This is a genomic window from Streptomyces luteogriseus, from assembly GCF_014205055.1.
In the GTDB taxonomy this organism is placed as follows: Bacteria; Actinomycetota; Actinomycetes; order Streptomycetales; family Streptomycetaceae; genus Streptomyces; species Streptomyces luteogriseus.
This window is the reverse complement of record NZ_JACHMS010000001.1, coordinates 1,935,750-2,051,092: the sequence shown is the minus strand read 5'-3', so window position 1 is coordinate 2,051,092 and position 115,343 is coordinate 1,935,750. Positions and strand designations below refer to the sequence as shown.

The following is a 115,343-nucleotide window of genomic DNA, read 5'->3' as shown; positions in this document are numbered from 1 at the left end:
CCACCACCACCGACCCCGACGGCAGGACCGTCACCGAGAACCTCGGCAACCTGGGCAACCTCAACGGCAGCCTCGGCGGCGACGGCGTGCTCGACACCCCGACCGGCGGCAGCACCCAGCTGACCAGCGGCGGAGACGTGACCACCGACCTCCCGGACGGCGGCGGCACCAGCTTCGACCCGGACAACGGGGTGCTCACCACGACTCACCCGGACGGCTCGGTCACCACGCAGAACCTGGGCGACGGTGTGAAGGTGACGAACCCGGACGGCTCGGTGACGTCGCTGGGCGACGACGGCAAGCTGACCACCACCTTCCCGGACGGCACGGTCCAGAAGGTCGACCCCGCGACCGGCCGGACCACCACCACCGACCCCGACGGCAGGACCGTCACCGAGAACCTCGGCAACCTGGGCAACCTCAACGGCGGCAATTCCCTCGGCGACCTGGGAAATCTGGGCGACCTGAACTCCGACCTGCCGACCGAGTCGATCGGCGACCTGGGCGACCTCGGAGACCTCAACAGCGGCCGGGCAGACGGCCTGGAGACCCCGACGGGCGGCCACACCGCCTACGACGACGGCGACTTCACCACCACCTTCGCGGATGGCGGCAAGGCCACCTTCGACCCCGACAACGGCATGCTCACCACCACCCGCCCGGACGGCACCACCACGGTCACCGACCTCACCCACGGCGCGAAGGTGACCAACCCGGACGGCTCACAGACCTTCCTCGACGACGGCCGTCTGACCACCACCTTCCCCGACGGCAGCAAGCAGGTCATCGACCCCGACACCGGCATCGCCACGATCACCGACCCGCAGGGCAACACCGAGAAGACCGACCTGCGCGACCTCGACTCCTCCGGCGGCAAGGACGTATCGGACCTGCTCGACGACCTCGACCGGACCGGCCGCGACGGCGTCACGAGCCGGGACGTGCCGTTCTCCGAGCTGGGTCTCGGCGGGGGCGGAGGCGGCGGCGCGAGCAGCGGGGGAGCCGGCGGCGGCCTGTCCGGGGCGGGCGCCCTCTCCCCGGAGGTCACCGCCACGAACGGTGTCGCTCCGCTGTCCGACAGCGCCACGAACCAGTCGGGTTCCCCCCTCCAGTCGACCGCCGGGGCCGGCACCCCCGGTACCCCCGGCGCTCCCGGGACGCCCGGCACCCCCGGCATGCCCATGGGCGGCATGGGCGGTATGGGCGCCGGCGCGGGCGGCGAGAAGGGCAACGGCGAGCGGGTGCGCGCCGTCCTCGTCGACGCCGTGGAGGAGAGCGAACGCCGCAACCGCCGACGGCGCAACCCGTGGCACCGGCAGGAGGACAACGACACCTTCCTCGCACCGGCCTCCCGGGTGGCGACCACCGGCGGCGACTCACCGGAGCGGGAGGCGGAGCAGGACAACAGGTCCACCAGCTCCGCCGGCTACCTGGAAGAGGACGTGGACGTGTGGGGCACCGAGGAGGGCGGCAACCCGGCCGTCATCGGGCGGTGAGCACGGTGACACCCCGCGGGCACCGGACCCGGCTTTCCCCGCTCCGCCCTCACCAGGCAAGATCAGCACAGCAGTTCACGCCCCGGGTGCCGGGTCCAACGGCACACACGGGGGTCCGACACGGAAGGGCGGAGCGGGAGTGACAGAGCCGCTGGAGAAGCGCTTGGAGAAGGCGATGGCCGAACTCCACGCCGCTCAGGAGGCGGTCGCGCGCACCGAACGCGAGCTGCGTCAGGCGTCGTTCGCGGTGCAGTCCTCCGACCGCGCGGTCCGCGCCACCGTGGGCCCCCAGGGCGAGCTGACCGGCATCGAGTTCCTGGACCACAAGTACCGCGACATGTCCCCCCAGGAGCTGGCCGCCAGCGTCCTGGAGGCGGCGAGCGCGGCGCGTCTGAAGATGAACCGGCACGTGATGAAGGCGATGGCGCCCTTCACCGAACCCAGCAGCGGCGTACCGGAACTCAAGGGCTTCGAGCTGGACTGGGAGCGCATCTTCGGCCCCGAGGTCCTGCGGGAGGACGACGACAAGGCGCACGGCGACCCGGCCACCCCGGCCTGGCGGGACGCGCTCGGCGAGGACGGGGAGGACTGACGATGGGACAGCGCTACTACGTCGACCCGCACCGCATCGAGGCCCTGGCAGGGCAGCTGGAGGAGATCGGCTCCCTGGCCAGGAGCATGACCGAGGAGTTCCTCGACGAACTGGCCCCGACGGTCTCGTGGCCCGGCAATGAGGGCGAGTTCGCGGAGAAGGCCAAGCCGCAGGAGCAGAAGGAACGGCAGACCACCAAGGAGACCATGATGTCGTTCCGCGACGCCCTGGTGGAGATCACCGACGCCACGGTGGCGCAGGTCCGGATGATGAAGACCACCCGCGACCGCAACATCGAGGAGATCGAGCGGAACAACAGCGTCCTCGACACCCACGGCCTGAACGGCGACGGCGGCCCGGGCGGGCATGGCCGCCGCTGACCTCCGCATCCACGGCCGCTCCCACGCCCTGCCGGGAGCGGCCGCCGTGCCCTGCCCCGACGGCCCCCGGGACGGCCTGCGATGAGCATCAAGCCGTCGCCCGAGGTCAACGCGATGATCTTCATCCTGACCGGGGAGAGGCTCATCGACGCCGACGAGGACCTGGCGTACGAGAGCCGCCGGCCCTACTCGGGGCTGGGCCGCAAGCTCGACAGGATGTCCTCGCTGATCGACAAGTCGATCCACGACATCGCCGAGGTCATGCCGGACGACCTGTCCAAGTCGTATGCCAGGGCGATGGGCATGCTCATCGACGACGGCGGCAAGAATTACCTGCGCGAGTTCGCCGAGCAGCTGGACAAGATCGCCGAGGGCCGCCGCAAGACCTCCATGGACATCATGGAGTCCAAGTGGCAGGTGATCGCCGAGGTGATCCGGCTGCTGATCGAGATCGCCATCTACCTGGCGATGTCCTTCTTCACCGGCGGCGCCTCCGCCAGCCAGATCATGATGGCCAAGCTGCGCAGCCGCTTCATGATCCTGACCACGCTCACCCATCTGCTCCAGCGGTTGCACCTGGCACCCTCGCTGACCGAGGCGTTCGCCGAGGCGTTCACCACGCTGGCGGTGCGGTTGGCGATGATGAACTTCGCCCCGCAGGGCCGCCGCCCGGACGGCATCGACTGGGGCGACGTCGGCAAGTCCGCCGCGTTCGGCGCCGCGGCGGGCGGGCTCACCAGCATCTTCGACGACTTCGCCAAGAGGCTCGTCAAGGGCTACGACAACAACTTCCTGAAGAACAGTCCGGACCTCGACTTCAAGAAGAACCCCAGCCTGCGCGACATCCCGGACCCGGAGTTCAAGAACAAGGGCCCGGGCTCCCGGCCGGACCCCGACCCCACCCCGAACCCCAACGGCCCGGACAACCGTCCCGACCCCACCCCGTACGGCAACGGTCCCACCCCGGGGACGAACACGCCGATCACCTTCCGGAACAACAACCCGCTGTCCTTCCGGAACAACCCCGACCTGTGGCGGAACAACCTGCTCCTGCGGAACAACGCCGACCGTCCGGGCGCGCTGGCCGGACACTACGGGCTGAAGGGGACGGCCGACTTCCTCGCCGCCGGTGCCGGCGAGGCCCTCGCGGAGATCCTCATCAAGGGTGCCTTCGACGGGGACTGGTCCACCAGCTGGTCCACTTTCGTCGGCGCGGGCCTCAGCAGCCAGGTCGAGGCCGGGCTCACCGGAACCGCCCAGAACACCGGCGCCGAACTGCGGCACGCCATCGACAAGTTGCGCAACCAGCCGCCTCCCACGGTCTCCACCGGCACCGACCGCGCGCAGTCCTCGGACACGCCGGGCGCCGACAGCGCCGCCCACCCGGACACGACGGGCGGCGCGGGTTCCCCCGAGCCCCTGCCCCCGCCCCTCGCAGAGCAGGACCCCGGCTCGGTCGGCAGCATCGGCAGCCAGTCGCCCCCGCCCTACTCCGCGGTGAACCCGCCGCCGTACACGAGCCCCGCTCCGCCGCCGTACTCCCCGGGCACCCTGCCCGTGACCGCCGCGGAGAACCAGCTGTGGCAGCAGGTCCACCACGGTTCAGCCGAGGCGCGCGAGCAGGCCCTGCGCGACCTCGCCTCCCTGCGCGGCTCCCAGCCGCCCGGCAGCCACGAGATCGGCGTCCGCGACGGTCTGCGCGGCGACCTGTCCCAGCGGCCCGAGGTCCGGGTGGTCCCGGCGGGGAACGGCCCGGCCGCCGAGATCGACACGGACGCGGTCCGCCGCGCGCTGGAGAGTTTCGGCACGCCGGTCACCGTGGAGACGCCGCTCACGGCGGGAAGGGGTGGGTCGGCGGAACCGGACGGCGCCGGTGTCTCGGCGGCGCCTGGTGCCGGTTCCGGTGCCGCTGTCGATTCTGGTGCCGGTGTTGGCTCTGGTGTTGGTTCCGTCGCGGGATCGGGTGCGGGTACCGGAGCCGGTGCGGCGGCTTCGGGTACGGGTGCTGGGTCTCCTTCCGGCGCCGGATCCGGCGCCGGTTCTGGTGCCCTCCCTGGTGCCGGTGACCGGGCGGGTGGTGTTCCCTCGGCCGGCGGCAACGCCCCGTCCTCGTCCGCGCCGCAGGCCCAGGGCAGTCGTGTCCCGGGCGGCACGGCCGGTTCCGCCGGGACCGACACCTCACCGGCGGGCACCGGTTCCCCGGAGACCACCCCGTCTCCGGACGCGACCCCCCTGCCGGAGTCCGCCGCACCGTCGGAGAGCGATGCCACGTCCGACTCCGCGGAGAGCGAGCTCGGTTCCGGCACCGCGCCGACCCCGGATCCACCGAAGGCGAGCACCACCGGCACGTACGCGGACTCCGGCGATCCCGCAGCCGCGAAGGCACCCCCGCTGACCGTCGTCGTCTCGGAAGGCCCGCCGCCGGGGGAGGGGTCGCAGCAGGCGTCCGAGTTGCTGGACAACGCCGGGACGGACCGGGCCGTGGTGCTGGGTCCGGCGGTCGCGTCGGACGGCGCGGGGCGCCCGGTGCGCGCCGCAGTGGAGCTGACCCGCGAGGGCCCCGGTGCCCCCGTCAAGGTCCGCCCGCTCAGCGGCCCTCCGTCCGGCGTGACACCGGACGGCGCCGGGGCGGTCACGGAGGGGACGGACCTCGCCGCCACCCCGGGCACCACCAGCGCCACGGACGTCGACTTCCCCGGCGCGGACGTGCTGCTGCCGCTCGCCGACGCACTCGGCGTGACCCCCGAACCGGCACCCCGGCCCGTCACGGAGAGCACCGAGAGCAGCGAGAGCGCCCGGGGACCCCTCGGCGTGTCCGGCAGCACCGTCACGGACACGAAGACCGACTCCTTCGCTCCGGTCGGCGCAGAGCCCACGGTCTCGAAGCTCACCACCCTGTCCCGCCCCTGGACCGAACCGGCCACGGACCTCTACCTGGAGTCCGGCGGCAACGGAACCGGCGGCAACGGAACCGGTGGTGACGTGCCCGGGACGGGCGCCGGGCGAGGGCTCGGCAACGGTGCCACCCCGCCCCCACCCCCGACCATCACGCCCGACGTGCCCGCGCCGGACAGCCCGGTTCCCGTCCGCCCTGCGCAGGAGAACCCACCGTCGGCGCCCCCCGTGCCGACCCCGCCCCCCGGCCGCATCGTCGTGCGGCCCGTGAGCCCGGGCGGTGCCGCCGACGACGGAGAGGGTTCCGTACGGCGCGGGGGAGAACCGTCCGTCACCACCCTTGACGGTCACACGGTGCCCGTCGCGCAGCTGCGGCGCTGGGTGCCGGGCACGGCCGTGAGGCCCCGACCGGGCCGTGCGGTACAGACGTTGACGATCTCGCAGGGCCCGGCCGAGGAGGGCACGGTGCACGGCGCGGGGCGCCGCGCGCTGCTCGGCCAGGACACCTTCCGCGGCGTGCGCACCACGTCCACCGCCACGGCGGCAGAGTCCCCGGCCGGTACCCCTGGCTCCCCGGCCGGTACCCCTGGCTCCCCGGCCGGTACCCCTGGCTCCCCGGCCGGTACCTCGGCCTCCCCGGCGATCACCGAGGCCCCGCCCCTCCGCCGTACCGTGTTCACCGGTCCGCCCGCCCCGCTCCCCGGCTCGGGCACCGAACGCGGTGCCGACTACTTCGTGGCACACGCCACGTCCCGTACGGTCACCCTCGGTACCGAGGACGCCGCACGTCCCACCGTCAAGGTCAGTGGCGTACAGCTCGGCGAGGTGCTCAAGTCCTGGGCGCGGGACGACGATCAGGACCGGCCTCTGGTGCTGTTCTCGTGCGAGACAGGGCGGCAGCCGCGGGTGGCGGGTCTGCCGGTGGCACAGCACGTGGCGAACCGGACCGGACGGCCGGTGTACGCGCCGACCACCGAGGTCGGCACCGCCCGGGACGGGCAGGGAGACGTCCGGGCGGTCCTCACCGAGGGCCCGGACGGGCCGGGGCGCTGGCGGCTGTTCACCCCGGAGCCCGGCGGCGCCGAGCTGGACCGGCTGGCGCGCGTCGCCGGTCTGCATGCGGGCCCCGAGCCCGCCGACGCCTTCGCGCGGGCCCGTACCCTCCAGCAGATCCGCACCCTGCGCGACACCCTGGGACCGGACGCCGAACAGCGCCCGGAGAACCACGAGTTGCTCGCCGGCCTCGCCTATGTGGACGGCCTGCGCTGGCTCAGTCCGGCGACCGCGGCCCGCTACGGCGACGGGCGGATGACCCCGGACCTGCTGCGCCGGATGGTCCTGGACCGGCCCGGCGCGGTGAACGGCACCGGCTCCGATCCGGCGGCGGCCGGTCCCACGGCCGAGCAGTACACCGCGTTCCTGCGCGCGGCATCCGAGCTGCGCGCCACCGCGGGACCCGACACCACGCTCGACGCCCTGCTCCCTCCGCCGCCGCCCGCGCTCCCGCCGGGCACCCTGGTCTCGCCGGACGACGTACGCGGACTCTCCTACGCACCCGGCGCCCAGGTGACCTGGTCCCTGGCCCCCACCCCGCTGCCCCTGTCCGAACTGGCCCTCAGCCCCGAGGACACCGCCGAACTCGCCCGCCGCAGGCCCGACCTGGTGCCCGCCACGAGCCGCCCGGCGACCCTGGCCGACGACGTGACCCTGCTCAGCAAGGACCCGGCGGGGGGCGGACCGGCGGATCTCGTGACCGCGGACGGCATGGCCTTCCGGCGGCTGGACACCCCGGGCGGCGGCAACTGCCTCTTCCGGGCGCTGCTCGACAGCGCGCGGAGCCTGGACGTACCGCCGGCGTGGGCCGCGCGCAATGTCGCCGGGCTGCGCACCCTGCTGCGTGACCGGCTCGCCGGGTCGGAACTGCTCACCGCGGCTGCCGAGGCGACCCCGGATCCGGTGCTCGCCGTGGTGGACGACCTGCGGATGCGTGCCCTCGCCGGGGAGAGCGACCCGGAGGTGCAGCGGTCGGTCAACGAGCACTGGAACCGGATCGCCCGGGCGGTCGTCACCGGCGGTGACGCCGGACGGTGGCAGCAGATCCTCCGGGACAGCGACTACCCGCACCTCGCCCGCGTGGCGCCCACCCCGGCCGACGCCCGGCGGCTCGGCACCGGAAACCTTGTCACGGCGGCGGCCGAGCAGCCCGGCCTGTGGGCGTCCCCCTTCGGTGACCTGCTCCCGCAGGCGCTGGCGCACACCCTCGACCTCGACCTGCGCCTCGTCCAGCCCGACCCGCAGGCGGAGGGGAGCACCTTCGTCGTCCCTCTCCATCCGGGGGGCCAGGGCGGCACCCTGCACCTGGCCTACAACGGCAGGGACCACTTCGACGCCCTGGTCCCCGCTTCGGCCCCGATCACCGCCGTACCGGATCCGGCTCCCACGGGCGACGAGAGCGGCAAGGCGCCGTCGGCCCGGCGGCAGCCGGAGCCCTCCACCGAGACTCCGTCCCCCGACTCCCCGTCCGCCGAGAGCCGGTCCGGCCGGGCCCCCGCTGCCCAGGACACCCCGGCCCAGGAAGGCTCCGACCCCTTCGGGGAGTGGCTGCGCGGCATGGGCGGGATCACCGACGTCTACGCCCCCGAGACCGAGGCCCCCGACAAGGGCGACCCGGTACCGCTGGAGACCCAGCTCGACCGGTACCGCCCGCCCCGCCTGCTGACCGGCGCCGACGCCGCACCGCCGGGCCCGAACCCGCGCACCGTCACCTTCCAGGACGGCAGCCGGCTGCCCTCCGTGCTCATCGACCCGGACGGCGACCCGAACGCCCCGGCTCCCGCGGGCCGGACGGGCGACGGCAGCGTGGGCACCCCGCCGAGCGGGCTCTTCACCGGCCCCGGCGTCCTCACCCTGCGCTCGCCCGACCAGGTCGCCCGGCAGATCCTCGGGGAACTGCCGAAGAAGCTGCGCGACCAGTTCGACGAAGCCGAGCTGCTGCGGCTCCTGACCACCCAGCCCGGCGCCTTCACCGCCCCGCGCGGCGCGCGTCTGGTGGGGCGGGAGAAGTCCGGCGTCGGCCACGAGATGACGATCGAGGCCGTCCCGTACCACCGCTGGGAGCGGTTCTCCGACGTGGACGGCGCGACCGTGCGGGTCGACACCCTGCGGCGCGGCCAGGCCGGCACGGGCGGTGGGCGCAGCGTCGGCTTCGGGCGCCGGATCGCCGCCGGCATCAGCATGGGCCCGCCGCTCAGCTGGCTGGTGAAGATCGGCGTGTCGCTGGGCTGGACCCGAAGGACCGACTACTCCCTGGGCACCCAGGCGTACAACCAGTCCGAGCACCGGGCCTGGGAGGGCTCACACCTGCACCTGGACGACGTCCACTACCGGGTGCGTGTCGAGCGGGTCACCGAGGCTCCGGCGAACGACGGCCGGGACGCCTCGTCCGGCACGCTCGCCGCAGACCCCGGCTGGCGGCGCCAGGAGGTCCTCACCAGGCAGTTCGCCGTACGGGACGGGCTGAGCTGGCGGCTGCCCGACGACCTCACCGTGCCCTACGCGGGACCGCGTCGCGCTCCACGGACGCTGACCTTCCCGGACGGGCGGGAGCCGCGGGCCACCGACGTCACGGCCCTGCACTTCACGGACCCTCCGGAGGACCTGGCCCTCGCCATCTCCGGTGCCCGGCCCGGCAGTTCGGCGCACCGCACGCTCGTGTCGTACGTCAGGCCGGGACGGCTGCTCGCGCTGTTCGGCCGGCTCACCGGACCGGTCAGCGGCCCCGAGCTGACCCGGGGCAGCGGTCAGCACCCGCTGGGGCACCTCATCGTCGAGCGGTCGATCCCGCAACGGGCCACCCTGGTGACGGAGTCGGTCAAGGCGGAGATACGGGACCTGACCCAGACCACGTACCAGAACGAGCGCGGTCACGTCCGCGACACCCGTTTCGGCATCCAGGTCACCTCCGGCCCGAACCACACCTTCATCGGCCCGGAGACGGACGTACGACTCCAGGGCGGCCCGCTGGTCCGCGCCGACTTCAGCAGCGGGCGGGGCCACTACCTCGGCACCGACGCGGCCCGCAAGACCACCGGCCGGGTCCGCAACCACCCTGTCGCGCTCTACCGGGTGGAGCGCACGCTGATGGTGCGCAAGGCCGGCGATCCGCCGTCCGCGGCCCGCCCGGTCCGGGTGGTCAGCCTGGACTGGATGTCCACCCAGGACGCGCGGCGCCTCGCCGGCTGGGACAGCCGCACCCCCGGGCAGGCGGGCCCCGACCCGGACGCCCGGCCTCCGGTGCCGTGGTACCTCACCCGGGAGGACCCGGTCCACCTGAGCGGCCAGGTCCGCGCCGAGGGCTTCGTCCCCGACCGCCCGCAGCCCCTGACGCCGGGTCAGGACCAGGCGGCCGCGCCGGAGATGACGCCGGCATCGCAGCAGGACCAGGAGCCCCTGGTCGCCCAGGAGGGGCAACAGCCTCCTGCCGTTCAGGACGGTCAGCAGCAGGACCAGCAGTCCCCCACCGCCCCGAACGGCCAGCAGCAGGACCGGCAGTCCCCCACCGCCCCGAACGATCAGCAGCAGGACCGGCAGGACCGGCAGAGCCAGACCGCGCAGCCGCCCGCCCCCCAGGACCCCATGCGGGTCTTCACGGACGCCGTCCTGGACACCCTGCACCGCTCGTACCCGTCGATGTTCGTACCGCCGCTGATGCTTCGCCACCAGCGGCTGGCCAGGTTCTGGTACGGGGACGGGCGGATGCGGACCGCGCTGCACAACGACCGTCAGGTCCGCGAGGCGCTGAACCGGCCCAGCCTGGCCCAGAGCCTGGACGACCTGACCACCACCGGTGTGCCGGTCACCCTCACCGAGGACGGCAAGGTGCGCCGCGGTCACCACACCCTGATCCTGCGGGCACGGCTCACCGACCGGCGCTTCGAGAGCACCATGAGCGAGCGCTCCCTGCGCAACGCGGTGATCGGCACCGAGGTCTCCGGCCAGGGACAGCAGGCCTCCAGCACCCTGTCGGGCGGTGCCGAGCTGGGCATCTCGCCGCGCGACCACGACAAGGTGCCGGAGGCCGGACTGCCCCGCCAGACCGGCAACGTCTCCCTCGGCGCGCGCTACTCCCACACCGAGCAGAAGGCCACCCGCAGCACGGTCGCGGTCACCCACGACCACCTGACCTTCCAGAACGGCGCCCACCTCTACAGCTACCGGGTGGAGCTGAGCGCCTCCTTCGAGGGACACCGCCGCCCGCGAGGCTGGGCCCGGCTGCTTTCGGTCGGCCTGCTGGGCGCCGGCGTCTTCGTCAGCAAGGCCGAGGAACGCCCGCTGTTCAGCAAGGGCAGCGAGACCGTCGGCCGGGTGGAGCTGGCCGTCCCCGCCGCGCACGGCTCCGAGCGCCACGCCCCCGTCGACCCGGCGCCCGGAGCGCCGTCGACGACGCCCGCCGCCCCGGCACCGGCGCCCGGGCCGCGGCGCGTCTCCGCCACCGAGGCGGACCAGCTCCTCGACGGGACGCGCCCCCTGCTACGCCAGGAGGGGACCGACCAGCGGCTCACCCAGCGGCTGCTGAGCGCCCCGCACGTGGTCCTCAGCGTCGAGGGCGGCCCACAGCGACAGCAGCTCGTGCAGGACACCGCCGACCGCGCCGCGGGCGGCACCTGGCACGTCAGCGCGCCCGGCGCCCCGGTGCGCGCCGCCCTGCGCCGTGCCATGGCGAACCTCAGTGTGGCCGGGCAACTCGGCCAGTACCTCGGTCCGTTCGGCTCCCGCATCACCGGACTCAACGGCGCCGGACCGTTCCGCACCCACTACCTGAAGGCCGCGGTCCGCGGCGAACTGCACAACCTGCGCGTCAAGAGCGACCCGAAGCCGGCCAGCCTCGAGGCCACCATCGGCAACGAACACCGCGTCGTGGGCACGGAGGGCACCCTCTCCCACACCACCCTCGGCCTCCAGGGCGCCGACATGCCGCTCCAGCAGGCCCCCGGCCAGCAGGCGGTGATGGGCTCGTACGCGACCGCCCTGCAGTACGCCTGGGGCAAGGGCCGCACCCTCTCGCAGACGCTGACCCGCGGACGCAACACCACCCTCACCTTCGCCGGGCGGATGTACCTGGTGGTCGCCGACGCCACCGAGACCGTGGCGGTGCGGGACCGCTGGACGGCGGCGATGGGCATGGCGGGCACCCGGGTGGCGGCCCGGGTCAGCTCGGCCGCCGGACACCTCTCGGGGCGTCTGGCCCGCGGTCTCGCCCCGCGCCGGGCCGCAGCCGCGCTCCAGCACATCCGCGACGCCGTGATGTTCCACCTGCCCATGCAGGACGTCATCGAGGCCGGACTCGCCCCGGACGGCCTGGGCACCACCACCCCGGACAACCTCGGCCGCGGCTACCGGGTGCCCGGCTTCCTGCGCGGCCGCCGCTTCCCCGGCCACCCCAGCGGCCGCCTCGACGCCAGCCACGCGGCGCAGCGGCTGATGAGGCAGCTGGAGCAGATCGGGGTGCCCTCCCACGACCGGGAGCAGGTCCTGCAGCGGCTCTCCCCGGACTTCCTCCGGGCCAACCTGCACGAACTCACCACCGACGGGATGACCCTGCCGGTCCGCTACCGCACCTGGCACCATCCGGCCCACCTGCCGGTCGGGGGAAGCCCCGCGCAGATGCGGTTCAAGCTGACCCCGAAGACCACCACCGTGGAGCGGCTGCGCACCGGCTTCGAGCTGGAGGACTACCGCACCACCGCCCGCGACGACGCCGACGGCTCCTCCCAGGACCGCGGCGCCGACGTGACACTGAGCGCCGGGCAGCGTGCGACGGAGAGCGGCGTCCTGATCGCCGCTCCCTCCCTCCAGGGCACCGCCGCCAAGAAGAGGGCGACGACGCGGACCGAGACCGACGGCCGCACCTCGATGCCCAACATCGCCACCGTCCAGGCGCACGCCGAGATCGTCACCGAGTACATCCTCACCGTCACCATGACGGACGCGTCCGGCGACCCGCTTCGCCCCCGTGCCGTCGCCCCGGTCGGCAGCCTCCGGGAGATCGTCCCCGCCAACCTGCTCACCCCGGACGGTGACGGCGCCGACGGCGCCCTCACCGAGCAGGACGTGCCCCAACCCGAGCGCGCGGTACAGATGTTGACGGCCGATCAGGCCCGCCCGGACGGCATCGCCGCCTGGCGCGCCTCGTCCACCGCCCCCGGCGACACCGGCTCCCCGGACATCCTGCCCTTCGACGACGACCGGATCGGCTCCGGCATCCTCGCCGTGGACATCCACGGCGCGGCCAACGTCCAGGACGCCCTCACCCTCGCCACCGCCCGCGCCGACGGCTTCGGCGACAGCGACCTGGGCAGGCGGCACACCGGCGACGTACTCGCCGCGCGGGTGCGCATGGCCCGCCACACCCCGCTCACCGGTCTCGGTACCGCCTCCGCCCAGGCCCAGCAGGAGGCCACCACACAGGCCGGTCTCACGGCCGGCTTCCGCGAGGCCCTGAGCGCCGACGGCTCCCCGCTGCCCACCCAGGCCTCCGCCCGCCTCGTCGGCCAGTTCCACACCGCCGACTCCCGTCTCTACGCGAAGATGCACCGCCGTGGCGCGCGGCTGCTCGCCGTGGAGAACAAACCGCGTATGGAGGCCATGCAGCGCGCCAAGACCTCCGACGCGCTGGAGTCCGGCATCACCGACAACATCGAGGGTGCCGTCGGATCCGCCCCCCTGGCGGGCAACAGCAACGCGGGCGTGACCAACCCGGGTGCCACGGTCCCGATCGGCGGCGCGAACGACGGCACCACGCTCAAAGGCACCACCGACACCACCCTCGGCACCCACGTCAAGGTCGTCACCAACCGCAGCATGCTGTTCGCACTGCCGGTGAGCTGGCTGTCGGTCGCCGAGGTCGACCACCGGCTCACCGACAGCCGCCCCCTGCACGCGCTCGGCAAGGCCAAGCGCGGCCCGCGCGCCGCCGAAGCCCAAACCACCGCCCTGGTGTGGCTGCGCGAGGACATCGCCCGTGACTACGGCCTCCTGGACGACACCACGTTCCCCGACGAGGTCGCCAAGGCCTGGGACGACCTCGCCAAGGCGGCCGGCGACCTCGCCACGGCAGAGCAGCGCTACTACGACGCCCGGGCCCGGGCCCGTGAGACATGGCTCGACCTCACCACCGAGGAACAGGCGGCGCTCGGCGCCGGTACCCCTGCCCGGCAGGCCGCACCCGGCGACGGCGACTCCGGCCTGAAGGCCGCACCCGGCGACGCCGACGGCGCCCCCGGCGGGGAGGGCGCGCTCGGCGACGGCGACGGCGGCCCCGGTTTGCAGGCCGCACCCGGCGACGGCGGCCTGAAGGCGGCGCTCGGTGATGGCGACTCCGGTCAGGTGGCCGCACTCGGCGACGGCGCTCCCGGCGGGGAGGGCGCGCTCGGCGACCGCGAGGGCGACGGCGACCCCGGTCGGCAGGGCGCGCTCGGCGACCACGACGGCGCCCCCGGCCGGGAAGGCGCGCTCGGCGACCACGACGGCGATGGTGACGTCGGCCCCGGTCGGCAGGCCGCGCCCGGCGACGGCGACGCCGCCCTGAAGGCCGCGCCCGGGGACGACGGCTCCGGCCGGCCGGCCGTGCTGCCCCCGGCCCTGGCCGAATCCCCGGCCGTCACCGCCTGGCAGGCCGCCCGCGACGAGGTCCGCCGCTGGCAGGAGCGCACCGCCGCCGCCGCCGCGGACCACCACCGGCTGCACCTCGCCGCCTCCCGTCTCACCGCCCACCATCAGGGCCTGCCCTCGGTCCCGGTGCCGGACCGGCCTCAGGAGTACACCGAGCCGGGGTGGCGCTCCGAGGCACCCGAGCCGTACACGATCACCGACGGCACCGACTCCGCCCCGCGCACCCTCACCTCCCCGGACGGTGCCACGGTCCGCGAGGTGCACGACGTACCGCACGACGGCGCCTCGTTCTTCCACGCGCTGCTCGCCATCGCCGGGGCCCGGGGCCGGCTGGCCCATCTGCTGGGCACCGACCTCGCCGACCGGTTCACGGGAGCCCTCGGCGACCCGGCGGTCACGGCCGAGGCCGTCGGCGCCGCCCGCGACCGCCTCGCCTGGGCGCTGGGCGAGGACGGCAACGAAGACCTGCTCGACGCCCTCGCCCTGGACGTGGCCGACACCTTCACGCAGGACGAACTGGATGCCGCGGGCGTGGTGTTCACCCCGGCGCAGCAGGCCGAGTTCGACGCCTTCGGCCGTCTCCCGCTGACCTTCTGGCCCACCCCCGCGCAGCGGGTCGCGCTGGCCGCGGCCGCCCTGTCCCGCCCCTTCGCGCCCGAGCCGCACCAGGACGCCGACGCGAGTCCGGGGGGCGACCCCGTTCCGTCGCCCGTGCGCCGCGCGGGCGACCACGGCGGCGCCGACCTGCTGCCCGCCCTCGCGGCCCGGATCCTGGGCACCCCGCTCACCGTGGTGACCGGCGAGGGCGGCGCACAGCTCTTCCTCCCGCACGGCACCGATCCGTCCGCCGTCGACCCGGCCGGCGACCCGGTCCTGTACGCGGCCGACGGCTTCTTCCACGCCGCACTGCCACCCGGCACCCCGGCCCCCGTCACCACCGCACTGCCGACGCCGGCCACCGAGACCTCCGCCGACTCCGGTACCGGCACCGGCCCCGGCACCTCGACGACCGTGCCCCCGGCCACCGAGAGCCCGCGCGCCCCCCAGCAGCCGCCCGCCCACCGCAGCCACGCCACCCCGCCCTGGATGCCGCCCGCCGACAGCACCGGCCCGCGCTATCGCCTCGACCGCACCGGCGTGCTCACCGCGCCCGATGGCGCCACGTACACCCAGGGCGCTCCCACCGGCCGCGGCAACGGCTTCTTCGGTGCGCTGTCCACCGCCCTGAGCCACGCCGCCGACCGGCCGGGCCTCGACCGACGTGACGCCGCACGGCTGCGGGCGCGTGCCAGACGGTCGCCTTCCGAGCTGATGCGGCAGCACGGCCTGCCGGGCGACCCCGCCGACCGGGACGGGCTGTTCACGCCCCCGCCCCTGGTGCCGCGCCGCGGCATGCCCGAGCCGAGCGCGGAAGCCCGGGAAGCCCATGTGCGCGCTCACCTCGCACGGGCCCCGTGGGGCCCCGAGGCCGACCGCGCGGTCGCCGAGTGGGCCGCCACCGCGACCTCCACGACCGTCACCCTGATCGAGGAGAACGGCACCGCTCACACCTACCCCGCCCCGGCCGGCACCGACGGCCCGCACCTCCGCCTCCGCCGCCGCGGCGGCGACTTCGTCCCTCTGATCCTCCACACCCCGGCTCCCGAGCCGAAGCAGCCGGAAGCACAGCTCACGCCGACGGTGGCGCACACGCCCACGGTGCGGACCGCGGCGGATGCGACGGCGGACACCCGGCCCGCCGGCACGACGCCCCACCCGGCCGCACCCTCCAGCAGCTCCACCACCTCCACCACCTCCACCACCCAGGACACGGCACCGCCGCCACCGAACCGGGACCGGGCACCGCTGCCGTCGCACTCGGAAGCCGCCGCCACACCGCTGCCCCTGTCACCCGCGGCTCCGGAGACCACGGCCGCGTCGCCGGCGCCGTCGGACGCCGAGGAGGAAGCGCACGAACTGTCCACGCTGACCGGCGCCGACCCGGCCCCGTCCCCCACACCCGCAGCGCCGCGACCGTCTCCGCGCCCCTTCAAGCTGGGCAGCTACGAGTTCACCAACCTCAACCAGACCGACGCCTACGTCGACAAGGCCGTGCGGATCATCGAGTTGCTCGACGAGCACTCCACGATCAGCGACTACGTCAACGGCCGTCCGGTCCGCATCACGCTGCACCTGCGGACGACGGAGACCCCGGCCGACGTACGCGATCTGGGGCCCGACGGTGTACAGATCAACCTGGCGAGCTACTACTTCGAGAAGTACGACACCGGTTACATCATGGGCATGCTGGCCCACGAGATCGGCCTGCATCCTCTCGCCTCCCGCAACACGGACATCCCCGAGCAGGAGGAGGCGTACCGGGGCATGCCGCTGCCGGTACCGGGCCTGACGGACCTGAAGCAGCCGCGCACCATGAACACCGAGTCGGCGGGCCAGGCCGACCACATCATGGCGGCCTACCCGGCGACGATCCGGCACGGCATCTACCGGGACATCGTCGTGGAGATGGCCGGGATCCTGGCTCGACGGGCCCGGGTGGGCGTACCGGGAGCCAAGACCAGGGACGTCACCGACCTGTTCGACTGCTACCTGATGGATCTGGCGTCCATCGCGGTCACCAGCGACTACCGGATGAACGCCGTCAAGGAGCCCAACTACACGGCGCGGGTCTACAACGCCTACAAGCAGATGCTCCACGCCCGGATGGCGGCCACCCCCGCGCTGCAAGCCCTGCTGCCGCCCGACAAGGGCCTGTTCGGCGTCGCACGGGACTTCACGACACTCGCCACCAGCATCGCGGCCAACAACCGCGGCGACAGCATCCAGCGACCGGCCCCCGCGGACGAAACACGCCCGCGCCTCCCCGGCACGGGTGCCACCACGCAGACCCCGCCCGCCGCCCCACCGCCACCCGGCGCGCGCGACAGCCGCCCCCGGTTCGTGGTGCGGTCGGGCTTCGACGCGCGCCGGTTCACGCACGACGGCGACCCGGTCACCGACCTCACGGTCCGTATAGCTCTGCGCGGCACACCCGACCAGGTCACCGACGTCATCGGTCGGCTCCGGGACGGGGTGGACGAGTACCTCAACACCCCGGGCCACCGCCTCCCCGACGGCGACCGCCTGCATGTCACCGTCGAGCGGGTCGATCCCGCCGACGCCCCCCATCTGACGGTGGACCTGGTGGGCCGGGACCGGGCGATGGACCAGAGCACGTGGTGGGCGGACGCGGCCCCGATCCAGTTCGTGCACGAGTTGACCCATCAGCTCGGCCTGCGGGACGAGTACCGCGACGCCGATTCCCCGCAGCGCCCCCACATCCTCGGCAGTCTGCTGGGCGACTTGGACGCCGCCCCCGAGGACTCCTCGCTCGCCCCTGCCGGTCTCCGCGATCGGCACCTGGCCCTGCTCGGCGCGCTCGTCGGCGACGTGACGCGGTCCCACGGGCAGGAGGACGGCCGGACCTGGGAGGCCGCCCGAGCCGCCGCCGAGCCGGTCACCCGCCGGTCGGTGTGGGTGGACCCGGTCTCCCTGCCCCGGTCGGCCGACGACACGTCGGGATCCGAGGTGCCCGCCCACATGCCGCAGGAGGGGACCCTCGTTCCCTTCAGGTCCGGGAACTTCGAGTTCACCAACCTCAAGCACACGGAGGCCAGGTATCGCGACAAGGCGATCCGCATCATCGAGCTGCTGGATGAGCACGCCACCATCAGGAGCTACATCGGCGACCGCACCGTCCGCATCACGCTGCGCCTGCGGACGACGGAGGCTCCGGCCGATGTGACGGACCGTGGGGATGCCGGTGTCGACATCAACCTGGCGAGTTACTACTTCGAGAAATACGACACCGGTTACATCATGGGCATGCTGGCCCACGAGATCGGCCTGCATCCTCTGGCGTCGCGGAACGGCAGCATCCCCGAGGAGGAGGACCTGTTCGCCGGGATGCCGCTGACGGTGCCGGGGCTGGAGTCCCTGAGCACCCCGCGTTTCATGAACACCGAGGGCGCGGGCCAGGCGGACCACGTCATGGCGGCCTTCCCGCACACCATCCGGCACGGCATCTACCGGGACATCGTGGTGGAGATGGCCGAAGTCCTGGCACAGCGCGCGCAGGCCGGTGTGGAGGGGGCAGCGGCCAAGGACGTCACGGACCTGTTCGACTGCTACCTGATGGACCTGGCGTCGATCGCGGTGACCAACGATCACCGGGGCCGGGCGATCACGGACCCGAACTACACGGCGAAGTCGTACAACGCCTACAAGGCCCAGCTGGCCGAGCACCTCCCGGCCGACAGCCCTCTTCGTGCCCTGCTGCCCGCCGACAAGGGCCGGTTCGGTGTCCTGGGCGACTTCGCCCAGCTCGCCACGAGCGTCGGCGCCAACAACCGGGGCGACAGTATCCAGGTGCCGATCCCCACGGGCGAGGCGATGCCCCGCCTCCCGCAGGCCGGTGGCGAGCCGGCCGAGTCCCGGCCGGCCGACGACACGGCGGCCACAGACGCGCCGCCGGTGTCGCGCTCCTTCAAGCTGGGCGGCTACGAGTTCACCAACCTCAACCAGACCGACGCCTACGTCGACAAGGCCGTGCGGATCATCGAGTTGCTCGACGAGCACTCCACGATCAGCGACTACGTCAACGGCCGTCCGGTCCGCATCACGCTGCGCCTGCGGACGACGGAGGCTCCGGCCGATGTGACGGACCGTGGCGAGGCCGGTGTCGACATCAACCTGGCGAGTTACTACTTCGAGAAGTACGACACCGGTTACATCATGGGCATGCTGGCCCACGAGATCGGTCTGCATCCGCTGGCTTCGCGGAACGGGCGCATCGCGGAGGAGGAGGACCTGCTCGCGGGCATGCCCCTGGCGGTGCCGGGACTGGAGTCATTGAGCGAGCCGCGTTTCATGAACACGGTGGGCGCGGGCCAGGCGGATCACGTGATGGCGGCGTTCCCGTCGTCGATCCGGCACGGCCTGTACCGGGACGTGACCGTGGAGATGGCCCGGATCCTGGAGCACCGGGCGCGGGTGGGTGTGCCGGGCGCCAAGGCGTCGGACGTCACGGACCTGTTCGACACCTACCTGATGGACCTGGCGTCGATCGCGGTGACCAACGATCACCGGGGCCGGGCCATCACGGACCCGAACTACACGGCGAAGTCGTACAACGCCTACAAGGCGCAACTGGACGCGCATCTGCCGCAGGGCAGCCGCCTTCGTGCCCTGTTGCCCGCCGACAAGGGCCGGTTCGGCGTGCTGCGTGGCTTCGCCCAGCTCGCCACGAGCGTCGGCACCAACAACCGGGGCGACAGCATCCAGCAGCCGACGCCGACCGGCGAGGCCCGCCCGCGTCTCCCGCAGGGGACGGGCGACGGCCCCCGGACCGAGGAGGAAGTCGAACAGCCGGCCGTACCGGCCGCCCCGGCGCCGCACCGCGGGCCTGACAGCCGTCCGCGCTTCGTGGTGCGGTCCGGCTTCGACGCGCGCCGCTTCACCTACGACGGTGACCCCGTCACCGACCTGACCGTCCGTGTCGCTCTGCGCGGTACGGAGGAGCAGGGCGCGCGGGTACGTGAGCGGCTCGACGCGGGAGTGGCCCGGCTCCTGAACGGCCCGGGACACCGGCTGCCCAGCGGGGACCGCCTGCACGTGACGGTGGAGTACGTCGACCCTGCCGCCTCGCCGCATCTCACGGTGGACCTCGTGGCCCGGGACCGCGTGATGGATCAGACCACCTGGTGGGCGGATGCCGATCCGGTGCAGTTGGTGCACGAGCTGACGCACCAACTCGGTCTGCGGGACGAGTACCGTGACGCCGATTCCCCGCAGCGCCCCCACATCGCGGGCAGTCTTCTGGGTGACCTGGACCAGAGCCCCGAGGACCCGTCCCTGTCCGCGGCCGGTCTGCGCGGCCGGCATCTGGCCCTGCTGGGCGCGCTGATCGGCGACGTGGACCCGCACACCGTGGACGACGGGGGCGGCCAGGTCACGTGGGAGGAGGCCCGAGCGGCTTCCCAGCCGGTCATCCGCCGGTCGGTGTGGGTGGACCCGGTCTCCCTGCCCCGGGCCGCCGACGACACGGCGAGCGACGACGTCCCCGCGCACATGCCGCAGGAAGGCACTCTCGTCCCCTTCACGTCGGGGAACTACGAGTTCACCAACCTCAAGCACACGAACGAGAAGTACCGGGACAAGGCGATCCGCATCATCGAACTGCTCGGTGAGCACCCGGTGCTGGCCGCCTATGTCGGTGACCGCCCGGTCCGTATCACCCTGCAGGTGCGCACCACGGAGACGCCGGCCGATGTGACGGACCGAGGCGAGGCCGGTGTCGACATCAACCTGGCGAGTTACTACTTCGAGAAGTACGACATCGGTTACATCATGGGCATGCTGGCCCACGAGATCGGCCTGCACCCTCTCGCTTCCCAGGACCGGAACATCCCGGACGAGGAGGCGATGTTCGAGCACTTCCCGCTGTCCGTGCCGGGTCTGGAGGACCAGAATCCGCCGCGCACGATGAGCACGGAAGGTGCCGGTCAGGCCGACCACATCATGGCCGCCTATCCGAGCAGCACACGGCACAGGATCTACCGCGACATCGTGCTGCGGATGGCCGACCGGATGGCCCGGGCCGCGCAGACCGGTGTCGAGGGGGCCAAGGGCACGGACGTCACGGACCTGATCGACACCTACCTCATGGACCTGGCGTCCATCGCGCTGACCAACGATCACCGTACGAACGCGGCGAAGGAGCCCCGCAACACCGCCAAGGTCTACAACGCCTACAAGGCCCAGCTCATGCAGCACATGGCCCCGGACAGTCCGGCCCGGGCGCTGGTGCCGCCGGACAAGGGCATGTTCGGTGTGGTGCGCGACTTCGCCCAACTGGCAGCGGCCGTCGCGGCGAACAATCGCGGCGACAGCATCCAGGTGCCGACCCCGTCCGGCGAGGCGATGCCCCGGCTTCCGCAGGCCGGCGACCCGACGTCCGAGCCGGTCCTGCAATCCCTCCGGCTGGGGCAGTTCGAGTTCACCAACCTGAACCAGACGGAGGCGTACGTCGACAAGGCGGTCCGGATCGTCGAGCTGCTGGATGAGCACGCGACGATCAAGAGCTACATCGGCGACCGCACCGTCCGCATCACGCTGCGCCTGCGGACGACGGAGGCTCCGGCCGATGTGACGGACCGTGGGGATGCCGGTGTCGACATCAACCTGGCGAGTTACTACTTCGAGAAGTACGACACCGGTTACATCATGGGCATGCTGGCCCACGAGATCGGCCTGCACCCCTTCGCCTCCCGGAACAGGAACATCGCCGAGGAGGAGGACCTGTACGCGGGAATGCCGCTGCCGGTACCGGGGCTGGAGTCCCTGAGCACCCCGCGTTTCATGAACACCGAAGGCGCGGGCCAGGCCGATCACGTGATGGCCGCCTTCCCGCACACCATCCGCCACGGCCTCTACCGCGACATCGTCGTGGAGATGGCAGGAGTGCTCGCACAGCGCGCGCGGGTGGGCGTCGCGGGCGCCAAGTCCAAGGACGTCACGGACCTGTTCGACTGCTACCTGATGGATCTGGCGTCGATCGCGGTGACCAACGATCACCGGGGCCGGGCGATCACGGACCCGAACTACACGGCGAAGTCGTACAACGCCTACAAGGCCCAGCTGGCCGAGCACCTCCCGGCCGACAGCCCTCTTCGTGCCCTGCTGCCCGCCGACAAGGGCCGATTCGGCGTGCTGGGTGATTTCGCCCAGCTCGCCACGAGCGTCGGCACCAACAACCGGGGCGACAGCATTCAGCGGCCGGCCCCGGTGGGCGAGGCGGCGCCCCGGCTGCCGGAGTCGGGTGGCGAGGTGGGTCAAGGGGTCACCGGTAGCCGGCAGTTGCGGGGCCCGCGTGACAGGCGTCCGCGGTTCGTGGTGCGGTCGGGCTTCGACGCGCGCCGGTTCACGCACGACGGTGAGCCGGTCACGGACCTGACGGTGCGGGTCGCGTTGCGCGGCGCGGAGGACGAGAGCGCGCGGGTCTTCGGGCGGTTGGGTGCGGGGGTCGAGGAGTTCCTGAACGACCGGGGCTACCGTCTGCCGAACGGTGACCGGCTCCATGTGACAGTGGAGCCCGTGGATCCGGCGGATGCGCCGCATCTGACGGTGGATCTGGTGGGCGGGGACCGGGGCATGGACCAGAACACCTGGTGGGTGGATGCCGAACCTGTGCAGCTGGTGCACGAGTTGACGCATCAGCTGGGCCTGCGGGACGAGTACCGCGACGCGGACGCCCCGCACCGCTCGCACGTCCCCGGCAGTCTGCTGGGCGATCTGGGCGCGGACCCGGAGGACTCCTCGCTCGCCCGGGCCGGCCTGCGCGGCCGGCATCTGGCCCTGCTGGGCGCGCTGATCGGCGACGTGGACCCGCACACCGTGGACGACGGGGGCGGCCAGGTCACGTGGGAGGAGGCCCGAGCGGCTTCCCAGCCGGTCATCCGCCGGTCGGTGTGGGTGGACCCGGTCTCCCTGCCCCGGCCCACCGGTGAGACCGCCATCGCCGGTGACACCGCCGTTGCCGAGGAAGCCGCCACCGCCGGCGACGTGCCGCCCCGGATGCTCACACCCTTCAGGTCAGGGAACTTCGAGTTCACCAACCTCAAGCACACGGACGAGGCGTACCGCGACAGGGCGGTCCGCATCATCGATCTGCTGCGGAAACACGACACCATCCGCCGTTACATAGGCAACCGGCCCTGCCGCATCACGCTGCACGTGCGCACCACCGAGCCACCGGCCGACGTCCTGGACCGCGGTCCGGACGGTGTCGAGATCAACCTCGCCAGCTACTACTTCGAGAAGTACGACATCGGGCATGTGATGGGCATGCTGGCCCACGAGATCGGCCTGCACCCCCTGGCCTCGGAGAACACGGGTCTGCCCGACGAGGAGGCGATGTTCGAGAACTTCCCGCTGCCGGTGCCCGGACTGGAGGACGTGAACCCGCCGCGCACCATGAGCACGGAGGGCGCCGGTCAGGCCGACCACATCATGGCCGCGTACCAGAGCAGCACCCGGCACCGTATCTATCGCGACATCATCCTGGAGATGGCCAGGGTGCTCGCGCAGGACGTCCGAAACGGCGAGGAGAACGCGAAGCCACAGGACGTCACCGACGTGTTCGACTGCTACCTGATGGACCTCGCCTCCATCGCCGTCACCAACGACCACCGTGTGAACGCGGCCATGGAGCCGGGGTACACCGCGAGGGTCTACAACGCCTACAAGAAGACGCTCCACGACCTGCTGGCGGGGGAAGCCGAGGTGCGGGCCCTCCTGCCGTCCGACAAGAGCAGGTTCGGCGTGATGAACGACTTCCGCCGCATCGGGACCTATGTCTCCCTCAACAACCGCGGTGCCAGCATGCAGCGGGAGGACGCGACCTGACCCAGGTTGCTTGCCGGCAGCCCTTCCTTCCGCATGCTCGAAAGCACCCTGGTGTGCGTGAGCGGATCCGTCACCAGGTCTCCGGCCTGAGGGCCGACTCCGCCGCTGCCTCGCTCTCGTGGTCGCCCACGGTGCCGACGGTGAACTCGCGGTCGTACGCCGTCCCGCCGATCGTGGCGCGCAGGCGGGTCGCGATGCGTTCCACGTCGCCCCGTTCCGCCGGGGGCTGGGGGGCGCCCGCCCGCTCGCGGGCCGTCGCCGCCGTGCCGAGGAGCCGGGTCGCCCGTTCCGGGGCGCCGGACAGGGAGTACGCGCCCGCCAGGCCTTCGAGGGCCAGGGCGACCGAGCGGGGGTCCTTGGTCGCCGCGGCGGCCGCGAGGCCGTCCCGGTGGTAGTCCAACGCTCGTGCGGCGTCGCCGCGTTGTTCGGCGATGAAGCCCAACTCCGCGAGGACCAGAGCCAGTCCCGGGCCGTCGCCGCGGCGGTGGTTCCAGGCGAGCCAGGGGCGCAGCCACTCCTCGGCGGCCTCGAGGCGGCCCTGGCGGCGGGCGCTCAGCGCCAGGCCCAGCGCGGCGAACTGCTCGGCCGGCTGGTTGCCCTGCCCGGCCGCGATCCGCAGGGCGCGCGCGTGCAGGTCGTCGGCCTCGTCGTAGCGCTGGGTGAGCAGGGCGATCCTGCCGAGCCCGGACAGCTTCGTGGACATCTCGGGCCAGGTCTCCAGGGCTTGGGCGATCCGCAGGTTCTCCCGGTGCAGCTGGGCCGCGAGGTCGTAGTCGCCGTTGATCTCGGCGAGCCTGCCGAGCACGTCCGTCGTCTTCAACCGGCCCCAAAGATCGCCCAGTTCCGCGAAGTGGACGCGGGCCTCCTCGGCGTTGCCGCGCAGCGACTCCAGGTCCCCGCGGGCCAGGGCGAAGCACGCGCGGGTGGTCAGCGCTGCGGCGGTGCCCCACGCGTCGCGCAGGGTACGGAAACGGACCAGGACCCGCTCGACCCGCTGCTCGCCCTCGACCAGCGCCCCCACCGTCCACTGCGCGTGCGCCAGGAACCACTGCGCCCGCGTCGACTCCAGGGAGGACTCGGGCGGATACTCCGCCAGGACGGCGCACTCCCGCTCTTGCTCGCCGAGCAGCAGACGGATGCCCGCGTACCAGAACTCCGCCTCCAGGCGCTCCTCGGGCGCGGCCTCGCCCGCCGTGTCCAGGGCCGTCGCCAGCGCCCTGCGGGCCTCGCCCAGCCGGCCGCGGACGTACCAGTACCAGGTCAGCGAGTTGACCAGGCTCAGTGCCTCCTGCGCGGCCCCGGCCCGGCCGGCCTCGGCCAGCGCCCGCTGCACGTTGGCCGCCTCCAGGTCCAGGTACGGGAACCAGCGGGACTGGTCCCGCCCGTGCAGATGCGGCCGGGCCCGCTCGGCGAGGCGGACGCAGTGGCGCAGATGCCGGGCGGCGGTCCCGGCGTGCTCACCGGACTCGGCGAGCTTGTCACGCGCGTAGACCGCGACGGACTCCAGCAGCCGGTAGCGCGGGCCCTGCGGCCCTTCGGTGCGGACGGCCAGGGAGCGTTCCACGAGCAGGCTCAGCGCGTCGAGGACGTCGGCCGGGGACACGCCGCCGCCGGAGCACACATCCTCCGCGGCCCGCAGCCCGCACCCCTCGGCGAACACCGACAGCCGGCGCAGCACGGTCCGTTCGCGGTCGTCGAGCAGGCACCAGCTCCAGTCCAGCGTGGCCTGCAGCGTTCGGTGGCGTGACGGGGCGTCCCGGTAACCGCTGTTGAGCACGGTGAAGCGGTCGTCGAGCCGGTCGTGCAGCTCCCGGATGCCCAGCGACCGCACGCGGGTGGCGGCCAGTTCCAGGGCGAGCGGGATGCCGTCGAGGCGGCGGCACACGTCGGCGACCAGGGGAGCGGTGGTGGCGTCGAGCGAGAACTCCGGGTCCGTCGCCCTGGTCCTGTCCACGAAGAGGCGTACGGCGCCCGCGCTCGTCAGCGCGTCGAGGTCCGGTGCGTCCTGCGGGGGCAGCGACAGCGGCGTCACCGGGTACACCGTCTCGTCCCGGGTGCGCAGGGATTCCTGACTGGTCGTCAGGACGTGCAGGTGGGGGGCCCGGCTCAGCAGCAGGCCGGTCAGCTGTGCGACGGCCTCCACGACGTGTTCGCAGTTGTCCAGCACGAGCAGCAGCCGCCGCCCGGCCAGGGCGTTCGCCAGGCGGTCCGCCGGGCCCCTGGCGTCGTCGTCCGAGGTGTTCTCCCGGATGCCCAGCGTCGCCATCACCTGCTCGGCCAGCGCCTCCGCGCCGGCGAACCGCTCCAGGCCCCCGGCGTCCGCGAGCTCCACGAGCCAGGTGCCCCCGCCGAACGCGCCCGTCAGACTCTCCGCCGTGGCCCGGGCGAGGCGGGTCTTGCCGACACCGCCCGGGCCGGTGAGCGTCACCAGGCGGCGCTGTAGGAGCAGGGCCCGGATCGCCCGCAGGTCCTGCTCGCGGCCCACCAGAGGTGAGGCCGAACCGGTGGGACCCGGCCCCGTCTGCGCCCCCGCCACGGACGGCGCCGGCTGCTCCGGTCCGGTCAGGACCGGATCGTGGCGCAGAATGGCCTGCTGCAGCGCCTCCAGGGACGGGCCGGGTGTCAGCCCCAGTTCCTCGTCGAGCCGGCGCCGCAGATCGTTGAAACAGTCGAGCGCGTCGGAGGAACGCCCCGCCTGGTACAGCGCCCGCATCAGCGCGCCCCGCAGCCCCTCGCGCAGCGGATACCGCTCCACCAGCTCCGTCAGGTCGCCCACCAGCAGGCTGTGCTCACCCAACTCCAGGCGCACCCCGGCGTGTTCCTCCGCCGCCGTCAGACGCTCCTCCTCCAGACTCGCCGCGGTCGGCCGCACGGACGGCTGGTCGGCGAACTCGGTGAAGGCCGGGCCGCGCCACAGCGCCAGTGCCTCGCTGTACAGCGCCGCCCGCGCCACGTGGTCCGCGCCGGACCTGGCCCGGGCGACCAGGTCGCGGAACCGCCCGGCGTCGAGCGCTCCGGCCGGGACGTCCAGGACGTATCCGGGCGGCCGGTGCGCGATCAGTTCACGGCCGCCCGTCTCCGCGTCCTCCAACGCGCGCCGCAACTGGGAGACTTTGGCCTGGAGCGACGCCGCCGGCCGGGCCGTGAACGTCGAGCCGCCCCACAGGTCCTCGATGAGCCGCGCAGCCGGGACGACCTGCCCGCGGTGGGCGAGCAGGTCCGCGAGGAGCATGCGCACCTTGACTTCGGGGACCCGCACGACGCGGCCCTCGTCCGTGCGCACCTCCAGCGGCCCCAGCACCCCGAATTCCATGATCCCAGCGTAACCGGGCGCAGACCGGCGCGACGTGCGACGAAAAGGGCTGGGCCACCGTCCCGAAGGACCGTCCCCGCAGCGTTTCCGAAGTCGTCCGAAGCGAATCCGAAGCGGCATGTAGCAGGGTTCCCCGGAGGAATGCGGTACGGCACCGGGGCGGAAGGCGGGGGCGGATGGCCGAGAATGAACGACTGCGGCTGGCGATCATCATCGGCAGCATCAGAAAGGGCCGGTTCGGGCACGTCGCGGCGGAATGGCTGGCCTCTCGGGCGCGGTTGCGGCCCGACTTCGACGTGGACGTCATAGACCTGGCCACGGCCTGGCTGCCCGACGTGATGTCCGCCGACCCGTCGGCGCCCCGGCCCCAGGCCGTCAAGGACCTCGCACCCTGGCTGGAGGCGGCCGACGCGTTCGTGGTGGTCACCCCCGAGCACCATCAGACGTTCCCGGCGTCCCTGAAGAACGCGATCGACTGGTACGACACGGAATGGCACGCAAAACCCGTCGGATTCCTCTCCTACGGCGGACCCTCCAGCGGATTGTGCGCGGTGGCGGCCCTGCGCCAGGTCTTCGGCGACGTCCACGCCGTCCCGGTGCGCGAGACCGTGAGCTTCCACAACTACTGGGAGCGGCTCGGCCCCGACGGCGCCCTGGCCGCCGCCGACGACTGGGACGTGTCGGCCCGGCTGATGTTCGACCGCCTGAGCTGGTGGGCCGGTGTGCTGCACCGGGCCCGGGCGGAGTGCGGCTACCACGTACCCCAGGTGAACGGACAGGAGCGCAACGCGCCATGGACGGCCAGTGGTTCCGGCGTTTCGGCGGTCCCGAGCCCGACGCGCTCCGGCTGATCCGCTTCTCGCGCGACGGAGGCGCGGCCGGCGCGTACCGGCCGCTGTCCCGGCGTCTCCGACCGCACGTCGAGGTGCGGGTTTTCCCGGCGGTCACTTCTCCGGGGGACCAGCGTCTCGACGACGTGGCCGAAGGCGGTACTGCGCGGCGTCCGCTCGGCGAGCGCCGCTCGGGTGGGCAGCGGCGCCTGCCATGACTGATCACGGGTGTTCGACGTACGGGGGTAGGCGTGGAATTCAAGGTTCTCGGACCGCTCGACGTGGTGAGCGGCGGGCGCAGTCTGCCGCTGGGGGGCGTCAAACAGAGAGCGGTCCTCGGACTGCTCCTCCTCCACGCCAACCAGGTGGTCGCCACCAGCCGGCTTCTGGAGGCCCTGTGGCCCGAGGACGCGAGGCCGGTCACGGCACGCAAGATGGTGCAGAACGCCGTATGGGGGCTGCGCACCCTGCTGGAGAGCGGTGACGGCGAGGGGCACGAGGCGCCCCGGCTGCTCACCCGGGCACCGGGCTACGTCCTGCGCGTCGCCCCCGAGCAGCTCGACGCGACCCGCTTCGAGCGCGCCGTGGCCGCGGGCCGGGCGCGTCTGGACGCGGGTGAGGCGGCCGAGGCCGCCGGGCTGCTGAGGGAGGCCCTGGCCGAATGGCGCGGCCCGGCCCTGTCCGACCTGGCCGAACAGGGTGTGAAGTGGGCCGAGTTGACGGCACTGCGGCAGCTGCGCCTGGACGCCATGGAGGACCGCTTCGAGGCGGAGCTGGCATGCGGCCGCCACCATGCCGTGCTGGGTGAACTCGCCTCGCTCGCCGGGGCCGAGCCCCTGCGGGAGCGGCTCTGCGGGCAGCTGATGCTCGCCCTGTACCGCTGCGGGCGGCAGGCGGAGGCGCTGAGCGTGTTCAGCAGGGTACGGCTGGCCCTGGTGGAGGAGTACGGCCTGGAACCGTCCACCGCCCTGCAGACCCTGCAGCACCGCATCCTGCGCCACGACCAGGCACTGGCCTTCTCCACGGGGGTCCGCGCGGAGCCGGGCGCCCCCCAGACGAGCGCGCCGGGACGGCTCGCGGCCGGGTACACGGATGCCGTGCGAGCCCCGGTCCGGATCACCCCGGACACCGGCGCCCCCGGGGTGGCCGGTCCGGACGTCACGGCACCCGAACTCCAGCGGGCGCCCGCTCTCCTGACCGCCGGCGCCGCGGAGGACGGGGGCCGTCCCGGCCCGGCGTCCGCGTACGGCGCCGTGGAGAGTGGCGAACAGCAGGGCCCGGCAACGGGAGTCGGCGTCGCCGAGGGGGGCGGCCCGGTCGCCGAGCGCCGCGACGTGTGCGTGCTCGTGCTGTGCACCGAGTCCGCCGGGGACGCGACGGCCGTGGGGAGCGAACGGCTGGACACCTCCCTGCACGACGCGGTCACCGTGCTCACCGAGACGGTCGAGGACCGCTCCGGGACGGTCGTCGGCTCGATGGGCGGGCTGTGCGCCGCACTGTTCGGGCTGCGGTCCGAATGCCCCGAGGCGTCGCTGAACGCGGTACGCGCCGCCTTCGCGGCCCGCGACCGGCTGGCCGAACGGGCGGGCATGGTGATGCGTGCCGTGGTGATCTCCGGCAAGGCGATCGTGCGCTACGACCCGCACGACCCGGGCGCCGCCGTCTCGGTGGTGGGCACCCTGCTCGACACGGCGCACGGGCTGCTCTCCGGCGTCCCGGAGGGCGAGCTGTACGTGAGCGAGGCCGTGGCCGGCGACACCGGCGCGTGGGTGACCTACGACGAGACGACCCGTGTCCCCGACGGCACACCCGGCATCCGCAGGGCCCGGGCCCTGCGCCCGGACGGGCCCGCCGGGCACGGCACCGACCCCGGGGTCCCACCCGAACTCGCCCTGCTGGAGAACCTGCTGGACTACTCGCGCCACCATGATGTGCCCTCCATGCTGACGGTGCTCGGCGATCACGGGGCCGGAACGTCCCGCCTGCTCGCCCGGTTCGAGCGCCGCGTCACGGGCGACGCCGGCGGGGTGCGGGTCGTACGGCCGCGCGTTCCGAGGGGCGGCCGGGACGCCGCCGGTGTCGCGGCCGCGCTGCTGGAGGCGTGGGCGCCGCGGCACGGGACGCGGCACGACCCGCCGGAGCAGCGGATCAGAGCCGTGGTCCGCTCCGCCGTCGACTCCGACGTGGATGCCGCGAGGCTCCTGCGGATACTGTGCCCTGCACCCCGACCCGGCCCGGCCGGGCGCGGGGCCGACCTGCTCACCGCCTGGGGCGAGGTGATCGCGCACGAGGCACGTCACCGCGCCGTGGTGCTCTGCCTGGACGATCTGCACCTCGCCCACGACGTGGTGCTGGACTGGGCGGAGAGCCTGAGCGGCGCGGGCACCGGAGCGCTGCTGGTCGTCGCGTGCGGCCATGCCGACCTGCTGCGCCGCAGGCCCCTCTGGGGCAGTGCCTGCGAGCACACCGGCCGGCTGACCCTGCCGCGCCTGCGCGAGCCGGCCGCCGCTCCCCAGCCGCGGCGCGCCGCCCTGCCCTCCCTGGACTGCCGCCCCCGCCGCCAGGAGGAGCGGGCGAGACCGTCGGGCCGGATCCACGCCGGGTTCCGGGGCAAGGCGGCCGAGCCGGTCGAGGTCCGCCCCGGACGACGGGCGGTGTGAGGACGGGGTCGGCCGGGTGGCGCCGTCCGCGTGGCGGGGCGAGGCGATCACCGGGGCGGTCGTGGCGCGGTTCGGGCGGCCTTGGTGGGGTCCGGCGCGGTCGTGGCGCGGTCCGGGGCGGACGTGGCGCGGTTCGGGAGGCCAGGGTGGGGTCCGGGGCGGACGTGGCGCGGTCCGGGCGGCCGTGGTGGGGTCCGGGGCCGTCGTAGCGCGGTGATGACCGGGCGAGGAGCCGCGAAGGGGCGGCAGCGGCCTCAGGCCTGGCGTACCCGACCGTCCCAGCGCCAGGCGCCGTGACGCGGCAGCCCGGGCAGCGCGGCGCGCCCGGTGCACCACAGCAGGGTCTCGGCGGGGGAGTGGCCGGTGGGCGCGTCGGGAAAGAGCCGCTCGACCACGGGCGCCGCCAGATCGTCCGACGGGGTGTAGTCCACGCCTACCGCCTGCGCGATGTCCCGCCCGTGGACGACGAGTTCGAGCACCCCCATCGCGGCGAAGCCGGCCGCGTCGGAATGACCGTACGGGTGCCAGGCGCGGACCTCCGGCGGGGTGTCGCCGACGGTGCCGGCGAGCAGCGTGCCCGCGATCCGGATGCCCTCCAGGGCGGCCGGGACCGGAGCGTGAGCGTCGATCGAGGAGAACAGGGTGATGTAGCGGTCGGTGGGCCGGGCGATGAGCAGACCCGCGTACCCCACCACCCCCAGCGCGATGTGCGAAAGGGTCTCGCGACAACTCCAGTCCAGATCGCCCGCCTTCCCGCGCCAGTCCTGACCGGCTCCCTTCTCGAGTGCCGAAGTGGTGTCCTCGGCCGCCGCCCGTACGAGTTCTGGCCATGAATGAGTCATGCCGAGATATTCCCATACGGGCCTTTGTGGGCACCGGTCGATAATGTCCCGGCCAGTGCTCGGTAATTGCCGGGTAAGTGCACGTCATATCCCTTTCCCTTTCAGCAGGTAAGAAAGTGATGATCGGGCGATGAGTGGGCTCTTACTCATTTCCTCAAGCCCTTCAGTAAGGTTTTGAACTCCAGGGCCGCGTCCTGATCGGCCCGGAGCCCGGCACCGTCTTCCTCTGAGTCGACGCCCCGGAACACCTCTTTCACCGGCACGCCCTGAGTGCCGGTTCGCTCAGCACACCACTTTCGTACTGGAGGAACAGATTCATGGGTGACAACCACGCCTCGGTGTCGGTGCTCGGCCTCGGCCTGATGGGTCAGGCCCTGGCCGCAGCCTTCCTGAAGGCGGGTCACGCCACCACCGTGTGGAACCGCTCGGCGGACAAGGCCGACGGCCTCGTCGCCGACGGCGCGGTCCTCGCCGCGAACCCCGGCGACGCCGTCGCCGCGAGCGACCTCGTGATCGTCTGCGTGTCGACGTACGACGTGGTGCACGACGTCATCGGCTCGCTCGGTGACGCCCTGCGCGGCAAGACCCTCGTCAACCTGACCACGGGCTCCTCCGAGCAGGCCCGGCAGACCGCCGACTGGGCGGAGAAGAACGGCGCGCGGTACCTCGACGGCGCCATCATGATCACCCCGCCCGGCATCGGCGCCGAGACCTCCGTTCTCTTCTACGCGGGCGACCGGGCCGTCTTCGACTTGCACGAGCCCGTGCTGAGACTCCTCGGCGGCGGCACCACCTACCTCGGCACCGACCACGGCAAGCCCGCCCTGTTCGACGTGTCGCTGCTCGGCCTGATGTGGGGCGCCCTCAACAGCTTCCTGCACGGCGTGGCCATCGTGGAGACCGGCGGCGTCAAGGCGCAGGAGTTCCTGCCGTGGGCCCACATGTGGCTCGACGCCATCAAGATGTTCACCGCCGACTACGCCGCGCAGATCGACGCCGGTGATGAGAGCTTCCCGGCCAACGACGCCACCCTGGAGACGCACCTGGGCGCACTCAAGCACCTCGTCGAGGAGTCCGAGGCGCTGGGGGTCGACACCGAACTGCCGAAGTACTCCGAGGCGTTGATGGAGGGCATCATCGCCCAGGGCCACGCCAGGAACAGCTACGCCAGCGTCGTGAAGGCGTACCGCCGCCCCGAGCGGTGAGCACCGGGCTCGGTCCTGGCTTCGCGTGCACCGGCTCCACCTTTACGAGGCGCCGGGCGCGACCGACGTCCACGGCGCCACCAGGGCGACCTCGCGCCCGGCGGCGTGATGACAGACCCGCCCGATCGCCCCGCCCTCCCGGCATGCGCTTGGATCACCGGATCGGCTGAACGAGGCAGTGATCCGAGGAGAGTTGATGGCAGCAGAGGGAGAGCGGCCGGGCAGCACGTCCTCGGGCTGAACCAGTGAACCGACCGCGCACTTCACGACCGGTGGCGGGTGGGGCCACCAGCCCGTTCCGCCGGTGGACGAGGACGCCGTCGAACTCCTTGCCCTCCTCGGGGAGGTGTGGTCCGACCTCGCACGTCTGCAGAGCACGGACGAGATCACCGCACTCGGGGACGAGTGCGACGCTGGATCCTGCCCACCGCACTGAACCTGGGTGCACCCGTCCCGTTCGAACCACCGGCAGAACAGCGGCACCCGGCCGGGTGCGCCGCGGTGCGGGGTCCGGTCGACGGTTCCGTCAGTCCCGCACAACGGGGCGCGGATGCCGATGGACCGCTCGATGACGGGGTCGGTGACGTTGTTCGAAACACCCGTGCGGTGACTGTTCGCCCCGGACCAGGCGTCCACCGGACCCCCGGGCCCCACGCCCCCTGGTCCGGCAGCGTCGTAATCGCGCCGAATTTGCCGACGTGGCGCACGGCGAGGCGAGCGGCGGGGCGAGCGGCGCGAGAATGGTGAGGGCCCCCGGACGGCGAGCCGCAACGACCGGCACGCCGCCACGGGCAAGCTCCGAGACCAGGCACGCTCCCCAGATGATCGGACCGTCTTCAGACCGGCACCCAGGCGCCGGAACGGAGGACTGACTCATGGCCACCCCGCTCACCGCCGCCCGGCTCGTCGCCGCATTGAAGGCCGAGGGCTGCGCCGTCCACGAAGTCGCCGGCTGGCGCACCAACAACCGCAACCACAAAGGCCCTTGGGGCCCCGTCCACGGAGTGGTGATCCACCACACCGTCACCGGACCCGGTACGAACGTCGTCGGGCTGATCTTCAACGGTCACAGCGCCCTGCCCGGCCCGCTCGCGACCGGCTGCATCACCAAGGACGGCGTCGTCCACCTCACGGGCAACGGCCGGGCCAACCATGCCGGCGGCGGCGATGGCGACGTGCTCAACGCCGTCATCGGCGAGTCGTACGGCACGTATCCGCCCCCGACACACGAGCACGACGGCTCGGCCGGCGCGGTCGACGGCAACGCCCGGTTCTACGGCTGGGAGTGCGAGAACAAGGGCGACGGCAAGGACCCGTGGCCGCCCGCCCAGTACCTCGCGATGGTCAAGGCCACCGCCGCGATCTGCCGCGCCCACGGCTGGGGCCCCAAGAGCGCCATCGGCCATCTGGAATGGAGCGACTGGAAGGTCGACCCGCGCGGATTCGACATGGCCGGCTTCCGCCGTGACGTCGCCGATGCCCTGGCCCACCCCGCGGGCCGGTGGGAAGGAGAGGACCCCATGCCCCAGTACGTCAATCTCGGTGTCACGGCGCGGTACCAACTCGCGCCCGGCGCCTGGGACTCGGTCGAGTTCACCGCGGAGTGGACCGACGAGACCGGCGACCACGCCACCGGCGGAAGCGTCTTCGCCCGCGGTCCGGCCCGCTTCAGCGGAACGCTCGGCCTCCACATCGACGGCCTCCCGGCGGGCGCCGTCGTCCAGGCGCGCATGTCGGAGTACCAGGGCGACCAGCACCGCGCGGACCACCCGATCCACGAGATCGTCGGGACGGGCGGTGGCACCTTCGCGGTCCTGCCCCTGACGAAGCGGATCGCGTCGGGCCGCAGCATGCGGGTACGGCTGCTGAACCAGGCCGCGGTGCCGGTCACCGTCGCGAGCGCCGTCCTGACCGTGCTCGTCTGGAAGGAGACCTGAGCACCGGAGGTCACTCCGGCGCCGGCAGGCCCGGCCCCGGGCACCTCACCTCCGCGGTGGGTGCCGTCCCGTCGACCAGATACGCCGCCACGGTGTCGTCCACGCACGCGTTGCCGCGGCTCGCGAACACGCCGTGGGAGTAGTCGTCGTCGAGGACGACCACACGTGAGCCGGGGAGCAGGCGCCGCAGGGAGCGGGCCCCCTCGACGGGCGTGACGGGGTCGTGCGCCGAGGCGACGAGGAGGACCGGCGGGGCCTGCGGACTGCCCAGCGGGGTGCGGTGGGCGGGCCGATGGTGCCAGAAGGCGCAGGTGCTCGCCTCCATGCCGGTCAGGACCGGCTGCGGGTCGAGGCCGCGCGTGCGGCGGATGTCCGTGACGACGTCGCGGCGATCGGGAGCCGGCCCGTCGGCGCACTTGACGATGCGGTTCGCCGCCTCGTAGGTGCGGGACTCCGGGCTGTCGAACGGGCCGGCCGGGCGCAGGGTGCCGACGCCGCCGTCGGTCAGGTAGCCGCGCAGCCCGCCCGCGAGAGGCGCCCAGCGTTCCGTGCGGCCCAGGGCGCGGTACACCGCCCGGTCGAACTCCGCCGGTCCGAATCCCGCCACCGGCCGCGCGGCAAGCCCCGCGCGCACCCGCAGATAGGACGCCCGCACCTCGGCGGGCGTGCCTCCCAGGCCGTAGTGCCCCGCGGCCCAGGCGAAGAAGATGTCGCGCTGACGTAGCAGTGCCCGGCTCTGGAGCACGTCGAAGTCGTACCAGTCCCCGGGGCCGACCACGCTGTCCAGCACCATGCGGCCGACGCGGTGCGGGAACAGCGCGGTGTAGGCGGCGCCCAGGTAACTGCCGTAGGAGACGCCGAGGAAGCTCGCCCGCGCTTCGCCGAGGGCCGCGCGTATCGCGTCCATGTCGTACGCGGTCTGCTCGGTGGACAGATGGGGCAGCAGGCGGCCCGCGTGGCGGGCGCAGTCGTCGGCCATGGACCGCAGGGATCTCAGGTAGGCCCGCTCCGCCGGGGGACCGGCCGGCACCGGGTCGCTGCCCGGGCTGTCGAAGAGGCCGCCCATGGGACCACAGGTCACGGGGGTGCTCCGGCCGACGCCGCGCGGGTCGAAGCCGATGACGTCGTAGGCGCGGCGCACGCGCTCGGGGAGCTTCGCCCGCTTGGTGACCGCGTAGGGGAGTCCGGAGCCGCCCGGACCGCCCGGGTTGACCAGCAGGATGCCGCGCCGTTCGGCAGGAGTGCCCGAGGCACGCACCCGGGAGACCGCCACCTCGATGTGCGGCCCGGACGGATGGTGCCGGTCCAGCGGCAAGGAGAGCCGCCCGCACTCGACGCGCTCCGGCGCGGCCGGCCGGGGGACGGAGTCCGGGCAGTCGGCGAAGCGCAGGGGCGGGGGCGCCTCGGCCGCCCGGACGGGGGCGGCGGGGAGGAGGGCGGTGGCGGCCGCGAGGGCGCACAGGAGGGCGGTGCGGCGTCCGGGGCGGGTCAAGGGTGCTCCAGAAGGATCTTCGCTCAAGCAGATGACAATGAAAATGATTATCGATAACGTCTCCAGCGGCAACACCCGGCGCCCTCCCCCCGGAGGGCTCGCCGGGCTGCCCGCACGCCTCGAACTCATCGCAAGAAAGGGGGAGTTGTGGCTCATCTGTTGGTGGTCGAGAGCTGGGTCGGGTCCATGAGCCGGCTACTGCCGAGGGCGATCCGGGAGAACGGGCACGCGTTCACGTTCCTCACCCGCGACCTGCACCACTATCTGCGCTCGGCGCCGGAGGGGACCGCCCATCCGCTGCTCGGGGCCCGCCACATCATCACGGCCGACACCAACGACATCGAGGCGCTGCTGCCCGAGGTCGAACGGCTGCACGCGGTGCTCGGCTTCGACGGGGTCGTCACGAGCTGCGACTACTACCTGCCGGCCGTGGCCCGGATCGCGGGCCGCCTCGGCCTGCCGGGCCCGGGGCCGGAGGCGGTCGGCGACGCCTGCCGCAAGGACTCCACCCGCCGCGTCCTCGACGACGCCGGGGTCCCGGGACCGCGCTTCGCCGTGCGGCAGGAGTGGACCGACATCGCCCGGGCCGCGCGGGACATCGGCTATCCGCTGGTCGTCAAGCCGGTCGACCTGTGCGCGGGCATGTACGTGCGCCGGGTGGACGACGAGGCCGAACTGGCCGCCGCCTGCCGGGCGCTGTCCGCCTTCCCGGTCAACGCCCGCGGCCAGCGGCGTACGCCCGTGGTGCTGCTCGAAGAGCTGCTGGACGGGCCCGAGGTGAGCGTCGAGACCGTCTCGTACGCGGGCGCCGTCCATGTCGTCGGCGTGACCGACAAGAGCGTGGGCGGGGCGCCCGCCTTCGTCGAGACCGGGCACATGTTCCCGGCCGCCCTCACCTCCGCCGACGCCGAGGCCGCCGAGCAGACCGCCCTGGCCGCGCTCAAGGCCCTCGGGCTGACCGACGGGGTCGTGGCGCACACGGAGATCAAGCTGACCTCCGCCGGGCCACGCGTGGTCGAGGTCAACCCACGCCCCGCCGGGAACCGCATCACCGAGCTCGTACGGCACGTCACCGGCATCGACCTCGCCGCCGCCTTCGTGGACGTCGCCCTGGGCCGCGCGCCCGACCTGCGGCGCACGGACACCGGGCTGCGCAGCGCCGCCATCGGCTTCCTCGTGCCCGGCGTCTCGGGCACCCTCGAAGCGCTCGACGGCGACGGACTGCGCGAACTGCCCGGGGTGCTGGAGGTGCAACTCGCCGAGCCCGGCAGAGCCGTGAAGGCCGCGGGCAGCAACAACGAGTACCTGGGGCACGTCATGGCCGGCGACCCCGACGGGCCCGGCGCCCGCGCACGCGTCGAGACACTGCTGGACGGACTGCGGGCGGGACTGGTGATCCGATGACCAGCGCCCTCACCGCCACATCGCACGACGACCTGGTGCAGCGGGTGCGTACGGGGTCCTTCGGGCCCGACCCCGCCGCCCTCCGCATCGCCGTCGCCTTCACCACCCGGCAGGCCGTCCGGCACGAGGGGCGCGGCACCGGCTACCGCAACGAGGTCCTGAGCCTGCGCCTGGCCGAGGCCGTCGGCTCCTGCGCCGTCGAACCGGGACACCTGCCGGACAGCGCGGTCGAGGAGTGCGCGGGCGCGGACGTGGCCCGCCTGCTGGAACACCCGCTGCTGCCGGTCCGGGTGGCGGCCCTCGACGCCTACCTGATGCACGTCATGCCGCACACTCCGGACCACGGGGCCACGCCCGTGCCGCTGCCCGCCGGTTCCTCGCTGGAGAAGTCCCGGGCCCGGGCGAAGGCCGTCGCCGCCCTGCTCGACCTGCCGCCCGGCGCCACGGTCCTCGTCGTCGGGGTGGTGAACTCCCTGCTGGAAGCACTGCGTTCGCGCGGACTGCGCTACGTCCCCTGCGACCTCAAGGGCGGCGCGACCGAGTGGGGCGAGCCGGTCCTGCCCGACGCGCTCGCCGCGGCCGACCGGTGCGACGCGCTGCTCGTCTCCGGCATGACCCTGGGCAACGGCACCTTCGAACCCCTGCGGCGGCACGCGCTCGCACACGGCAAGCAGCTCGTGATGTTCGCCCAGACCGGCAGCGCCGTCCTGCCCCGCTTCCTCGGGCAGGGCGTCAGCGCGGTGTGCGCCGAGCCGTACCCGTTCTTCTGGCTCGACGGCGGCCCCGGCGTCGTCCACCGCTACGACGGCTCCTGTCCGGGAGGCGGACGATGAGCGTCACCGCGAGCCTCCCGGACGCGCGACGGGAGCTGCTCTCCCTCGTCGGCGGAACCCCGCTGGCCCGGATCGCCGCCGACCTGCCGGGCCCGCACCCCGGCTTCTGGGCCAAGCTCGAAGGACTCGCGGCCGGCGGGATGAAGGCACGGGCCGCCGTGTCGATGCTGCTGGGCGCCCGCGAGCGCGGTGAACTGCTGCCCGGCGCCCCGGTCGTGGAGTCCACCTCCGGCACGCTCGGCATCGGTCTCGCCTTCGCCGGACAGGCCCTCGGTCATCCGATCGTGCTGGTCGGCGACCGTGAACTGGAGCCCTCCATGCGCCAGTTGCTGCGCTCGCACGGGGTGCGACTGGAGATCGCCGACCGTCCGGCGGTGCAGGGCGGCTGGCAGGCCGCCCGCCTCACCCTGCTGCGCGAACTGCTCGCCGACCTGCCCGGCGCCTACTGGCCCGACCAGTACAACAACCCCGACAACACCGCCGGCTACGCCTCCCTGGCCGCCGAACTCGCCGTGCAGCTCGACCACCTCGACATCCTGGTGTGCAGCGTCGGCACCGGCGGCCACAGCGCCGGCCTCATCGGACCGCTGCGCCGGCACTGGCCCGCCCTGCGCCTCGTCGGCGTCGACGCCACCGGCTCCACCATCTTCGGCCAGCCCGCCCGGCCCCGGCTGATGCGCGGCCTGGGCAGCAGCATCCACCCCCGCAACGTCACCTACGACGCCTTCGACGAGGTCCACTGGGTCGGCCCCGCCGAGGCCGTCGACAGCTGCCGCCGGCTGGCGCGCGGCGCGTTCGTCAGCGGCGGCTGGAGCACCGGCGCCGCCGCCCGGGTCGCCGCCTGGGCGGCCCGCGTCCACCCCGGGGCGATCGTCGCCACCGTCTTCCCCGACGGCCCGCACCGCTACCTCGGCACCGTCTACGACGACGACTTCACCACCGCGCACGGCGTCGACCCGTCGGCCGCCGCGACCCGGCCCGTCGAGATCCCGCACCCGTACGCGGCGGAGGCCACCGGCTGGGCCCGCTGCACCCGCGTCAGCGACCCGCTCGCCGGCCCCGTCGCCGTCCAGGAAGAGAGCCCGTGAAGTCCACCCTGCGCACCGTACGCCTCGCACTCGCCGAGCCGCTGCGCATCTCCCGCTCCACCATGGCCGCCCGCGACGCCGTGTGGCTGACCGTCGAGCACGACGGGCTGCGCGGCCACGGCGAGGCCGTCACCAGCGTCTACTACGGACTCGGCACCGCGACACTCCTACGGCTCCTCAGCGCCGTGGACCTGAGCCGTTTCCCCGACCCGGAGAGTGCCCTGGAGGCCCTGCGGGCGGGGCGGTGGCCCGACGGTGACCTGCCGCCCGCCGTGACCGCCGCCGTCGAGTCGGCGCTGCTCGACCTGGCCGGCAAGCGCGCCGGCGTCCCCGTGCACCGCCTCCTCGGAGCCGCCGCACCGCCGGCCGCGGCCACCGCCCGCACCCTCGGCATCACCACCCCGGCCCGGGCGGCGGCCCAGGCGCGGCACCTTGCCGCGAACGGCTTCGAGATCATCAAGGTCAAGGCGGGCACCCCCGACCCCGAGGACGACCTCGAACGCGTCCGCGTCATCCGCGACGCCGCCCCCCGGGCCCGGCTGCTCCTCGACCCGAACGGCGCCTGGTCCGTGGCGCAGGCGGACGCGCTGCTGCCACGCTTCGCCGCCCTCGGCGTGGAAGCCGTCGAGCAGCCCCTCGCCCCCGGTGACCCGGACGCCCTGGGCGCCCTCGCGGAGCGCGCGCCGCTGCCCGTCATCGCCGACGAGGACGCCGTCGGCCTGGCGGACGTCCGCCGCCTCGCCGGACGGGTCCACGGCGTCAACGTCAAGCTCGCCAAGTGCGGCGGCGTGCACGCGGCCCTGCGCATCCGCGACGCGATCGAGGGCAGCGGCACCGAGCTGATGCTCGGCTGCCTCACCGCCAGCACCCTCGGTCTCGCCCCCGCCGTCCACCTCGCCGACCGGGCCCGCTGGGCCGACCTCGACGGGCACCTGCTGCTCGCCCACGACCCCTGGTCCGGGATCGGCGGCACCGACGGCGTCGTACGGGCGAGCGACCGGCCCGGGCTGGGCATCGAGGAGGTGGCAGCGCGTGAAGACGTGGCATGAGATACGGCGCTTCCCGCTCGCGGTCCGCCTCCTGCTGGTCAACCAACTCGGCGTCAACACCGGCTTCTACCTGCTCATCCCCTACCTCGCCACCCACCTCACCGAGAACCTCGGCCTGTCCGCTGCCGTCGTCGGCGTCGTCCTCGGCGTCCGCAACCTCAGCCAGCAGGGCCTGTTCATCATCGGCGGCTCCGCCTCCGACCGGCTCGGCGCACGCGGCGTCATCATCGCCGGATGCGCCCTGCGCACCCTCGGCTTCGCACTGTTCGCACTCGGCGACGGCCTCGTGGTGCTGCTGGCCGCCTCCGTGCTCAGCGGAGTCGCCGGAGCCCTGTTCAACCCGGCGGTGCGGGCGTATCTCGCGCAGGAGGCGGGGGAGCGCAGGGCGGAGGCCTTCGCCCTGTTCAACGTCTTCGCCACCACCGGCGCACTCGTCGGGCCGCTCCTCGGCAGCGCGCTGCTGCTCGTCGACTTCCGTACGTCCGCGCTGACCGCCGCCGGGATCTTCGCGGTGCTCACCGTGGCACAGGCCCTCGTCCTGCCCGCGCGCAGGGCCGAGCCCAGCGGCACCGGCCTCCTCGGGGACTGGCGGGAGGTGCTCGGCAACCGGGCCTTCCTCGCCTTCGCGCTCGCCATGGTCGGCATGTTCACCCTGGAGAACCAGCTGTATCTGCTGCTGCCGGACGGGGCGAGGGACGCCACCGGCTGGGACGGCGCGGCGGGCCTCGTCTTCCTCGTCGGCACGGTGGCCAACCTGGCGCTCCAGCTGAGGATCACGAGGAGCCTCAAAACCCGTGGCAGCAGGGGACGTTGGATCGTCGTCGGCCTCACGGTGATGGGACTTGCCTTCCTCCCACCGGCCCTCCTGCCGGGCCTCGTGCCCGTGCTGGCCGGAGCCCTGCTGCTCTACACCGGCGTGATGGTCGCCCAGCCGTTCGTGATGGAGCTGATCCCCGGCTTCGGCCGCCCCGGACTGACCGGCACCTACTTCGGCATCTTCTACGTCGTCTCCGGCGTCGCGGCGGCCGTCGGCAACGCCGCCGTCGGCTGGGCCATGGACACCGGCGAACAGAGCGCCGCGTGGCTGCCCTGGGCGTGCTGCGCACTCTTCGGCCTCGCCTCCGCGCTCGGCGTGGCCTGGCTGCACCGGCGCGGCGCCCTGCCAGCGAGCCCCGCCCCCGAGACCGCCGCTCCGGTGGGGGAGAGGAGCCGGGCGTGACCGGCGACAACCTGCTCACCGACCACCCCGCGCTGTACGAGGCGCGCTTCCCGGACCCCGAGCGGCTGGCCGCCCGGTGGACCGAGGACTGCCTGCGCCGCCACGGAGCGGGGCCGCGGGTCCTGGACATGGGCTGCGGCACCGGCCGCGACGCCGCACACCTGCACGAGGCCGGCCGGACGGTGACCGGCGTCGACCTCTCCGAGGCGATGCTCGCCCACGCCCGCGCACACCACCCCGGACCCCGGTACGTCCGCGCCGACCTGCACGGCTTCGATCTCGGTTCCTTCGACGCCGTGGTCTGCCTGGACAGCTCCCTGCTGTACTGCCACACCAACGACCAGCTCGACGGCTTCCTCGCCTCCTGCCGCCACGCCCTCGCACCGGGCGGCCTGCTCGTCGCCGAGCTGCGCAACGGCGCGTACTTCCTGGGCCGGACCGACCTGCTCGACCGGCCCGCCGTCGACGCGTTCACCTGGCAGGGCCGGACCTACCGGTCCCGCACCACGCTGACCGTGGACCGTACGGCCCAACTCCTGCGCCGCACCCGCGTGTGGACGACCGACGACGGCTCCCCGCCGCTCCCGCAGCACTCCGCCTGGCGGCTGCTGTTCCCGCAGGAACTGCGGCACTTCCTCGCCGCGCACGGATTCGAGGTGCTCGAACTCCACGACGGCCCCGGCCCGCGCACCGAACCGCCCTGGCGGGCGAACGAGTCGCCCGGCGCGACCGCCGACGGGGACCGGCTGCACCTCGTCGCCCGCCTGCACACCCACTGACACGAAGGACCACTCATGTACGAAGAACGCTTTCCCGTCCTGCACCGCCGCGGCTTCCTCGCCGCCGGCACCGGCGCCGCCGTCCTGGCCCTCGCCGGCTGCGCGGGCGGCGGCACGGACGACGAGGCCGCCTCCGGCGACGGACCGCCGAAGCGCGGCGGACGCCTGCGCGCCGCCTTCGCCGGAGGCGGCGCGAGCGAGACCCTCGACCCGCACCTGGCCAACCTGTTCGCCGACGTCGCCCGCGCCAAGGCCCTCTACGACAAACTCGCCGACTACGGCCCCGACCTCGCCGCCCGGCCCCGCCTCGCCGAGAAGTGGGAACCGAACAAGACCCTCGACCGCTGGCAGGTCACCCTCCGTAAGGCCACCTTCCACGACGGCAGGCCGGTCACCGCCAAGGACGTCCTCCACAGCTACCGCCGTATCGCCGACCCCGGGAAGGCGTTCCGCGCCAAGGCCTCCCTCGAACCCATCGACCTCGACGCCAGCCGCGCCACGGGCGAGAGGACCATCGAGTTCGTCCTCAAGCGCCCCACGGCCGAATTCCCCAACGTCCTGGCCGCGTTCGGCGCGTACATCGTCCCCGAGAACGCGTCCGACTTCGACAAGAGGCCGATCGGCTCGGGCCCCTTCCGGTTCGTCTCCTTCGCGCCCGGCCGCTCCGCCGTCTTCCGCCGCAACGACGACTACTGGGACGGCGCCCCGCACCTCGACGAGATCGAGTTCGTCGTCGCCAACGAGGAGTCCGCGCGGGTCAACGCCCTGCTGGGCGGCCAGGTCGAGTACGCCCACGAGCTCAACCCGGCCACCGCCCGCGCCCACGAGGGCCGGGGCCGGATCGAGATCGTGCGGCTGCGCAACAGTGCCATGCAGGCGTTCTGCATGAAGACCGACCGGCCGCCCTTCGACGACAGGCGGGTACGGGAGGCCTTCTTCCTCATCGCCGACCGGCAGGAACTCGTCGACGGCGCCCTGTCCGGCGCGGGCGAGGTCGCCAACGACCTGTTCGGCAAGGGCTACGAGTACTACGCCTCCTCCCTGCCGCAGCGCGGCCAGGACCTCGACCGCGCCCGCGCCCTGCTCAAGCGGGCCGGCGCCGAGAAGCTGAAGGTCACCCTGGACACCTCGGCCGTCGCCGCCGGATTCACCGAGGCCGCCGGCATCTTCCGCGACCAGGCCGCCAAGGCCGGAGTCACGGTCGACGTGCGGACGGGCAGCAAGGACTCCTACTGGAGCGACATCCTCGACGGCGGCACCCTGTGCTGCTACCGCTCCGGGGCCATGCCCATCGAGGCCCACATCTCCCAGCGCCTGCTCACCGACTCCACGACCAACGCCACGAAGTGGCACCACAAGGACTTCGACGCGCAGTACCGGCAGGCCCAGTCCACCCGCGACAAGAGCCGACGGGCGGCTGTCTACGAGCGGATGCAGCGCCGCCTGTACACCGAGGGCGGCTTCCTCATCTGGGGCTTCGCCGACTGGATCCTCGGAACGGCCCGCCACGTCAGGGGAGTCGAGACCAAGGCCCCCGCCAACACCCTCGACTGGGCCCGGTTCGACAACGTATGGCTGGCATGAGCACAGCCGCCCGGAAGGGGGGCGGGGCCGCGTCGATCCGCGGCTCCGCCGAGGGGCGCGGCACGCCACGACGCCGCGGCAGCCGCTCGACGGTCCGCCGCGGCACAGCGCTCGGCGCTCTGGGCTCCTTCATCGCCCGGCGCCTGATCCTCGGTCTGTTCCAGACCCTGACCGTCGTCCTCCTGGTCTTCGCCCTCACCGAAGCCCTGCCGGGCGACGCCGCCGTGGCTCTGGCAGGAGACCAGCCCGACCCCGCCCGCATCGCCGCGATCCGGGAGGCCATGAACCTGGACCGCCCGGCGTACGAACGCCTGGCCGACTGGGCGACAGGACTGCTGCACGGCGACTTCGGCACGTCCCTCGCCTCCGGCCGGCCCGTGTCCCAGTACATAGCCGACGGCTTCGGTCCGACCCTGCTGCTGGCCGCGCTCACCCTGGCCCTGCTCGTCCCGCTCGGGTTCGGGCTCGGCGTGCTCGCCGCCCGCCACGAGGGACGGCTGACCGACCGCCTGGTCAGCTCGCTGACCCTCGCCGTCTACGCCGTGCCGGAGTTCGCGCTCGGGGTGCTGCTGGTGACGGTGTTCGCGCTGAAGCTCGCCTGGCTGCCCCCGACCGCGGTGGGCTACGGCACGGACCTGCTGAGCCACCCCGCCGTGCTCGTCCTGCCCGTACTGGTCCTGCTGTCGCGCCCGGTCTGCTCCCTCTCCCGGCTCGTCCGGGCCGGCATGGTCGACGCCCTGGCCTCGCCCTACGCCGCCCACGCCCGCCGCTACGGCGTCCCCGGCGCCCGCGTCCGCTACGCCCACGCCCTGCCGAACGCCCTCGCCCCGGCCGCCCAGCAACTCGCCCGTACCGTCGACTGGTTGCTGTGCGGCGTCATCGTGGTGGAGGCGCTGTTCGTGATCCCCGGCCTCGGCACGGTCCTCCTCAACGCCGTCGCCGAGCGGGACGTGCCGGTGGTGCAGGGACTGGCGGTCGTGTTCGGCGTGCTGACCGTCGTACTGAATCTGGGCGCGGACGTGGTGGCGTACCGGCTGACGCCTCGGGCGGGGGTGGCCGCATGAGGGCCCCGCGCCGCTTCCTCCTCGGCCTGACGATCGTCGCCGTCCCCCTGCTGCTCGCCCTCCTGGGGCCCCTGGCCGCCGGTGAACCAGGCCCCCGCGGCATCTCCTTCACCCCCGGTGACGGTCACTGGCTCGGCACGGACTTCGTGGGCCGGGACGTCTGGCAGCAGGTGCTGCACGGCGGTCGTACGGTCGTGCTGACGGCCCTCGCGGCGACGGCTCTCGCCTACCTCGTCGCGCTGCCGGTCGGGCTCGCCGGCGCGGTCACCCGCGCGCGGTGGCTGGAGGAGCTGCTGATGCGGCCCCTGGACGTGCTGCTCGCCGTGCCGTCGCTGCTGCTGATCCTGCTCGTGGCGTCGGTGTTCTCGCCAGGCGCCGCGGGGCTCGCGCTGCTCGTCGCGCTGGTGAACGTGCCCGACGCCGCCCGGATCGTCCGGGCCGCCGCGGCCGAGGCGGCCGCCCGGCCCGCGGTGGAGGCCCTGCGCATGCAGGGCGAGACGTGGTGGCGCGTCGCCGTCGGCTACGTCGGCCGCTCGGCGCTGCGCACGCTGGCCGCCGACGCGGGCATCCGGCTGACCGGTGTGCTGTACCTGGTGTCGACGGCCGCCTTCCTCGGCGTGGGAGTCGCCCCCGACGCCGCCGACTGGGCGGTCATGGTCGACCGCAACCGCACCGGCCTCTTCGTGCAGCCCTGGGCCGTGGTCGTCCCCGCGCTGCTGATCGTCGCCCTGACGACGGGCACCAACCTGCTCTTCGACGCCGCCCTGGCGAAGAGCCCGAGAAGGAAGGGACGGCGGCCGTGAACCACGAGACGGACCCGGCGGAGCCCGTCGCCGAGATCAGCGACCTGCGGGTCGAGGTCGACGGCCGCACGATCGTCGACGGGCTGCGCCTGCGGGTGTTTCCCGGCCGGGTGACCGCCCTGGTCGGTGCCTCCGGCAGTGGCAAGACCACCACCGGGCTCGCGCTGCTGGGGGAGTACCCGGCCGGTGCCCGGGTCACCGGCGAGGTACGCCGGCCGGGCGACGGGCCGGTGGGTTACGTGCCCCAGCACCCGGCCGCCGTTCTCAACCCGGCGCGCCGCGTCAGCGCCCTGCTCGACGACATCGTCCGCCCCCACGTACGCCACCTTCCCCGCACCGAGCGCCGTGGGGCGGCTCGCGAATTGGTCCTGCGAGCCATGGAGGACGCCCAACTCCCTGAAGCAGCAGACCTGTTGCGCCGCTACCCGCACCAGCTCTCGGGTGGCCAGCAGCAGCGCGTCGTGCTGGCCCAGGCCCTTCTCCTCGGAGCCCGGGTCATCGTCGCCGACGAACCCACCACCGGCCAGGACGTGCTCACCAGGAGCGGCATCGTCGAGCGGCTGGCGGCGGTCGCCGCCCGGGGCATCGCGGTCGTCCTGCTCAGCCACGACCTCGATGTGGTCCGGGCCCTCGCCGCCGACGTCCTCGTCCTGCGCGCCGGCCGGGTCGTGGAGTCGGGCCCCGTGCGGCGGCTGTGGGAGGCGCCCCGGCACGAGTGGACCCGGCGGCTGCTCGACGCACAGCGGACGGCACCACTCGAGGAGGCGCCTGCCGGCACCGGACAACCCGCCCTGGAAGTACGGGACATGACCGCCGCGCACGACCGCGGGACCCCTGTCCTGAGCCTGCCGCACCTGGCCCTGCACCGCGGTGAGTGCTTGGCCGTCGTAGGCCGTTCCGGCAGCGGCAAGACCACCCTCGCCCGCTGCCTCGCGGGCCTGCACCGGGACCACGACGGCGAGATCCTGCTCGACGGCACCGCCCTGCCACGCAGCCTGCGCCACCGCAGCAGGGCGCAACTCGCCGCCGTTCAATACGTGTTCCAGGACCCCCGGGCCGCCTTCGACGAGCACCGGCCGGTCCTTGCCCAGGTCGCCCGCACCGCCGTCCGGCTGCGCGGCGCCGACCAGGAGAGCGCCACCGCCGAGGCCCGCACCATCCTCGCGCGCCTCGGACTCGCGGACGAGCTCACCCGCCGCCACCCCGGCGAACTCTCCGGGGGTGAACTCCAGCGCGCCGCCCTCGCCCGCGCCCTCCTCGCCCGGCCCCGGGTCCTGATCTGCGACGAGATCACCTCAGGCCTCGACACCGTGACCCGCCGCGGCCTCCTCGACCTGCTCACCACCCTGGTCCGTGACCACGCCGGCCTCGCCCTCGTCCTCATCACCCACGACCTCGACACGGCGGCACTCGCCCACCGCATCGCCGTACTCGACGCCGGTGAACTCGTCGAGCACGGTCCGGCCCGGCGGGTCCTGGCCGAGCCCCGGCACCCGCTCACCCTCGCCCTCCGGGAGACGATCGCCCGTCCCGGCACGTATACCCGGGCATGAACCGAAGCGAGCCACGTCCGTTACGAGTTGAACGAAAGCAGGGCCCTGTGATTAGGGTGCGGGCGATGTTCTGCGCGCACCCCACCCCGCTGCTCCCGGCCAGACGAGGCACCCTCGCACCGAGTCGCTCCGGGAGGCCCCGTGAGTGACACGGTGACCACGGTCCGCCCGGACGCCGAAGCGGGCGGGACGGCGCGCACGGAACAGGCGCGGACGGAACGGGCGCAGGCGGAAGTGGCGCGGACGGAACGGGCGTTGGCCCATCGGGCGCGGACGGAACGGTCGCTGACCCATCAGGCACGGACGGAACGGGCACCCACGGAACAGCCGGACGTGGCGCCCCGCCCGGCCCGTCCGCGGGACGCGTTCTTCGACAACGCCAAGTACCTCGCGATCGTGCTCGTGGCCGTGGGGCACGCCTGGGAGCCACTGCGCCAGGGCAGCAGGGCCGTCACCGCCCTCTACATGCTCGTCTACGCCTTCCACATGCCGGCGTTCATCATCATCTCCGGCTACTTCTCACGCACCTTCGACGGCAGCCCGGCCCGCCTCAGGCGCCTGGTCACCGGAGTCGTCGTCCCGTACGTGGTGTTCGAGACGGCGTACACCCTGTTCACCCGCTGGACCAGCCAGGACCCCGACCGCCCGGTCAGTCTGCTGGACCCCCTGTACCTCACCTGGTTCCTCGCGGCGCTGTTCGTCTGGCGGCTGACCACGCCGCTCTGGCGGCTGGTGCGATGGCCGCTCCCGCTCGCCCTGGCCGTCGCGACGGCGGCGACGACCGCGCCGTCCATCGGCCGCGACCTCGATCTGCAGCGCACGCTGCAGTTCCTGCCGTACTTCGTGTTCGGTCTGCTGCTGCGGCCGGAGCACTTCCGGCTGGTGCGGCGGCGCAGGGTACGGATTCTCGCCGTGCCGGTGGCCGGCTGCGCCCTGGCGGTGGCCTACTGGGCGGTCCCGCGGATGGACTACGCGTGGTTCTTCCACGCCGACAGCGCCCCGGAACTGGGCGTCCCCCTCTGGTACGGGCCCCTGATGACCCTCGCCGCCTTCGGCTGCTCCCTCGTCCTGGTCGGCTGCTTCCTCGCCTGGGTGCCCGGGCGTCGGACCTGGTTCACCGCGCTGGGCGCCGGGACCCTGTCCGGCTATCTGCTGCACGGTTTCGTCGCACAGGCCGCGAAGCACTGGGGCTGGTACGAGCCGGCCTGGGTCCGCGGGCCCGCCGGCGTGATGATCGCCACCCTGGTCGCGGCCCTGGTCGTCACAGCCCTGTGCACACCGTCCGTACGGCGCGTCTTCCGCTGTGTGACGGAGCCCGGCATGGCATGGGCCTTCGGCGACACCGGCGCCACCCGGGCCGGTGCCCGTCGGGCTGCGCCCTGACCGGCCGGCCCGCACGCTGGAGGGACAGCACACCGTCTCCGCGAGGGAGCACCGGCATGGCGAGAGGCCGCAGCGAGGGCGGAAAGCCGAAGAAGGGCGACAAGGTCACCTGGAGCAGTCACGGCAGCCGCACCGAGGGCGAGGTGGAGCGGGAGATCACCGAACGGACCGAGACGTCCGGCCGCACGGTCGACGCCTCGCCGGACGCCCCGCAGTACGAAGTGCGCAGCGACAAGTCCGGCCGGACCGCGGTGCACAAGCCGTCCGCGCTCAAGAAGAAGAAGTGAGGCGGTGTGGACGACGGGGAGCTCGAGGAGACCTGGAACGACTTCCGTGAGCTGGTGAACATGACACCGGCCGACCTGGAGAAGTGGCTGGAGTCCGACGATTCGCGGAACGCCGGACAGCACCGGGACGGGGGCGAGTCCACCGGGCACGCCTCAGGCCGGCGGATCGTCGCGATCCTGCGGGCACGGAGGGGCGACCTCACCGACGACGACTACCGGCACATGCGCAAGGTCGTCGGCTACGTCCGTCGCCACCTGGCCCAGCGGCCCTCCGGGGACGTACGGGACTCACGGTGGCGGTACTCCCTGATGAACTGGGGCCACGACCCGCTCGGCGGATGACGGCCCGGCCGGGGAGCGTCCGTACCCCGGGGGCCCGGACGGCTCCCCGGGTCAGGACGCGCCGGTCTCCTGCGGGGCAGGGGCGACCCCGCTCAGCGCCAGGCTCATCTGGTGCTGGGTCTCCTCGGCCACCACACGGGCCTCCTCCACGACGTCACCGCGTTCGCGTATGAGGCTCTCGTAGATCGGCAGTTCTTCGGTCCGGGTCGAGTCGGGTTTCACGGCGATCTTCCAATCGGTTTGCAGCCGGGATCTGAGGGGTCCGAGTAAGTCTGCGTCACGCCCTCTCACCGCGTTACCCACCCCCGTGGTGTCCAGATTTCCATCACGTGCTTCGCAAATTCCCCACGTTTGCGGCAGGGGCTGTGTCCGGACGCGCACGCGAGAGGGCCCCGGGGATCGCTCCCCGGGGCCCTGTGGGTGCGGATGTCGTCAGAGCGACGTCGTGTGCACGCCCGCGTTCGCGCCCGCGGCGGCGCCCTCCGGCGAGAGGGCCGCCTGCACGGTGGCGCAGGCCTCGCCGGTCAGGGGGCCGACCAGGCCGGCGGAGAGGCTGCCCACGAGGCCCGCCGAGGCATCGACGCCGCCCGCGTTGCCACCGGCGACGGTGTCCAGGTCGGCGTCGGAGAGCTCGGCGGTGTCGACCCGAGAGGTGAGGTTCATGGGGGAGTTTCCCTTCGCGTGTATGTCTCGCAGTGGCGGTGAGCGCGGGTGAGCGCGGGTGAGCGCCGGAATCCGGGAACCTGGATTCCGCCCCGGCCGCTCCCGCCGTGCGCAGGATCAAAGCACCCCGCGCGGAGGACGGCCAACCGCCCGCCGACGAGGCACGGCTCCTTTCGGCAGCCGCCTTCACCGCTATGACCGCGGGCTCACCGAATGCGCCCAATCCTTCACACACCCCGTCGCCCGGCCGGGCACGGGAGTATTGCGCCCCGATTCCCGAAGCGGGCACTTCACCGCCAAGTCCCCGGGCCACGGCCGGCAGATGGCAACGCCCAGGCCACGGCGCCGCCTGCTGGGGCGCGGTGTGCAGATGTGCTGGATGTTCGGACCCCGTACCCGTCAGGCGGCCACGGCGCGGTCGGGTGGCCCCGGCCTAGCCGGGTGGCCTCGTCCCCGCCGGGTGGCCTCGTCCCCGCCGGGTGGCCTCGTCCTCGTCGGGCCGTCACGGCGCGGTCGGGCGGTCGCGTCCCCGTGGGGTGGCCCCGGGGCGGTCGGGTGGTCGCGTCCCCTGGGGTGGCCTCGTCCTCGTCGGGCCGTCACGGCGCGGTCGGGTGGTTCCGTCCCCGTCTGGCGGTCCCGGCCTCGTCGGGCGGTCGCGTCCCCGAGGGGTGGCCCCGACCGTGTCCGCTGGCCCCGCCCCCCCGTCGAGTGGTCCCGGCTTCGTTGGGCGGGCGTCCCCTCGGGCGTCCCGCCCTTGCGTCGGGACGGGCACGGTGCCGCCCGGCCGCCCCGCCCCGTCCCGGCCCCGTCAGGCCGCCGTGGCCGGCTGCATCAGACGGGCCAGCAGGTCGTCCAGGGTGACCAGGCCGGTGAGCCGGCCGGAGTCGTCGCGGATCACGGCCAGGGACGACCGGCGGCGGCGGAGCAGCTCGATCGCGTCGGCGACCGTGGCGGTCTCCGCCAGTTCCGGCACCGGCCGGGCGAGGTCCCGCGCGGTCGTGGCCCGGCCCCGGGCCCGGGCCACCAGGGCGTCCCGGGCGTGCACGGAACCGAGGACCGTGCCGTTCTCCCGGACCAGCAGCCGGGTGCGGTCGTGCTCGGCGGCGAAGCGCAGCAGCGCGTCGAGATCCGCCCCGCCCTCGACCCAGGTGATCTCGTCGGCCGGGATCCGCAGCGCCGCGGCCGGCGTCTCCGGCTCGGTCAGTGAGCGGGTCAGCAGCTCCGAGTCGGTCGCGCTGATCAGGCCCAGCCGCTCCGACTCCTCCACCAGGTGCGTCAGCTGCTCCCGGTTGTGCACGGAGGCCAGCTCGTCGCGCGGGGACACCCGGCACAGCCGTACCAGGGCGTTGCTGACCCGGTTGAGCAGCCGGATCAGCGGACGTACGGCCCGCACCACGGCCCGGAAGGGCGGCGACAGCAGCATCGCCGAACGCTCCGGGTGGGCGATCGCCCAGGACTTGGGCGCCATCTCGCCGACGACCATGTGCAGGAAGACCACCACGACCATCGCCACGGCGAAGGCCACGCCGTAGCTCACGGCGCTGGGCAGGCCCAGCGTGTGCAGCAGCGGGTCGAGTTCGTGCGAGATCGCCGGCTTGGACACCGAGCCCAGGCCCAGCGTGCACACGGTGATGCCCAGCTGGGCGCCGGCCAGCATCAGCGACAGCTCGCGCATCCCGGCCAGGGCCGCCCCGGCGCCGCGCCGTCCCTCGGCCGCCGCCTTCTCCATGCGGTGCCGTTTGGCGGCGACCAGAGCGAACTCCGCCGCCACGAAGAAGCCGCTGCCGATCAGCAGCAGCACGGTCACGAAGACCGCCATCGGGAAACTCACGCCATCTCCTCGGTTTCCACGGCCTCCACCAGCGGACTGATCCGGACGCGGTCGGCCACGTGCCGGTCCAGCGTCCGGACGTCGATCACGGCATGCCCGCCGCCGGGCAGCTCGACCGTGACCCGGTCGCCGACCGTCGGGAAGCGGCCGAGCCGGTCCACGACCAGGCCGGCCACGGTGTCGTAGTCGTCGCCCTCCGGCAGCCGGACACCGGTCGCCTCGGTCACCTCGTCCACCCGGCGGCCGGCGTCCACCAGCCAGCCGTCGCCGTCCGCGACGGCGAGCAGGGTGACCTTGTCGGACTCGTCGGCGATGTCACCGACCAGTTCCTCCGCGATGTCCTCGTACGTGACGATGCCCGCCACGCCGCCGTGCTCGTCGAGGACGACCGCGAACTCGTCGTCCTGCTCCCGCATCCGCGTCACCGCGTCGGGCAGCGCGAGTGTGTCCGGCAGCAGCAGCGGTCTCCGGGCCACCTCACCGGCCCGTGCGCCCGCCAGGCGGTCTGCGGGCAGCGCCATCAGCTCGCGCACGCCCAGCACGCCCACGATGTCGTCCGGATGGTCGCCGAGCACCGGGTAGTTGGAGTGGCCGTACCGGGCGATCAGACCGACCGCCTCCTCGGCGCCGGCGTCCTTGCGGACGAACACGGCGTCGGCACGCGGCACCATCACCTCGTCCAGGGCGCGCTCGGAGAACTCCAGCGCGTGGTCCAGCAGCGCGGCGGTCCCCCCGGGCAGCTCACCCTGCTCGTGGGACTCGCCGATCAGATGGCCGAGCTCCTCCAGCGTGGCGCCGTGGTGCAGCTCCTCGACGGGCTCGATCCCGGCCCTGCGCAGCAGCCGGTTGGCCGCACTGTCGAAGATCCGTACGACGGGGCCGACGACTTTCAGATACGCGAGCGTGGACGGGGCGAGCGCCTTCGCCAGCCGCTCGGGCACGGCGATCGCGAGGTTCTTCGGGGCGAGTTCGCCCAGCACCATCTGCACGACCGTGGCCAGCACGAAGGCGAGTACGACGGCGATGCCGCCGACGGCCGTGTCGGGCAGGCCGATCCCCGTCAGGGCGGGCCGGAGCAGCGCGGACACCGAGGGTTCGGCGATGAAGCCGACGACCAGCCCGGTGACGGTGATGCCGAGCTGCGCGCCGGACAGCATGAACGACAGCCGCTCCAGCACCCTGAGGGCACGAGCCGCCCGGCGGTCCCCGGCTTCGGCCTCACGCGCGAGGGTCAGCCGGTCGGCGGAGACGTAGGCGAACTCCTGGGCGACGAAGTAGCCGGTGCCCGCGGTCAGCACGAACACGGCGAGCAGGCCCAGCAGGGCCTCGGCGGCACTCATCGAACACCACCCCGCCGTGTGCCGCGATCACTCGTCTCGTGGCGGGATGGTCGGGGACTGTGCCCCGGAGGGTCCGTCGGTCTGGCGGACAACAACGTGCTCCTTAGATCTGGTGTGTCTCCGGCACAACGCTCGTCGTCGCGCCGGTGTTCCCGGATTCTACGGCCGTGTAGATGAAGCCGCCCGGCATCAACGGCGGCCCGCCCGGCTCACTCGGCGGGCGCGTCCTCCGCCAGATCGGGCACCAGCCCCCGCATCGCCGCGCACTGGTCCGGTCCCATGAAGCGCGCCAGGGACTCGGTCACCGTGGCGGCGAGCGGGGCCGAGGCCTCCTTGAACAGGTCGCGGGCCTTGTCCGTGAGGGCGACCTCGACGCCGCGCCTGTCGCCGCAGACCGACCTGCGGGTGACGAGCCCGGCGTGTTGCAGGCAGGCGATCTGGTAGGTGAGGCGGGTCTTGGGGCGGCCCAGGAGCTCCGCGACGCGTGTCATGCGCAGGCCGCCCTCGGGCTGCTCCGCGAGCAGGCACAGGACGAGGAACTCGTCGTGCGAGACGTCGAGCCTCTCCTTCACGACCGCGCGCAGCCGCTGCTCCACCGCTCCCGTCGCGGCCAGCAGCAGCATCCAGGCGCGCAACTCCGCGGGCAGCAGCCCGCCACCGTCGGGGGACGGGCATCCGGGCTGGTCGGTGGGGTGCTCCTCGGGGTCGGCCATGCCGTCGAGTCTACCTGTCGTCCAAATTTGGAGAACGGGGTTGTCCAATTTTGGATGAGGCGCTAGCGTGCCGCCCAGTCATCCAAAATTGAACGACTTGGCAGGGAGAACGATCATGACCGTCACCGTGGAAACCGGACAGTGGCAGCTCGACGCGACCGCCTCGACCGTCGGCATCCGGCACAAGACGATGTGGGGCCTGGTCACCGTGAAGGGGGCCTTCGGTGCCGTCGGCGGCACCGGCGAGGTCCGGCCCGACGGATCCGCCGTCGGTACCCTGACCTTCGACGCCGCCTCCCTGGACACCGGGAACGCCAAGCGCGACACCCACCTCGGGTCCGAGCACTTCTTCGACGCCGGCCACCACCCCGAGATCACCTTCGTGGCCCACAGCGCCGAGCTCCGCGACGGGGACCAGGTGCACGTCGTCGGCCGGCTGACCGTGCGCGGCATCAGCAGGCCGCTGTCCCTGACCGCGCGCGTGACGGACCGGGACACCACGGGCCTCACCCTGGACACCGAGTTCACCGTGGACCGCGAGCAGTTCGGCATGGGCTGGAACCAGCTGGGCATGATCCGCGGCCGCACCACGGTCACCGCCACGCTCCGCTTCACCAGGGCCGCGGCCTGACGCCCCCGGCTCCCCGGCACCGTCGTCAGCGAGCCCCGCGCACCGCCTCCTGCACATCCGCGCTCGACAGGGTCTGCGGCGACGCCGTGAACGCGCGCAGGCGGATCCGGGCCCCGGCCGGGGCGGCGGGAACCTGCCCGCGGACGGCCGGAGTTCGTGGCTGGGCGCTGCCGTGCGCGGGCCGGGCACCACCAGCGTGGCTTCTGCCGAGTACACGCCGAAGGACGCTGTCCGCCGCCGGTGAGCGGGACCCGGACGGAGGTGAAGATTCCGGTGTGACCCCGGTAAGGGGCCCCGACACCCGTATCCCCTGGGCTCAGTACACGTCCCGGACGTACCGCTTGTCCGCCGCGAGTTGCTTCACGAACGCGGCGGCCTCCGCCTCGCCCAGCCCGCCGTGCGCCATCACCACGTCCCTCAGCGCCCGGTCCACGTCCTTCGCCATCCGGGAGGCGTCGCCGCACACGTAGAAGCGGGCCCCGTCGCACAGCCAGTGCCACAGCTCCGGCCCGTGCTCGCGCATCCGGTCCTGCACGTACACCTTGTTGCGCTGGTCCCGGGAGAAGGCGGTGTCCAGCCGCGTGAGGGTGCCCTCGTCGAGCAGCGCCGTCAGCTCGTCCTCGTAGTAGAAGTCCGTCGCCCGGTGCTGCTCCCCGAAGAACAGCCAGTTGGGGCCCCGGTGGCCGAGCGCCCGCCGCTCCTCCAGGAACCCGACGAAGGGCGCCACACCGGTGCCCGGGCCGACCATGACCATCGGCGTCGACGCGTCGGCCGGGGGCCGGAAGTGCGGCGAACGCTGCACGAACACCGGCACCTCGGTGTCCGGTGCGGCGTCCGCGAGGTACGGCGAGCAGACCCCGCCGCGTGCCCGGCCGTGCAGGTTCTCGTACCGCACCACGGACACCGTCAGCGACACCCGGCGCGGATCGACCAGCGGGCTGGACGATATGGAGTACAGCCGCGGCTGGAGCCTGCGCAGCACCCCGGCCCACTCCTCGGCGCCCGCCCGCACCGCGTACTCGGCGAGCACGTCCACGGCCTGCCGCCCCCAGCTCCACTGCGCCAGCCCGTCCTTGTTGTCGGGCCGCAGCAGTCTGCGCAACTCGTGCTTGTCCCGGGCGCGTTCGGCGACGAAGCGCAGCAGGTCGGGGGTGATCCCGGTGATGTCGAGATGCCGGTGCAGCGCCTCGCCGAACGGCACCTCGCCGACACCGTCGACCGTCACGGCCGACCCGGCGTCCACCCCGGTCACCGCGAGCCACTCCGCCACCAGGGAGGGGGCGTTGACCGGCCGCACCCCGAGCGCGTCCCCGGCCTCGTATGCCAGGTCGGTCCCGCTCGTGTCGAAGGTGAACCGCCTGACCTCCTTGCCCGCACCGTCCCTGCTGAGCAGCCGGTTGCCGACCAGCCGGGCGGTGGCGACGGGCTTGGACTTCGCCCTGGGCTTTCCGGCCGGGGCGGCGGACCGCTCACCGAGTGCCGACAGCACCTGGTCGAGCCACTCCCCGGCGGACGGCTCGAAGTCCGGCTCACAGTCCGTGCGCGGGGCCAGCCGCACCCCGCCCAGTTCGTCGAGCCGCTCGTCCAGCCGCCGCCCGTGCCCGCAGAAGTCGTCGTACGAGGAGTCGCCGAAGGCCAGCACGGCGTACCGCACCCCGTCCAGCCGCGGGGCCCGCTCACCGGAGAGCGCGTCCCAGAAGCCGGAGCCGTTGTCGGGCGCGTCGCCGTCCCCGAACGTGCTGGTGATGAACAGCAGGTCCGCCGTGCGGGAGAGCGTGCCGACATCGGCGTCGTCCATGCCGACGAGCGTCGCACGGTGCCCGGTCGAGGCCAGCCGTTCGGCGGTGGCCGTGGCGAACTCCTCCGCGTTCCCGGTCTGCGAGGCCCACAGCACGACGATCTCCCGCCCCGCGGGCCGGTCCTGCGGCACGGCCGCCCCGGTCCGTGAGTACATGCCGGCCAGGACCCCGTTCACCCAGAGCGCGTGCTCGGGCGAGAAGGGCGCGTCGGGCGGCAGCACCGGCACCCCGGGGGCGCCCGAGCCGAGGCCCGCGAGGAAGCCGGTCAGGTACTGGCGCTCCTGGGCGGAGAGCACCGGGGGAGGGGAGGGTTCGATACCGAAGGGATCGGCGCCGCCCGGCGTCACGGTCGTGGGAATCAGGGCCGGTGCCTCCGGCGAGGGCACCGGGGGAGCCACCGTCGCGGGCGACGCGGGCGACGGAGACGCCACCTTCGCCAGCGACACCGCGCACACCTTGAACTCCGGCTGGAACGACAGCGGATCCACCGCGTCGCTCGTCACCGCGTTGATGCTCAGGTACTCCCCGAACAGGTCGTTCCAGTGGAACGGCGCGAAGCAGCCGCCCGGCCGCACCCGGTCGGTCACCACCGCCGGCAGCACGGCCCGCCCGCGCCGGGAGGCCACCTCCACGAGATCGCCGTCGACAGCCCCGAGCGCCGAGGCGTCCTCGGGGTGCAGCTCCACGAACGGCCCCGGATTCAGCTTGGTGAGCTTGGCGACCTTCCCCGTCTTGGTGAGCGTGTGCCACTGGTGCTGCACCCGACCGGTGTTCAGCACGAACGGATAGTCGTCGTCCGGCATCTCGGCGGCGGGCAGATGCGGCCGAGCGAAGAACACCGCCCGCCCGGAAGCCGTCGGAAAACGCAGCCCCTCGTCCCCCACGTACCGGACCGGATTGCGCTCCGGCCCGTCCTCCCTGGCGGCCGGCCACTGCACGGGTGTCCCCCGCAGCCGTTCGTACGTGACCCCGCGCAGATCCCACCCCGTCCTGGGGTTGAAGAACCGCCGGATCTCCTCGAAGACCTGCTCGGCGCCGTCGTACGAGAAGCCCTTCTCGTACCCCATCGCGCACGCCACCTCCGCGATGATCCGCCAGTCGGCCATCGCCTCCCCGGGCGGGTCCGCGGCGGCCGGGGCCAGGGTGAGGTTGCGCTCGCTGTTGACGAAGACGCCCTCCGCCTCGGTCCACATCGCGCCGGGCAGGACGACGTCTGCGTACGCGTTCGTCTCGGTGTCGGCGAACACGTCCTGCGTGACGACGAACTCGGCGGCCTCCAGCCCCTCGATGACCGTCCGGCGGTTGGCGACCGAGGCGACCGGGTTGGTGCAGATGATCCAGCAGGCCTTGATCTCCCGGTCGGCCATCCGCCGGAACATGTCGACGGTGCCCTGCCCGGACCCGTCGGCCCGCAGCGTGCCCGGCGGCAGCTCCCACACCTCCTCGGTGAACGCCCGCTCCTCGTCGACGAGGACCGACCGCTGCCCCGGCAGCCCCGGCCCCATGTAGCCCATCTCGCGCCCGCCCATGGCGTTGGGCTGCCCGGTCAGGGAGAACGGCCCGGCGCCCGGACGGCAGATCGCCCCCGTCGCCAGATGCAGATTGACCAGGGCGTTGGTGTTCCAGGTGCCGTGCGTGGACTGGTTCAGGCCCATGGTCCAGCAGCTCATCCACCGGTCGCCCGCCGCGCCGAGGATCCGTGCGGCCTCCCGCAGATCGGCCTCCGCGATCCCGGTGATCTCCGCGACCGCGTCCGGGGCGTAGTCGGCGAGGAACCCGGGCAGCGCCTCCCAGCCCTCGGTGTGCGCGGCGACGAACTCCTCGTCCACGTGGCCGCCCTCGTGCAGCAGCCGCAGCAGGCCGTTCAGCAGCGCGAGGTCGGTGCCCGGCCTGACCTGGAGGAACAGATCGGCCTTGGCGGCGGTCGCGGTCCGCCGCGGATCGACGACGATCAGCCTGGCGCCCGCCTTGACCCGCTCCATCATCCGCAGGAAGAGAATCGGATGGCAGTCGGCCATGTTCGACCCGATGACGAGAAAGGCGTCCGCCCGGTCGAAGTCCTCGTACGAACCGGGCGGCCCGTCCGCACCCAGGGACAGCTTGTAGCCGGTGCCCGCGCTCGCCATGCACAGCCGCGAGTTCGACTCGATCCGGTTCGTCCCCACGAAACCCTTGGCCAGCTTGTTCGCCAGATACTGCGCCTCGAGGCTCATCTGCCCGGAGACGTAGAAGGCCACCGCGTCCGGCCCGTGCTCGTCGACGATCGCCCGCAGCCGCGCCGCCGTCTCGGCGATGGCGTCGGCCACCGGCACCGGGGCCGCCTCCTCGCCCCGGTCGTCCCGCACCAGCGCGGTGGCCAGCCGCCCGGGTGCGGCCAGCATGTCGGCGGTGGTCGCGCCCTTGGTGCACAACCGCCCCGCGTTCGCCGGATGCGCCTTGTCACCGGACGCCTTCAGCACCGTGCGCCGCCCGTCCGGGCCCGCCCCCACGTCGAGCACGAGACCGCAGCCGACCCCGCAGTACGAGCAGACGGTGCGCACCTGCCGCGTGTCCGGCCGGCTTCCGGGGGTCGAGTTCATGCCCCGACGGTACGAATCGCCCGTTACGCCTCTGTCACACGGCTTGATCATCGGGCGTTACGCCCGTCACACAGCCGCCTTCCGGCCGATGTGAGGTGCAATGAGGTCGCGGAGCGTGTCGCTGTTGGGCCGAACGGGTGACTCTGCGCAAGAATTGCCCGATGCAGACAGCGAGCGCGACCCAGGACGGAGCATGCCGGTGAACAGCCACGATGTCACCGACGAACAGTGGGAGGGGCTCGCCCAGGTCGTACCGCTGCGGGGCCGGGACGCCTGGCCGTCCGCCGTCGGCCACCGGTCCATACCCGAGGCCGAGACGGAGACCCGCCGCCGTTTCGTCGTCCTGCGCGTGAACGTCTTCGCCGACGCCCGGGACGTCGCCGAGCGGCTGATGGCGGGCGTCCCCGTCCTCCTCGACCTCACCGGCGCGGAGACCGAGGTCGCCAAGCGCGTCCTCGACTTCAGCACGGGTGTCGTCTTCGGCCTGGCGAGCGGGATGCACCGGGTGGACCGCAACGTGTTCCTGCTGACACCGGCGGGAACCGAGGTGACCGGGCTGATGGAGGGAGCGGGCCTCCCCGGGGTGTGATCGTGGGCGGGACCGTAGGTGTGACCGCGGACGTGACCGTGGACGTGACCGTAGCTCGTTCGTAGGAAACCCCCGGAGACGGAACGGTTCGTCCTGCCGGCGGAGGCCTACCGTCCGGACATGACCCAGCCCGCCCTCCCCGACCGCCCCCGCATCACCGAACTGCGGCTGTCCGCCTTCACCACCCACCGCCGCGCCGCGTTCCCGCTCGGGCCCCTCACCCTCCTCGCCGGCCCCAGCGGCTGCGGCAAGACCAGCGCCCTGCGGGCGTACCTGGCCCTCGCCCGGCTCGGGGGAGGCGCGGAGCTCGGCGAGGCCTTCCCCGACCCCGTCGCCTGCGTACCGGAGCGGGCCCGGCCCGACGCGCAGCGCCGCCGCGGCTTCCGCATCGGCTGCACGGCCGACGGCCCCGCGGGCCCGGTCCGGCTCGACATGGCCGTACAGGCCGAGCCCGAACTGCGCGTCGTGGGGGAGCGGTTGACGGCCGGCGGACTGGTCCTCCTGGAGACCGCCCTGCGCGACCCGGGCAAACGCGCCGTGCAGGCCGCCTGGCACACGGCCGGGCCGACGCCCGTGACCCGGGGCCCGCTCCCGGACGACCGGCTCGGCACCGCCCTGCTGCCGCTGCGCGTGGCGGGCGGGACACCCGGGCAGCGCAGGGTGCTGGCGGCGGCCGAGCAGATGGTCGTCGCCCTGCGCTCGGCCTTCGCCTGCGACCCCGAGCCCGCCCGCATGCGCGGGCCCGTGGCGGCCGGTTCCGGCCATCTGCTCGGCGGCTGCGGCAATCTCGCCGACGTGCTGTGGCGCACCCGCGCCGAGTGCGCGCGGCGGCACGCGCAGTTCGTGGCGGCGGTGCGAGCCGGCTGCGCCGGGCCGGTGGCGGACGTGCTCGCCCGGGCCGAGGACACCACGGGGACGATCCGCGCCGCGCTCGACCGGGGCGACGGCGTCCGCACGGACCTGCGCCGGCTCGGCGACGGCGAACTGCGCTATCTGGCCCTCGCGTTGGTGTTGCTCACCGGGCCGGGCGTGCTGGAGGTCGACCCGGCCGGCGAGGTCCCCGCCGCGCTCCAGACGCTCACGGTCCTCGCCGACGGCTTCGACCGGGGCCTGGACGGACGGCAGCGGCTGGAACTGCTGCGGCTGGCTGCCCGGATGTGCGAGCGGGGGCACATCCGGCTGGTCGGCGCGGTCAGCGACGGCTCCTGGGCCGCCGGGACGGAGGGAGCCACGGTGGTACACCTGGACCGTGACTGATCCCCTGGACGTGGCCGGACTGCAACGGCGCCTGGCCGATTTCGCGGCCGCGCGGAACTGGCAGCAGTACCACACCCCCAAGAACCTGGTCGCCGCGCTCAGCGTGGAGGCCTCCGAACTGGTCGAGATCTTCCAGTGGTTGACGCCCGAGGAGTCGGCCCGGGTCATGGCCGACCCGGACACCGCGCACCGCGTCACCGACGAGGTGGCCGACGTGCTGGCGTATCTGCTCCAGCTGTGTGAGGTGCTCGGCATCGACCCGCTGGCCGCGCTGAACGCGAAGATCGACCGGAACGAACGGAGGTTCCCGATCTAGCGGCCCGCCCCTCCCACTGACTCCATCGCACGGAGCACGCGAATCCACTTGTACGCTACGTAGTCAAATCGCAGCCTGAATCCCAATCGTTGTCCGCAATTTTCCGCCTTCCTCTGGCTTTTCGTCTCACACCCCTTCACTCTGGGTAGTGAACAAGGGAGTGCGGGCAGACGGACGCGCGCAGCGCGTCGGACAAGACGGGGGCAGCGCATGGACGCGGTGCGGCTCATCGTGACGAGCAGGCGGTGCCTGGCGGCGGGCGGCGACGCGCGGGAGACCCTGGCCGAGGTGTGGCAGGCGCAGGCCCTCGCGCAGGCCATAGGCAGCCGCCTCGCGGTCACCGGACCACCCGAACTGCGCGGCGAGGCACTGGGGTTGACGGAGCTGGCGGGCCGCGGCTGCGGTGTCCTCGACCCGCCCGAACTGGGCCCCGGTGAGCTGCGGGCGGGCCAGCTCACCGAGTTGGGCGACGCCCGCCACACCCTGATGTACCTCGGCGGCCTCCTCGGCGAGGTCGGCATCGCCCTGGTCGCCCTGGCCAGCGCCGCCGGCGACGAAGGTACGTACTGGCAGTGCATGGAGGCCATCGACGCGGCGGACGAGTCCCGCGACCGCGTCCTGGAGATGCTCCGCAGACTCGCGGACCGGGAACTGACGCTGCCGGAGAGGGAGGCGGGGTGAGGCGGGGCGGGGAGAGCCCCTGACCCGCCCGAGCCGGAACCACTCCCCCCTAACCCGCCCGCCCCTCCTCGACGACCCCGCGTTCGCAGTCCCCCGCCGCCTGAAGATCCGCGTCCAACGCCGACAGATCCGCGTTCAACGCCGCCATCAGCTCCTCCATCTGCTGCAACAGCCCTTTCGGCTGCCCGGTCCCGCCCTGCTGCGGCACGGTCTCTTCGGACATGACGGCCTCCTCGGCCCCCGGCCCCCGGGGAGGCCGACGCGGGTGACGCCCCGGCGGTCCCCCCCCGGAGCGGAAGCCGGGGGCTCCGGCTCCGCCCGAGCCAACGATCACCATCGGGGCCGGTCACTGGCCGGGCCGGGCGGCGGCTGCGGTATTGACGTAATTTCACCCGACCGGGGACCGGCGTGGACGGGGGGACCGATCTCGTGATCGTCCGCCGGGGCGGTGCAGGATGGAGGGCATGGATCTTCGCATCTTCACCGAGCCCCAGCAGGGGGCCACCTACGACACTCTGCTCGCCGTGGCCAAGGCCACCGAGGACCTCGGCTTCGACGCCTTCTTCCGTTCCGACCACTACCTCCGCATGGGCACCGTGGACGGTCTGCCCGGCCCCACCGACGCCTGGATCACCCTGGCCGGACTCGCCCGCGAGACCAAGCGCATCCGGCTCGGCACCCTGATGACCGCCGGCACCTTCCGGCTGCCGGGCGTGCTCGCCATCCAGGTCGCGCAGGTCGACCAGATGTCCGGCGGCCGGGTCGAGCTCGGCCTCGGCGCCGGCTGGTTCGAGGAGGAGCACAAGGCCTACGGCATCCCCTTCCCCAAGGAGAAGTTCGCCCGCCTCGAGGAGCAGCTGGAGATCGTCACCGGTCTGTGGGCGACGGACCCCGGCAAGACCTTCGACTTCCACGGGACCTACTACGACCTCACGGACTCTCCCGCGCTGCCCAAGCCGGCGCAGCGGAAGATCCCCGTGCTGGTCGGCGGCCACGGCCCGTCCCGCACCCCGCGGCTGGCCGCCCAGTACGCCGACGAGTTCAACATGCCCTTCGCCTCCGTCGAGGACAGCGAGCGTCAGTTCGGCCGGGTGCGCGCCGCCGCCGAGGAGGCGGGCCGCAGCGGCGACGACCTGACCTACTCCAACGCCCTCGTCGTCTGCGTCGGCCGGGACGAGGCGGAGGTCGCCCGCCGGGCCGCCGCGATCGGCCGCGAGGTGGACGAGCTGAAGCTCAACGGCCTGGCCGGCTCCCCGGCGGAGGTCGTCGACAAGATCGGCCGCTACGCCGAGGCCGGTTCGAGCCGTATCTACCTCCAAGTCCTCGACCTGGACGACCTCGACCACCTGGAGCTGATCTCCGCGCAGGTGCAGTCGCAGCTGTCGTAGGGCCCGCCGAAGCGCCCTCGATAAACGAAGGCGCTGGTGAGCACAGGTGTGCGAAGCTGAGGACGTCGTCCTGCCGAGCCCCCAGGATCACCGTTCCTGGGGGCTCTCGCACGTACGGCGCGACAACGTCCACCCAGCCGGAGAGGCCCTCCGCATGTTCCTGACGATCACCACCACCGGCACCCCCGAACGCCCCGCCACCGACCTCGGCTACCTGCTGCACAAGCATCCCGACAAGGCGCAGGCGTTCTCCACCTCCTACGGCACGGCCCACGTCCTCTACCCCGAGGCCGAAGCCGGGCGCTGCACGGCGGCGCTGCTGCTGGAGGTCGACGCGGTGGCACTGGTCAGGCGCGGCAAGGGCAAGGGCCGCGGCGGAGCACCGGACGCGGCACTCGCGCAGTACGTCAACGACCGCCCCTACGCGGCCTCCTCGCTGCTCGCCGTGGCGCTGAGCGGCGTCTTCTCCAGCGCGATGAAGGGCGTCTGCAACGCCAGGCCCGAACTCCCCGGCCAGGCCAGGCCGCTGCGCGTCGAGGTGCCCGCACTGCCCGCCCGCGGCGGCCCCGACCTCGTACGGGGGCTCTTCGAACCGCTCGGCTGGACGGTCACCGCCGAGCCCGTGCCGCTGGACGCCGAGTTCCCCGCGTGGGGCGACTCGCGCTACGTGAGCCTGGCCCTGGAATCGGACACGCTCACCCTCGCCGAGGCCCTGCGCCACCTCTACGTCCTGCTCCCCGTCCTCGACGACGCCAAGCACTACTGGGTCGCCCCGGACGAGGTCGACAAGCTGCTGCGCGCCGGTGAGGGCTGGCTGCCCGGCCACCCCGAGCAGCGGCTGATCACCAGCCGCTACCTGTCGCGCCGCTGGGCGCTGACCCGGCAGGCCACCGAGCGGCTGGAGCTGGTGCGGCTGGCCGAGACCGACGACAGCGAGGTCGAGGAGATCGACAACGCCGTCGAGGCGGAGACCGAGGCCGAGGAGAAGCCGACCCCGCTGGCCGTGCGGCGCCGCGAGGCGATCGTCACGGCGCTGAGGCAGTCCGGAGCCGCCCGCGTCCTCGATCTCGGCTGCGGGCAGGGCCAGTTGGTGCAGACGCTGCTCAAGGACCCGGCCTTCACCGAGATCGTCGGCGTCGACGTGTCCATGCGCGCGCTCACCATCGCCTCCCGGCGGCTGAAGCTGGACCGCATGGGCGAGCGGCAGGCCTCCCGCGTCCAGCTCTTCCAGGGCTCCCTCGCGTACACCGACGTCCGGCTCAAGGGCTACGACGCCGCCGTGCTCAGCGAGGTGATCGAGCACCTCGACCTGCCCCGGCTGCCCGCCCTGGAATACGCGGTGTTCGGTTCGGCGCGTCCGAGGACGGTCCTCGTGACCACCCCGAACGTCGAGTACAACGTGCGCTGGGAGTCCCTCCCCGCCGGTCACGTCCGGCACGGCGACCACCGCTTCGAGTGGACTCGCGCCGAGTTCCGCGCCTGGGCCGAGGCGGTCGCCGAACGGCACGGCTACGGCGTCGCGTTCGAGCCCGTCGGCCCCGACGACCCCGAGGTGGGGCCGCCCACCCAGATGGCCGTATTCACCCTGACCACGCCGAAGGAGGCGAAGGCGGCATGACCGACGCACAGCAGGGGCGCGTGCTGCCCGTCACCGACCTGTCCCTGGTGGTGCTGGTCGGGGCCACCGGCTCCGGCAAGTCCACCTTCGCCCGTCGGCACTTCAAGCCCACCGAGGTCATCTCCTCCGACTTCTGCCGCGGCCTCGTCTCCGACGACGAGAACGACCAGAGCGCAACCAAGGACGCCTTCGACGTCCTGCACTACATCGCGGGCAAGCGCCTGGCCGCCGGCCGCCGCACGGTCGTGGACGCGACCAGCGTGCAGTCCGATGCCCGCCGCCAGCTGATCGACCTGGCCAAGCAGTACGACGTGCTGCCGATCGCGATCGTGCTCGACGTGCCCGAGGAGGTGTGCGCCGAACGCAACGAGGCCCGCACCGACCGCGCCGACATGCCCCGCCGGGTCATCCACCGCCACACCCGCGAACTGCGCCGCTCGCTGCGGCACCTGGAGCGCGAGGGCTTCCGCAAGGTGCACATCCTGCGCGGCGTCGACGAGGTCGAGCACGCCACGGTCGTCACCGAGAAGCGCTTCAACGACCTCACCCACCTCACCGGCCCGTTCGACATCATCGGTGACATCCACGGCTGCGCCGCCGAACTGGAGGCCCTGCTCGGCAAGCTGGGCTACGTCGACGGGGTCCACCCGGAGGGCCGCACGGCCGTCTTCGTCGGCGACCTGGTCGACCGCGGCCCGGACAGCCCCGGTGTGCTGCGCCGCGTCATGGCGATGGTGAAGTCCGGCAACGCCCTGTGCGTGCCCGGCAACCACGAGAACAAGTACGGCCGGTACCTGCGCGGCCGCAAGGTCCAGCACACCCACGGCCTCGCCGAGACCATCGAGCAGATGGCGGGCGAGAGCGAGGAGTTCCTCGCCGAGGTACGGGAGTTCCTCGACGGCCTCGTCAGCCACTACGTCCTCGACGGCGGCCGGCTGGTCGTCTGCCACGCCGGCCTGCCCGAGAAGTACCACGGCCGCACCTCCGGCCGGGTCCGCAGCCACGCCCTGTACGGCGACACCACCGGGGAGACCGACGAGTTCGGCCTGCCCGTGCGCTACCCGTGGGCGGAGGACTACCGGGGCCGGGCCGCGGTCGTCTACGGCCACACCCCGGTCCCCGAGGCGACCTGGCTCAACAACACCATCTGCCTGGACACCGGCGCCGTCTTCGGCGGCAAGCTCACCGCGCTGCGCTGGCCGGAGCGCGAGCTGGCCGACGTCCCGGCGGAGCAGGTCTGGTACGAGCCGGCGAGGCCGCTGCGCACCGAGGCGCCCGGCGGGCAGGACGGCCGTCCGCTGGACCTGGCGGACGTGCGGGGCCGCAGGGTCGTGGAGACCCGGCACCAGGGCCGCGTCTCGATCCGCGAGGAGAACGCGGCGGCGGCCCTGGAGGTCATGAGCCGCTTCGCGGTGGACCCGCGGCTGCTGCCGTACCTCCCGCCGACCATGGCCCCGACGGCGACGAGTCACGTCGAGGGCTACCTGGAGCACCCTGAGGAGGCCTTCGCCCAGTACAAGGACGACGGTGTCGCCCGGGTCGTGTGCGAGGAGAAGCACATGGGCTCGCGGGCGGTGGCCCTGGTGTGCCGCGACGCGGAGGCGGCCCGCAAGCGCTTCGGCGTGGACGGTCCCACGGGATCGCTCTACACCCGCACCGGCCGCCCGTTCCTCGACGACGACGCCCTCACCGAGGAGATCCTCGACCGGGTGCGCACGGCGGCCGGCGAGGCCGGCCTCTGGGACGAGCTGGAGACGGACTGGCTGCTGCTGGACGCCGAGTTGATGCCCTGGTCGCTGAAGGCGTCCGGGCTGCTGCGCTCGCAGTACGCCGCCGTCGGCGCTGCGTCCGGCGCGGTGCTCCCGCAGGCCTTGAGCGCCCTCCGGGGCGCGGCGGCACGCGGCGTGGACGTCGCGGGCCTGCTGACCCGCACCGGTGAACGCGCCACCGACGCGGCCGCGTTCACCGAGGCGTACCGCCGCTACTGCTGGACCACGGACGGCCTCGACGGGGTACGCCTGGCACCGTTCCAGATCCTCGCGGTCCAGGGGCGCAGCCTCGCCGGACTGCCGCACGACGAGCAGCTCGCCCGGCTCGACCGGCTCGTCGAGCACGATGGCAGCGGCCTGCTCCAGACCACCAGGCGCCTCTACGTCGAGACCGCCGACCCCGAGTCGGTGCAGGCCGGCGTCGACTGGTGGCTGGAGATGACCGGCCGCGGCGGCGAGGGCATGGTCGTCAAGCCGGTCGGCGCGGTCGTCCGCGACGGCCGGGGCCGCCTGGTGCAGCCCGGCATCAAGTGCCGCGGCCGCGAGTACCTCCGGATCATCTACGGCCCGGAGTACACCCGCCCGGAGAACCTCGCCCGCCTGCGCTCGCGGTTCCTCAACCACAAGCGGTCCCTGGCGATCCGCGAGTACGCGCTGGGCCTGGAGGCGCTGGACCGGTTGGCCGAGGGCGAGCCGCTGTGGCGGGTGCACGAGGCGGTGTTCGGGGTGCTGGCGCTGGAGTCGGAGCCGGTCGATCCGCGGCTGTGAACCGGAGGGGTTCGAGGAGGACCTCGCCTTCCGGGAGGCCCTGCCCGCCGACGCCCTGCCCGGCCGCACGCACCGGCAGACCGTGCTGCGCGCCGCCGGCCGGGGCAGGGCGGCGGCCAACGAACCCGTCCGCGCGACCGGCCTGGTCTCCGACGTTCTGCTCGGCCTGCTGGCCGGCCGGGACGCCGTGCTGCCCGCGCCACCCGATCCGCAAGAACTGTTTCCGGCCGTTCGGGAGCGCATCGCGGCCCTCAGGGAAGAGGGCCGTACTCTTCAGCATCCCGAGATCCGGCTCCAGGGCCCCGACCGCACCGAGACCCTGCCCCGGCCGGGCCACCCGCCGCGCCCCGTCCCAGCGGCCGTCTGACCGCTCAGGGCCGCGCCCTCGTGTCGGGGCTCGCCCGCACCCTGGACGGCTGGCTGCGGGAGGACGGTCCACCGGCCGCCCCGGCCCGTGCCCGCACCGCCGCCACCCTGCACCGCACCGAGTGGCGGCTGCGCAACGTCGTGCCCGCCCGGGCGGCCGCGCCGTCGGACCTCCGCTTCCGCCCCGACCGCACCTCCTGGCAGGACGTGCGCACCCAGGCCTTCGCCACCCGGCCCGCCGTCCCGCGCACCGCCGACGAGCACCTGGCCGCCGGGGACGCGACCGCCGCGCTCACCCGGTACGCCCACGCCCTGGCCGACGCCCCGGCGGAGCCGCATGCCCTCTCGGGCTGGATGGTCGCCCGGACGATCCTCGAACCGGGCCGGGTGGCCCGCCGGATGCCGGCCCGGCCCGAGGCACTGCTGGAGCCCTCGCCCGGGTGTGAGCCGCCCTGCCCCGCTTGTCGTCCCCGCGACGAGAACTGGCCGTCATGGAAACGGCCGAGGAGCGCGTCAATACGCCCTCCGATGGTCAGGATGGAGGCATGGCATACCACGTCCACTCCGAGGCCGGGCGGCTGCGCCGCGTCATCCTGCACCGGCCCGATCTCGAGCTCAAAAGGCTCACCCCCAGCAACAAGACCTCGCTGCTCTTCGACGACGTGCTGTGGGTGCGCAGGGCCCGCGCCGAGCACGACGGGTTCGCCGACGTGCTGCGCGACCGCGGTGTCGACGTCCACCTCTTCGGTGACCTGCTGGCCGAGACACTCGAGGTCCCGGCGGCCAGATCCCTCGTCCTGGAGCGGGTCTTCGACGAGAAGGAGTACGGCCCGCTGGCCACCGACCCGCTCAGAGCCGCCTTCGAGAACATGCCCGCGCCGGAGCTGGCCGAGGTCCTGATCGGCGGCATGACGAAACGCGAGTTCCTCGACGTGCACCCGGAGCCGACCTCCGTGCGCTTCCACGTCATGGAACTGGACGACTTCCTGCTGGGCCCGCTGCCCAACCACCTCTTCACCCGCGACACCTCCGCCTGGATCTACGACGGCGTGTCCATCAACGCGATGCGCTGGCCCGCCCGGCAGCGCGAGACCGTGCACTTCGAGGCGATCTACCGGCACCATCCGCTGTTCCGCGACGAGACGTTCCACGAGTGGTCGAAGGGGCAGAGCGACTACCCGTCCACCATCGAGGGCGGGGACGTGCTGGTCATCGGCAACGGGGCGGTCCTCATCGGCATGAGCGAGCGCACCACCCCGCAGGCCGTGGAGATGCTGGCGCACAAGCTGTTCGCCGCCGGGTCCGCCGAGACGATCGTGGCCCTCGACATGCCCAAGCGGCGCGCCTTCATGCACCTCGACACCGTGATGACGATGGTCGACGGCGACACCTTCACCCAGTACGCGGGCCTCGGCATGCTCCGCTCGTACACCATCGAGCCCGGCGTCGGTGAGAAGGAACTGAAGGTCACCGACCATCCGCCGGAGCACATGCACCGCGCGATCGCCGCCGCCCTGGGGCTCAACCAGATTCGTGTGCTGACCGCCACCCAGGACGTGCACGCGGCCGAACGCGAGCAGTGGGACGACGGCTGCAACGTCCTCGCCGTCGAACCCGGGGTCGTGGTCGCCTACGAACGGAACGCCACCACCAACACCCACCTGCGCAAACAGGGGATCGAGGTGATAGAGATCCCGGGCAGCGAACTGGGCCGGGGCAGGGGCGGGCCGCGGTGCATGAGCTGCCCGGTCGAACGCGACCCCGTATAGGCATGCTGAGGCTCGTATAGTATTCCAGCACGTCCCTGTCCCCCGTATTCCTGGAGTGCCCTCATGGCGACTGTCCCGACCGCCCTCGCCGGCCGCCATCTCCTCAAGGAGCTGGACTTCACCGCGGAGGAGTTCCTCGGTCTGGTCGAGCTGGCCGCCGAGCTGAAGGCCGCCAAGAGGGGCGGGATCGAGCCCCGGTACCTCCAGGGCCGGAACATCGCGCTGATCTTCGAGAAGACCTCGACCCGCACCCGCTGCGCCTTCGAGGTCGCGGCCGTCAACCAGGGCGCCTCGACCACGTACCTCGACCCCTCCGGCTCCCAGATAGGGCACAAGGAGTCGGTCAAGGACACCGCGCGGGTGCTGGGCCGGATGTACGACGCGATCGAGTACCGGGGCGACAGTCAGCAGAAGGTGGAGGAGCTGGCGGCGCACGCCGGGGTGCCGGTCTACAACGGGCTCACCGACGAATGGCACCCCACCCAGATGCTCGCCGACGTGCTGACCATGACCGAGCACTGCGCCAAGCCGCTGACCGAGGTCGCCTTCGCCTACCTGGGCGACGCCCGCTTCAACATGGGCAACTCCTACCTGGTCACCGGCGCCCTGCTCGGCATGGACGTACGGATCGTCGCGCCGAAGGCGTACTGGCCCGCCGAGGAGATCGTCGACCGGGCCCGCGCGCTCGCCGCGGCCAGCGGCGCCCGGATCACGCTCACCGAGACCGTGGACGAGGGCGTCCGCGGCGCCGACTTCGTCGCCACGGACGTCTGGGTCTCGATGGGTGAGCCGAAGGAGGTCTGGGCCGAGCGCATCACCGCCCTCGCCCCCTACGCCGTGACCATGGACGTCCTGCGTGCCACGGGCAACCCGGACGTGAGGTTCCTGCACTGCCTGCCCGCCTTCCACGACCTCGGCACCAAGGTCGGCCAGGAGATCCACGCGGCCTACGGCCTGGACTACCTGGAGGTCTCCGACGAGGTCTTCGAGTCGGCGCACTCGGTCGTCTTCGACGAGGCGGAGAACCGGATGCACACCATCAAGGCGGTCATGGTGGCAACCCTCGCCTGAACAGGCCTTATGCTGTCCGGCGGCCCGGAACCACCCCTTCTCCGCGGCCGCCGCGCGACGAACCCGTCGCACTCCCGCACCACCAGAAACGAGCACCACCCGCATGCCCGCTCCCCGTATCAAGCCCCCCGCCCTCCTCGTGGCGGAATCGGGCGCCGACCGTGAGGGCCACGGTCTGAAGCGCACGATGGGTCTCTTCCAGCTGGTCTGCTTCGGCATCGGCGCGATCGTCGGCACCGGCATCTTCGTCGGACTGTCCGACTCGGTCGCCCAGGCCGGCCCGGCCGTCGTCGTCTCGTTCCTCCTCGCCGCGATCACCTGCGTCTTCACCGCGTTCGCCTTCGCCGAGCTGGGCGGCGCGATCCCGGTCTCGGGGTCCTCGTACTCCTTCGCCTACGCCGGTCTCGGCGAGGGCACGGCCTTCGTCGTCGGCTGGTGCCTGCTGCTGGAGTACGGCGTGTCGGTGTCCGCGGTGGCGGTCGGCTGGAGCCAGTACGTCAACGAGCTCCTCGACAGCGTCGTCGGGCTCCACCTGCCCACGGCCCTGTCGGCCGGGCCGGGCGACGGCGGGGTCGTCAACCTCCCGGCCGTGATCGTCATCGCCCTGGCCGCCGTCCTCCTGGTGCGCGGTGTGCGCGAGAGCGCCCGGGCCACGGCCGCGATGGCCGTGCTGAAGCTCGCCGTCCTGGTGGCCTTCGTCGCGATCGGCTTCACCGCCTTCGAGGACGGCAACCTCACCCCGTTCTCGCCGACCGGGCTCGCCGGCATCGGCGCGGGCACCACCGCCGCCTTCTTCTCGTACATCGGCTTCGACGCGATCACCACCGCCGGTGAGGAGGCCAAGAACCCGCGCCGCGACATCCCCGTGGCGATCCTCGTCTGCATCGGCCTGGTCACGCTGCTCTACTGTGCGGTCGCGCTCGCCGCGATCGGCGCCATCGGCGGCGACGCGGTCGGTGGCCGTCCGGCGGCCCTGTCCTACGTCGTCAACCAGGTCACCGGCTCCACCGTCGGCGGCGGAGTGATCGCCTTCGGCGCGGTCGTCGCCATCGCCTCGGTCGTGCTCGCCGTGATGTACGGCCAGACGCGGATCCTGATGTCCATGTCCCGCGACGGACTGATCCCGCGCGTCTTCGAGAAGGTGTCGCCGAAGACCTCCACACCGGTCGCCGGCACCCTGATCGTGGCGGGCGTCTTCGCGCTCCCCGCGGCCTTCGCCCCGCTGGACGCCGTGGTCAACCTGTGCACCATCGGCACGCTCGCCACCATGGCCGTCGTCAACATCGCGGTCATCGCCCTGCGCCGCCGCGAGCCGGACCTCGCCCGCACCTTCCGGGTGCCGCTCTACCCCGTCACCCCGCTGCTCGGCGTCGGCTTCTGCCTGTACCTGATGTACGAGACGGGCGCGACGACCTGGATCCAGTTCGCGGGATTCCTGCTGGCCGGAATCGCCCTCTACCTGCTCTACGGGCGCCGCAACTCCCGGCTCGCCGCGGTCACGCCGGCGAACGCCGCTGAGCGGGAACCACAGGCAGTCTGAACCAGACCGCCTTGCCGGACTCGGTCGGGCGGTGCCCGCAGGAGGAGCTCAGGGCGCGGATCAGCAGCAGCCCGCGCCCGTGCTCCTGCCAGGGGTCGGGCGGCCCGCCGGCCGGGCGGGTGAGGTCACCGGGCGGGGCCGGGTCGGCGTCGTGCACCTCGACCTGACATCCCGACGGCATCAGCTCCACGACCAGCTCTATCGGCGTCTCGCCCGTGGTGTGCTCCACGGCGTTCGCCACCAGCTCCGCCGTCAGCAGCTCCGCGGTGTCGCAGTCCGCCCGGTGCTCCAGCTCGGCCAGCGCCGTACGGACCAGGGCGCGGGCCACGGGCACCGCGGCCGCGGTGTGCGGCAGCGCGATGCGCCAGGAGGCGGGGGCTGAGGAGAGTTCGTACACGGCGGGTCCGTTCATGGAGCAGGACATCCTGCTTTCAACCTTATGAATGGTACGGCGCCGCTCTTCGGGGACGTCCGAGGGGCACCGTCGGAGGCGCCCTTGCCTCCTTGCCGGACGGCTTACCCAGGTGAACGCGCCGCCGCGCACAGCTGCTCCCGCCGTTACGCCGGTGTGGACGATCTGTGACGGATGTGACCGGCCCAGGTCACGCCGGGCCCGCATTCGAGTCCTACCCGGACGGCCTATCGCGCACTCATGACGACAGTCACAGATGGGTGATAGCTTCGGAGGGTAGAACTCAGTGAGGCAGTGCCCGCCCGAGGAGGCCGCACGTCATGAGTCCCTTCACCGGCTCCGCCGCCCGCACCCCGGGCTGGGAGCATCTGCGCGTCGACATCGCCGACGGCGTCGCCACGGTCACCCTGGCCCGTCCCGAGAAGCTCAACGCGCTCACCTTCGGCGCCTACGCCGATCTGCGCGACCTGCTCGCGGAGCTGTCCCGGGAGCGGTCCGTACGGGCCCTGGTGCTGGCCGGGGAAGGCCGCGGCTTCTGCTCCGGCGGCGACGTCGACGAGATCATCGGCGCCACCCTCGGCATGGACACCGCCCAGCTCCTGGACTTCAACCGGATGACCGGCCAGGTGGTCCGCGCGATCCGCGAGTGCCCGTTCCCCGTGATCGCGGCGCTGCACGGCGTGGCCGCGGGAGCGGGGGCCGTCCTCGCCCTGGCCGCGGATTTCCGCGTCGCCGACCCCACCGCCCGCTTCGCCTTCCTCTTCACCCGCGTCGGCCTCTCCGGCGGCGACATGGGCGCGGCCTACCTGCTTCCCCGCGTCGTCGGCCTGGGCCATGCGACCCGCCTGCTGATGCTGGGCGACCCGGTACGGGCCCTGGAGGCGGAGCGCATCGGCCTGATCAGCGAACTGACGGAAGAGGGCGCCGCCGACGAGGCAGCGCAACGGCTGGCCCGCCGCCTGGCAGAGGGCCCGGCCCTGGCGTACGCCCAGACGAAGGCCCTGCTCACGTCCGAACTGGACATGCCCATGGCTGCCGCGATCGAACTCGACGCCTCGACCCAGGCCCTCCTGATGACAGGGGAGGACTACGCGGAGTTCCACGCCGCGTTCACGGAGAAGCGCCCCCCGAAATGGAGCGGACGATAGTGGACGTGCCTGAAGGGGCGCGGGGCAGTGCCGAATATGCGGCCACCGCCGCGCGGGCGCGACAAGCCACGAACGGTCGGCACCCGCACACCGTCCTCGGCCACCCCCTACGCGTCGCAATCATCGGCGGCGGCCCCGGCGGCCTCTACGCCGCCGCCCTCCTCAAACGCCTCGACCCCACCCGCGAGATCACCGTCTGGGAACGCAACGCCCCCGACGACACCTTCGGCTTCGGCGTGGTCCTCTCCGACGAAACCCTCGGCGGCATCGAACACGCCGACCCCCAGGTCTACGAGGCCCTCCAGCAGCACTTCACCCGCTGGGACGACATCGACATCGTCCACCGCACCCACCGCCACACGTCCGGAGGGCACGGATTCGCGGCCCTGGGCCGCAAGCGGCTGCTCGAGATCCTCCACACCCGCTGCCGCGAACTCGGCGTCGGCCTCCGCTTCCGCACCGAGGCCCCGCACGACCTCCCGCACACCCACGACCTGGTCATCGCCGCGGACGGCGTCCACAGCGCCACCCGCGAGACCCACGCGGACGTCTTCCGCCCCCGGGTGACGACCCACCGCTGCCGCTACATCTGGCTCGCCGCCGACTTCCCCTTCGACTCCTTCCGCTTCGAGATCGCCGAAACCGAACACGGCGTGATGCAGCTCCACGGCTACCCCTACGCCCCCGACGCCTCGACCGTGATCATCGAGATGCGCGACGAGGTCTGGCACGCGGCCGGCTTCGACGAGCTCGGTGAAGCGGAGTCGATCGAGCGCTGCGGCAAGATCTTCGCGGAGGCGCTGCGCGGCCGGCCCCTGAAGTCGAACAACTCCACGTGGACGACGTTCCGCACGGTCGTCAACGACCGCTGGTCGCACGGCAACATCGTGCTCCTCGGGGACGCCGCCCACAGCGCCCACTTCTCCATCGGCTCCGGCACCAAGCTCGCCGTCGAGGACGCACTGGCCCTGGCCGCCTGCCTGGAGGAGCGGGACTCTCTGCCCGAGGCCCTGACCGCCTACGAGGCGGAGCGGCGCCCCGTCGTCGCCTCCACGCAGCGCGCGGCCCGAGCCAGCCTGGAGTGGTTCGAGAACATCGCCCTGTACCTGGACCAGCCGCCCCGCCAGTTCGCCTTCAACCTGCTCACCCGCAGCCGCCGCGTCACGCACGACAACCTGCGGCTGCGCGACTCCGGGTTCACGGAGACGGTCGAGCACGAGTTCGGCTGCCCGCCCGGCACGCCCCCGATGTTCACGCCGTTCCGGCTGCGCGGCCTGACCCTGCGCAACCGGGTCGTCGTCTCGCCCATGGACATGTACTCGGCCGTCGACGGCGTCCCCGGCGACTTCCACCTCGTCCACCTGGGCGCCCGGGCGCTGGGAGGGGCCGGGCTGGTGATGACCGAGATGGTGTGCGTCAGCGAGGAGGGCCGGATCACGCCCGGCTGCGCCGGCCTCTACACCGGCCGGCAGGCCGAGGCATGGAAACGGATCACCGACTTCGTGCACGACCGGGCCCCCGGCACCGCCATCGGCGTGCAGCTCGGCCACAGCGGCCGCAAGGGCTCCACGAAGCTGATGTGGGAGGGCATGGACGAGCCGCTGCAAGAGGGCAACTGGCCGCTCGTGGCCCCCTCCGCGCTCCCGTACAAGGACGACAGCCAGACACCGCGCGAGCTGTCCCGCGCCCAGCTCACGGACATCCGGGAGCAGTTCACGGCATGCGCGGTCCGCGCCGCCCGGGCCGGTTTCGACCTGCTCGAACTGCACTGCGCGCACGGCTATCTGCTGTCCGGATTCCTTTCCCCGCTGACCAACCGGCGCACCGACGCCTACGGCGGCTCCCTGGAGAAGCGGCTGCGCTTCCCGCTGGAGGTCTTCGACGCCGTACGGAACGTGTGGCCGGGGGAGCGGCCCATGACCGTCCGCATCTCCGCCACCGACTGGGCCGAAGGCGGCACGACCGCCGACGACGCCGTCGAGATCGCCCGGGCCTTCGCCGCGCACGGCGCCGACGCCATCGACGTGTCGACGGGCCAGGTCGTGGCGGACGAGCGGCCGGAGTTCGGGCGGTCGTACCAGACGCCGTTCGCGGACCGGATCCGCCACACCACCGGCATCCCGGTGATCGCGGTCGGCGCGATCTCCTCCTGGGACGACGTCAACTCCCTGATCCTCGCGGGCCGCACCGACCTCTGCGCCCTGGCCCGCCCCCACCTCTACGACCCCCACTGGACCCTGCACGCGGCGGCCGAGCAGGGCTACACCGGCCCGGGTGCGCCCTGGCCGGCCCCGTACCGCGCGGGAAGCCGCCGCCCCCAGACGGGTCGTACGGACGCCCCGAAACCGCGACTGAGTCTGGGAGGCGGCGGCGCCGACGGCGGTTAGGATCCGTGACATGGCCCTGACCCTGGACGACGTGGACCGGTTCGAAGCCTTCAGGCCCCGCCTGGAGGCGGTGGCCTATCGGCTGCTTGGATCGGCGAGCGAGGCCGAGGACGTCGTGCAGGAGACGTTCCTGCGCTGGCAGGGCGCCGACATCGAGCGCGTCGAGGTCCCCGAGGCCTGGCTGACGAAGGTGCTCACCAACCTGTGCCTCAACCAGCTCACCTCGGCCCGTGCGCGGCGTGAGACCTACGTGGGGCAGTGGCTGCCCGAGCCGCTGCTCGCCGGGGACCGGATGCTCGGGCCCGCCGACACCGCCGAGCAGCGGGAATCGGTCTCGTACGCGGTGCTGGTGCTGCTGGAGCGCCTGTCCCCGAACGAACGGGCGGTGTACATCCTGCGGGAGGCCTTCGACTACCCGCACCGCGAGATCGCCGAGATCCTGGACATCACCGAGGCCTCCAGCCAGCAGATCTTCCACCGCGCGAGGAAGCACGTCGCGGACGGCAGGGCCCGCACCCGTACCGAGATCGACGAGGCCGCCGCGCGGCGGATCATCGACGAGTTCCTCGCGGCCGCCGCCAGCGGCAGGACCGAGCCCCTCGTGCAACTGCTCACCGGCGACGCCATCGCGGTCGGCGACGGCGGCGGGAAGGTCCCGGCGCGCGCCAGGGCGTTCGAGGGCGCCCTCGCGGTCGCCAAGTTCATGCGGGGCCTGTTCAAGCCCAGCGCGGCCAAGCGCGCCCTGGTCGGCGGCTCGCCCGACGTCTACGCCTGGACCGCCAACGGCGACCCCGCCCTCGTGGTGGTCCTCGACGGCCGGGTCATCGGCGTCATGTGCCTGGAGGTCGCCGCCGACGGCATCGTCGCGTTCCGCAACCAGGTCAACCCCGACAAGCTCGAACGCGCGACCCGGCTGTGGGCCGACGGCGACCACGGAGACCCCCTGCTCACGGTCTTCTGACCCGGACCGTGATGTGACGTGCTTCACATCGCACTTCTGTCAGGAAACGGCGGGCCCCCCGGTTCAAGGGGTGAATCCGCAACAGACAGCCGTCATGACAGGAGCTACGCCATGCAGCACCGCATCGTCGTCCTCGGAGCCGGCTACACCGGAGCCACCGCCGCCGGGCGCCTCGCCAGGCGACTGCGCAGCGAGGACGTCGCCATCACCCTCGTCAACGCCGGGTCCGACTTCGTCGAGCGCGTCCGGATGCACCAGCTCGCGACCGGCCAGGACCTCGCGCCCCGGCCGTTCCGCGAGATGTTCGAGGGCACCGGCGTCGCGCTGAAGCAGGGGAAGGTCACCGCCGTCGACGTCGACCGCAGGACCGTCTCCGTCGCCGCCCTCGACGCGACCGGAGGGGCGAAGGACGAGGAGCTGGAGTACGACACCCTCGTGTACGCCCTCGGCAGCGGCTGGAACGACCAGGGGGTGCCCGGTACCGCCGAGCACGCCCACGAGATCGCGAGCCGTCCCGGAGCGCTCCGGCTGCGCGAGCGCCTGGCCGGTCTGTCCGCCGGAGAGTCCGTGGTCGTGGTCGGGGGCGGTCTCACCGGCATCGAGGCGGCCACCGAGATCGCCGAGGCCCGCCCGGACCTCTCCGTCGCCCTCGCCGCCCGAGGCGGCCTCGGCGACTGGCTCTCCCCGAAGGGCGCCGGGCACCTGGGCACGGTCTTCGACCGGCTCGGCATCACCGTCCACGAGCACGCCGCTGTCACCGCCGTCGAGGCCGGCCGCATCACGACCGGCGACGGGACGGACATCCCGGCCGCGGTCACCGTGTGGACCACGGGCTTCGCCGTCCACCCGATCGCACAGGCGACCGCCCTGGAGGTCAGCGGCACTGGTCAGATCGTCGTCGACCGGACCATGCGCTCGGTGTCGCACCCGGACGTGTACGCCGTCGGTGACGCCGCCCTGGCGATGGGCCCCGGTGACAAGCCGCTGCGGATGTCGTGCGCCTCCGGCGTCCCCGGCGCCTGGCAGGCCGCCGACGCCATCGCGGCCCGGCTGACCGGCCGGAAGATCCCGACCGTGCCGGTGCGCTACTTCAACCAGTGCATCTCCCTGGGCCGCAAGGACGGACTGATCCAGTACGTCACCGCCGACGACCGTGCCGTGTCGGCGGCCCTGACCGGCCGGCTCGCCGCGCTCTACAAGGAGATCATCTGCAAGGGCGCGGCCTGGGGCGTCGCCCACCCGCTGCTCACGCCGGCCCGGCGCCGCCGCGTCGTGCGGGAGACCGCCATCGTCCCGGAGGGCTCTCCGGTCGGGACAGCGGCCTGAGCCGCGGGATGCCGACCGCCTCAGACCGGGTAGGCGTGGGTCTGCGTCGCCTTCACCGTCGCCCAGACCTCCGCCCCCGGGTGGAGATCGAGTTCGGCCGCGGCGACCGTCGTGAGGTCGGCGGCGAGGGGCAGTTCACCGGTGAGGTCGGCGCGGATCTGGTCGCCGTGGGTCTCCAGACCCGCCACCTCGCACCGCCACAGGTTGCGGGCGCTGGAGCCGGTGGGCCGCTCCCGGTGCAGGGTGACCGCACTGGGCGGGAACGCCACGAAGACCGGGCCGGACAGGACCTCCGTGGTGGTCAGGGGCGGGCCGTCGGAGAGCCGGACGGTGTGGCCGTCGGCCTCGCCCCGGTAGAGGTTCAGCCCGACCAGCTGAGCGATGTAGTCCGTGCGGGGATGGCGGGCGATGTCGGCCGGGGTGCCCTCCTGGACCACCCGGCCGTGCTCCACGACCACCAGCCGGTCGGCCAGCACCATGGCGTCGAGCGGATCGTGGGTGACGAGTACGGCCACCGCCTCGAAGTCGGCCAGATGACGCCGGAGCCGGGCACGGACCTCCAGCCGGGTACGGGCGTCCAGGGCCGCCAGCGGCTCGTCCAGGAGCAGCAGCCGGGGGCGGGTCGCCAGGGCGCGTGCGAGGGCGACGCGCTGGGCCTGGCCGCCGGAGAGCCTGCGCGGCCTGGCGCCGGTGTGCGCGGCGAGGCCGAGGCGGTCGAGCCACTCGGCGGCCTGCGCACGGGCCTCGGCCTTGGTCGCGCCCTGGCAGCGGGGGCCGAAGGCGACGTTGTCGAGGGCCGTGAGGTGGGGGAAGAGCAGATAGTCCTGGAAGACGACACCGACGGGACGGGCCTCCGGCGGCGTCCGCTCCAGTTCGGCGCCGTCCAGCCGCAGATGGCCGCCGGAGAGCGGGGTCAGTCCGGCGAGGGCGCGCAGCGCGGTGGTCTTGCCGGCGCCGTTCGGCCCGAGCAGGGCGACGACCTCGCCGGGCGCGACGGTCAGCGCCACGTCGAGACGGAAGCTCCCGCGCTCCACGACGAGGCGGGCGTCGAGCCCGTCGACGGGGGCGCCGGTGACGGCGTGGGTCTGGATCATCCGGCACGCATCCATCGGTCGCGCAACCCGGCGAGCACCGCGATCGACACCGCCAGCAGCACCAGGCTGAGGGCGATCGCGGCCTCCGGGTCGCTCTGCAGGGCAAGGTAGACGGCCAGGGGCATGGTCTGGGTGCGGCCGGGGAAGTTGCCGGCGAAGGTGATCGTCGCGCCGAACTCGCCGAGCGCCCGCGCCCAGGCGAGGACCGCGCCCGCCGCGATGCCCGGCGCGATCAGCGGCAGCGTGACCCGGCGGAACGCGGTGAACCGGGACGCGCCCAGAGTGGCGGCCGCCTCCTCGTAGCGCGGATCGGCGGCCCGCAGCGTGCCCTCGACGCTGATGACGAGGAACGGCATCGCCACGAACGCCTCCGCGATCACGACACCGGCTGTGCTGAAGGGCAGCGTGATCCCGAACCACGCGTCGAGCCACCGCCCGACGATGCCGTTGCGGCCGAGCGCCATCAGCAGGGCCACACCGCCGACGACCGGGGGCAGGACGAGGGGCAGGGTGACGAGGGCGCGTACGAGGCCGCGGCCGGGGAAGTCGACGCGGGCCAGCAGCCAGGCCAGCGGCACGCCGATGACCAGGCTCACGCCGGTGGCCAGCGTCGCGCAGATCAGGGAGAGCTTGAGCGCCTGCCACACGTCTGGGCTGGTCAGCTGCGCGGGCAGGCTGTGCCACGGGGTCCGTACGACCAGGGCGATCAGCGGCACGATCAGGAAGGCCAGGCCGATCAGCGCGGGGACCAGCAGGGGCAGCGGTACGCCCGTCCGGACGCGCCGGCGCCGCGGACCGCCCCGGAGGGTGTCGGCCCCGGCGCGAGGCTTGTCGGTCGGGAGCGTCACGGCTTGAGGAACCCGGCCCCGCTCAGGACCTTCTGGCCCTCGGCGGACTTCACCAGCGCGATGAACGCCTCGGCGGCCTCGGTGTTCCCGGCGTCCTTGAGCAGGGCGATCGGGTAGTCGTTGACGGCGTCGGCGGACTCGGGGAACTCCACGCCCTCCACCTTGTCACCCGCCGCGCGCACGTCGGTCTTGTAGACGACGGCGGCGTCGGCCTCCTTCAGCTCGACCTTGGTGAGCGCGGCCTTGACGTCCTGCTCGTAGGAGACGGGGGTGAGCTCGAGCCCGCTCGCGTCCAGGGCCCTCTGCGCGGCGGCGCCGCACGGCACCTCCCGGTCGCAGAGCACGACCTTCCGGCCCGCCTTCGTGAGGTCCTCGAGCGAGGAGATCTTCCCGGGGTTGCCGGGCAGGGTGGCGATCTCCAGTTCGTTGCGGACGAAGGTCGCGGGGGTGCCCGAGGCGTCCCCGGCGTCCGTGACGATCTTCATCGTGCTGGGGCTGGCCGAGGCGAAGACGTCCGCCGGGGCGCCGCCGGTGATGCTCGCTGCCAGCGAGTCACTGCCGCCGAAGCTGAAGGTGACCTTCGTGCCGGGGTGGTCCTTCTCGAACTGCCTGCCCAGCGTCGTGAAGCTCTCCTTCAGCGAGGCCGCGGCGAACACGGTCACCTCCCCGGAGAGCTTGCCCGGCCCGGAGGAGTCCGGCTTCGCGGAGGAATCCGTACCGGACGACGAGCAGGCGCTCAGGATCAGCAGTGCCGCGGCTCCTCCCACGGCCATCTGCAGCGGGCGGCGGGTCCGGCGCGCGGTACGGGTCATCACGGAGCTGCTCCCTCGGTCGGTACGCGCCGATGATAATGCCGCAGATGCGAGGGGAAACACCCCTGTGTATTCGCATGAGCGGGGGCAGGCATCCCAGTAGGTGGCATGTGCGTTCGCACGGCAGGGCCCGCCGGAGTCCGGTCTACTCGGCGCGGTTCCAGTGTCCGTGGTGCTCCAGCGCCCAGCGGCCGAGGAGCGCACCGCCGTAGACGACGTAGCCCACGCCGATGAGCCAGGACTCCACGACGAGGACGACGCCGACCGCTCCGTAGCTGATGGCGTTGGTGACGATGAGCGGGGTGAAGACGAAGTAGGAGAACATGCGCAGGCCGACGAGGCCGGCCATGGTGGCCAGCGCCCCGGGGAGCAGATCTCTCCAGCGGATCTGCCCGCCCAGCAGGAAACGCTGCCCCCACCAGAAGAACAGCACGCCGGAGGCCGTGCTCAGCGCGATTCGCTCCGGCCCCGAGACGATGCTGCGCGTCTGCACCTCCTGGTACAGGTACGCGGTCATCGCGATCATCCACACCGCCTGCCGCCAGACGCGGTGCCACGGGCCCGAGGGCAGGCCCCAGATCCGCTCGTAGCCGTTCTGCACGCTTCCGCCGAACGCGACGCCGAAGACCGCGAGGGCGACCCCGCCGAGCACGCTCGTGGTGCCGATGACCTTGAGCGGCGGGCTGATGATGTCCGTGAGCACCCGCGCGGACCGCCCGGACAGCCCCATGCCGTCGGCGAGCCACAGGGCGAATCCGCCCCGTTCCAGGGGGTCGGCGGCGGCGACCACGATGAGCAGGGGCGCCAGGGTGACCAGGGCGAGGGTGGCGAACCCCATGGCCCGGTGCAGCAACTCCACCTCGCGGCCCTGCCGGACGAGGGTGTGCGCACCGGCCCGGTGCCACCCGCCGTGCACCGAGCGCCCCCACCGCCTCACGGGAGCCTGTCCGCGCGGGCGCCTGTCGTCCTGGGTGGTGTGGTGACGGTCATCCTTCGGTCCGCCTCCCGGTACGCGCTCCGTCCAGTCGCGGACATCGTTGACCGTTCCACGGCGGGGCAAACGCCGCAATCCGGTCGGCGTCCGGGTGGGTCAGAGACCCACGAACGCCGCCCCCGCGTCCCGTAGTCGCTCGTGCAGCCCCCGGAACACCGCCGAGGAGCGGGCTCCCGGCCAGTCCGCGGGAAGCAGCTCGGAGGGCAGGCCCGGGTCGGTGTAGGGCAGGTGACGCCAGGAGTCCAGGGCGAGGAGGTAGTCCCGGTAGGCCTCCTCCGGCGGGGTGTCCTCGCGCTTCTCCCAGTCGCGCAGCACGCGCGCGTGGCGGTCGAGGAACTCCTCGTGCTCCTTGGCGATGGCCGCCAGGTCCCACCACCGGGCGACGGCCTCCGCGGTCGGGGCGAAGCCGAGGTGGTCACCGCGGAAGAAGTCGACGTACGCGTCGAGCCGCAGCCGCTCGAGCGTGTGCCGGGTCTCCTCGTACAGCCGCGCGGGCGCGATCCACACACCCGGAGCGGCCGTGCCGAAACCGAGCCCGGCCAGCCGGGAGCGCAGCACATGCCGTTTCTGCCGCTCCGACTCCGGCACGGAGAACACCGCGAGCACCCAGCCCTCGTCCTCCGGCGGAGCGGAGGCGTAGATGCGGCGGTCGCCGTCGTCGAGCAACTGACGGGCGTCCGGGGACAGTTCGTAACCGGCCGCGCCCTGTGCGGTGCGGGCCGGCACGAGCAGGCCGCGTCTCTTGAGCCGTGACACCGAGGAGCGTACGGACGGAGCGTCCACGCCGGCCGCGGCCAGCAGCCGGATCAGTTCGGCTACGGGCACGGGGCCCGGCACGAAGCGGCCGTACGCGCCGTAGAGCGTGACGATGAGAGACCGTGGTGCATGGTGGTCGGACACGTTGATCATCTTAGGTCGTACGGATCATTCCCGGTCGCCTTCCGGTACCCCCGGGGCGCGCAGCCTGAACCGCTGGAGCTTGCCGGTGGCCGTGCGCGGCAGCGCGTCCAGGAAGACGATCTCGCGCGGGCACTTGTACGGTGCCAGCTCGCTCTTCACGAAGGCGCGCAGCGCCTCGGCGTCCCGCCGCGCCCCCTCCTTGAGGACGGCGAAGGCCAGCACGACCTGCCCGCGGGCCTCGTCGGGCCGTCCCACGACCGCCGCCTCCACCACGTCGGGGTGCCGCAGCAGCGCGTCCTCCACCTCGGGCCCGGCGATGTTGTACCCGGCCGAGATGATCATGTCGTCGGCGCGGGCGACGTAGCGGAAGTAGCCGTCGGGGTCGCGGACGTAGGTGTCGCCGGTGACGTTCCAGCCGTCGCGGACGTAGTCACGCTGCCGCGGGTCGGCGAGGTACCGGCAGCCGACCGGTCCGCGCACGGCCAGCAGGCCCGGCTGCCCGTCCGGTACCGGCTCGCCGTCCGCGTCCTGCACGCGCGCCTGCCAGCCCGGCACCGGAACACCCGTGGTTCCGGGCCGGATCCGGTCGTCCGCCGCGGAGATGAAGATGTGCAGCAGCTCGGTGGCGCCGATGCCGTTGATGACGCGCAGGCCCGTGCGCTCGTGCCAGGCCTGCCAGGTGGCCGCCGGCAGGTTCTCGCCGGCCGAGACGCAGCGGCGCAGCGAGGAGACGTCGTGCCCGTCGAGCTCGTCGAGCATCGCGCGGTACGCCGTCGGGGCGGTGAACAGCACGGAGACCCGGTGCCGGGCGATGGCGGGCAGCAGCTGCCGGGGCCCGGCCTGTTCGAGCAGCAGGGCACGCGCGCCCGCCCGCAGAGGGAAGACCACCAGCCCGCCGAGGCCGAAGGTGAAACCCAGCGGGGGGCTGCCGGTGAACACGTCGTCCGGGTCCGGCTTCAGGACGTGCCGGGAGAATGTGTCGGCGATCGCCAGGACGTCCCGGTGCAGGTGCATGCAGCCCTTCGGGCGGCCCGTGGTGCCGGAGGTGAAGGCGATCAGCGCCACGTCGTCGGCCGCCGTCGCCACCGTCTCGTACGGGGCCGTGGGCGCCGGACGGTTGAGGAGGTCGTCCGGGGCGTCGCCACCGTAGGTCGCGATCCGCAGGCCGGGGATCTCGGCCTTGGCGAGGTCGTCGACGGCCCGGATGTCGCACAGGGCGTGCCGCACCCGCGCGATCTCGCACATGGTGCTCAGCTCGTGCGGGCGCTGCTGGGCGAGCACCGTGACCGCCACCGCCCCGGCCTTCAGCACCGCCAGCCAGCAGGCCGCGAGCCAGGGGGTGGTGGGGCCGCGCAGCAGCACCCGGTTGCCGGGGACGACACCGAGCTCGCCGGTGAGCAGATGGGCGACGCGGTCCACCCGGGCGCGCAGATCGCCGTACGTCCACGGCTCGCCGGTGGCGGTGAGGAACGCCGGGCGGTCGTCGGGCGGGCCGGCCAGCAGTTCGGCGGCGCAGTTGAGCCGTTCGGGGTAGTGCAGCTCCGGCAGGTCGAAGCGGAGCTCGGGCCATTGGTCCGGGGGTGGCAGATGGTCCCGGGCGAAGGTGTCGACGTGGGCCGTGCGCCGTGCGTTCATACGGTTCGCCCCCTTGGCGTGGTGGGCTCGCACCTGGAGCGTATCGTGTTGGTGACGACAGTCAACGGTCCGCGATAGCCTCGGAGTGGCCCAGCCGGAACGCAGGGTGGCGGAGAAGGGACCGGCGATGACCGCATTCTCGCTCGAACCGGCACAACTCGCCTGGTGCGCGGAACTGCGCACCCTGGCGGCGGAACGGCTCCACCCGCTGGCCGACAAGGGTGAACCGGGGCATGTGAACCGCGCCCTGGTCGCCGAGCTCGGCAGCCTCGGCCTGCTCGGGCGCCTGTTCACCTCGGGCGCGCTCGACCTGTGCCTGATGCGCGAGTCCCTGGCCTACGCCTGCACGGAGGCCGAGACGGCCCTGGCTCTCCAGGGCCTCGGCGCCCATCCGGTCCATGCGTACGGAACGGAGGCGCAACGCGCCCGCTGGCTCCCCCGGGTCACCGCCGGCACGGCGATCGCGGCCTTCGCGCTGAGCGAGCCCGGGGCGGGATCGGACGCGGCGGCACTGGAACTTCGGGCGGAGGTGGATGACTCGCGGGGTGGCCGGTCATCGGACACGTCGCAGAGTGGCCAGTCCTCGGACGCCCCGGCGCTCACCGCCGTCCCCGACGGCCCCGCCCGCTGGCGTCTCACCGGAGAGAAGTGCTGGATCTCCAACGCCCCCGAGGCCGACTTCTACACCGTCTTCGCCCGCACCACCCCGGGTGCCGGGGCCCGTGGCGTCACGGCCTTCCTCGTGCCCGCCGACCGGCCGGGCCTGACCGGCCGCGGACTCGACATGCTCTCGCCGCACCCCATCGGCGCCCTCGACTTCGACGCCGTACCGGTGACGGCCGACGATGTGCTCGGCGAGGTGGACCGCGGCTTCCGGGTCGCCATGGGGACGCTCAACCTGTTCCGGCCCAGCGTCGGCGCCTTCGCGGTCGGCATGGCGCAGGCGGCCCTCGACGCGACCCTCGCCCACACCGCCGGGCGCGACGCCTTCGGGGGCAAGCTGCGGGACCTGCAAGCCGTCTCGCACCAGGTCGCCGAGATGGCCCTGCGTACCGAGGCGGCCCGGCTGATGGTCCACGCGGCGGCGTCGGCGTACGACGCGGACGCCCCGGACGTGCCCCGGCGCTCGGCCATGGCGAAACTGCTCGCCACCGAGACCGCGCAGTACGTCGTCGACACGGCCGTCCAGCTGCACGGCGCCCGGGCGCTGCAACGCGGCCATCTGCTCGAACACCTCTACCGCGAGGTACGCGCCCCGCGCATCTACGAGGGGGCCAGCGAGGTGCAACGCGGCATCATCGCCAAGGAGCTGTACGCCCGTCAGGAGGCCCGGTGAGCACCGAGCGCGTCAACCCGCCCGAGCTGTCCCCGCCGGCCGGCTTCTCCCACGCCGTCGTCGCGTGCGGGTCGCGGGTGGTGTTCCTCGCGGGGCAGACCGCCCTGGACCCCGACGGCAAGGTGGTCGGCCGCACCCTGCCCGAGCAGTTCGGGAGGGCCCTCACCAACCTGCTGGCCGCCCTCGCGGCGGCCGGTGGCACGCCGGCCGACCTGGCCCGCGTCACCGTCTACGCCACGGATGTCGAGGCGTACCGTACGCACGCGTCCGAACTGGGCCGCACCTGGCGCCGGTTGGCCGGCCGGGACTACCCCGCCATGGCGGTCGTCGAGGTCGTACGGCTGTGGGACGCGGAGGCGATGGTGGAACTGGACGGTTTCGCGGTCCTGCCGTAGCGGGACCGCCGTGCCGCTGTGCGGCGGCCTCCGGTCAGGCCGCGACGGCCAGACCCTCGGCGGTCACCCGGCGCGGCTGCACCACGCGTCCGTCCGGCAGCAGTTCGCCGGTGTCGTCGAAGAGGACCGTCCCGTCGCAGAGCAGGCTCCAGCCCTGCTCGGGGCGGGCCGCCACGACGTGTGCGGCGGGGGAGTCGGTCGCGGGGCACTGGAGCTGGTGGGCACACAAGGCGCACCTCCACGTCGGTAGGGCCGTCCGAAGGGTTCGGGCGACTCGTACAGACAGACCATCCTCCCGTGCCGAACTCATCGGAACGGCCCGACGGGAAGCGTGACACGCCCAGGACATTCCCAGGACGGTTCCACGACGGCCGGCGCGGACTCGCCACCGAAGGGGTGAGGGTCACGGGCACCGGCCGGGAGGGCCGGTACGAGTGGAAGCCGCAATTCCACCCCTTTCGGGAGGTTTCCCCCATGCGTGTACGTCCCCTTCTCGGCGCGGCGGCCGGTGTCGCGCTGCTCCTGCTCACCGGCGCCGGCGCGGCGCCCGCCACCGCGTCCGCCCTCGCCCCGACCGGCTCCGTGACGGTCGACGCCGTGGGCCGGATCACCGCCGACGGCACCGTCACCCTGTCCGGTACCTACCGCTGCGCGAGCTCCAGCGGCCCGGTCTTCGTCAGCTCCTCCGTCAGTCAGGGCGCCTCGACGACCCGTCACGGTGTCGGCGGCACCCGGGCGGTGTGCGACGGCGCCGAGCACCGCTGGGTGAACACCGGCCAGACCGCGCCCGGCGCGCTCGTGGCCGGAGCGGCCCATGTCGAGGCCACCCTCATGGAGCTGCGCACCTTCAGCGGCCTGCCCCTGCCCAGCTTCCACGCGGTCCAGGGACAGGACGTCACCCTGACCCAGGCCTGAGCACCAGGCGGAGGGAAACGGCGGGCGACCCGGCTTCGGGCCTCCCGCCGATCCTGTTCAATTGCGAGACTCCGTCGGTGGGCAGCCCGAGACCGACGAACCGACCACCGGACTCGACCGCGACCTCGTCGACCGTACGGTCGACGAACTGCGGCGGCACGTCGACGACCCCGGCGACGCGGCGGCGGCCGGGCCCTGCTGATGATCAACACGACCTGGAGGCCGCCCGGCGCATCGCCGACCGGGTCGCCGTCATGTACGCGGGACGGATCGTCGAACTCGCCGACGCCACCGCCTTCTTCGGCGCATCCGGCCCCCCACCCCTACAGCCGCGCCCTGCCCGCCCGCGCCTTCACGCCCGTCCCGGGCATGCCGCCCGAACTGGGCGACCTCCCGGCCGACTGCGCCTTCGCCGCCCCCTGCGACCGGACCACCGACACCTGCGCCACCGCGCCGCCCGCCGGCCCGGTCGCCTGCCACCACCCGCACGTGCCGGAGGACGTCCGTGCTTGAACTGCGCTCCATCACCGCCGGATACACCAGGAACGCGCCGGTGGTCCGGGACGTCTCCCTCACCGTCGGCCCGGGCGAGTCCGTCGGCCTGCTCGGCCGTGGCGGGGAAGTACCCGGCCTGGTGGCCGAGTTGGCTCCCGCCGTCGGCCTCACCCCCGACCTGCTCACCAGGCGGCCGCACGAGGTCAGCGACGGCCGGCTGCAACGCGCCTGCCTCGCCCCGGCTCTGGTGCTGCGCCCCGCCTGCTGGTGTGCGACGAGATGACCGCGATGCTCGACGCCTCCACCGCGGCCGCCCTGGTGGCGGCCGTCGAGAGCTACCGGGCCTCGACCGGAGCCGCGCTGCTGGCCGTCGGCCGGGACCGCACCCTGCCGGAGCGCTGGTGCGACCGCACCGTCCACTGGGACGGCCTGACCTGAACCTGCCGGACGGCGTCCGGCACGAGCTGCCTCAGTGGTCGTCCCAGTGGCCCTCGTGGGCGGCGTGGCGGTGGCCGTCGTGCACGTAGTCCGTGTGGTCGTCGTGCCGTACGGCCAGGTGGCCGCAGTCGTCGCCGTGCTCGTGGTCGTGGTTCCGGTGCACCGTGTGGCCGCCGTCCGCGCACTCGTCGGCGTGGCCGTCGTGCATCCGGTGGATGTGGCCGTCGTGGGCGTAGTCGGTGTGGTCGCCGTGGGGGAAGGCGAGGTGGCCGCAGTCGTCGCCGTGGGCGTGCGCGTGGTTCTCGTGGGTGGTGTGCTCGGCGGTCGTCATGGGAGCTCCTCGCGTGGGGGTGTGCCGCTCGGGGCGCTTCCGCCGGGGCGGCCGACGACATCACCATAGGGTGATATCTGCATGCATTGTCGGAATGCCCGCCCCTGCCCGCCATCCGGCGCAGGGCGCCCGGGTGACGGGCGGGACATCGCGGACGGTCTACCGCACTGCCACGACCACGCAGCTGTCGCCGTACTGCCACACCGGTCCGGCCGTGTCGAAGCCCGCCTGCCGGAGCAGCTCCAGATGGGCGCAGAGGGGGAGTTCGGCGGGGCGGCCGGTACCGAGGAGGGCCTCTCGCCGCCGGCGCTCCGCGAGGAGGTCGGCCAGCTCCGGGTCCTCGCCGACGGCGGCCCACCAGGAGCCCCAGTCCTCGTGGGCGAACACGCGCTGCCGGTCGGCCCGGCACCGCCCGATGTGGGCCGCGATCCCGGCCGGGCCCGTCTCGCCCTGGGGGAGGTGGTCGCCGTTGACGAGGACGCCCCCGGGGCGCATCAGCGTGGCGAGCTGCCGGTAGGTACGGAGCAGGGTGTCGCGGTCGAGGTAGTGCAGGGCCGTCGTGGAGACCGCCGCGTCCAGGGGCCGGTCCAGATCCAGGGCCCACGTCCAGCCGGGCGCGCCGATCTCGGCGTCGACGTAGCGGGCCGCGTCCGGGTGGTGGGTGCGGCCCAGCTCCAGCAGGACGGGGTCCCGGTCCACGGCCACGATCTCGGCGTCCGGCAGCCGCCGGACCAGCCGGGCCGCGAGGGAGCCGGGCCCGCACCCCAGGTCCACGACGAGCGGCGGGGCCGCGCGCCCCGCCGTGACGTGCTCGACGACGTCGGCGATCACCGTGAACCGCTCCTCGCGGTCGACGGCGTACCGCTGTTGCTGGAGCTCCCAGCGCTCCACCCATCGCTCCGCCGTCGCCAGACTCAGCCCCATCCGGTCGCGCCACCTCGCCGTCTCGCACCTGACTCCTGCCGGCCCGAGCCTACAGGTGGAAACGGTTCCCATTACGCTTAGCGGGCCCATCGCCGGACACCCGGCGGCTGATATCACTGGAGTGAGGCGAGAGCGGACAGCATCCGGTCGATCTCCTCATCCGTGTTGTACACATGCAGACTCACCCGCACCGAACCGGTCTTCTCGCCCGCGTCACCCTGGCAGTGATGGTCGGAACGGACCATGAAACCGTGGCTGAACAGGATGAACCCCAGGTCGCCCGAGTCGATGGCGCGGTGCCGCAGGGTCACGATGCCCTGCCGCCGCTGTACGTCCGAGTCGGCGGCGAGGCTGAGCGGACAGCCGAGGATCTCGTAGGCGTCCAGCCGGCGCAGCCCCTCGGTGAGCCGGGCCGCCAGACCGGCCGTCCAGCGCTCGATCCGGCCGACACCGGCCGCGTCCAGCCAGTCCAGGGCCGCTTCCAGCGAGGCGATGCCCACGGTGTTCGGGGTGCCGCTCCAGCCGCCGGGCACGAAGGCGGGCCCGCGCGCCTGCCGCGCCCACACCGCCCCGGAACCGGGCAGGGCCAGCGCCTTGTGCCCGGAGAACACGACGAAGTCCACGTCCAGCTCGGCCACGGACACCGGCAGATGACCCACGCTCTGCGCGGCGTCCAGGCAGATGACCGCATCGGGGCCGACGGCCTCCCGGATCCGCTGCACGTTCATGTCGCCGCCGTACACGTGGTGCACATGGGTGGTGGCGACGAACCGCGTGCGCGGGCCCGCCCGTTCGGCCAGCGCCCGGTGGTCGTAGTCCCCGGAGCCGTTCTGGTACGGCATCGGCACCACCCGGACGTGCACGCCCTCGCGCGCCAGCGACTCCCGGGCCTCCAGCCAGGGCGTGATGTTGGCCTGGTGGTCGGCGTCCGGCACGACGATCTCGTCGCCGTCGCGCAGGAACCCCGGCAGCCAGTCGCGGGCGACGATCCGCAGTCCCTCGGTGGTGCCGCTCGTGAAGTGGACGGCGGAGCGCTCCGGCCGGGAGTCCCCGAGGAACCGGGCGACCCGCTCGCGGGTGCGCTCCACCAGCTCCGTGGTCCGGTTGGCCCAGGTGTAGGTGCCGCGCGCGGCGTTGGCGTTGGACGAGGTCAGATACGTCTGCACCGCGTCCAGCACGGCCTGCGGCTTCTGCGCCGTGGCCGCGCTGTCCAGGTACGCCAGCTCGGGGTGCCCGGTGACGATGGGGAACTCTTCGCGCAGTGCCCGCTGCCACGGGCGCAGATCCTCGCGGGTGGTCGGTGCGCTCATGCAGGTCAGTCCCGCACCAGGGGGGCGCCCGCGTCCCGCCAGGCGATGATGCCGCCGGCCAGGCTGCGCACGTCCGGGTGGCCCATCCGGGTCAGCAGCGCCGCGTACCGCGCCGACTGCTCGCCGACCGGGCAGGCCAGCAGCACCGGTTGACGCCGACTGAACGGCAGCCCGCCCCGCAGGAGTTCGGCGAACAGCTCGTCGACGATGTTGACCGACCCGTCGATGTGCAGCGCCGCGTACGCGAACGGGCTGCGCAGGTCGACCACGAGCGGCCGGTCGGTGTCGATCCAGCGCCGGGCGTCGGCCACGCCGATCGACGGCGCCGCGCCGACCTCGGCGTCGGACAGGTCGGCCGGCGAGTTCTTCCGGGGCGGCCGGCCCAGCAGATCGGGGCGCCGCTGCCGGACGTAGCTCAGATAGCTCTCCACGCGGTCGCAGACGATGAACACCGCCGTCCGCCGCTCGGTCAACTCCTCGTCCACCGAACGCAGATGGCGGATCGCGCCGAAGTAGGCCGCCCCTCCGGTGGGGCCGCCGAGGACGCCGCAGCGGCGGTTCAGGGTGAGCATGCCCTCGATCGCCTCGTCGGCGCTCACCGACTCCATCGCGTCGTACGTCTCCGGGTCGAACAGGCCGACCTCCTGCACCTCGTCGAGGGTCCGGATTCCGGGGATGAAGTCGGACTTGGCCGCGACCAGCCCGAGCACCCGCACGGACGGGTCCTCCTCGCGCAGGGCGCGGGCGACGCCCGTGGAGGAACCGGCCGTGCCCACGCAGGCGACGAACCAGTCCGGGACCCGGCCGTCCAGGTCCTTGACGATCTCCGGCCCGGTGCCGGTGAGATGGGCCTCGGTATTGCGCGGGTTGAAGTACTGGTCGGTGTGCAGATAGGCACTGCCGGAGGCCGACAGCGTCCGGTGGAACAGGGTCAGCGGGTCGTCCGTGGCGGTCGGGTCGAGACACTCGCTCTGCCCCGGCAGCTCCTCGATCTCCGCGCCGAGCAGCAGCAGGAGGTCCTTGATCTCCGGGACCCGCATCCGGTTGGTGACGCTCTTGAAGCCCAGGCCGTGCATGCCCGCGATGACCGCGAGGGCCTTGGCCGTGTTGCCGCTGGACAACTCCACCACCTGGCTGCCGTGTTCCACCGCCTCGTCCAGAAGGGGCCGCGCCATGCTCCAGGCGGCGCGGTCCTTGACCGAGCCGAACGGGTTGAGCATCTCCAGCTTGGCGTACAGGTCGATGTTGCGCAGGCCGTGCACGGCCGGGTCGATCCGCACCAGCGGGGTGTTGCCTATCGCCTCCGTGATGCTGTCGTACCTCACTGGACTCCCCCCGAGGGCGTGATCGGCCAGAACTGGTCGTCGAGGCACCAGCGCCACGCGTCGCCGTCCTGCCAGGCGGCGACCTTCCGGGCGGCGGGCTGGTGCTGGGCGCGCGTGGCGTGGAAGTCCATGGCGTAGCCCGCGGTGTTGGCGAAGGCGAGCAGGTCGCCGGGTTCCGGGCGGCGCGGCAGGAACACCGTGCGCCGGGTGATGAGGTCGGTCTCCAGGCAGAGACTGCCGAAGAGGTGCACGGCGACGGGCCCCTCACCCGGCCCGGCTCCGGTTCTGGGGACGACGACCGGGTCCATCAGCACTCCGTGGTCCTCCAGGGCGATGTCGTCCGCCTTCGTGGCCAGCCGTACGAGCAGTTCCCCGCCGGGTTCCGGGCCGCGGACCTCCAGGACCCGCGCGAGGGTGAGTCCGCACTGGTCCAGCAGGGCCCGGCCGGGCTCGGTGTGCAGGTCGTACAGGTGCTCCAGGAGCAGAGCGGCCAGCGGGCGTCCGCCCAGCGAGGCGGCGGGCTGGGCCAGCAGCTCGTCCAGGTAGCCGGCGCCGGCGACGGAGCGGTGGGCGGGGTAGAGGCCCAGCGTGCCGCGCAGGGTGCCGGACTCGTTGCGCAGCCCGTAGCCGTGCCCGCCCCAGGTCAGGGGCGGGCGCCGGCCGAGGACGGCCGCGGTGAGCCCGCTCGTGTACGCCTCCCACTGCTCCCGCTCGGCGAGATAGCTGATGCCGAATCCGCCGCCGACGTCCACGGCCCGGGGCCGCAGACCCCGGCCCCGGCACAACTCCAGGGCGGCCAGGCACCCTTCGAGGGCCGACGCCTTCTCCGCGACGCTCGTCGTGTCCAGATGGAAGGCCACCCCCGTCGGCTCGACCGCGTCACCGTGCCGCTCGACCGCCTCCAGCAGCGGCTCCAACTCCCGTACCGGCGTACCGAAACGGCTGCGCCGGCTCAGCACCTTCACACCCGACGTCTCGAAGCCCGACAGCCGCAGCAGCACCCGCACCGGGGCGAGCGCGTGCTTGCGGACCAGGGCGGCGAGCCGGTCCAGCTCGGCGACGCCGTCGACGCCGACCGTGATACCCGTACGCGCCGCCAGCCACAGGAACTCGGGGTTCTTCGGCCCGGTGGCCGTGATCCGGTCCGCGCCGAAACCGGCACCCAGCGCGTGCTGCAACTCGCCCAGCGACGCGACGTCCACGCCCGCGTCCGTCGCCGCGAGCCGCCGCAGCAGCGCGCTGGAGCGGTTGGCCTTGTGGGCGTAGAAGACCTGCCCCGACAGATGGTGTGCCCGGTACACCGACCGGAATCGCTCCAGGTTCTCGGCGATCTGGTCCGGCACCACGACGTGCAGGGGTGAACCGAGTGCGTCGACGATCGAGTGCAGCGTGCCGCGCGCCGCCACAAGCGAACTCAGCCGTGGCTCCAGCCGCGGTTCGAGATACAAGGGCCGTCCGTCCATGCGCGCTCCCCCTCCTGAAGCCGCTGCGCCCGGCATCCGGGCACGTCGGACACTCCCCGCGTTTCGCCGTATAGCCCATATCCATTCTTCGGTCGCTTTACGCCCTGTTGGGCCCGGCCCTGTGCGGTCGCCGGTGTGAAGCGGATCACGGCCCCGAGGTGCGGCGCGCGCCGGGCGCACAGGGCTCAGCCCGTTCGGGACGGGGCAGGAGACGCCGAGCACCGGCCCCGGACCCGGTGGCAGGACGGTGACAATCGGGACGGATCCGTAGCGGACATACAGGGCAACGGTCGCGGGCGGTGGCGGGTCGTACCGGGGGCAAGGGCAAAGGCCCGCGCAATCGACCGGGGAAACCGGTCGACGAAGACCAATGGGGGAGACCATGCAGATCCGCACCCGAGGCATCCGTACCACCGTCGCCGCGCTGGCCGCCGTCGCCGGTGTCGCCGCGGCCGCCGTCCCGGCCGCCGCCACCGCACCGGCCTCCGACACCCCCCGGTTCCTGGAGCCGGCCGAACTGCCGCCCCACCCCTCCTCGCCCTGGTACGCCGGACCGGTCACCGCCGGCCAGCCCGACCCGCTGCCGATGTGCGTGGGCGACGCGCTGCCGTCCATCACCTCGCACCGGGAGTACTGGACGGAGTTCGACACCAACGCCCAGCAGCTCACGGTCGAGGGGCGCAGCGCACAGTGGGCGAAGGACTTCGCGGCGCTGCTGCGCAAGGACCTGGCCGGCTGCGCGAAGAAGCTGATGCGGCAGGACCCCGACATCACCGCGACGCAGAAGTACTACGGCCGGCTGAACGTCGAGGAGGGCGCCGACGTCTACGGCATCCACACGGCCTCCGCCTGGGGCTCCTCCGACATCGGCCTCTTCTCGGTGGGCCGCGACGGCGCGACCGTCACCATCGTCCGGTGGGGCCAGATGGGCACCTTCCAGCACGCCCAGGTGGCCGACTTCAAGGCCACGACCGTCACCGCGGTGAACAAGCTGTACTGACGGCTCAGCCCCGGGGCGGCCCGGTAGGGGCGTCGTACACGAGGAGCCCGTCGTCGCGCAGACGGGCTCCCGGTGTCGGCGTGTGGGCGCTCAGACGGCCGTCGTGCATGAGATGCAGGACCGGCACACCGCGGGCGAGGACCGCGAAGTCGGCGATCAGCCGGCGGTGGCAGCGCCACCAGACCGCTTCGCTGCACATCACCGCGGTACGCGCGGACGCCGCCTCCCGCAGGGCACGGTCCATGGCGGCGACGAACCCGGGGGACCGGGTGTGCGCGGCGTACCCGCGGAAGGAAGCGTTGCGCCAGACGACGTCCGGGCTGCCCTCCGGCAGGGGACGGAAGCCGCCGAGGGCGGGTTCCCACCGGTAGGCGAGGCCGGCCTCCGGCATCCATTCGGCCAGCCGCTCCCGCAGCAGATCGGGATCACGACGGCTGCCGGGAGCGGTCCGCACGTCCACGACGGCCGTCACACCGGCCGCCCGCAACAGCTCGGTGATCCGCTCCCGTCCGGCTGTGCTGTGCCCGAAGGTCACCAGAGAGGCGTCCACGGTGTCGGACTATCCCTTTTCGGGGGGCGCACACCTCACGCCCGCAGGGTCAGATGTCTCGGAAGGTGTCACCTGGCCCCGTGATCTCCCTCGCTTGAGTCGACACAGCCGCTGAGATGTGTAAACAGCCTTTCAGTTGTTTCACGATCACGCCCATTGATGCGGCCGGGCGTCCCGACACGGGGACGAGTCTCAAGGAGCCGTCCCAGCGCCTGGGCCATGCTTTGACACCAGCTGCCTGTCTGGAGCACTCCGAGCGATGCTCCGCCTCCCTGGCGTCGACTGGTGACGCTGTGTCCATTGCGTGTATCACACCATCCATTGACGCAGACCTTCCCCACCGTGGACGAGAAGGAGAGCGTCGGTGTCGCAGGCTTTCAGCCGAGGACTGCCGCCCGGACCCTCACGTCGTGCGAGGACAGGGCGAGCGCATCTGCGCCCCTCCCCGGGATTCCGATGACCTCGACAGTCACCCCTCGTGCCGCCAGGGCCTTCGCGGTCTGGGCGATGGTGATCTGGGAGAAGCCGAAGACGCAGTCCGGGGCCAGGTTTTCGCGGTTCTTGAGGAGCATGGCGAGGACGATCCGCTTGGGCGTGAAGTCGTCCGGGAGGGCGAGTTCGCCCCGGCTGAGCCGGGTCACATTCGCGGTGAACTCCGCACGGACCCGGGCGGACTCCTGGAGCAGCTCCACCGCCACCCTGGCCTGGTTGAACAGGTGACTCAGGGGACCGGAACCGCCCGCGCGCTTGACGAGGACGAGCGTGCCGTCGGGCAGGAGCAGGTCGCAGATCTCGACCTGGTCCCTGGGACGGAGCGGATTGGTGACGTTCTTGGTGTCGAGGCAGAGCCAGTCGGTCCGTTCCTCGTCGGCCACCCTGTTGTTGTAGGCGTTCTCGGACTCACCGTCGATCCACGCGGGAAGGGAGACGGAGGGCGACGGCGAGAACAGCGCCGCCACGGCCGCCCGGCACTCGTCCACGTAGGCGGACCCGGCCTCGTACCACTCACCGTCCATCAGGAAGAACCGTCCGGAGCCCATGGAGACCGCGGCCTCCAGCCACGTCAGCGCGCTGGTGACGGCGAGCGTGTCGGCCACCCCGGCCCGGCGATCCCGGGCAAGGGTCACGGTTCCCTCGCGCAACGCCCTGAGACGCTGGCCGGGCGGTGTGAGTCGGGCCCGAGTGAGGACGTAGTCGGGGTCGAAGTCGTCGGAGCGTAGGGCGCCGGAGCTGTTGATCCGCGTCACGTAAGTGGTCGCCTCCGCGTACGCCGCATGATGTTCGGACGGCACGGAGACGGAGATCCGTCCGTCGGCGGGACGGCCGAGGAGGTCGTCCAAGGCCTGGTCGAGAACGTTGAGAGTGGTCGTGTCCTCGACCGGCGCGATGTGATCGACGAACTCCAGTTCCTGGTGCGGGATGTCCTCGCGGCAGATTCTGGCGATGGCCCGCAGATCGGAGAGCAGGGCCTCGGGTTCGATCCCGAGGGCGATTCTCAGCCCGCACCCGCCCTGGGCGCTGACGGCCCTTCCGCGGGTGTACCGCGACCGGGTGAGCGGCAGGTCGTCGAGGTAGCCGCCCAGGCTGCGCACGATGCGCGAGTGGTCGCGGATGCCGAGCAGCGGGACCGGGGCGCCGCCCGGCACCAGGGAGATGTCGGTGCGCGCCTGCCCGAGAGACCGGGAGACCGCGCCGCGGATCAGGTTCGGATCCATCTGCCGGACGGCGAAGGAGAGACCGAAGCGCTTGTCCTTGAGGTGGTCGGGGATCAACCGGTACCCCTGGTCGCAGCCGATGGCGTACACCGTGCCGTCGACGGCGAGCAGGAGTACGGCGGCGGTGCGCCGGACGCCTTCGGTGACGGTGATGCCAGTGGTGCGGGCCATGGGAGCGCACCAGGGGGCCTCGTTGCGTTCCATTCCGCAGGTGACATACATGGCCGGGACTCCTAGCGCTTCGGGTACGTGGGGATCGGCGCCGAGCCTGTCCAGAAGTTCGAGGTCGAGGGCGTCCAGCATGGCGTCCTGGGTGGGGGCGACGCCGGACAGCCGGTAGACGGTGCGTACGGCGGTGTTCGACGCCATGGGGTGCCTCCTCGGCGGCTGTGGTTCACGAGAGGTCTGAGTACACGGGGGAGGCTGACATCAATGTGTGTACGTTGTCAACACACCAGCCTCTAGAAGGTCGATGGTGATCCGTGTACGCTGGGGCTATGACGGACAACGCCGCTTCATCGGTCGGCCCGCTTGTCACCGGTGCGGAGATCGCTCGGCTGGCCGGGGTCACCCGGGCCGCTGTCTCCAACTGGCGCCGGCGCTACGACGACTTCCCCGCACCGGTGGGGGGCGGCGCGAACAGTCCGCTATACGCGCTCGCCGAGGTCCAGGATTGGCTGGACAGGCAGCGCAAAGGCCAGGAGGTCTCTCCCGAGGTCGAGTTGTGGCAGGCACTGCGGACCGCGTACGGGGATCAGATGGTCGCGGGCCTGGCAGCGGTCGCCGCTCTGCTGGCCGGGGAGCACGAACCGGCTCTGCCGGACGACGTCGCCGCCCGCCTGCGGCAGCTCGCCGAGACCGAGGCCCCCGTCGATCTCGTAAACGGACTTACTGACCGGTTCATGGACTCCGCCCGGCGTGCGGGGTCCGACCAGGTGACGTCCGAGCGTGTAGTGCGGGCCGTGTGTCACTTCGCGCCCGAGCTGCCGGCCGGTGCCACCGTCTTCGATCCCGCCTGCGGTATCGGGGTGCTGCTTCTCTCGGTCGCCTCCGAGACGGGGATGCGTTGCCGTGGCCAGGAGATGGATGTCGACAGCGCCCGTTTCGCCCAGCTGCGTGCCGGCCTTCTGGGCCGCTCCGAGGTGCGCGTCGTGGCGGGGGACTCCCTGCGCGCGGACGCATGGCCGGACCTCAGGGCGGATCTGATCGTCTGTGACCCGCCGGCCGGCGTGACCGAGTGGGGGAGGGAGCAACTGCTGCTCGACTCCCGCTGGGAACTCGGCACCCCGTCCAAGGCCGAAGGGGAACTCGCCTGGCTCCAGCACGCGTACGCGCACACCGCGCCCGGCGGCCAGGTCCTCATGGTCATGCCGGCCTCGGTCGCCTACCGCAAGGCGGGCCGCCGCATCCGGTCGGAACTCGTACGCCGGGGCATCGTGCGCCAAGTGGTCGCCCTGCCCCCGGGGACGGCGACCTCGCACTCCCTGCCCGTCCATCTGTGGTGCCTACGGCGTCCCGAGAACACCTCGGGTACGGACACCCACCACACCGTGCGCATGATCGACCTGACCGACAACAACCCCGACGGAGGCCTGGAGCCCCGGGACGACCAGACCGCGGACGTACCGCTGATCGAGCTCCTCGACGACACCGTCGACCTGACCCCCGGCAGTCATCTGCGCTTCCGTCACCGTGATTACCCCGGTGAGTACGAGGCCCTGCGCAAGCAGTTGCAGGAGCAGGTGCTCCGGCTCGCCGCCTTCCTGCCCGAGCTCGCTCCCGGCGGCGGACCGGGCTCGCTGGATGCGGCCACCACGAGCGTCGCGGATCTCGCCCGTGCCGGACTTGTGGAGTTCGACGGCCCGGAACCGGTCTCGGCCAGCGAGCAACTCGACACGGACTATCTCCAGGGCTTCCTGCGCAGCTCCGGCAACGCCCGCCGCTCCACCAGCACCAGCGGGACCTACCGTTTCGACGCGCGGGGCTCGCGCGTCCCCCGTATGGACATCGAGGAGCAGCGCCGGTACGGCTCCGCGTTCCGGGCGCTGTCCGCGTTCGAGGAAGGGCTGCGCAAAATCGACGAGCTGAGCCGGCAGCTCGCCGAGGTCGCCCGCGACGGGCTCGCCACGGGAGCCCTGGCTCCTCAGGAGTGAGGAGCCAGGGCTCCCGTTCAGGCGGTGTACGGCAGAAACGGACTCGCGGCTCCGCTCCACGTCACGCTCAGCGCCTCGCGAGCCCGGGTGCAGGCGACGAAGAGCAGGCAGCGCTCCCGCAGCAGATCGGCGTCGTGCTGCAGCGGGTCCGCCTCTCGCGGCGTGATCTCCCGGGCGAACGGGACGGTGCCCTCGCTGACACCGAGGACGGACACCGCCCGGAACTCCAGTCCCTTCATCGCGTGCATCGTCGCCAGCCGTACCCCTTGGACCCCCTGCGCGACCTGCCCTCTGACCCGTAGCACGGGGATGCCGGCGGCCTTCAGTTTCTCCTCGGCCGTGTCCAGGGAGAGGTTGAACCGTGCGCACACGCCGATCTCGTGCGGTGCCAGGCCTTGGGCCAGCAGCGTCCGGACCCGCTCCACCAGCGCCTCGGTCTCCTCCTGCCGGGTCGCGTACCCCCGCGCCTGAGGATGGCGTCCGTGCAGCAGTGAGCGGTACCCGGCCAGCGAGTCCGTCCCCTCGCCTTCGAGGGCGTCGACGGTGACGGGTGCCAGGAGACGCGCCGACCAGGCGAGGATCTCCTCGGTGGAGCGGTAGTTGAGGCGCAACCGGAAGCTGCGGCCGGCCGTCATGATGCCCAGGGAACCGAGCGAGACCCGGGAGTCGTAGATCCGCTGGTGCGGGTCTCCGGTGGCGAACAGGTCGTCGGGGCCTGGGGTGACGGCGGCGCGCAGTACCCGCCACTGGGCGGGGTGCAGGTCCTGTGCCTCGTCGACGACCACATGGGCGTACGGAGCCGGCTCGTCGCCGAGGAGTTCCGCCGCGCGGGCGCAGACGCGCAGGTGTGTGGTCTCGCCGCGGTCCCGCAGGAACTGTTCGAACCGCTGCACGCCGCTCCACACCACTCGCCGGCGCGTGGGACCGAGACCGGTGCCGCGGCCGCGGCGGCTCGCCCCGAGGTAGGCATCCAGGTCACGGAGGTTCTGGCCGAGTACGACGTGCCGGTACTCCTGGGCCAGGAACTGCGCGGTGAACGGCAGATCGAACTGCTTGACCGCCTTCTCCCACAGCTGCCGCTGCTCCCGGTCCCCGATCGGCTTGGGCACGGCAGCCGACCTCGTGCGCACGATGCCATTGGCACACGCGTCGACCGTCGTCACGTCGACCCGCGCCAGCAGCTTCTCGTCCTCGTCGAGGAGCAGCCCGAGCATGTCGCGCAGTCCGGCGGCGAGAGCGTTCGTGTAGGTGGTGAGCAGGATGCGGCCGTCCTCGGAACGACCGAGCAGGTGCTTGACCCGGTGCAGGGCGGCCACCGTCTTGCCCGTCCCGGGGCCGCCGGTGACCTGGACGGGACCGCCGTACGAGCCGCGGTAGGCGACGCGCCGCTGGGAGGGGTGGAGGAAGACCCGCCAGGCCTCGAACGGCTTCTCCAGGATCTCCTCCAACTCCCGCGGCCCGGTGACCAGGTGGATGCGTGCGGAAGTGTTGGCGATGACCGTGGCCAGGTCCTCGACCGGTTCGGCGGGCGCGTCGGCGGGCCGGCGGACGGCGACGACATCCCGGTAGACGTCCTCCGGTCTGAAGCCTTCGGCGAGGTACTGGAGCACCTCCAGCTGGTCCTCCGGCAGGAGGGTGGAGAACGCCTCCAGCTGGGCCTTGTCCACCAACGAGCGTGCGGCGCGCAGTACTTGCTCGTCGATGCCGAGTTCCCGCAGGGTGCCGTCGGAGACGTCCGAGAACAGCAGCCGGGGTGCCGTGCGCGCGGCGGTCTCGTACAGCGGCGTCAGCTCGTCCAGGGCGACGGCGTCGCGTACCTCCAGGGCGCGCGTCGCGGAGTTCGCGCTGTACAGGCGCTTCGCCGCCCAGGTGTAGGCGTCGTCGTGCGGCAGGACGTTGACCAGCAGGAACATGTCGCTGCCGTCGTCGGGGGCGAGGACGACGCCCCGCCAGAAGCCGGTGATGCGGATCGTGCGCATCCGTTCGTCACGGGCGTTCTCGACGGACTCCAGGTGAAGTCCCTTGTCGGCGTTGAGTTCGGCGACGCTCAAGGCCTGGAACTTCGCCATGGCCTTGCGCACTCCGGCTCGGACGGGCTTCTCCAACGTGTCGTAGCCGTCCCAGAAACTCTGGGCGAAGGCGAGCCGGGGCATCAGGCCGCTTCCTTTCTTCCGGACGCCAGTTGTCCGGCGATCTCCCGGAAAGCTGTGAGGAGTTGTTCTGGTTCGCGGGAGAGATCGAGGCTGTGCTGGTACAGCCGCATCGCCCGACCGTCCGGTCCCGCCGCTGTTCCCCGCACCTCGTGGAAGCGCTCGGGCCGCCGTCCGGCCGCGTACACGAGATGTGCCTCGCGCAGACCGAGCACGGTGGCGTACGCGAGCGCCTGGTACAGGTCGGCATTGTGCAGTCCGTCGGCCTTCTCGACCTTGTACTTGGCGTCGACGACGGCGAGCGGAGTACGGCCGTCGCCGGTGCGGACGACCAGATCGGGGCGCATCCGTACGAGACCCGCGAGGTCGAGGTGGTGGGGGTCCTGGAGACGCGCGGTCAGGCCGTGTTCCCGAAGAGCCTCGCGCAGGGCGACCGTGACGAAGTCCTCGAACAGCTTGTTCATGTCGAGCAGGAAGCCGTCCACAGCCAGTGGGGAGGCCCCGGCCGGCCGGTGTTCCGGCGAGGTGCCGCGCAGGACGGCCTCGGCGAGCCGCAGGGCGGGCTGGTAGCGGGAGTTGAGGCGTGACGGCTGCCAACGCGGTGGTTCCTGCCCCCGTATCAGCGGCAGCGCGTCGGCCAGCCGTACGCGCTGATGAGCCAGACGCCGCCGGACCGCACCGGGAACACCCGGCAGCCGCAGCAACCGCTCCACGGCGGCGCGCAGGATGCGGTTCTCGGCGGTGTCGGCGGTGTACGCGTCGTAGACGATCTCCACCGGCGGCGTACGGCCGAAGTGCCGCCGGATCTGCTCGGCCTCACGCAGCCTCCCGCGCACGACCAGCGCTGATTCCTCGACCTCCTGGTAGCCCTGGAGGACCCCCTGCCGCAGCGCCCCGTCGATCTGCCGCTCCACGGCGTGCGCCAGTGCGGGGACGACGTCGTCATACGCACCGGTGTCGACGGTGCCCTCCCCGCTGTCGCGCCAGGCGCGGGCGGGGTCGAGGCTGAACCCGAGGAGGAAGAACAGCCGGCTCACCGGGGTCTTGGGCATGATCCGTACGACCGTACCTGCGCGCGTGCGCACGGCGCCGACCCGACTGCCCGCGCGCAGCAGCCAGTGTCCGTCCCGGCCGGGATCGGGGGTCGCGCTCTGCAGGATCCCGGAGGCGGCGAGGGCCCGCCCGGCCTCCGCGCCCAGCGGTACGGAGACGGCGGGCCCGTACTCGCGCAGCGCCACCTCGGACACGGGCACGGGCACGGACACGGGCGCGGTCACGGGCGCTGCTCGCGCAGGGAGCCGAGGCCGTAGCGGGCGGCCACGTCCAGGCTCTCGCCGTAGTGATACTCCTCCAACAGAGGGAGGATCTTTGTGCGCCACGTCCGTTCGAGGCCGCCCTCGCGGTAGACGCCCGGTTTCATCAGGTACGACGGCCCGATCGCGAAGTCGGTGTCGTCGATACGGGCGTTGAGCGCGTCGAGCAGGCGAGCGGGCTCCATGTCCCTGCCCTCGCGCTTCAGCCAGCGCGCGAGCAGCCCGGCGGTCGGCTCGGTGCGCGGGGACAGTTCCACGAACGCGAAGCGGCGCCGCATCGCCGCGTCCACCAACGCGATCGAACGGTCGGCGGTGTTCATCGTGCCGATCACGAAGAGGTTGTGCGGCAGCGCGAAGTCGTCCCCGGAATAGGTGAGCCGGACGGACCTCTTCCGGTACTCCAGGAGGAAGTACAGCTCGCCGAAGACCTTCGCCAGGTTGGCCCGGTTGATCTCGTCGATGACAAGGAAGTGCGGGATGTGCCGGTTGCCCTCGCGGGAGGCGAGATCGGCGAGCTCCCGCAACGGGCCCGCCGTCAGCCGGAAGCCCACCTCGCGTGTCTCGGGGTCCTCCACGGGCCGGAACCCCTCGAAGAAATCCTCGTAGGCGTAGGAGGGGTGGAACTGCACGATCTTGACCTGTTCGGGGCCGCCGCCGAAGAACTCGGCCAGCTTCATCGCCAGATACGTCTTGCCCGTGCCCGGAGGCCCGTAGAGAACCAACTGCCGCTCGTCGATGAGGAGCTCCCGCATCTCGTCCAGCCAGGACCGGTCGTGGACGAGGAGGTCGGCGGCCAGTGCCCCGGTGATGTCCGGCAGCGTCAGTTCCCCGCCTGGCGCGGGGACCGTGAGGGCCGTCAGCCCGGTGAGCTCGTCCAACGCGTCCAGAACGACGGTCAGATCGACCACGTCATGCTGGACGGACAGCTTCTGCTGCACTTCCTCCGGCAGTTCCTCGTATGCGTGGCTCTTGGTGAACCACGAGACGTTCCTCCGCAGGTTGGACAGACCGCCCGGCGACGAGGCCTGCGCGGCGTCCCCGGTGATGTTCCCGATATGCAGCCGACCGTCGCTGATGGTGGCCACGGTGTCGCCGATGCGCATCTGCGTCAGGAAGGCGTGCAGTTCGTCGACGAGACCCCGCTTCTGGTTGTACGAGGCAGCCCCCTCGTATCCGTCCTCGACGAAGCGGCGCAGCGTGCTCTTGGTCGGATCGGTCTCTTCCAGAGGAGGCAGATGTGCGGCCGTGAGCGAGACGAGCCCCTCCTTCAGCCACAACTGCCGCACCAGGTTGTGCCCGGAGACATTGGATCCGCGTACCAGCCACGCCTTGCGCGGGGCACGCCAGCCGGTGGACAGGTAGTCGGCGAGGGGATGACCCTCGGCGGTGCGCCAGGACTCCGGGCCGGAGGCGTCGTAGCCGTACACGAGTGCCGCGGCGGCCGAGGAGGAGTTGCACTCGATGTCCCGGGCCACCCTCCACCGGTCGGCGGAGACGTCGACGAGCCCGCCGCTCGCGCGCAGCTCCGCGCGGGTCCGGCGGGCGTGGCCGCCGAGCCCCGGCCATGCCGCGGCGGCCACCGTCGAGCCCTCCTCCAGGAGGAACTTGTGCGTGCCGTTGCCGCCGAACTCGGCGAGCAGGTGTCCGCGCGCCTCGGCGCCGTCCTGGGGGAGCTTGATGCGGAACTCGGGCGTGCCGGGGAGGCGTTCGGGCTGAGGCATGAACCCATCCTACCTGTTGACACTGTCAAGGCATCAAGAGTACAAGTGAACACATGCACAGAATGTGATGACTGTGTGAATGCGTCGATCGTGCGGGGCGAGGGGGAGCCGATGGTCGAGGTCGAGGTCGAACGGCGGGCAGTCGAAGCGGAGTTGCCGTCCGTCATCGAAAGACTGCAGCGCCGCGCCTCCCGTGCGGGCCTGGTCAGTCGGCAGGCCTTCGCGGACGAAGCGGACCGGCTCGGGCTCAGGACCGACGAACAGCGGCGACGGCTCCGCAATGGACTCGCCGCGCTGGGTATCCAGGTGAAACCCGCCCGCCGCGCGGCGGCTCCGTCGGTGAAGGCATCCCCACCGCCGTCCGCCGTCCCCTCCGAAGCGGCCACGCGTCTGGCCCAGGCCCGGCGGATGCTGGCCCGTTACGCCGACGCCGACGGCGCCGTCAGCAGGCTCGCCCACGATGGCGTCGTACGACTTCACGGACTCGGCGCCGGCGAAGCGCGAGAACTGACCGCCGACTTCCCGATCACCCGCCCTCGGCCGCCTCGGCCCCCGGCACCGAGCGCCGCCGCCTCGAAGGCACCGGCCGCCAGGCAACCTGCCCGCTCCGGCGCTTCCTCCACGCCCTCGCGACTGACCGACGCCGTGCTCGCGGCCCGGGCGGTGCTGGAGGCGGACCGGTGGCGGCGGCACACGGCCAAGGTGGTGCTGAAGGCGGAGGAGGAGGTCGGCCTCGCCGTTCTCCTCCGGGGCGGGGAGGACCGCCTCGGCCGTAGCGACCGGCTCGGCCGTGATGTTCCCGCGGAGGAGATCGCCGCGCTGCCCCGCGACAGCGAGCGGTGGCGTGCCTACGAGTGTCTCGTCCTGCACAACCAGCGGCTCGTGTGGAAGATCGCGCTCGGCTACCAGGGCCGCGGACTGGACGCCGAAGACCTCGTCCAGCACGGAACCATCGGGCTGATGCGCGCGGTCCGGAAGTTCGACGCCACCAAGGGCTTCAAGTTCTCGACCTACGCGACCTGGTGGATCAGGCAGGCGATCACACGGGCCATCGCCGACGAGGGCACCCTGATCCGGCTGCCCGCGCATGTGCACGAGAAGGTGAGCAAGGTCGCCGTCGCCGAGCGCAAGCTTCTGAACGAGGGCCGTCCCAGGACCGTCGACAACGTGGCCTACGTCAGCGGTCTCACGTTCGCCGAAGTGGAGAAGGCGCGCAGGATCAGCCGGTCCACCGACTCCCTGGACCGGATCATCGGCGACGACACGGCCCTCGGTGACCTGATCATCGGACCGAGCCGGCTGCCGGGACCTCACGTGGTGTTGATCCGCAAGGAGTTTCAAGCCCGCCTGCGGCACGTCGTGGAGCATCTCTCCGAGCGCGAGCGGCACGTCCTCGTCCGACGCACCGGACTCGACGGCGACGAACCGGACACGCTGGAGGACATCGGGGTCGTCTTCGGTGTCACCCGTGAGCGCATCCGGCAGATCGAGCCGAAGGCCAAGGCGAAGTTCGAGGGACAGCTCCTCCGTCACGGGCTGCTGCCGCGGCCCCGCTGAAGCCCACGCATCCCACATCGTCCCCTCTCCCCCCGCACTCTCTTCCGAAGGAACCCGCACATGGACCCCCGCCAGGAGCTGGTCGACTACCTCACCCGCCAGCTCGTCGGCCCCGCCGGCGGTGACGACGAGGTGCTCGACGCGCCGCCCGACCGGCAGTACCTGATGGGCACGCTCTACCCGCAGCAGGCCGACCTCCAGCGGCAGTTGGCCCTCGCCGCCGACGACCCGGAGGCCCCCGGCACCGAGCAGGACGCCCCCGATGTGGACCCGGCCCCCGACCCGGTGCCCGAGACCAACAGCTGGCTGCCCGCGTCCCTCGGTGTCAGCTTCTACACGGACGCCGTGGACGTCGAGGTCAGCTGCGCCGCCGCCCGCTACGAGACGCGGCGGAACGAGGCGGGTCGAGGGCGGCGCTGGCAGCGCGTGCCCCTCAAGCCCGAGACGCACACCGTCGGCCCGGACCGGCAGGAGGTCCCCGTCCTCGACGGGCGCGCGACGATCCGGCTGACCCGCCGCTCCTACGGCCAGGGCACGCTCGTCACCGTGGCCCTGGTCAACGAGGCCCGGCACGACGGCTCCGATGGCAAGGCGCCCAGCTGGGACGACATGCTGTTCCAGTGCCGGCTCACCGTCCGCCCCGCCGACGGAACCGTGCTGCCGTATCCCAGCGTCCGGCTCGCCAGCCGCGACCCCGAGGAACGCGAACTGCGCCTGCAGTACCGGCATGTCGTCACCCACGCCGTCGGCCACGGCTGCGCCGTCCGTGAGGAACACGGCGAGGACGGCGGCGTCGCCCTCCTCGCCTGTGAGGCGCTGCCCCGGGCCGAGGTGCCCGCCATCCGGGCCGGCGGTCCGCTCGACGCCCCCGCGCTCACCCTCTCTCACCTCGCCGACCCGGCCATCGGCGTCGACCAACTCCGCGAGGAACTGGCCGAGTTCGCCGCCTCGTACCACGCCTGGTACGTGGGCCAGCGTTCCGTCGAAGTGCCGGACTGGGGACGGGAGGCGGCGGAACGGATCCTCGCCCGGATCCGTGAGGCGGTCACCCGGATCGAGGCGGGCGTACGCACCCTGTGCGACCCGGACCGCCCCGAACTGCTTGCCGCCTTCCGCATCGCCCAGCGCGCCATGCTGCTGCAGATGCGGCACTCCGCACCTGACCAGGCCGGCCGGCGATGGCACCGCTCGGAGTCGGTGGCCGTCGAGCCGCCCGTGGACCCCAAGGCCACCTGGCGCCCCTTCCAGCTGGCCTTCTTCCTCCTCGCCCTCGACGGCGTCGCCGAGCCGGGCCACCGGGACCGCGAGACCACCGACCTGATCTGGTTCCCCACCGGCGGCGGCAAGACCGAGGCGTACCTGCTGCTGGCCGCCTTCACCATCGCCCTGCGCAGGATCCGCGGCGAAGGCGACGGCACCACCGTGCTCAGCCGCTACACCCTCAGCCTGCTCACCACCCAGCAGTTCCAGCGAGCCGCCACCACGATCTGCGCCCTGGAACACCTGCGCCGCACCGAACCCGAACTCGGCCTGGGCGGCGAACCGATCACCATCGGCCTGTGGGTCGGCGACACCACGACCCCGAACGACTTCGAGAAGGCCGAGCGAACCTTCGGCGAGCAACGCCTGGCCTCGCACCCCGAGGACGTCTTCATCCTCGACCGCTGCCCGTGGTGCGGCACCCGCATCCTGCCGGCGACCTGGTCCAGTGTCCGCTCCGACTACGGAGTCCGCGCGGAGAAGGACGACTTCGCCTTCAACTGCACCCGCGACGAGTGCGCCTTCCACGACGTCCTGCCGGTCGCCGTCGTCGACCAGCACCTCTACCGGAACCCGCCCACCTTCGTCCTCGGCACGGTCGACAAGTTCGCCCGGCTCGCCTGGGAGCCCGACTCGGGCCGTCTCTTCGGCGCAGGCACCGGCAACCCGCCTCCGTCGCTGATCATCCAGGACGAGCTGCACCTGCTCACCGGACCGCTCGGCACCACGGTCGGCCTCTACGAAGCGGCCGTTCTCGAACTGTGCACGGACCGGGACGGCCGCCCGCCCAAGATCGTCGCCGCCACGGCCACCATCCGGCGCTCCGCCGAACAGGTCCGGGCCCTGCACCACCAGGACGTCCAGCTCTTCCCGCCGTCCGGGCTCGACGCCCGCGACAGCTTCTTCGCCGTCCCCGACACCGGCCGCCCCGGCCGCCTCTACCTGGGCGTCATGGCGCTCGGCCACACCGCCGGCCGCGGTGCCGTCGCCACCACGGCGGCCATGCTCCAAGGCGTCCACCAGCTCCCCGAGGAGCACCGCGACGACTACTGGACGCTCGTCGCCTACCACCACAGCCTGCGCGAGCTCGGCCGTACCGTCACCGCGGCAGGCGACGACATCCCCGCCCAGCTGCGCTCCCTGGACGAGGGTGCGGGCACGCGTGCCCTGGGCGCCGAGCAGGTGCAGCAGCTCGACAGCAGTGTGCCGCGGGCCGACCAGCCCATCCTCCTCGACCGCCTGGAGAAGCCCAGGATCGATCCTCGGTCGGTCTCCTTCCTGCCGTGCACCAACATGCTCTCCGTCGGCGTGGACGTGAAGCGGCTCGCGTACATGCTCATGCAGGGCCAGCCCAAGACCACCGCCGAGTACATCCAGGCCACCAGCCGCGTGGGCCGCCACCAGGTGCCCGGACTCGTCGTCACCTACTTCAACGCCACCCGCCCGCGGGACCGTTCGCACTACGAGACCTTCATCGACTACCACCGGGCCCTGTACCGGTACGTCGAGCCTGCCAGCGTCACCCCCTGGTCCCCGCCCGCGCGCCGCCGCGCCCTGCACGCCGCTCTGGTCATCCTGGTCCGCCACCGGCTCGGCCTGGCGGCCGAGAACCAGGCCGGACTGCTCACCCGGCACAGGGACGAGGCCGCGCGGATCGCCGACGCCCTCGCCGACCGCGCCGCGACCGCCGAACGCGACGCCACGGGAGCCGACGCCGACCGGGTACGCGCCGACGTCCGGCGAGAGCTCGGCGACCTCCTTCACGCCTGGTACCGGCAGGCCGAGGCGGCCTCGGCCGAGGGCAAGAGCCTCTACTACCGCGGCCAGGGCAAGGGGCAGCACAACCTGCTCAAGTCCTTCGAGCAGCGCTACGGCCTGTGGGAGACCCTCAACTCCATGCGCAGCGTCGACCGGGAGTGCCAGATCACCGTGACAGGAGCAGGAAAGTGACACGCAAACTCCGGGTCCGCCAGGCGCAGACCGTGCTGCCGTTCGGCGTCGGTGCCGTGCTCGACGTGCAGGGCGAGTCCTTCGTCGCCGCCGGCATCGAGACCTGGCCCCAGCTCAAGACGCCCGTCCCCTCCGAGCGGCTGGCCGCCCGCCTGGGCGTCCTCGGCTTCTACGCGGCCCCCCACACCCTCAACGACCGCTACGACCGGCCCGACCGCCCCGGCGTCCCCTATGTGCGCTTCCCCGGCTGGCTGTTCTGCGGATCCTGCCGGGCCATGGTCCGCTTCCTGCACGAGCAGGAGAAGCCCGGCGAGCCGCCGGTCTGCACGTCCTGCTCCGCCGCACCCCGCCTCACCCCCATGCGGTTCGTCCGCATCTGCGCGGACGGACACCTCGACGACGTCGACTGGTGGTACTGGGCCCACTCCGAGCTGGCCCCCGAGCGGCGGGCCGCCTGCGCCGAGTCGAAGCACGCCTGGAAGGCACGACAGCTCAGTTTCCGGGTCGCCGACCGCGCCTCCGGACTCGAAGCGCTCTCGGTGCGCTGCGAAGCGACCGGGGAGGGCGGCACGTCGTGCGGGGCCGAGCGGGACCTGCTCGACATCCTCGGCCCCCAGGGCGGCCACTGCCCGGGCCGCAACCCCTGGCAGCGCCCGAAAGGGAAGGCCTCCTGCGGCCAGCAGGTCCACATCGTGCAGCGCACCGCCGGCAACGTGTACTACCCGGTCGTCTTCTCGGCCCTCGACATCCCCCGGCCCGACGAACCCCCGCGGGCTGAACAGGACTTGGCGGAGGCCGTCCGCGGCCACGGCTACTGGACGAATTTCCTCGACGCACTCGGCACGTCCCGGGCCGACTCCTTCCGCGGCTACATCAAGGAGGACACCGACGCCTCCGACAGCCTCATCGACCAGCTCGTCGCCGAGGCCACCGGCGCCCCCACCGCCCCGCCCGCCGACCGGCCGGAGCCCGCGAAGCTCGACCTGAGCCGCGACGAGTGGTACGCCTTCGACGCCGTCGAACTGCCCGAACCCACCGCGGAGTTCGCGGTCCGCCGCGGTGGGCTCGGCCTCGCCGGTGAGACCGAGGAGCCCTGGGCCACCCTCGACGCGCACATCGACGGCCTCGTCCTCGCCGACCGTCTCCGCGAGGTACGGGCCCTGACCGGTTTCCGCCGCCACTCCCCGCACGGCACCCTCGTCCGCGCCGACACCAGCGGACGCCTGCGCTGGCTGCCCGCGACCGAGGTCTACGGCGAGGGCATCGTCCTCACCCTCGACGAACAGCGCCTCACCGCCTGGGAGAACGACCCGCGCGCGCAGGCACACGTCCACGGCGTCCGTACCGACCTGGACGCGTCGTTCCGGGACGAGCAGCTCGCCGAGACCGTCGGCAGCGACCTCTCTCCCCGCTTCCTCCTCCTGCACACCCTCGCCCACCTCCTCATCCGCCAGCTCTCCTTCGACTCCGGCTACACCACCGCGAGCCTGCGCGAGCGCGTGTACGGCCGCCCCGAGTACGGCCAGCGCGGACTGCTGATCTACACGGCCGCCGGTGACGCGGAGGGCACCCTCGGCGGCCTGGTCCGGCAGGGCGAGGCACCGCACTTCGCCGAGACGCTCGTCCGGATGCTGGAGGCCGCCGCCTGGTGCTCCGCCGACCCGCTGTGCGCCGAGCACACTGGCCAGGGCTTCGGCAACCTCAACCGGGCCGCCTGTCACGCCTGCACCCTGCTGCCCGAGACGAGCTGCCAGACCGGCAACACCCTCCTCGACCGCGCCCTGGTCGTCGGCTCCGCCCGCGTCCCCGGCTACTTCACGGACGTCCTCACCGCCAGCCGCGAGTCCGCGGCCGCCACCGCCCTGGGAGGACCCGCATGACCACTGTGAACACCCCCGTCCTCCACCCCGGCCTCACCCCCGCCCAGCGCGACTGCCTGGACGCCCTGCCGCTGACCGGCCACCACGTCGTCAGCGGCCCGCCCGGCAGCGGCAAGAGCCTGCTCGCCGCGCACCGTGCCGTCCACCTGGCCCTCACCGGCCGCCCCACCGTGCTCCTGTCGCGCTCCAACCTCCTTCGTCAGCTCCTGCGCGACACCCTTCAGGGCCTCACGGTCCCTGGCGCTCCCGTCGAGGCCGCCACCGTGCACGGCTGGGTCCTGCGCCACTTCGGGTACGGCGCACCGCGCACCCAGGATGGCTGGTTCGACTGGACGTCCCTCACCGGCCTGGCCGCCGAGAAGCTCGGCGCGGACGACTCGGCCACGCCCCACCTCGTCGTCGACGAGGGCCAGGACCTGCCGCCGGGCTTCTACCGGCTGGTCCGGATCGCCGCCGCCTCCGTCACGGTGTTCGCCGACGAGTGCCAGCGCCTCACCGAGACGAACTCCACCCTCACCGAGATCACCACTGCCCTCGGCCGCACCACGGCACGCGCCGAGGTCGGCGGCAACCACCGCAACACCCGCGAGATCGCCGCCCTGGCCGAGCGGTTCCGCGTCGGCGGCACCCGCCCCGAGCCGCCCTTCCGCAGCGGCCCACTACCCGTCGTCCGCCACTACCCGGGCGACAAGGACCTCGCCGCCGACATCGCCACCATGGCTGCCGAGCAGCCGCGGCATCGCATCGGCGTCATCGTCAACTCCCTGCGTACGGCGTCCGACCTGATGCGGCGCCTGGAACGGGCCGGCCTCGCCCACGACCCCCAGCTGTACAGCTCGACGGCCTCCTCGGGCCGCTACCGCGACCTGGACCTCACCCGCCCCGGCGTGGTCGTCGTCCACCGCGCCAGCGCCAAGGGCCTCGACTTCGACACCGTCGTCGTCGCCGACGCGGAATCCGACGCCGCCACCGACCCCACGGCGGCGACTCTCCGCATGGCCTACTACGTCATGATCACCCGGGCGCGGGAGCGGCTGGTCCTGGGCTGGCGGGGGAGTCGCCTGCCGCGGCATCTGGAGGAGTTGGACGGATGGGTGAAGTAGCGGTGACAGGATCACTGTAGCTACGGGCGTGCGAGGGAGTCGCCCCGGTTCCGGAGCGGTCCGATGTGCGGCTGGCGGCGACGCCAGGGCCTTGTGATCCGTTGACGGCCATGCGCCGTTCTCGTCCGATGCGGACACTACGCTGCTGTGGGAAGAAACAGGGGGAGACGATGACTGACGACTGCAAGACGACCGTGCCCGTGTGGACGCTGGCAACCGCTGACGTCCGGGTGCCGGGGTTGACCGCGGGTGAGTCGATGACGGCCGAGCGCCTGGCGGAACTGCGCGGAGTGCTGGCGGTCATGGCCGACGAGCCGATCGTCACGCTGGAGGTGCATCCACTGCCCGACAAGATCGACCGCGGCCGTGGTATCCCGCTCGACGCCGCTAGTCCCTTGGCGCAGCACCTGTCGCAGTTCATCACGCAGTCGACGCGCACTTCCCTCACGGCGGCCAGGGCGACCGCTTCCGGCGAGAGTCTGTACCGCATGGTGGTCCCGGCGAAGGTCGCCGCCCAGTTCGGACAGGGCGTCGTGCGCCCGATGGTACCGAAGGGGGCGGCCGGTGCCATCTACGGTGAGCTCGTGAGCTCGTCGGGCAGGATCGCCGCCAAAGCGAAATTCGTGCCGGTCGGAGGAGCGGCAGCGGCGGGCACGGCCGGCGGGGCCGGTGCGACCGCCGGTGCCGCGGTCGCCGGCGGCACGGCGCTCACCGTGGCCGCTCCGCTCGTGCTCATGGCCGTTGCGGTGGGGGTGAGCGCGCATGTCGACCAGAAGCGCCAGCAGGCCATCGAACACATCACGGAGCTGCTGGAGCAACTCCAGGAGGACAAGCTCGACGACGAGCACAGCGCACTCAACCGATGCCGTGCCGCCATCGACAAGGCCACGGCCATCCTGCTCGACCAGGGCAAGCTCGGTCACTCGCTGGGACTCGACTCGGCGGTGCACACCATCGACACGGCGCTGAGCAAAGCCGACATCCGCCTCGCCCGATGGCGGAGCGCGCTCGACGGACTCCCCGAGGGAGAGGCCGTCGAACTCGGCGCGCTGATCAAGTCGTTCCCCGGCATCGACGACGACGGCGGCATGTTCCGCACCCACCTCGAACTCGCGTCCCTGGCCATCGCGCTGATGCGGCGGGTCGTCGTACTCCAGGCCGTCGAGCACGCCCAGAGCGACCCCGGCAATCCGTTCGAGAACTTCACCCACGCACTCAAGCGCGATCAGCAGCGCCTCGACGACCTGGAGTCGGGCATCGCCGCTGTCCTGGTACGCCTGTCGGCACTGGAACTGGCTCGCCCGAACGGTTTGCGGCCCGTCTTCACGACCGGTGAAGTCGATCGCCTGATGAGCGCGGCCCACCGGATTCACAAGCTGGGGGACGGCATCACGGTCAACGGCCGTACGACAGACGTGGCGATCGACATCGCCCGCGACAAGGACGGCTCGGTGGTCGTATTCCCCGCGCTGCCCGCTGACGCGTAGGCACGCTCGCACTCACCTGGTGAGTGGTGCGCACTGTTCTCCCTCCTGGAACTAGGTCACGTCGTTCCTGAAGCGGGAACCTGCCGGATCTCGCGTCAGGACGCGTGCTGAGGGGGCAGGAAAATATGCCATTCTGATGACCAATCAGGACTCGCGTGCATAGGGTCACGCCATGGTGAGGCTCGAAACACTGCGGGGGTACCTTCTCGAAGAGGTCCTCGCCTGGCTGCTGCGGTCCAGTGGGTACCGTCTGCTGACGGAACAGGACGACTCGGCCAGGCCGCCGTGGAAGGTGTTGGAGAAACGCAAACACGGACTGGTGGTGCGGGGCCGCGGGGCCTGGCACCAGGCAGACACCCTGGGCGAGTTCCAGTACGTGCCCCCCTTCTCACTCCCGATCCGCCTGTTCGCCGAGGCGAAGTTCACACGCATCAAGGTCGGTCTCCCCACCGTGCGCAACGGCCATGGTGTCGTGCATGACCTCAATGAAAACGTCGTCACCACACTGAGCCACGGCTCCGGCCCGCACCGCCCGAGGACGCGCTATCACTACAGCTACGCGATCTTCTCGACATCGGGGTTCACCCAGGATGCCCAGGAGTTCGCGCTCGCCCATCAGATCTCTCTCATCGACTTGTCTCTGCCCGACTTCCGGCCGCTGCGCGACCTGGTGAGGGTGGCGGCCAAGTCGGTCTACGACGCCATGAAGCCGATGCCGCCGAGCCAGCGGCCCACTGTGTACGAGATCCGCAATTACTTACGACGGCACCTGCTGAATCTGTGGGACGAACCCGCAGCCGATGCCTCCGCGGTGACCGATCCGCTCGACACGTTGGCGGCGGGCCTGCGCCGCCGGTCGTCCCTGGGACTCGTCCTGGCCTTTCCCGCCGCTCCTTTCGTCCTCGGGCTCGTCTCCGACGATCTCCATGCCTTCGTCAGACACGCGCGCGAACAGCCCACCCACGCCGTCCGCGTGCACAGGATCCACCGGCCGGTGGGGCATCCCGTGTGGCTGATCGAACCGCGCGAAGGCCATGCCTACAGGCTGACCTTCAGCCTGCCGGAACAGGTCGAGGCATGGATCCTGGACCAGGAGGAGGGAACGCGGTCCCGCACTCACTGGATGACGCGGAACCTGCTCTCCGCCATCACCATGTACTGGGTTGACGAGAACCACGCCCACACCTTCCAGCTTCACTACAGCTCGGACGAGTTCCGAGAGGTCAGCGGGAGGCCGATGAGCGACTTCGGCGAGACATCCAATCTCTTCTGATGCCGGAGGCATGCCCATCTCGACGCGGACCGCCGTCCCGCGTGACTGATGCCGGGTGGGCGCTTCAATTCCCTGTCTTTCGAAGCAGTTGTCTCACGTGCTCATGGAGGATCCGACGTTGGGGCAGATCGACACCCGTCTCATCCAGACCGCGGTCATCGGAGGCCGTGACTCGGACCAGCCGGTGATTCTCCCTGAACAGCCGCACAACCTGGACGAGTTCATCCGTCAGTTCGGGAGGGACGATTTCTGGTGCGGCACGCTGCTCGGCGGCTGCGGAGAACCGCTGCGCCCCAAGCGGTATGTGACGAGGGTCTGCCACTTCGCCCACGAAGCCGACCCCGGCCGTGGGGAGTGCCACCGGACCACCAACAGCGCGGACGGCGCCGACCACTTGTTTGTTAAGGCCCATGTCACTCGCTGGCTGGCCGGGCAGGGGCACGCGGCCCAGGGTGAACTGCGCAGCTTCGGGCACTGCCACGGCGATGCCGTGGACTTCCGGTTGCGTCACGCGAAGACGCACCTCCGGTTCGAGCTCCACCCGGAGGACTACCGGAGCTGGCGCAGGGCGGCGGACAGCCTGGGCGCGAGGGAAGGCCGTATCGAGTGGGTCTTCGGCCGGGACGACGCGCTCGCCCGCGACATGGCGGCGCGTCGCGGGTACGCGCTCCTCGTGCGGTGCGAGACCGAGGGCAATGACCGTCGCGTGTTCATCGGCACCCTGACCGACGGGAAGAAGACGCCCTGGGCTCCCCTGGAGGACTGCCGGATGACCGAGAGCGGCCTCGTCACGCCCGCGCTCGAAGAGCTGCGTGCCGAGGGGGCGGTCCGCGACGACGGTATCGGCTGCGAGCCGTTTCCCGGCAGCGTTGCCCTTCCCCGCGGACAGGTCGTGTTCGCGGTGGACACGGAAGCGGCCCCCCTGGCCTCATCCCCCTTGGACGTTCCCG

Annotated in this window: 78 protein-coding genes and 2 pseudogenes (2 of these 80 cut by a window edge); 52 read left to right on the top strand and 28 right to left on the bottom strand. The window is 72.6% G+C overall.

Annotation, left to right across the window (positions count from 1 at the left end):
* The 4 genes from BJ965_RS09000 to BJ965_RS08985 form a co-directional block, all read left to right on the top strand.
* Positions 1-1,496, top strand: partial view of an AAWKG family protein gene (locus tag BJ965_RS09000; RefSeq protein WP_449343236.1) — the 3' portion only. 2,152 nt of this gene lie to the left of the window's left edge; the window shows 1,496 of its 3,648 coding nt (coding positions 2,153-3,648); its start codon lies off the left edge, out of view; the stop codon is at positions 1,494-1,496.
* Positions 1,497-1,635: 139 nt separating this feature from the next.
* Positions 1,636-2,088 carry a YbaB/EbfC family nucleoid-associated protein gene (locus BJ965_RS08995; RefSeq protein ID WP_184908195.1) on the top strand — a complete coding sequence of 151 codons (453 nt, stop codon included), beginning with the start codon at positions 1,636-1,638 and terminating at the stop codon, positions 2,086-2,088.
* A 2-nt stretch (positions 2,089-2,090) separates the two neighbouring features.
* Positions 2,091-2,468: a hypothetical protein gene (locus BJ965_RS08990; RefSeq protein WP_030838425.1), complete on the top strand. Its 378-nt coding sequence runs from the start codon at positions 2,091-2,093 to the stop codon at positions 2,466-2,468.
* Between the two features lie 81 nt (positions 2,469-2,549).
* On the top strand, positions 2,550-23,477 hold the full coding sequence (locus BJ965_RS08985; RefSeq protein WP_184918057.1) for a hypothetical protein: 20,928 nt from the start codon (positions 2,550-2,552) through the stop codon (positions 23,475-23,477).
* Between the two features lie 70 nt (positions 23,478-23,547).
* On the opposite strand, the gene BJ965_RS08980 is transcribed toward BJ965_RS08985, so the two are convergent.
* Entirely contained in the window at positions 23,548-26,790 is a 3,243-nt protein-coding gene (locus tag BJ965_RS08980; RefSeq protein ID WP_184908194.1) for a BTAD domain-containing putative transcriptional regulator, read from the bottom strand.
* 176 nt (positions 26,791-26,966) lie between these two features.
* Here BJ965_RS08980 and BJ965_RS08975 point away from each other — a divergent pair, with 176 nt between their 5' ends.
* On the top strand, positions 26,967-27,641 hold the full coding sequence (locus BJ965_RS08975) for an NADPH-dependent FMN reductase (RefSeq protein WP_184908193.1): 675 nt from the start codon (positions 26,967-26,969) through the stop codon (positions 27,639-27,641).
* 230 nt (positions 27,642-27,871) lie between these two features.
* Positions 27,872-30,280 (top strand): BTAD domain-containing putative transcriptional regulator, encoded by a 2,409-nt coding sequence (locus BJ965_RS08970; RefSeq protein WP_184908192.1) that lies wholly within the window; start codon positions 27,872-27,874, stop codon positions 30,278-30,280.
* A gap of 254 nt (positions 30,281-30,534) precedes the next feature.
* Here BJ965_RS08970 and BJ965_RS08965 read toward each other — a convergent pair whose 3' ends face one another.
* Positions 30,535-31,122: a maleylpyruvate isomerase N-terminal domain-containing protein gene (locus BJ965_RS08965; protein WP_184908191.1), complete on the bottom strand. Its 588-nt coding sequence runs from the start codon at positions 31,120-31,122 to the stop codon at positions 30,535-30,537.
* 317 nt (positions 31,123-31,439) lie between these two features.
* Here BJ965_RS08965 and BJ965_RS08960 point away from each other — a divergent pair, with 317 nt between their 5' ends.
* The 3 genes from BJ965_RS08960 (at position 31,440) to BJ965_RS08955 (ending at position 34,264) form a co-directional block, all read left to right on the top strand.
* Entirely contained in the window at positions 31,440-32,327 is an 888-nt protein-coding gene (locus BJ965_RS08960) for an NAD(P)-dependent oxidoreductase (protein WP_184908190.1), read from the top strand.
* Between the two features lie 304 nt (positions 32,328-32,631).
* Positions 32,632-32,763 (top strand): hypothetical protein, encoded by a 132-nt coding sequence (locus BJ965_RS39870; protein ID WP_281402873.1) that lies wholly within the window; start codon positions 32,632-32,634, stop codon positions 32,761-32,763.
* Between the two features lie 439 nt (positions 32,764-33,202).
* Complete coding sequence (locus tag BJ965_RS08955) at positions 33,203-34,264, top strand: peptidoglycan recognition protein family protein (protein WP_184908189.1); 1,062 nt, start codon at positions 33,203-33,205, stop codon at positions 34,262-34,264.
* 10 nt (positions 34,265-34,274) lie between these two features.
* Here BJ965_RS08955 and BJ965_RS08950 read toward each other — a convergent pair whose 3' ends face one another.
* On the bottom strand, positions 34,275-35,756 hold the full coding sequence (locus BJ965_RS08950; protein ID WP_246545870.1) for an alpha/beta hydrolase: 1,482 nt from the start codon (positions 35,754-35,756) through the stop codon (positions 34,275-34,277).
* 147 nt (positions 35,757-35,903) lie between these two features.
* Here BJ965_RS08950 and BJ965_RS08945 point away from each other — a divergent pair, with 147 nt between their 5' ends.
* The 13 genes from BJ965_RS08945 to BJ965_RS08890 all read left to right on the top strand — a co-directional run bounded on the left by BJ965_RS08945 (position 35,904) and on the right by BJ965_RS08890 (position 49,144).
* On the top strand, positions 35,904-37,160 hold the full coding sequence (locus BJ965_RS08945) for an ATP-grasp domain-containing protein (protein ID WP_184908188.1): 1,257 nt from the start codon (positions 35,904-35,906) through the stop codon (positions 37,158-37,160).
* Positions 37,157-37,993 (top strand): Rossmann-like domain-containing protein, encoded by an 837-nt coding sequence (locus BJ965_RS08940; RefSeq protein ID WP_184908187.1) that lies wholly within the window; start codon positions 37,157-37,159, stop codon positions 37,991-37,993. The genes BJ965_RS08945 and BJ965_RS08940 overlap by 4 nt, the downstream gene beginning before the upstream one ends.
* On the top strand, positions 37,990-39,081 hold the full coding sequence (locus BJ965_RS08935) for a PLP-dependent cysteine synthase family protein (protein ID WP_184908186.1): 1,092 nt from the start codon (positions 37,990-37,992) through the stop codon (positions 39,079-39,081). The genes BJ965_RS08940 and BJ965_RS08935 overlap by 4 nt, the downstream gene beginning before the upstream one ends.
* Positions 39,078-40,130, top strand: a complete 1,053-nt coding sequence (locus BJ965_RS08930; RefSeq protein ID WP_184908185.1) for a dipeptide epimerase — start codon at positions 39,078-39,080, stop codon at positions 40,128-40,130. Before BJ965_RS08935 ends, BJ965_RS08930 begins: the two co-directional genes overlap by 4 nt.
* On the top strand, positions 40,114-41,349 hold the full coding sequence (locus BJ965_RS08925; protein WP_184908184.1) for an MFS transporter: 1,236 nt from the start codon (positions 40,114-40,116) through the stop codon (positions 41,347-41,349). Before BJ965_RS08930 ends, BJ965_RS08925 begins: the two co-directional genes overlap by 17 nt.
* Positions 41,346-42,128, top strand: coding sequence for a class I SAM-dependent DNA methyltransferase (locus BJ965_RS08920; RefSeq protein ID WP_184908183.1), 783 nt, complete (start codon positions 41,346-41,348; stop codon positions 42,126-42,128). Before BJ965_RS08925 ends, BJ965_RS08920 begins: the two co-directional genes overlap by 4 nt.
* A gap of 15 nt (positions 42,129-42,143) precedes the next feature.
* Positions 42,144-43,712 (top strand): ABC transporter substrate-binding protein, encoded by a 1,569-nt coding sequence (locus BJ965_RS08915; protein WP_184908182.1) that lies wholly within the window; start codon positions 42,144-42,146, stop codon positions 43,710-43,712.
* A gap of 131 nt (positions 43,713-43,843) precedes the next feature.
* Positions 43,844-44,776 (top strand): ABC transporter permease, encoded by a 933-nt coding sequence (locus tag BJ965_RS08910; protein ID WP_184916965.1) that lies wholly within the window; start codon positions 43,844-43,846, stop codon positions 44,774-44,776.
* Entirely contained in the window at positions 44,773-45,579 is an 807-nt protein-coding gene (locus tag BJ965_RS39230; RefSeq protein ID WP_246545868.1) for an ABC transporter permease subunit, read from the top strand. Before BJ965_RS08910 ends, BJ965_RS39230 begins: the two co-directional genes overlap by 4 nt.
* Positions 45,576-47,132, top strand: coding sequence for an ABC transporter ATP-binding protein (locus tag BJ965_RS08905; protein WP_313666761.1), 1,557 nt, complete (start codon positions 45,576-45,578; stop codon positions 47,130-47,132). The genes BJ965_RS39230 and BJ965_RS08905 overlap by 4 nt, the downstream gene beginning before the upstream one ends.
* A gap of 333 nt (positions 47,133-47,465) precedes the next feature.
* A complete protein-coding gene (locus BJ965_RS08900; RefSeq protein WP_313667733.1) occupies positions 47,466-48,515 on the top strand; it encodes an acyltransferase family protein in 1,050 nt (349 codons plus the stop codon).
* A 56-nt stretch (positions 48,516-48,571) separates the two neighbouring features.
* Positions 48,572-48,802 (top strand): hypervirulence associated TUDOR domain-containing protein, encoded by a 231-nt coding sequence (locus BJ965_RS08895; protein ID WP_184908181.1) that lies wholly within the window; start codon positions 48,572-48,574, stop codon positions 48,800-48,802.
* A gap of 6 nt (positions 48,803-48,808) precedes the next feature.
* Positions 48,809-49,144 (top strand): DUF3140 domain-containing protein, encoded by a 336-nt coding sequence (locus BJ965_RS08890; RefSeq protein WP_184908180.1) that lies wholly within the window; start codon positions 48,809-48,811, stop codon positions 49,142-49,144.
* A 51-nt stretch (positions 49,145-49,195) separates the two neighbouring features.
* On the opposite strand, the gene BJ965_RS08885 is transcribed toward BJ965_RS08890, so the two are convergent.
* The 5 genes from BJ965_RS08885 to BJ965_RS08865 form a co-directional block, all read right to left on the bottom strand.
* Positions 49,196-49,366 (bottom strand): hypothetical protein, encoded by a 171-nt coding sequence (locus BJ965_RS08885; protein WP_184908179.1) that lies wholly within the window; start codon positions 49,364-49,366, stop codon positions 49,196-49,198.
* 210 nt (positions 49,367-49,576) lie between these two features.
* A complete protein-coding gene (locus BJ965_RS08880; protein ID WP_184908178.1) occupies positions 49,577-49,807 on the bottom strand; it encodes a hypothetical protein in 231 nt (76 codons plus the stop codon).
* A gap of 808 nt (positions 49,808-50,615) precedes the next feature.
* Positions 50,616-51,638 carry a hemolysin family protein gene (locus tag BJ965_RS08875; protein ID WP_184908177.1) on the bottom strand — a complete coding sequence of 341 codons (1,023 nt, stop codon included), beginning with the start codon at positions 51,636-51,638 and terminating at the stop codon, positions 50,616-50,618.
* Complete coding sequence (locus tag BJ965_RS08870; RefSeq protein ID WP_184908176.1) at positions 51,635-52,978, bottom strand: hemolysin family protein; 1,344 nt, start codon at positions 52,976-52,978, stop codon at positions 51,635-51,637. Before BJ965_RS08870 ends, BJ965_RS08875 begins: the two co-directional genes overlap by 4 nt.
* Positions 52,979-53,187: 209 nt before the next feature.
* The gene (locus tag BJ965_RS08865) at positions 53,188-53,691 is read right to left on the bottom strand and encodes a MarR family winged helix-turn-helix transcriptional regulator (protein WP_184908175.1); all 504 of its coding nucleotides are present in this window, start codon (positions 53,689-53,691) and stop codon (positions 53,188-53,190) included.
* A 115-nt stretch (positions 53,692-53,806) separates the two neighbouring features.
* Here BJ965_RS08865 and BJ965_RS08860 point away from each other — a divergent pair, with 115 nt between their 5' ends.
* Positions 53,807-54,322 (top strand): YceI family protein, encoded by a 516-nt coding sequence (locus BJ965_RS08860; RefSeq protein ID WP_184908174.1) that lies wholly within the window; start codon positions 53,807-53,809, stop codon positions 54,320-54,322.
* A 316-nt stretch (positions 54,323-54,638) separates the two neighbouring features.
* Here the strand turns inward: BJ965_RS08860 and BJ965_RS08855 are convergent, their stop codons facing one another.
* Entirely contained in the window at positions 54,639-58,700 is a 4,062-nt protein-coding gene (locus BJ965_RS08855) for a bifunctional nitrate reductase/sulfite reductase flavoprotein subunit alpha (RefSeq protein ID WP_184908173.1), read from the bottom strand.
* 193 nt (positions 58,701-58,893) lie between these two features.
* Here BJ965_RS08855 and BJ965_RS08850 point away from each other — a divergent pair, with 193 nt between their 5' ends.
* The 4 genes from BJ965_RS08850 (at position 58,894) to BJ965_RS08835 (ending at position 61,543) form a co-directional block, all read left to right on the top strand.
* On the top strand, positions 58,894-59,289 hold the full coding sequence (locus BJ965_RS08850; RefSeq protein WP_030838486.1) for a cell division protein SepF: 396 nt from the start codon (positions 58,894-58,896) through the stop codon (positions 59,287-59,289).
* Between the two features lie 120 nt (positions 59,290-59,409).
* Entirely contained in the window at positions 59,410-60,546 is a 1,137-nt protein-coding gene (locus BJ965_RS08845; protein ID WP_184908172.1) for an AAA family ATPase, read from the top strand.
* Positions 60,539-60,862 (top strand): nucleotide pyrophosphohydrolase, encoded by a 324-nt coding sequence (locus BJ965_RS08840; protein WP_184908171.1) that lies wholly within the window; start codon positions 60,539-60,541, stop codon positions 60,860-60,862. Before BJ965_RS08845 ends, BJ965_RS08840 begins: the two co-directional genes overlap by 8 nt.
* Positions 60,863-61,072: 210 nt before the next feature.
* On the top strand, positions 61,073-61,543 hold the full coding sequence (locus tag BJ965_RS08835) for a DUF6099 family protein (RefSeq protein WP_184908170.1): 471 nt from the start codon (positions 61,073-61,075) through the stop codon (positions 61,541-61,543).
* Positions 61,544-61,592: 49 nt separating this feature from the next.
* Here BJ965_RS08835 and BJ965_RS08830 read toward each other — a convergent pair whose 3' ends face one another.
* Positions 61,593-61,766 carry a hypothetical protein gene (locus tag BJ965_RS08830; RefSeq protein ID WP_184908169.1) on the bottom strand — a complete coding sequence of 58 codons (174 nt, stop codon included), beginning with the start codon at positions 61,764-61,766 and terminating at the stop codon, positions 61,593-61,595.
* Between the two features lie 241 nt (positions 61,767-62,007).
* Between BJ965_RS08830 and BJ965_RS08825 the strand changes: the two genes are divergently transcribed.
* From BJ965_RS08825 to BJ965_RS08795, 7 genes are all read left to right on the top strand, one after another.
* On the top strand, positions 62,008-62,931 hold the full coding sequence (locus BJ965_RS08825) for an LLM class F420-dependent oxidoreductase (protein ID WP_184908168.1): 924 nt from the start codon (positions 62,008-62,010) through the stop codon (positions 62,929-62,931).
* A gap of 154 nt (positions 62,932-63,085) precedes the next feature.
* Positions 63,086-64,549, top strand: a complete 1,464-nt coding sequence (locus tag BJ965_RS08820; protein WP_184908167.1) for a 3' terminal RNA ribose 2'-O-methyltransferase Hen1 — start codon at positions 63,086-63,088, stop codon at positions 64,547-64,549.
* Positions 64,546-67,086 carry a polynucleotide kinase-phosphatase gene (locus BJ965_RS08815; protein ID WP_184908166.1) on the top strand — a complete coding sequence of 847 codons (2,541 nt, stop codon included), beginning with the start codon at positions 64,546-64,548 and terminating at the stop codon, positions 67,084-67,086. The genes BJ965_RS08820 and BJ965_RS08815 overlap by 4 nt, the downstream gene beginning before the upstream one ends.
* 82 nt (positions 67,087-67,168) lie before the next feature.
* The gene (locus BJ965_RS08810; RefSeq protein ID WP_246545867.1) at positions 67,169-67,453 is read left to right on the top strand and encodes a hypothetical protein; all 285 of its coding nucleotides are present in this window, start codon (positions 67,169-67,171) and stop codon (positions 67,451-67,453) included.
* A gap of 544 nt (positions 67,454-67,997) precedes the next feature.
* A complete protein-coding gene (locus BJ965_RS08805; RefSeq protein ID WP_030838524.1) occupies positions 67,998-69,221 on the top strand; it encodes an arginine deiminase in 1,224 nt (407 codons plus the stop codon).
* 63 nt (positions 69,222-69,284) lie between these two features.
* On the top strand, positions 69,285-70,292 hold the full coding sequence (gene argF, locus BJ965_RS08800; protein ID WP_184908165.1) for an ornithine carbamoyltransferase: 1,008 nt from the start codon (positions 69,285-69,287) through the stop codon (positions 70,290-70,292).
* Positions 70,293-70,395: 103 nt separating this feature from the next.
* Positions 70,396-71,832, top strand: coding sequence for an amino acid permease (locus BJ965_RS08795; RefSeq protein ID WP_184908164.1), 1,437 nt, complete (start codon positions 70,396-70,398; stop codon positions 71,830-71,832).
* On the opposite strand, the gene BJ965_RS08790 is transcribed toward BJ965_RS08795, so the two are convergent.
* Positions 71,789-72,244, bottom strand: a complete 456-nt coding sequence (locus BJ965_RS08790) for an ATP-binding protein (protein ID WP_030838534.1) — start codon at positions 72,242-72,244, stop codon at positions 71,789-71,791. The two genes, BJ965_RS08795 and BJ965_RS08790, sit on opposite strands and share 44 nt — an antisense overlap.
* A 320-nt stretch (positions 72,245-72,564) precedes the next feature.
* On the opposite strand from BJ965_RS08790, the gene BJ965_RS08785 reads away from it, so the two are divergent.
* From BJ965_RS08785 to BJ965_RS08770, 4 genes are all read left to right on the top strand, one after another.
* Complete coding sequence (locus tag BJ965_RS08785; protein ID WP_184908163.1) at positions 72,565-73,392, top strand: enoyl-CoA hydratase family protein; 828 nt, start codon at positions 72,565-72,567, stop codon at positions 73,390-73,392.
* Complete coding sequence (locus BJ965_RS08780) at positions 73,377-75,779, top strand: bifunctional salicylyl-CoA 5-hydroxylase/oxidoreductase (RefSeq protein ID WP_184908162.1); 2,403 nt, start codon at positions 73,377-73,379, stop codon at positions 75,777-75,779. The genes BJ965_RS08785 and BJ965_RS08780 overlap by 16 nt, the downstream gene beginning before the upstream one ends.
* Before the next feature lie 10 nt (positions 75,780-75,789).
* On the top strand, positions 75,790-76,740 hold the full coding sequence (sigJ, locus tag BJ965_RS08775) for an RNA polymerase sigma factor SigJ (protein WP_184908161.1): 951 nt from the start codon (positions 75,790-75,792) through the stop codon (positions 76,738-76,740).
* Between the two features lie 111 nt (positions 76,741-76,851).
* Positions 76,852-78,066, top strand: coding sequence for an NAD(P)/FAD-dependent oxidoreductase (locus BJ965_RS08770; protein ID WP_184908160.1), 1,215 nt, complete (start codon positions 76,852-76,854; stop codon positions 78,064-78,066).
* A 20-nt stretch (positions 78,067-78,086) separates the two neighbouring features.
* On the opposite strand, the gene BJ965_RS39225 is transcribed toward BJ965_RS08770, so the two are convergent.
* The 6 genes from BJ965_RS39225 to BJ965_RS08740 all read right to left on the bottom strand — a co-directional run bounded on the left by BJ965_RS39225 (position 78,087) and on the right by BJ965_RS08740 (position 84,349).
* The gene (locus BJ965_RS39225) at positions 78,087-79,160 is read right to left on the bottom strand and encodes an ABC transporter ATP-binding protein (protein WP_184908159.1); all 1,074 of its coding nucleotides are present in this window, start codon (positions 79,158-79,160) and stop codon (positions 78,087-78,089) included.
* Positions 79,157-80,008: an ABC transporter permease gene (locus BJ965_RS39220; protein WP_184908158.1), complete on the bottom strand. Its 852-nt coding sequence runs from the start codon at positions 80,006-80,008 to the stop codon at positions 79,157-79,159. Before BJ965_RS39220 ends, BJ965_RS39225 begins: the two co-directional genes overlap by 4 nt.
* The gene (gene modA / locus BJ965_RS08755) at positions 80,005-80,820 is read right to left on the bottom strand and encodes a molybdate ABC transporter substrate-binding protein (RefSeq protein ID WP_184908157.1); all 816 of its coding nucleotides are present in this window, start codon (positions 80,818-80,820) and stop codon (positions 80,005-80,007) included. Before modA ends, BJ965_RS39220 begins: the two co-directional genes overlap by 4 nt.
* A 145-nt stretch (positions 80,821-80,965) precedes the next feature.
* The gene (locus BJ965_RS08750) at positions 80,966-81,736 is read right to left on the bottom strand and encodes a ribonuclease BN (RefSeq protein ID WP_184916957.1); all 771 of its coding nucleotides are present in this window, start codon (positions 81,734-81,736) and stop codon (positions 80,966-80,968) included.
* A 174-nt stretch (positions 81,737-81,910) separates the two neighbouring features.
* On the bottom strand, positions 81,911-82,723 hold the full coding sequence (locus tag BJ965_RS08745) for a PaaX family transcriptional regulator (protein ID WP_184908156.1): 813 nt from the start codon (positions 82,721-82,723) through the stop codon (positions 81,911-81,913).
* 15 nt (positions 82,724-82,738) lie between these two features.
* Positions 82,739-84,349: an AMP-binding protein gene (locus tag BJ965_RS08740; RefSeq protein WP_184908155.1), complete on the bottom strand. Its 1,611-nt coding sequence runs from the start codon at positions 84,347-84,349 to the stop codon at positions 82,739-82,741.
* Positions 84,350-84,476: 127 nt separating this feature from the next.
* Here BJ965_RS08740 and BJ965_RS08735 point away from each other — a divergent pair, with 127 nt between their 5' ends.
* Both BJ965_RS08735 and BJ965_RS08730 read left to right on the top strand, forming a co-directional pair.
* Positions 84,477-85,685: an acyl-CoA dehydrogenase family protein gene (locus BJ965_RS08735; protein ID WP_184908154.1), complete on the top strand. Its 1,209-nt coding sequence runs from the start codon at positions 84,477-84,479 to the stop codon at positions 85,683-85,685.
* Entirely contained in the window at positions 85,682-86,080 is a 399-nt protein-coding gene (locus BJ965_RS08730) for a RidA family protein (RefSeq protein ID WP_184908153.1), read from the top strand. Before BJ965_RS08735 ends, BJ965_RS08730 begins: the two co-directional genes overlap by 4 nt.
* 34 nt (positions 86,081-86,114) lie before the next feature.
* Here the strand turns inward: BJ965_RS08730 and BJ965_RS08725 are convergent, their stop codons facing one another.
* Complete coding sequence (locus BJ965_RS08725) at positions 86,115-86,309, bottom strand: DUF5999 family protein (RefSeq protein ID WP_184908152.1); 195 nt, start codon at positions 86,307-86,309, stop codon at positions 86,115-86,117.
* 245 nt (positions 86,310-86,554) lie between these two features.
* Between BJ965_RS08725 and BJ965_RS08720 the strand changes: the two genes are divergently transcribed.
* The 3 genes and pseudogenes from BJ965_RS08720 to BJ965_RS08710 all read left to right on the top strand — a co-directional run bounded on the left by BJ965_RS08720 (position 86,555) and on the right by BJ965_RS08710 (position 87,928).
* Positions 86,555-86,995, top strand: coding sequence for a DUF6299 family protein (locus tag BJ965_RS08720; RefSeq protein WP_184908151.1), 441 nt, complete (start codon positions 86,555-86,557; stop codon positions 86,993-86,995).
* Between the two features lie 94 nt (positions 86,996-87,089).
* Positions 87,090-87,508: pseudogene (locus tag BJ965_RS08715) on the top strand (ABC transporter ATP-binding protein); the annotation flags it as partial.
* Positions 87,501-87,928: pseudogene (locus BJ965_RS08710) on the top strand (hypothetical protein). The pseudogenes BJ965_RS08715 and BJ965_RS08710, both read left to right, overlap by 8 nt.
* A gap of 31 nt (positions 87,929-87,959) precedes the next feature.
* Here the strand turns inward: BJ965_RS08710 and BJ965_RS08705 are convergent.
* The 5 genes from BJ965_RS08705 to BJ965_RS08685 all read right to left on the bottom strand — a co-directional run bounded on the left by BJ965_RS08705 (position 87,960) and on the right by BJ965_RS08685 (position 93,281).
* Positions 87,960-88,259, bottom strand: a complete 300-nt coding sequence (locus BJ965_RS08705; protein ID WP_184908150.1) for a hypothetical protein — start codon at positions 88,257-88,259, stop codon at positions 87,960-87,962.
* Between the two features lie 159 nt (positions 88,260-88,418).
* Complete coding sequence (locus BJ965_RS08700; RefSeq protein ID WP_184908149.1) at positions 88,419-89,183, bottom strand: class I SAM-dependent methyltransferase; 765 nt, start codon at positions 89,181-89,183, stop codon at positions 88,419-88,421.
* A 113-nt stretch (positions 89,184-89,296) separates the two neighbouring features.
* On the bottom strand, positions 89,297-90,493 hold the full coding sequence (locus BJ965_RS08695; protein WP_184908148.1) for an aminotransferase class V-fold PLP-dependent enzyme: 1,197 nt from the start codon (positions 90,491-90,493) through the stop codon (positions 89,297-89,299).
* 5 nt (positions 90,494-90,498) lie between these two features.
* Complete coding sequence (locus BJ965_RS08690) at positions 90,499-91,818, bottom strand: pyridoxal-phosphate dependent enzyme (RefSeq protein WP_184908147.1); 1,320 nt, start codon at positions 91,816-91,818, stop codon at positions 90,499-90,501.
* Entirely contained in the window at positions 91,815-93,281 is a 1,467-nt protein-coding gene (locus BJ965_RS08685; protein WP_184908146.1) for a Y4yA family PLP-dependent enzyme, read from the bottom strand. Before BJ965_RS08685 ends, BJ965_RS08690 begins: the two co-directional genes overlap by 4 nt.
* 370 nt (positions 93,282-93,651) lie before the next feature.
* Here BJ965_RS08685 and BJ965_RS08680 point away from each other — a divergent pair, with 370 nt between their 5' ends.
* Complete coding sequence (locus tag BJ965_RS08680; protein ID WP_184908145.1) at positions 93,652-94,281, top strand: hypothetical protein; 630 nt, start codon at positions 93,652-93,654, stop codon at positions 94,279-94,281.
* A 4-nt stretch (positions 94,282-94,285) separates the two neighbouring features.
* Here the strand turns inward: BJ965_RS08680 and BJ965_RS08675 are convergent, their stop codons facing one another.
* Both BJ965_RS08675 and BJ965_RS08670 read right to left on the bottom strand, forming a co-directional pair.
* Positions 94,286-94,831, bottom strand: a complete 546-nt coding sequence (locus tag BJ965_RS08675; protein ID WP_184908144.1) for a DUF488 domain-containing protein — start codon at positions 94,829-94,831, stop codon at positions 94,286-94,288.
* 377 nt (positions 94,832-95,208) lie between these two features.
* Positions 95,209-96,915 carry a TIGR04141 family sporadically distributed protein gene (locus BJ965_RS08670; protein WP_184908143.1) on the bottom strand — a complete coding sequence of 569 codons (1,707 nt, stop codon included), beginning with the start codon at positions 96,913-96,915 and terminating at the stop codon, positions 95,209-95,211.
* 128 nt (positions 96,916-97,043) lie between these two features.
* On the opposite strand from BJ965_RS08670, the gene BJ965_RS08665 reads away from it, so the two are divergent.
* Positions 97,044-98,699, top strand: coding sequence for an N-6 DNA methylase (locus tag BJ965_RS08665; protein ID WP_184908142.1), 1,656 nt, complete (start codon positions 97,044-97,046; stop codon positions 98,697-98,699).
* 17 nt (positions 98,700-98,716) lie between these two features.
* On the opposite strand, the gene BJ965_RS08660 is transcribed toward BJ965_RS08665, so the two are convergent.
* From BJ965_RS08660 to BJ965_RS08650, 3 genes are read right to left on the bottom strand one after another with little or no spacing between them, the layout of a single operon-like run.
* Positions 98,717-100,852 carry a UvrD-helicase domain-containing protein gene (locus BJ965_RS08660; RefSeq protein ID WP_184908141.1) on the bottom strand — a complete coding sequence of 712 codons (2,136 nt, stop codon included), beginning with the start codon at positions 100,850-100,852 and terminating at the stop codon, positions 98,717-98,719.
* On the bottom strand, positions 100,852-102,126 hold the full coding sequence (locus BJ965_RS08655; protein WP_376777908.1) for an McrC family protein: 1,275 nt from the start codon (positions 102,124-102,126) through the stop codon (positions 100,852-100,854). The genes BJ965_RS08660 and BJ965_RS08655 overlap by 1 nt, the downstream gene beginning before the upstream one ends.
* On the bottom strand, positions 102,123-103,883 hold the full coding sequence (locus BJ965_RS08650) for a DUF4357 domain-containing protein (RefSeq protein WP_184908140.1): 1,761 nt from the start codon (positions 103,881-103,883) through the stop codon (positions 102,123-102,125). Before BJ965_RS08650 ends, BJ965_RS08655 begins: the two co-directional genes overlap by 4 nt.
* Before the next feature lie 75 nt (positions 103,884-103,958).
* Here BJ965_RS08650 and BJ965_RS08645 point away from each other — a divergent pair, with 75 nt between their 5' ends.
* The 7 genes from BJ965_RS08645 to BJ965_RS08615 form a co-directional block, all read left to right on the top strand.
* Entirely contained in the window at positions 103,959-105,440 is a 1,482-nt protein-coding gene (locus BJ965_RS08645) for a sigma-70 family RNA polymerase sigma factor (RefSeq protein WP_313666759.1), read from the top strand.
* Positions 105,441-105,500: 60 nt separating this feature from the next.
* Entirely contained in the window at positions 105,501-108,650 is a 3,150-nt protein-coding gene (locus tag BJ965_RS08640) for a helicase-related protein (protein ID WP_184908139.1), read from the top strand.
* On the top strand, positions 108,647-110,530 hold the full coding sequence (gene drmB / locus BJ965_RS08635; protein WP_184908138.1) for a DUF1998 domain-containing protein: 1,884 nt from the start codon (positions 108,647-108,649) through the stop codon (positions 110,528-110,530). Before BJ965_RS08640 ends, drmB begins: the two co-directional genes overlap by 4 nt.
* Entirely contained in the window at positions 110,527-111,633 is a 1,107-nt protein-coding gene (locus BJ965_RS08630; protein WP_184908137.1) for an AAA family ATPase, read from the top strand. Before drmB ends, BJ965_RS08630 begins: the two co-directional genes overlap by 4 nt.
* Positions 111,634-111,803: 170 nt before the next feature.
* Complete coding sequence (locus BJ965_RS08625) at positions 111,804-113,120, top strand: hypothetical protein (protein ID WP_184908136.1); 1,317 nt, start codon at positions 111,804-111,806, stop codon at positions 113,118-113,120.
* A gap of 172 nt (positions 113,121-113,292) precedes the next feature.
* The gene (locus BJ965_RS08620; RefSeq protein WP_246545866.1) at positions 113,293-114,393 is read left to right on the top strand and encodes a restriction endonuclease; all 1,101 of its coding nucleotides are present in this window, start codon (positions 113,293-113,295) and stop codon (positions 114,391-114,393) included.
* A 103-nt stretch (positions 114,394-114,496) separates the two neighbouring features.
* Positions 114,497-115,343 carry the 5' portion of a hypothetical protein gene (locus BJ965_RS08615; protein WP_184908135.1) on the top strand. Its footprint extends 1,727 nt past the window's final position, so only the first 847 of its 2,574 coding nucleotides appear in the window; the start codon lies at positions 114,497-114,499; its stop codon lies beyond the right edge, outside the window.

Coding starts and splice junctions, on each gene's coding strand:
- BJ965_RS08650 (WP_184908140.1), bottom strand. CDS start 103,883: ATGCCTCAGCCCGAACGCCTCCCCGGCACGCCCGAGTTCCGCATCAAG.
- BJ965_RS08815 (WP_184908166.1), top strand. CDS start 64,546: ATGACCGACGCACAGCAGGGGCGCGTGCTGCCCGTCACCGACCTGTCC.
- BJ965_RS08720 (WP_184908151.1), top strand. CDS start 86,555: ATGCGTGTACGTCCCCTTCTCGGCGCGGCGGCCGGTGTCGCGCTGCTC.
- BJ965_RS08620 (WP_246545866.1), top strand. CDS start 113,293: ATGGTGAGGCTCGAAACACTGCGGGGGTACCTTCTCGAAGAGGTCCTC.
- BJ965_RS08960 (WP_184908190.1), top strand. CDS start 31,440: ATGGGTGACAACCACGCCTCGGTGTCGGTGCTCGGCCTCGGCCTGATG.
- BJ965_RS08845 (WP_184908172.1), top strand. CDS start 59,410: ATGACCCAGCCCGCCCTCCCCGACCGCCCCCGCATCACCGAACTGCGG.
- BJ965_RS08895 (WP_184908181.1), top strand. CDS start 48,572: ATGGCGAGAGGCCGCAGCGAGGGCGGAAAGCCGAAGAAGGGCGACAAG.
- BJ965_RS08825 (WP_184908168.1), top strand. CDS start 62,008: ATGGATCTTCGCATCTTCACCGAGCCCCAGCAGGGGGCCACCTACGAC.
- BJ965_RS08695 (WP_184908148.1), bottom strand. CDS start 90,493: ATGAGCGCACCGACCACCCGCGAGGATCTGCGCCCGTGGCAGCGGGCA.
- BJ965_RS08865 (WP_184908175.1), bottom strand. CDS start 53,691: ATGGCCGACCCCGAGGAGCACCCCACCGACCAGCCCGGATGCCCGTCC.
- BJ965_RS08975 (WP_184908193.1), top strand. CDS start 26,967: ATGGCCGAGAATGAACGACTGCGGCTGGCGATCATCATCGGCAGCATC.
- BJ965_RS08990 (WP_030838425.1), top strand. CDS start 2,091: ATGGGACAGCGCTACTACGTCGACCCGCACCGCATCGAGGCCCTGGCA.
- BJ965_RS08870 (WP_184908176.1), bottom strand. CDS start 52,978: ATGAGTGCCGCCGAGGCCCTGCTGGGCCTGCTCGCCGTGTTCGTGCTG.
- BJ965_RS08965 (WP_184908191.1), bottom strand. CDS start 31,122: ATGACTCATTCATGGCCAGAACTCGTACGGGCGGCGGCCGAGGACACC.
- BJ965_RS08745 (WP_184908156.1), bottom strand. CDS start 82,723: ATGATCAACGTGTCCGACCACCATGCACCACGGTCTCTCATCGTCACG.
- sigJ (WP_184908161.1), top strand. CDS start 75,790: ATGGCCCTGACCCTGGACGACGTGGACCGGTTCGAAGCCTTCAGGCCC.
- BJ965_RS08940 (WP_184908187.1), top strand. CDS start 37,157: ATGACCAGCGCCCTCACCGCCACATCGCACGACGACCTGGTGCAGCGG.
- BJ965_RS08640 (WP_184908139.1), top strand. CDS start 105,501: ATGGACCCCCGCCAGGAGCTGGTCGACTACCTCACCCGCCAGCTCGTC.
- BJ965_RS39230 (WP_246545868.1), top strand. CDS start 44,773: ATGAGGGCCCCGCGCCGCTTCCTCCTCGGCCTGACGATCGTCGCCGTC.
- BJ965_RS08625 (WP_184908136.1), top strand. CDS start 111,804: ATGACTGACGACTGCAAGACGACCGTGCCCGTGTGGACGCTGGCAACC.
- BJ965_RS08980 (WP_184908194.1), bottom strand. CDS start 26,790: ATGGAATTCGGGGTGCTGGGGCCGCTGGAGGTGCGCACGGACGAGGGC.
- BJ965_RS08855 (WP_184908173.1), bottom strand. CDS start 58,700: ATGAACTCGACCCCCGGAAGCCGGCCGGACACGCGGCAGGTGCGCACC.
- BJ965_RS39225 (WP_184908159.1), bottom strand. CDS start 79,160: ATGATCCAGACCCACGCCGTCACCGGCGCCCCCGTCGACGGGCTCGAC.
- BJ965_RS08660 (WP_184908141.1), bottom strand. CDS start 100,852: ATGCCCCGGCTCGCCTTCGCCCAGAGTTTCTGGGACGGCTACGACACG.
- BJ965_RS08685 (WP_184908146.1), bottom strand. CDS start 93,281: ATGGACGGACGGCCCTTGTATCTCGAACCGCGGCTGGAGCCACGGCTG.
- BJ965_RS08955 (WP_184908189.1), top strand. CDS start 33,203: ATGGCCACCCCGCTCACCGCCGCCCGGCTCGTCGCCGCATTGAAGGCC.
- BJ965_RS08795 (WP_184908164.1), top strand. CDS start 70,396: ATGCCCGCTCCCCGTATCAAGCCCCCCGCCCTCCTCGTGGCGGAATCG.
- BJ965_RS08700 (WP_184908149.1), bottom strand. CDS start 89,183: ATGGGGCTGAGTCTGGCGACGGCGGAGCGATGGGTGGAGCGCTGGGAG.
- BJ965_RS08790 (WP_030838534.1), bottom strand. CDS start 72,244: ATGAACGGACCCGCCGTGTACGAACTCTCCTCAGCCCCCGCCTCCTGG.
- BJ965_RS08740 (WP_184908155.1), bottom strand. CDS start 84,349: ATGAACGCACGGCGCACGGCCCACGTCGACACCTTCGCCCGGGACCAT.
- BJ965_RS08785 (WP_184908163.1), top strand. CDS start 72,565: ATGAGTCCCTTCACCGGCTCCGCCGCCCGCACCCCGGGCTGGGAGCAT.
- BJ965_RS08850 (WP_030838486.1), top strand. CDS start 58,894: ATGCCGGTGAACAGCCACGATGTCACCGACGAACAGTGGGAGGGGCTC.
- BJ965_RS08680 (WP_184908145.1), top strand. CDS start 93,652: ATGGGGGAGACCATGCAGATCCGCACCCGAGGCATCCGTACCACCGTC.
- BJ965_RS08835 (WP_184908170.1), top strand. CDS start 61,073: ATGGACGCGGTGCGGCTCATCGTGACGAGCAGGCGGTGCCTGGCGGCG.
- BJ965_RS08780 (WP_184908162.1), top strand. CDS start 73,377: ATGGAGCGGACGATAGTGGACGTGCCTGAAGGGGCGCGGGGCAGTGCC.
- BJ965_RS08830 (WP_184908169.1), bottom strand. CDS start 61,766: ATGTCCGAAGAGACCGTGCCGCAGCAGGGCGGGACCGGGCAGCCGAAA.
- BJ965_RS08665 (WP_184908142.1), top strand. CDS start 97,044: ATGACGGACAACGCCGCTTCATCGGTCGGCCCGCTTGTCACCGGTGCG.
- BJ965_RS08935 (WP_184908186.1), top strand. CDS start 37,990: ATGAGCGTCACCGCGAGCCTCCCGGACGCGCGACGGGAGCTGCTCTCC.
- BJ965_RS08805 (WP_030838524.1), top strand. CDS start 67,998: ATGGCATACCACGTCCACTCCGAGGCCGGGCGGCTGCGCCGCGTCATC.
- BJ965_RS08880 (WP_184908178.1), bottom strand. CDS start 49,807: ATGAACCTCACCTCTCGGGTCGACACCGCCGAGCTCTCCGACGCCGAC.
- BJ965_RS08985 (WP_184918057.1), top strand. CDS start 2,550: ATGAGCATCAAGCCGTCGCCCGAGGTCAACGCGATGATCTTCATCCTG.
- BJ965_RS08820 (WP_184908167.1), top strand. CDS start 63,086: ATGTTCCTGACGATCACCACCACCGGCACCCCCGAACGCCCCGCCACC.
- BJ965_RS08915 (WP_184908182.1), top strand. CDS start 42,144: ATGTACGAAGAACGCTTTCCCGTCCTGCACCGCCGCGGCTTCCTCGCC.
- BJ965_RS08705 (WP_184908150.1), bottom strand. CDS start 88,259: ATGACGACCGCCGAGCACACCACCCACGAGAACCACGCGCACGCCCAC.
- modA (WP_184908157.1), bottom strand. CDS start 80,820: ATGACCCGTACCGCGCGCCGGACCCGCCGCCCGCTGCAGATGGCCGTG.
- BJ965_RS08770 (WP_184908160.1), top strand. CDS start 76,852: ATGCAGCACCGCATCGTCGTCCTCGGAGCCGGCTACACCGGAGCCACC.
- BJ965_RS08630 (WP_184908137.1), top strand. CDS start 110,527: ATGACCACTGTGAACACCCCCGTCCTCCACCCCGGCCTCACCCCCGCC.
- BJ965_RS08670 (WP_184908143.1), bottom strand. CDS start 96,915: ATGGCGTCGAACACCGCCGTACGCACCGTCTACCGGCTGTCCGGCGTC.
- BJ965_RS08860 (WP_184908174.1), top strand. CDS start 53,807: ATGACCGTCACCGTGGAAACCGGACAGTGGCAGCTCGACGCGACCGCC.
- argF (WP_184908165.1), top strand. CDS start 69,285: ATGGCGACTGTCCCGACCGCCCTCGCCGGCCGCCATCTCCTCAAGGAG.
- BJ965_RS08735 (WP_184908154.1), top strand. CDS start 84,477: ATGACCGCATTCTCGCTCGAACCGGCACAACTCGCCTGGTGCGCGGAA.